The sequence below is a fragment of the Pseudomonas sp. p21 genome, assembly GCF_001642705.1.
GTDB lineage: Bacteria > Pseudomonadota > Gammaproteobacteria > Pseudomonadales > Pseudomonadaceae > Aquipseudomonas.
Genome location: NZ_LWBV01000002.1, coordinates 281,912 through 397,254, shown reverse-complemented (window position 1 = coordinate 397,254; position 115,343 = coordinate 281,912). Strand labels below are relative to the sequence as shown.

Annotated in this window: 92 protein-coding genes, 3 pseudogenes and 1 riboswitch (2 of these 96 running past the window's edge); of the genes and pseudogenes, 47 read left to right on the top strand and 48 right to left on the bottom strand. The window is 64.4% G+C overall.

Annotation, left to right across the window (positions count from 1 at the left end):
- From hutC to hutG, 7 genes are all read left to right on the top strand, one after another.
- On the top strand, nt 1–579 hold the 3' portion of the coding sequence (gene hutC, locus A4C63_RS06760) for a histidine utilization repressor (RefSeq protein ID WP_172827497.1). It extends 132 nt beyond the left edge of the window; 579 of the gene's 711 nt are visible here — the last part of the coding sequence; its start codon lies off the left edge, out of view; its stop codon occupies nt 577–579.
- The gene (locus A4C63_RS06755; protein ID WP_063912026.1) at nt 576–1,148 is read left to right on the top strand and encodes a HutD family protein; all 573 of its coding nucleotides are present in this window, start codon (nt 576–578) and stop codon (nt 1,146–1,148) included. Before hutC ends, A4C63_RS06755 begins: the two co-directional genes overlap by 4 nt.
- A gap of 253 nt (nt 1,149–1,401) precedes the next feature.
- The gene (gene hutU, locus A4C63_RS06750; RefSeq protein WP_015272106.1) at nt 1,402–3,075 is read left to right on the top strand and encodes a urocanate hydratase; all 1,674 of its coding nucleotides are present in this window, start codon (nt 1,402–1,404) and stop codon (nt 3,073–3,075) included.
- Between the two features lie 107 nt (nt 3,076–3,182).
- Nucleotides 3,183–4,715 carry a histidine ammonia-lyase gene (gene hutH / locus A4C63_RS06745; protein WP_063912025.1) on the top strand — a complete coding sequence of 511 codons (1,533 nt, stop codon included), beginning with the start codon at nt 3,183–3,185 and terminating at the stop codon, nt 4,713–4,715.
- Nucleotides 4,716–4,863: 148 nt separating this feature from the next.
- Complete coding sequence (locus tag A4C63_RS06740; protein ID WP_063912024.1) at nt 4,864–6,267, top strand: amino acid permease; 1,404 nt, start codon at nt 4,864–4,866, stop codon at nt 6,265–6,267.
- 15 nt (nt 6,268–6,282) lie between these two features.
- Nucleotides 6,283–7,488 carry an imidazolonepropionase gene (gene hutI / locus A4C63_RS06735; protein WP_063912023.1) on the top strand — a complete coding sequence of 402 codons (1,206 nt, stop codon included), beginning with the start codon at nt 6,283–6,285 and terminating at the stop codon, nt 7,486–7,488.
- Nucleotides 7,489–7,498: 10 nt separating this feature from the next.
- Entirely contained in the window at nt 7,499–8,302 is an 804-nt protein-coding gene (hutG, locus tag A4C63_RS06730) for an N-formylglutamate deformylase (RefSeq protein WP_063912022.1), read from the top strand.
- Nucleotides 8,303–8,361: 59 nt separating this feature from the next.
- Here the strand turns inward: hutG and A4C63_RS06725 are convergent, their stop codons facing one another.
- Nucleotides 8,362–13,890 carry a dermonecrotic toxin domain-containing protein gene (locus A4C63_RS06725; protein WP_256202902.1) on the bottom strand — a complete coding sequence of 1,843 codons (5,529 nt, stop codon included), beginning with the start codon at nt 13,888–13,890 and terminating at the stop codon, nt 8,362–8,364.
- 170 nt (nt 13,891–14,060) lie between these two features.
- On the opposite strand from A4C63_RS06725, the gene pip reads away from it, so the two are divergent.
- The 7 genes from pip to A4C63_RS06690 all read left to right on the top strand — a co-directional run bounded on the left by pip (nt 14,061) and on the right by A4C63_RS06690 (nt 22,828).
- Complete coding sequence (pip, locus tag A4C63_RS06720; protein ID WP_063912021.1) at nt 14,061–15,032, top strand: prolyl aminopeptidase; 972 nt, start codon at nt 14,061–14,063, stop codon at nt 15,030–15,032.
- Nucleotides 15,029–15,466, top strand: coding sequence for a D-aminoacyl-tRNA deacylase (dtd, locus tag A4C63_RS06715; protein WP_013974555.1), 438 nt, complete (start codon nt 15,029–15,031; stop codon nt 15,464–15,466). Before pip ends, dtd begins: the two co-directional genes overlap by 4 nt.
- Nucleotides 15,467–15,789: 323 nt before the next feature.
- Entirely contained in the window at nt 15,790–17,442 is a 1,653-nt protein-coding gene (locus tag A4C63_RS06710) for a glucan biosynthesis protein G (RefSeq protein ID WP_063912020.1), read from the top strand.
- Nucleotides 17,435–20,008, top strand: coding sequence for a glucans biosynthesis glucosyltransferase MdoH (mdoH, locus tag A4C63_RS06705; RefSeq protein ID WP_063912019.1), 2,574 nt, complete (start codon nt 17,435–17,437; stop codon nt 20,006–20,008). Before A4C63_RS06710 ends, mdoH begins: the two co-directional genes overlap by 8 nt.
- A 253-nt stretch (nt 20,009–20,261) precedes the next feature.
- A complete protein-coding gene (locus A4C63_RS06700) occupies nt 20,262–21,059 on the top strand; it encodes a transporter substrate-binding domain-containing protein (protein ID WP_024087841.1) in 798 nt (265 codons plus the stop codon).
- 79 nt (nt 21,060–21,138) lie between these two features.
- Nucleotides 21,139–22,101, top strand: coding sequence for an amino acid ABC transporter permease (locus A4C63_RS06695; protein WP_063912018.1), 963 nt, complete (start codon nt 21,139–21,141; stop codon nt 22,099–22,101).
- Nucleotides 22,094–22,828, top strand: a complete 735-nt coding sequence (locus A4C63_RS06690) for an amino acid ABC transporter ATP-binding protein (protein WP_063912406.1) — start codon at nt 22,094–22,096, stop codon at nt 22,826–22,828. The genes A4C63_RS06695 and A4C63_RS06690 overlap by 8 nt, the downstream gene beginning before the upstream one ends.
- Before the next feature lie 111 nt (nt 22,829–22,939).
- Here the strand turns inward: A4C63_RS06690 and A4C63_RS27010 are convergent, their stop codons facing one another.
- The 12 genes and pseudogenes from A4C63_RS27010 to ubiE all read right to left on the bottom strand — a co-directional run bounded on the left by A4C63_RS27010 (nt 22,940) and on the right by ubiE (nt 33,272).
- On the bottom strand, nt 22,940–23,644 hold the full coding sequence (locus tag A4C63_RS27010; protein ID WP_371106037.1) for a methyl-accepting chemotaxis protein: 705 nt from the start codon (nt 23,642–23,644) through the stop codon (nt 22,940–22,942).
- A gap of 150 nt (nt 23,645–23,794) precedes the next feature.
- Nucleotides 23,795–24,883: pseudogene (locus tag A4C63_RS27005) on the bottom strand (methyl-accepting chemotaxis protein); the annotation flags it as partial.
- Nucleotides 24,884–25,145: 262 nt separating this feature from the next.
- Nucleotides 25,146–27,062 carry a methyl-accepting chemotaxis protein gene (locus tag A4C63_RS06680; protein WP_063912016.1) on the bottom strand — a complete coding sequence of 639 codons (1,917 nt, stop codon included), beginning with the start codon at nt 27,060–27,062 and terminating at the stop codon, nt 25,146–25,148.
- 101 nt (nt 27,063–27,163) lie between these two features.
- On the bottom strand, nt 27,164–27,871 hold the full coding sequence (locus tag A4C63_RS06675; RefSeq protein ID WP_063912015.1) for a 16S rRNA (uracil(1498)-N(3))-methyltransferase: 708 nt from the start codon (nt 27,869–27,871) through the stop codon (nt 27,164–27,166).
- Nucleotides 27,868–28,656 (bottom strand): twin-arginine translocase subunit TatC, encoded by a 789-nt coding sequence (gene tatC, locus A4C63_RS06670; protein ID WP_013974546.1) that lies wholly within the window; start codon nt 28,654–28,656, stop codon nt 27,868–27,870. The genes A4C63_RS06675 and tatC overlap by 4 nt, the downstream gene beginning before the upstream one ends.
- Nucleotides 28,653–29,030, bottom strand: coding sequence for a Sec-independent protein translocase protein TatB (gene tatB / locus A4C63_RS06665; RefSeq protein WP_063912014.1), 378 nt, complete (start codon nt 29,028–29,030; stop codon nt 28,653–28,655). The genes tatC and tatB overlap by 4 nt, the downstream gene beginning before the upstream one ends.
- Nucleotides 29,031–29,033: 3 nt before the next feature.
- Nucleotides 29,034–29,306: a twin-arginine translocase TatA/TatE family subunit gene (locus A4C63_RS06660; protein ID WP_063912013.1), complete on the bottom strand. Its 273-nt coding sequence runs from the start codon at nt 29,304–29,306 to the stop codon at nt 29,034–29,036.
- A 154-nt stretch (nt 29,307–29,460) separates the two neighbouring features.
- Nucleotides 29,461–29,796 (bottom strand): phosphoribosyl-ATP diphosphatase, encoded by a 336-nt coding sequence (locus A4C63_RS06655; RefSeq protein WP_063912012.1) that lies wholly within the window; start codon nt 29,794–29,796, stop codon nt 29,461–29,463.
- 1 nt (nt 29,797) lies between these two features.
- Nucleotides 29,798–30,190 (bottom strand): phosphoribosyl-AMP cyclohydrolase, encoded by a 393-nt coding sequence (hisI, locus tag A4C63_RS06650; protein WP_013974544.1) that lies wholly within the window; start codon nt 30,188–30,190, stop codon nt 29,798–29,800.
- 72 nt (nt 30,191–30,262) lie between these two features.
- Nucleotides 30,263–31,882, bottom strand: a complete 1,620-nt coding sequence (gene ubiB / locus A4C63_RS06645; RefSeq protein WP_063912011.1) for a ubiquinone biosynthesis regulatory protein kinase UbiB — start codon at nt 31,880–31,882, stop codon at nt 30,263–30,265.
- The gene (locus A4C63_RS06640; protein ID WP_063912010.1) at nt 31,879–32,502 is read right to left on the bottom strand and encodes an SCP2 domain-containing protein; all 624 of its coding nucleotides are present in this window, start codon (nt 32,500–32,502) and stop codon (nt 31,879–31,881) included. Before A4C63_RS06640 ends, ubiB begins: the two co-directional genes overlap by 4 nt.
- Nucleotides 32,502–33,272, bottom strand: a complete 771-nt coding sequence (gene ubiE / locus A4C63_RS06635; protein WP_013974541.1) for a bifunctional demethylmenaquinone methyltransferase/2-methoxy-6-polyprenyl-1,4-benzoquinol methylase UbiE — start codon at nt 33,270–33,272, stop codon at nt 32,502–32,504. Before ubiE ends, A4C63_RS06640 begins: the two co-directional genes overlap by 1 nt.
- 124 nt (nt 33,273–33,396) lie before the next feature.
- Here ubiE and A4C63_RS06630 point away from each other — a divergent pair, with 124 nt between their 5' ends.
- From A4C63_RS06630 to A4C63_RS06620, 3 genes are all read left to right on the top strand, one after another.
- Nucleotides 33,397–33,672, top strand: a complete 276-nt coding sequence (locus A4C63_RS06630; protein ID WP_015272091.1) for a polyhydroxyalkanoic acid system family protein — start codon at nt 33,397–33,399, stop codon at nt 33,670–33,672.
- A 122-nt stretch (nt 33,673–33,794) separates the two neighbouring features.
- Nucleotides 33,795–34,214, top strand: coding sequence for a phasin family protein (locus A4C63_RS06625; RefSeq protein WP_023663112.1), 420 nt, complete (start codon nt 33,795–33,797; stop codon nt 34,212–34,214).
- Between the two features lie 10 nt (nt 34,215–34,224).
- Nucleotides 34,225–35,010, top strand: a complete 786-nt coding sequence (locus tag A4C63_RS06620; RefSeq protein WP_063912009.1) for a phasin family protein — start codon at nt 34,225–34,227, stop codon at nt 35,008–35,010.
- Between the two features lie 120 nt (nt 35,011–35,130).
- Here the strand turns inward: A4C63_RS06620 and A4C63_RS06615 are convergent, their stop codons facing one another.
- The 14 genes from A4C63_RS06615 to gshB form a co-directional block, all read right to left on the bottom strand.
- Nucleotides 35,131–35,745, bottom strand: a complete 615-nt coding sequence (locus tag A4C63_RS06615; RefSeq protein ID WP_063912008.1) for a TetR/AcrR family transcriptional regulator — start codon at nt 35,743–35,745, stop codon at nt 35,131–35,133.
- A gap of 13 nt (nt 35,746–35,758) precedes the next feature.
- Complete coding sequence (gene phaC / locus A4C63_RS06610; protein WP_063912007.1) at nt 35,759–37,441, bottom strand: class II poly(R)-hydroxyalkanoic acid synthase; 1,683 nt, start codon at nt 37,439–37,441, stop codon at nt 35,759–35,761.
- Nucleotides 37,442–37,560: 119 nt separating this feature from the next.
- A complete protein-coding gene (gene phaZ, locus A4C63_RS06605; RefSeq protein ID WP_063912006.1) occupies nt 37,561–38,412 on the bottom strand; it encodes a poly(3-hydroxyalkanoate) depolymerase in 852 nt (283 codons plus the stop codon).
- Nucleotides 38,413–38,474: 62 nt separating this feature from the next.
- The gene (phaC, locus tag A4C63_RS06600) at nt 38,475–40,154 is read right to left on the bottom strand and encodes a class II poly(R)-hydroxyalkanoic acid synthase (protein WP_063912005.1); all 1,680 of its coding nucleotides are present in this window, start codon (nt 40,152–40,154) and stop codon (nt 38,475–38,477) included.
- Nucleotides 40,155–40,423: 269 nt separating this feature from the next.
- Complete coding sequence (locus A4C63_RS06595; protein ID WP_063912004.1) at nt 40,424–40,801, bottom strand: gamma-butyrobetaine hydroxylase-like domain-containing protein; 378 nt, start codon at nt 40,799–40,801, stop codon at nt 40,424–40,426.
- 163 nt (nt 40,802–40,964) lie between these two features.
- The gene (gene hslU, locus A4C63_RS06590; RefSeq protein WP_015272084.1) at nt 40,965–42,308 is read right to left on the bottom strand and encodes an ATP-dependent protease ATPase subunit HslU; all 1,344 of its coding nucleotides are present in this window, start codon (nt 42,306–42,308) and stop codon (nt 40,965–40,967) included.
- A gap of 74 nt (nt 42,309–42,382) precedes the next feature.
- Entirely contained in the window at nt 42,383–42,913 is a 531-nt protein-coding gene (gene hslV, locus A4C63_RS06585) for an ATP-dependent protease subunit HslV (protein WP_063912003.1), read from the bottom strand.
- Nucleotides 42,914–43,125: 212 nt separating this feature from the next.
- Complete coding sequence (locus A4C63_RS06580) at nt 43,126–44,397, bottom strand: dihydroorotase (RefSeq protein ID WP_063912002.1); 1,272 nt, start codon at nt 44,395–44,397, stop codon at nt 43,126–43,128.
- Nucleotides 44,394–45,398, bottom strand: a complete 1,005-nt coding sequence (locus A4C63_RS06575; RefSeq protein ID WP_046613439.1) for an aspartate carbamoyltransferase catalytic subunit — start codon at nt 45,396–45,398, stop codon at nt 44,394–44,396. The genes A4C63_RS06580 and A4C63_RS06575 overlap by 4 nt, the downstream gene beginning before the upstream one ends.
- A 12-nt stretch (nt 45,399–45,410) precedes the next feature.
- The gene (pyrR, locus tag A4C63_RS06570; protein ID WP_063912001.1) at nt 45,411–45,929 is read right to left on the bottom strand and encodes a bifunctional pyr operon transcriptional regulator/uracil phosphoribosyltransferase PyrR; all 519 of its coding nucleotides are present in this window, start codon (nt 45,927–45,929) and stop codon (nt 45,411–45,413) included.
- A gap of 49 nt (nt 45,930–45,978) precedes the next feature.
- Nucleotides 45,979–46,416 (bottom strand): Holliday junction resolvase RuvX, encoded by a 438-nt coding sequence (ruvX, locus tag A4C63_RS06565; protein WP_013974530.1) that lies wholly within the window; start codon nt 46,414–46,416, stop codon nt 45,979–45,981.
- Nucleotides 46,416–46,985: a YqgE/AlgH family protein gene (locus A4C63_RS06560; protein WP_063912000.1), complete on the bottom strand. Its 570-nt coding sequence runs from the start codon at nt 46,983–46,985 to the stop codon at nt 46,416–46,418. Before A4C63_RS06560 ends, ruvX begins: the two co-directional genes overlap by 1 nt.
- A gap of 85 nt (nt 46,986–47,070) precedes the next feature.
- Nucleotides 47,071–47,976 carry an energy transducer TonB gene (locus A4C63_RS06555; protein WP_063911999.1) on the bottom strand — a complete coding sequence of 302 codons (906 nt, stop codon included), beginning with the start codon at nt 47,974–47,976 and terminating at the stop codon, nt 47,071–47,073.
- Nucleotides 47,977–48,067: 91 nt separating this feature from the next.
- On the bottom strand, nt 48,068–49,021 hold the full coding sequence (gshB, locus tag A4C63_RS06550) for a glutathione synthase (protein WP_063911998.1): 954 nt from the start codon (nt 49,019–49,021) through the stop codon (nt 48,068–48,070).
- A 237-nt stretch (nt 49,022–49,258) separates the two neighbouring features.
- On the opposite strand from gshB, the gene A4C63_RS06545 reads away from it, so the two are divergent.
- From A4C63_RS06545 to A4C63_RS06515, 7 genes are all read left to right on the top strand, one after another.
- Entirely contained in the window at nt 49,259–49,660 is a 402-nt protein-coding gene (locus A4C63_RS06545; RefSeq protein WP_003257770.1) for a PleD family two-component system response regulator, read from the top strand.
- A 47-nt stretch (nt 49,661–49,707) separates the two neighbouring features.
- Nucleotides 49,708–50,073, top strand: a complete 366-nt coding sequence (gene pilH / locus A4C63_RS06540) for a twitching motility response regulator PilH (RefSeq protein WP_025340906.1) — start codon at nt 49,708–49,710, stop codon at nt 50,071–50,073.
- Nucleotides 50,070–50,624, top strand: coding sequence for a chemotaxis protein CheW (locus tag A4C63_RS06535; protein ID WP_003257767.1), 555 nt, complete (start codon nt 50,070–50,072; stop codon nt 50,622–50,624). Before pilH ends, A4C63_RS06535 begins: the two co-directional genes overlap by 4 nt.
- Before the next feature lie 11 nt (nt 50,625–50,635).
- Nucleotides 50,636–52,690, top strand: coding sequence for a methyl-accepting chemotaxis protein (locus tag A4C63_RS06530; RefSeq protein WP_063911997.1), 2,055 nt, complete (start codon nt 50,636–50,638; stop codon nt 52,688–52,690).
- A 22-nt stretch (nt 52,691–52,712) separates the two neighbouring features.
- On the top strand, nt 52,713–57,665 hold the full coding sequence (locus A4C63_RS06525) for an Hpt domain-containing protein (protein ID WP_063911996.1): 4,953 nt from the start codon (nt 52,713–52,715) through the stop codon (nt 57,663–57,665).
- Nucleotides 57,658–58,131, top strand: a complete 474-nt coding sequence (locus tag A4C63_RS06520) for a chemotaxis protein CheW (RefSeq protein ID WP_063911995.1) — start codon at nt 57,658–57,660, stop codon at nt 58,129–58,131. Before A4C63_RS06525 ends, A4C63_RS06520 begins: the two co-directional genes overlap by 8 nt.
- 156 nt (nt 58,132–58,287) lie before the next feature.
- Nucleotides 58,288–58,905, top strand: a complete 618-nt coding sequence (locus A4C63_RS06515; protein WP_063911994.1) for a hemolysin III family protein — start codon at nt 58,288–58,290, stop codon at nt 58,903–58,905.
- Here A4C63_RS06515 and A4C63_RS06510 read toward each other — a convergent pair whose 3' ends face one another.
- Both A4C63_RS06510 and A4C63_RS06505 read right to left on the bottom strand, forming a co-directional pair.
- The gene (locus A4C63_RS06510) at nt 58,906–59,625 is read right to left on the bottom strand and encodes a 16S rRNA (uracil(1498)-N(3))-methyltransferase (RefSeq protein ID WP_063911993.1); all 720 of its coding nucleotides are present in this window, start codon (nt 59,623–59,625) and stop codon (nt 58,906–58,908) included.
- Nucleotides 59,626–59,772: 147 nt separating this feature from the next.
- On the bottom strand, nt 59,773–61,179 hold the full coding sequence (locus tag A4C63_RS06505) for an adenosylmethionine--8-amino-7-oxononanoate transaminase (RefSeq protein WP_063911992.1): 1,407 nt from the start codon (nt 61,177–61,179) through the stop codon (nt 59,773–59,775).
- A gap of 265 nt (nt 61,180–61,444) precedes the next feature.
- Between A4C63_RS06505 and A4C63_RS06500 the strand changes: the two genes are divergently transcribed.
- The 3 genes from A4C63_RS06500 to A4C63_RS06490 all read left to right on the top strand — a co-directional run bounded on the left by A4C63_RS06500 (nt 61,445) and on the right by A4C63_RS06490 (nt 64,731).
- A complete protein-coding gene (locus tag A4C63_RS06500; protein ID WP_063911991.1) occupies nt 61,445–63,310 on the top strand; it encodes a flavin monoamine oxidase family protein in 1,866 nt (621 codons plus the stop codon).
- Nucleotides 63,311–63,566: 256 nt separating this feature from the next.
- Nucleotides 63,567–64,118 carry a cytochrome b gene (locus A4C63_RS06495; protein WP_063911990.1) on the top strand — a complete coding sequence of 184 codons (552 nt, stop codon included), beginning with the start codon at nt 63,567–63,569 and terminating at the stop codon, nt 64,116–64,118.
- A 34-nt stretch (nt 64,119–64,152) separates the two neighbouring features.
- Nucleotides 64,153–64,731 (top strand): YceI family protein, encoded by a 579-nt coding sequence (locus tag A4C63_RS06490; RefSeq protein ID WP_063911989.1) that lies wholly within the window; start codon nt 64,153–64,155, stop codon nt 64,729–64,731.
- Between the two features lie 158 nt (nt 64,732–64,889).
- Here the strand turns inward: A4C63_RS06490 and A4C63_RS06485 are convergent, their stop codons facing one another.
- The 5 genes and pseudogenes from A4C63_RS06485 to ahcY form a co-directional block, all read right to left on the bottom strand.
- Nucleotides 64,890–66,779 carry a DEAD/DEAH box helicase gene (locus A4C63_RS06485; protein ID WP_063911988.1) on the bottom strand — a complete coding sequence of 630 codons (1,890 nt, stop codon included), beginning with the start codon at nt 66,777–66,779 and terminating at the stop codon, nt 64,890–64,892.
- A 219-nt stretch (nt 66,780–66,998) separates the two neighbouring features.
- Nucleotides 66,999–67,776, bottom strand: a pseudogene (locus tag A4C63_RS06480) (substrate-binding periplasmic protein).
- A 165-nt stretch (nt 67,777–67,941) separates the two neighbouring features.
- The gene (locus A4C63_RS06475; protein WP_063911987.1) at nt 67,942–69,018 is read right to left on the bottom strand and encodes a hypothetical protein; all 1,077 of its coding nucleotides are present in this window, start codon (nt 69,016–69,018) and stop codon (nt 67,942–67,944) included.
- 92 nt (nt 69,019–69,110) lie between these two features.
- A complete protein-coding gene (gene metF / locus A4C63_RS06470; RefSeq protein WP_063911986.1) occupies nt 69,111–69,956 on the bottom strand; it encodes a methylenetetrahydrofolate reductase [NAD(P)H] in 846 nt (281 codons plus the stop codon).
- A gap of 162 nt (nt 69,957–70,118) precedes the next feature.
- A complete protein-coding gene (ahcY, locus tag A4C63_RS06465; protein ID WP_025340892.1) occupies nt 70,119–71,528 on the bottom strand; it encodes an adenosylhomocysteinase in 1,410 nt (469 codons plus the stop codon).
- A 20-nt stretch (nt 71,529–71,548) separates the two neighbouring features.
- Nucleotides 71,549–71,645, bottom strand: a riboswitch (S-adenosyl-L-homocysteine riboswitch).
- Between the two features lie 178 nt (nt 71,646–71,823).
- Between ahcY and A4C63_RS06460 the strand changes: the two genes are divergently transcribed.
- On the top strand, nt 71,824–72,225 hold the full coding sequence (locus tag A4C63_RS06460) for an acyl-CoA thioesterase (RefSeq protein ID WP_003257757.1): 402 nt from the start codon (nt 71,824–71,826) through the stop codon (nt 72,223–72,225).
- Between the two features lie 114 nt (nt 72,226–72,339).
- Here the strand turns inward: A4C63_RS06460 and A4C63_RS06455 are convergent, their stop codons facing one another.
- A complete protein-coding gene (locus A4C63_RS06455) occupies nt 72,340–73,575 on the bottom strand; it encodes a sodium:proton antiporter (RefSeq protein WP_025340891.1) in 1,236 nt (411 codons plus the stop codon).
- Between the two features lie 238 nt (nt 73,576–73,813).
- Between A4C63_RS06455 and A4C63_RS06450 the strand changes: the two genes are divergently transcribed.
- Together A4C63_RS06450 and A4C63_RS06445 are read left to right on the top strand one after the other, a co-directional pair.
- Entirely contained in the window at nt 73,814–74,647 is an 834-nt protein-coding gene (locus A4C63_RS06450) for an EamA family transporter (protein WP_063911985.1), read from the top strand.
- A 28-nt stretch (nt 74,648–74,675) separates the two neighbouring features.
- The gene (locus tag A4C63_RS06445; RefSeq protein WP_063911984.1) at nt 74,676–75,062 is read left to right on the top strand and encodes an MAPEG family protein; all 387 of its coding nucleotides are present in this window, start codon (nt 74,676–74,678) and stop codon (nt 75,060–75,062) included.
- Nucleotides 75,063–75,173: 111 nt separating this feature from the next.
- On the opposite strand, the gene A4C63_RS06440 is transcribed toward A4C63_RS06445, so the two are convergent.
- Nucleotides 75,174–76,325 carry a murein transglycosylase A gene (locus tag A4C63_RS06440; RefSeq protein ID WP_063911983.1) on the bottom strand — a complete coding sequence of 384 codons (1,152 nt, stop codon included), beginning with the start codon at nt 76,323–76,325 and terminating at the stop codon, nt 75,174–75,176.
- A 119-nt stretch (nt 76,326–76,444) separates the two neighbouring features.
- Here A4C63_RS06440 and A4C63_RS06435 point away from each other — a divergent pair, with 119 nt between their 5' ends.
- Complete coding sequence (locus A4C63_RS06435) at nt 76,445–76,891, top strand: cytochrome c (protein ID WP_063911982.1); 447 nt, start codon at nt 76,445–76,447, stop codon at nt 76,889–76,891.
- A 111-nt stretch (nt 76,892–77,002) separates the two neighbouring features.
- Here the strand turns inward: A4C63_RS06435 and A4C63_RS06430 are convergent, their stop codons facing one another.
- The 4 genes and pseudogenes from A4C63_RS06430 to A4C63_RS06415 all read right to left on the bottom strand — a co-directional run bounded on the left by A4C63_RS06430 (nt 77,003) and on the right by A4C63_RS06415 (nt 81,575).
- On the bottom strand, nt 77,003–77,395 hold the full coding sequence (locus tag A4C63_RS06430; RefSeq protein WP_063911981.1) for a DUF1090 domain-containing protein: 393 nt from the start codon (nt 77,393–77,395) through the stop codon (nt 77,003–77,005).
- 132 nt (nt 77,396–77,527) lie between these two features.
- Nucleotides 77,528–79,228, bottom strand: a pseudogene (ligB, locus tag A4C63_RS06425) (NAD-dependent DNA ligase LigB).
- Nucleotides 79,229–79,373: 145 nt separating this feature from the next.
- Nucleotides 79,374–80,564 (bottom strand): methionine adenosyltransferase, encoded by a 1,191-nt coding sequence (gene metK / locus A4C63_RS06420; protein ID WP_063911980.1) that lies wholly within the window; start codon nt 80,562–80,564, stop codon nt 79,374–79,376.
- A gap of 18 nt (nt 80,565–80,582) precedes the next feature.
- Complete coding sequence (locus A4C63_RS06415) at nt 80,583–81,575, bottom strand: metalloregulator ArsR/SmtB family transcription factor (RefSeq protein WP_063911979.1); 993 nt, start codon at nt 81,573–81,575, stop codon at nt 80,583–80,585.
- 345 nt (nt 81,576–81,920) lie between these two features.
- On the opposite strand from A4C63_RS06415, the gene tkt reads away from it, so the two are divergent.
- From tkt to A4C63_RS06365, 10 genes are all read left to right on the top strand, one after another.
- Nucleotides 81,921–83,918, top strand: coding sequence for a transketolase (gene tkt, locus A4C63_RS06410; RefSeq protein ID WP_063911978.1), 1,998 nt, complete (start codon nt 81,921–81,923; stop codon nt 83,916–83,918).
- Between the two features lie 180 nt (nt 83,919–84,098).
- A complete protein-coding gene (gene epd / locus A4C63_RS06405; protein ID WP_015272057.1) occupies nt 84,099–85,160 on the top strand; it encodes an erythrose-4-phosphate dehydrogenase in 1,062 nt (353 codons plus the stop codon).
- A gap of 12 nt (nt 85,161–85,172) precedes the next feature.
- Entirely contained in the window at nt 85,173–86,336 is a 1,164-nt protein-coding gene (locus tag A4C63_RS06400) for a phosphoglycerate kinase (RefSeq protein ID WP_063911977.1), read from the top strand.
- A complete protein-coding gene (locus tag A4C63_RS06395; RefSeq protein WP_025340881.1) occupies nt 86,336–86,587 on the top strand; it encodes a hypothetical protein in 252 nt (83 codons plus the stop codon). The genes A4C63_RS06400 and A4C63_RS06395 overlap by 1 nt, the downstream gene beginning before the upstream one ends.
- Before the next feature lie 159 nt (nt 86,588–86,746).
- Entirely contained in the window at nt 86,747–87,076 is a 330-nt protein-coding gene (locus A4C63_RS06390; protein WP_063911976.1) for an MliC family protein, read from the top strand.
- Between the two features lie 100 nt (nt 87,077–87,176).
- Nucleotides 87,177–88,241, top strand: a complete 1,065-nt coding sequence (gene fba, locus A4C63_RS06385) for a class II fructose-bisphosphate aldolase (protein ID WP_016712383.1) — start codon at nt 87,177–87,179, stop codon at nt 88,239–88,241.
- 324 nt (nt 88,242–88,565) lie between these two features.
- Nucleotides 88,566–90,698: a bifunctional diguanylate cyclase/phosphodiesterase gene (locus A4C63_RS06380; RefSeq protein WP_063911975.1), complete on the top strand. Its 2,133-nt coding sequence runs from the start codon at nt 88,566–88,568 to the stop codon at nt 90,696–90,698.
- A 39-nt stretch (nt 90,699–90,737) separates the two neighbouring features.
- Nucleotides 90,738–91,238, top strand: a complete 501-nt coding sequence (locus A4C63_RS06375; RefSeq protein WP_063911974.1) for a M48 family metallopeptidase — start codon at nt 90,738–90,740, stop codon at nt 91,236–91,238.
- A gap of 12 nt (nt 91,239–91,250) precedes the next feature.
- A complete protein-coding gene (locus A4C63_RS06370; RefSeq protein WP_063911973.1) occupies nt 91,251–91,547 on the top strand; it encodes a helix-turn-helix domain-containing protein in 297 nt (98 codons plus the stop codon).
- A gap of 119 nt (nt 91,548–91,666) precedes the next feature.
- Nucleotides 91,667–92,404: an ABC transporter substrate-binding protein gene (locus A4C63_RS06365; RefSeq protein ID WP_063911972.1), complete on the top strand. Its 738-nt coding sequence runs from the start codon at nt 91,667–91,669 to the stop codon at nt 92,402–92,404.
- A gap of 131 nt (nt 92,405–92,535) precedes the next feature.
- On the opposite strand, the gene yccS is transcribed toward A4C63_RS06365, so the two are convergent.
- From yccS to A4C63_RS06330, 7 genes are all read right to left on the bottom strand, one after another.
- On the bottom strand, nt 92,536–94,719 hold the full coding sequence (yccS, locus tag A4C63_RS06360; RefSeq protein ID WP_063911971.1) for a YccS family putative transporter: 2,184 nt from the start codon (nt 94,717–94,719) through the stop codon (nt 92,536–92,538).
- Between the two features lie 83 nt (nt 94,720–94,802).
- Nucleotides 94,803–95,984 (bottom strand): NAD(P)/FAD-dependent oxidoreductase, encoded by a 1,182-nt coding sequence (locus A4C63_RS06355; protein WP_063911970.1) that lies wholly within the window; start codon nt 95,982–95,984, stop codon nt 94,803–94,805.
- Nucleotides 95,985–96,106: 122 nt separating this feature from the next.
- Nucleotides 96,107–97,444: an ATP-dependent RNA helicase DbpA gene (dbpA, locus tag A4C63_RS06350; RefSeq protein WP_233687397.1), complete on the bottom strand. Its 1,338-nt coding sequence runs from the start codon at nt 97,442–97,444 to the stop codon at nt 96,107–96,109.
- 112 nt (nt 97,445–97,556) lie between these two features.
- Nucleotides 97,557–98,984 (bottom strand): multidrug transporter subunit MdtD, encoded by a 1,428-nt coding sequence (gene mdtD / locus A4C63_RS06345; protein WP_063911969.1) that lies wholly within the window; start codon nt 98,982–98,984, stop codon nt 97,557–97,559.
- 127 nt (nt 98,985–99,111) lie between these two features.
- Nucleotides 99,112–100,431, bottom strand: coding sequence for a TldD/PmbA family protein (locus A4C63_RS06340; protein ID WP_063911968.1), 1,320 nt, complete (start codon nt 100,429–100,431; stop codon nt 99,112–99,114).
- Nucleotides 100,431–101,873 (bottom strand): TldD/PmbA family protein, encoded by a 1,443-nt coding sequence (locus A4C63_RS06335; protein WP_063911967.1) that lies wholly within the window; start codon nt 101,871–101,873, stop codon nt 100,431–100,433. The genes A4C63_RS06340 and A4C63_RS06335 overlap by 1 nt, the downstream gene beginning before the upstream one ends.
- 31 nt (nt 101,874–101,904) lie before the next feature.
- Complete coding sequence (locus A4C63_RS06330; RefSeq protein ID WP_063911966.1) at nt 101,905–103,707, bottom strand: acyl-CoA dehydrogenase; 1,803 nt, start codon at nt 103,705–103,707, stop codon at nt 101,905–101,907.
- Between the two features lie 961 nt (nt 103,708–104,668).
- Here A4C63_RS06330 and A4C63_RS06325 point away from each other — a divergent pair.
- Nucleotides 104,669–104,932, top strand: coding sequence for a DUF3077 domain-containing protein (locus tag A4C63_RS06325; RefSeq protein ID WP_019473937.1), 264 nt, complete (start codon nt 104,669–104,671; stop codon nt 104,930–104,932).
- A gap of 136 nt (nt 104,933–105,068) precedes the next feature.
- Here A4C63_RS06325 and putA read toward each other — a convergent pair whose 3' ends face one another.
- The gene (putA, locus tag A4C63_RS06320; protein ID WP_063911965.1) at nt 105,069–109,022 is read right to left on the bottom strand and encodes a trifunctional transcriptional regulator/proline dehydrogenase/L-glutamate gamma-semialdehyde dehydrogenase; all 3,954 of its coding nucleotides are present in this window, start codon (nt 109,020–109,022) and stop codon (nt 105,069–105,071) included.
- 358 nt (nt 109,023–109,380) lie between these two features.
- Here putA and putP point away from each other — a divergent pair, with 358 nt between their 5' ends.
- The 5 genes from putP to A4C63_RS06295 all read left to right on the top strand — a co-directional run.
- Nucleotides 109,381–110,859, top strand: a complete 1,479-nt coding sequence (gene putP, locus A4C63_RS06315) for a sodium/proline symporter PutP (RefSeq protein ID WP_063911964.1) — start codon at nt 109,381–109,383, stop codon at nt 110,857–110,859.
- 185 nt (nt 110,860–111,044) lie between these two features.
- Nucleotides 111,045–111,881 carry a 23S rRNA (adenine(2030)-N(6))-methyltransferase RlmJ gene (locus tag A4C63_RS06310; RefSeq protein WP_063911963.1) on the top strand — a complete coding sequence of 279 codons (837 nt, stop codon included), beginning with the start codon at nt 111,045–111,047 and terminating at the stop codon, nt 111,879–111,881.
- A 211-nt stretch (nt 111,882–112,092) separates the two neighbouring features.
- The gene (locus tag A4C63_RS06305; protein WP_063911962.1) at nt 112,093–113,850 is read left to right on the top strand and encodes a carbamoyltransferase; all 1,758 of its coding nucleotides are present in this window, start codon (nt 112,093–112,095) and stop codon (nt 113,848–113,850) included.
- On the top strand, nt 113,834–114,964 hold the full coding sequence (locus tag A4C63_RS06300) for a glycosyltransferase (RefSeq protein ID WP_063911961.1): 1,131 nt from the start codon (nt 113,834–113,836) through the stop codon (nt 114,962–114,964). The genes A4C63_RS06305 and A4C63_RS06300 overlap by 17 nt, the downstream gene beginning before the upstream one ends.
- On the top strand, nt 114,964–115,343 hold the 5' end (the start) of the coding sequence (locus A4C63_RS06295; protein WP_063911960.1) for an antimicrobial resistance protein Mig-14. Its footprint extends 517 nt past the window's final position; the window shows 380 of its 897 coding nt (coding positions 1–380); its start codon is at nt 114,964–114,966; the stop codon falls past the right edge of the window. Before A4C63_RS06300 ends, A4C63_RS06295 begins: the two co-directional genes overlap by 1 nt.

Sequence of the window (115,343 nt, the reverse complement as noted above, 5' to 3'; positions counted from 1 at the left end):
CGCATGACCATCAACCGCGCCCTGCGCGAACTCACCGCCGAAGGCCTGCTGGTGCGCATGCAAGGGGTCGGTACCTTCGTGGCCGAGCCCAAGGGCCGTTCGGCGCTGTTCGAGGTCAACAACATCGCCGATGAAATTGCCGCGCGTGGCCACCAGCATAGCTGCCAGGTGATCACCCTCACCGAGGAAACGGCCGGTTCCGAGCGGGCCCTGGCCCTGGACATGCGTGAAGGCCAGCGGGTGTTCCACTCGCTGATCGTGCATTTCGAGAATGGCGTGCCGGTGCAGATCGAGGACCGCTACGTCAATGCGGCGATTGCCCCCGAGTACCTCAAGCAGGACTTCACCCGGCAGACGCCTTACGCCTACCTGTCGCAGGTGGCGCCGCTGACGGAGGGTGAACACGTGGTCGAGGCGATCCTGGCCGAGCCGGAAGAATGCCGCCTGTTGCAGATCGAGCGGGGCGAGCCCTGCCTGCTTATCCGTCGTCGCACCTGGTCCGGCCGCCAGCCGGTGACCGCCGCGCGGCTGATCCACCCCGGTTCCCGTCATCGCCTGGAAGGACGTTTCAGTAAATGAGTCAGCTGCAGTTATTGCGTGCGCAGGACTACCCGCGCATGCCGTGGAAGAACGGTGGCGGTTTCACCGAAGAGATTACCCGCGACAGTGGCGAGGGCCTGGACGGCTTTGGCTGGCGCCTGTCGATTGCCGATATCGAGGAGTCCGGCGGCTTTTCCACCTTCGCCGGCTACCAGCGGATCATCACCGTGCTGCAGGGCGACGGCATGCGCCTGCTGGTCGACGGCCAGGCCAGTCGGCCGTTGCTGCCGTTCGATGCCTTTGCCTTCAGCGGCGAGAGCCAGGTCAGTTGCAAGCTGCTGGGCGGGGCGATCCGCGATTTCAACCTGATCTATGCACCGCAGCGCTACCGTGCGCGGTTGCAGTGGTTCGATGGCACCAGCCGCTTGTACAGCTCGGCGTCGACGGTGTTGTTGTTCGCTGCCAGCAGCCAGGTCGAGGTTGGCATCGCCGGGCGTGAGACGCAGCGGTTGGGGTTGTATGACTGCTTGCGGCTGGAGGGCAATGACCAGTTGCTGGGGCTTGATGTGCAGGGGCGCTGCTGCCTGATCGAACTCATTCCAAGTTGAGATAGCCGGGGCTGCTGCGCAGCCCTTCGCGGGCTTGCCCGCTCCCACAGTACAGCGCAAGCCTTGAAGGCTGCGAAGCGCTCTGTGGGAGCGGGCAAGCCCGCGAAGGGCCGCGCAGCGGCCCCGGCTTTTTTGCCGCTCAGCGGAAAGGTCCGATTATTTTGGTTGTCCATGCTTGTACATACAAGTAAAGATGTGTTTGTATATCTACCACGACATACCCGCCCGCGGACGACCGTAGAGGACCTTTCCCGTGACCGACAACAACAAATACCGTGACGTTGAAATCCGTGCCCCACGTGGCAACAAGCTGACTGCCAAAAGCTGGCTGACCGAAGCGCCACTGCGCATGCTGATGAACAACCTCGATCCACAGGTCGCGGAAAACCCGAAAGAACTGGTGGTGTACGGCGGTATCGGCCGTGCCGCGCGCAACTGGGCCTGCTACGACAAGATCGTCGAGACCCTGACCCGCCTGGAAGACGACGAAACCCTGCTGGTGCAGTCGGGCAAGCCGGTCGGCGTGTTCAAGACTCACAGCAACGCCCCGCGGGTGCTGATCGCCAACTCCAACCTGGTGCCGCACTGGGCCAACTGGGAACACTTCAACGAACTGGACGCCAAGGGCCTGGCCATGTACGGCCAAATGACCGCCGGCAGCTGGATCTACATCGGTAGCCAGGGCATCGTCCAGGGCACCTACGAAACCTTCGTCGAAGCCGGTCGCCAGCATTACGGCGGCAGCCTGAAAGGCAAGTGGGTACTGACCGCCGGCCTGGGCGGCATGGGCGGCGCCCAGCCACTGGCCGCCACCCTGGCCGGTGCCTGCTCGCTGAACATCGAATGCCAGCAGAGCCGCATCGACTTCCGCCTGGAAACCCGCTACGTCGACGAGCAGGCCACTGACCTCGACGACGCCCTGGCACGCATCGCCAAGTACACCGCCGAAGGCAAGGCCATTTCCATCGCCCTGCACGGCAACGCTGCCGAAATCCTGCCGGAGCTGGTCAAGCGTGGCGTGCGCCCGGACATGGTCACCGACCAGACCAGCGCCCACGACCCACTGAACGGCTACCTGCCTGCCGGCTGGACCTGGGAACAGTACCGCGACCGCGCGCAGACCGAACCGGCTGCAGTGGTCAAGGCCGCCAAGCAGTCGATGGCCGTGCACGTTCAAGCCATGCTCGATTTCCAGAAGCAGGGCGTCCCGACCTTCGACTACGGCAACAACATCCGCCAGATGGCCAAGGAAGAAGGCGTGGCCAATGCCTTCGACTTCCCAGGTTTCGTGCCGGCCTACATCCGCCCGCTGTTCTGCCGTGGCATCGGCCCGTTCCGCTGGGCGGCGCTGTCCGGTGATGCCGAAGACATCTACAAGACCGACGCCAAGGTCAAGGAACTGATCCCCGACGACGCCCACCTGCACCGCTGGCTGGACATGGCCCGCGAGCGCATCAGCTTCCAGGGCCTGCCGGCACGTATCTGCTGGGTTGGCCTGGGCCTGCGCGCCAAGCTGGGCCTGGCGTTCAACGAAATGGTACGCAGCGGCGAGCTGTCGGCACCGATCGTGATCGGCCGTGACCACCTGGACTCCGGTTCGGTGTCCAGCCCCAACCGTGAAACCGAAGCCATGCGCGATGGCTCCGACGCCGTCTCCGACTGGCCGCTGCTCAACGCCCTGCTGAACACCGCCGGCGGTGCTACCTGGGTATCGCTGCACCACGGTGGTGGTGTGGGCATGGGCTTCTCCCAGCACTCGGGCATGGTCATCGTCTGCGACGGTACCGATGAAGCCGCCGAGCGTATCGCTCGCGTGCTGACCAACGACCCAGGGACCGGTGTAATGCGTCATGCCGATGCCGGTTACGACATCGCCATCGACTGTGCCAAGGAGCAGGGCCTGGACCTGCCGATGATCACTGGCTGATCGCCACGCTTTGGATCGCACCCCACAAGGGGTGATACTGAACAACAAGAAGGAGCACGCAGGCACTCACAAACGGGCCTGCGGCTCCACGCGATTGGAGTAGTGAAGTGACCGAATTGACCCTCAAGCCCGGCACCCTGACCCTGGCCCAGCTGCGCGCCATCCATGCCGCGCCCGTGCGCCTGCAACTGGACGCCAGCGCCGCGCCGGCCATCGACGCCAGCGTCGCCTGCGTCGAGCAGATCATTGCCGAAGACCGCACCGCCTACGGCATCAACACCGGTTTCGGCCTGCTGGCCTCGACCCGCATCGCCAGCCACGACCTGGAAAACCTGCAGCGCTCGCTGGTGCTGTCCCACGCCGCCGGTGTCGGCGCGCCGCTGGATGACGACCTGGTGCGGCTGATCATGGTGCTGAAGATCAACAGCCTCAGCCGTGGCTTCTCCGGCATCCGCCGCAAAGTCATCGACGCGCTGATCGCCCTGGTCAACGCCGAAGTGTACCCGCACATCCCGCTGAAGGGTTCTGTGGGCGCTTCCGGTGACCTCGCCCCGCTGGCGCACATGTCGCTGGTGCTGCTGGGTGAAGGCAAGGCTCGCTACAAGGGCCAGTGGCTGCCAGCCACCGAAGCCCTGGCTGTGGCCGGCCTCGAGCCGCTGACCCTGGCCGCCAAGGAGGGCCTGGCCCTGCTCAACGGCACCCAGGCTTCCACCGCCTATGCCCTGCGTGGCCTGTTCCAGGGCGAAGACCTGTACGCCGCCGCCATCGCCTGCGGCGGCCTGAGCGTCGAAGCCGCACTGGGCTCGCGCTCGCCGTTCGATGCGCGCATTCACGAAGTGCGTGGTCAGCGTGGCCAGATCGACACTGCTGCCTGCTTCCGTGACCTGCTGGGCGATTCCAGCGAAGTGTCGCTGTCGCACAAGAACTGCGACAAGGTCCAGGACCCGTACTCGCTGCGTTGCCAGCCTCAGGTCATGGGCGCCTGCCTGACCCAGCTGCGCCAGGCCGCCGAGGTACTGGGCATCGAAGCCAACGCCGTATCGGACAACCCGCTGGTGTTCGCTGCCGAAGGTGACGTGATTTCCGGCGGCAACTTCCACGCCGAGCCGGTGGCCATGGCCGCCGACAATATCGCCCTGGCCATCGCCGAAATCGGTTCGCTCAGCGAGCGCCGTATCTCGCTGATGATGGACAAGCACATGTCCCAGCTGCCGCCGTTCCTGGTGGAAAACGGCGGGGTCAACTCCGGCTTCATGATTGCCCAGGTCACCGCTGCTGCCCTGGCCAGCGAGAACAAGGCCCTGTCGCACCCGCACAGCGTCGACAGCCTGCCAACTTCGGCCAACCAGGAAGACCACGTGTCGATGGCCCCGGCTGCGGGCAAGCGCCTGTGGGAAATGGCCGAAAACACCCGTGGCGTGCTGGCCATCGAATGGCTGGGCGCCTGCCAGGGCCTGGACCTGCGCAAGGGCCTGAAGACTTCGGCCAAGCTGGAGCAGGCGCGCCAGGCGCTGCGCAGCGAAGTGCCGCACTACGACCGTGACCGTTTCTTCGCGCCCGACATCGAAAAGGCCGTGGAACTGTTGGCCAAGGGTAGCCTGACCGGCCTGCTGCCGGCGGGTGTGCTGCCAAGCCTGTAATGCCCCTAGGGCCGCGTTGCGGCCCATCGCGAGCAAGCTCGCTCCTACAAAGGCAACGCGTTCCCTTGTAGGAGCGAGCTTGCTCGCGATTGGGCAGCATGGCGGCCCCCTCGATCTCACGACCACAAAAACAATTTAAGGACGTGACATGCAACAAGCTCAAGGTCTCAAGCGCGGGCTGAGTGCCCGCCACATCCGTTTCATGGCCCTCGGTTCCGCCATCGGCACCGGCCTGTTCTACGGCTCCGCCTCGGCCATCCAGATGGCCGGCCCGGCCGTGCTGCTGGCCTACCTGATCGGCGGCGCCGCCGTGTTCATGGTCATGCGCGCCCTCGGTGAAATGGCTGTGCACAACCCGGTTGCCGGCTCGTTCGGCCACTACGCCAGCACCTACCTCGGCCCCATGGCCGGCTTCATCCTCGGCTGGACCTACGCCTTCGAGATGGTCATCGTCGCCATCGCCGACGTCACCGCCTTCGGTATCTACATGGGCTTCTGGTTCCCGGAAGTGGCCCGCTGGATCTGGGTGCTGGGCATCGTATTCCTGATCGGCGGCCTCAACCTGTGCAACGTCAAGGTCTTTGGCGAAATGGAATTCTGGCTGTCGCTGCTCAAGGTCGGCGCCATCGTGGCGATGATCCTGGCCGGCCTCGGCATCATGGCCTTCGGCTTCAGCCAGGTAGGTACCGGGCATGCCGTGGGTGTCAGCAACCTGTTCGACCATGGCGGCTTCATGCCCAATGGCGTGGGTGGACTGATCGCCTCCTTTGCCGTGGTGATGTTCGCCTTCGGCGGCATCGAGATCATCGGCGTCACCGCCGGTGAGGCCAAGGACCCGCAGCGGGTCATCCCCAAGGCGATCAACGCCGTGCCGCTGCGCATCCTGCTGTTCTACGTGCTCACCCTGTTCGTGCTGATGTGCCTGTACCCATGGCCGCAAATAGGCAGCCAGGGCAGCCCGTTCGTGCAGATCTTCAGCAACCTGGGCATCGGTTCCGCCGCCGCCGTGCTGAACGTCGTGGTGATTTCCGCCGCGATCTCGGCCATCAACAGCGACATCTTCGGCGCCGGTCGCATGATGTACGGCCTCGCTCAGCAAGGCCATGCCCCGCGCGGCTTCAGCAAGCTGTCGAAGCACGGCGTGCCATGGATGACCGTGGTGGTGATGGGGGCTGCGCTGCTGATCGGCGTGCTGCTCAACTACCTGATCCCGGAGAACGTGTTCCTGCTGATCGCATCGATCGCCACCTTCGCCACCGTGTGGGTGTGGCTGATGATCCTGGTCACCCAGGTGGCCATGCGCCGCAGCATGAGCCGTGAACAGGTGGCCCAGCTGCAGTTCCCGGTACCGTTCTGGCCTTACGGCCCGGCCATGGCCATTGCGTTCATGGTGTTCATCTTTGGCGTGCTCGGTTACTTCCCGGATACCCAGGCGGCATTGCTCGTCGGCGTGGTCTGGGTGGTGTTTCTGGTGGCCTCCTACCTGCTGTGGTGCAAGCCGCGCGCAGGGCAGGGCAAGCTGGCAGCGGAACCGGCCGAGCTGCACCGCTAGTACAGGAGTTAAGGTATGAGAACCGTCTGGCAGCACTGCCATGTTGCGACCATGGCCGAGGGCCGTTACTCGGCCATCGAGGACGCGGCCATCGTCACCAATGCCGGGCTGATCGAGTGGATCGGCCCACGCACCGAGCTTGCGTCGGTCGAGGCCGAGCATACGGTGGACCTGGGCGGCGCCTGGGTCACCCCGGGGCTGATCGACTGCCACACCCACGCGGTGTTCGGTGGCAACCGCAGCGGTGAGTTCGAACAGCGCCTGCAGGGTGTGAGCTATGCCGAAATCGCCGCACAGGGCGGTGGCATCGCCAGTACCGTGCGGGCCACCCGCGCGGCCAGCGAGGACGAGTTGTTCGCCAGTGCTCGCCAGCGGGTCCAGGCGCTGATGCGTGACGGCGTGACCACCATCGAGGTCAAGTCCGGCTACGGCCTGGACCTGGCCAACGAGCGCAAGATGCTGCGTGTGGCCCGGCGCCTGGCCGACGAATTGCCGTTGGCGGTGCGTGCAACCTGCCTGGCCGCCCACGCCTTGCCGCCGGAGTACGCCGGCCGGGCTGACGACTACATCGCGCACATCTGCGACGAAATGCTACCGGCCCTGGCCGCCGAGGGCCTGGTGGACGCAGTGGATGCCTTCTGCGAACACCTGGCGTTCTCCCCGGCCCAGGTCGAGCGGCTGTTCATCAAGGCGCGCGAGCTGGGCCTGCCGGTCAAGCTGCATGCCGAACAGTTGTCGTCGTTGCACGGTTCCAGCCTGGCGGCGCGCTACCAGGCGCTGTCGGCCGACCACCTGGAGTTCATGACCGAGGACGACGCCATTGCCATGGCAAAAGCCGGCACGGTCGCCGTGCTGCTGCCGGGCGCGTTCTACTTCCTGCGCGAAACCCAGTTACCGCCGATGGACGCGCTGCGCCGCCACGGGGTGAAGATTGCCCTGGCCAGCGACCTCAACCCTGGCACCTCGCCAGGGCTGTCGCTGCGGCTGATGCTGAACATGGGCTGCACCTGCTTCCGCATGACCCCGGAAGAAGCCTTGGCCGGTGTCACGGTGCACGCGGCCACGGCGCTGGGCCTGGGCGACAGCCATGGCTCGCTGGAAGTGGGCAAGGTCGCCGACTTCGTCGCCTGGCAGATCGAACGCCCCGCCGACCTGGCCTATTGGCTGGGCGGCGACCTGCCCAAGCGCGTGGTGCGCAAGGGCCGCGAGATTTCCAACTGAGTGAGGCACGATGGACAAGGTACTGAGTTTTCACCAGGGCCGCCTGCCGCTGCTGATCAGCATGCCCCATGCCGGCCTGAAACTGTCGCCGGCTGTACGAGACGGCCTGGTCGAGCAGGCGCGCAGCCTGCCGGATACCGACTGGCATATTCCACGGCTGTATGACTTTGCCCGCGAGATGGGCGCCAGTGTGGTGGCAGCGGAGTATTCGCGCTTCGTCATCGACCTGAACCGCCCGGATGACGACAAGCCGCTGTACGCCGGTGCCACCACTGGCCTGTACCCGGCCACGTTGTTCGAAGGCGAACCGCTGTTCAGGGACGGGCTGGCGCCGTCCGGCGAAGAACGTAAAGGCTATCTGGAGCAGATCTGGCGCCCTTATCACGACACCCTTCGTCGCGAGCTGGACCGCTTGCGTGAGCAGTTTGGTTATGCGCTGCTGTGGGATGCCCATTCGATCCGTTCGCACATCCCGCACCTGTTCGACGGCAAGCTGCCGGACTTCAACCTGGGCACTTTCAACGGCGCCAGTTGCGATCCGGAACTGGCTGAGCGGCTGCAGGGAGTGTGCGCCGAGGCGCCAGGTTACAGCCATGTGCTCAATGGCCGCTTCAAGGGCGGGCATATCACCCGGCATTACGGCGATCCGGCCAACCACATCCACGCGGTGCAGCTTGAGCTGGCGCAGAGCACCTACATGGAAGAAAGCGAACCGTTCGCCTACCGCGAAGACCTGGCTCAGCCGACTCAGCAGGTATTGGGGCAGCTGCTGCAGGCGCTGCTGGCGTGGGGCACGGAGCGGTATGGGCGGTGACGTTCGCCGGTGAAAACGGCGACGCGCTGTTGGCCATGCGCGTCGCCAGTCACCATGGGTCAGTTGTTGTTGATCTGCGCGATGGTCAGTTCGCGCAGTAGCTCCTGCTCTTCCTGATCCTTGTCGTCTTGCAGGCCTTGCTGCAGGTTCAGTTCGTCCTGAAGCGGGTGATCCTTGCCGGCCAGCTCAAGCACTCGCAGGCGGAAGCGGGCCTCTATTTCGGCGAAGCGGTCGGCATATTCGGTTCGCAGACGCATGGTCCAATCCGTATTCGCCAGCATGTAGCCGACCAGTGCATCGCTCAGTTCACTTTTCCGGACCTTTTCCAGCACGCTGGATAGCTCATCGCGCGCCAGGTTCGCAGCACCTCGAAAACGCATGCTGTCGGCGATCGGCAGGTCCAGTTCCTTGGCCAGTTCGCGGCGGTAGGCCAGGCGCACCGAGACCCGGTCACCCGAGCCAGTCCGTTGGTTGGCCAGTAACTCCAGCTGCTCGATCCGGAATAGCTGCAACAGGCGACGATGCAGTGCTTGCAGGGTATCGCCGGCGTCGATCAACAGGCGCTGGCTCATCAGGTACAGTTCAATGTTGTTGAACTCCTGCAGTGCGCCATCGTGGCAGGTCTGCGAGCCGGTTTCCGGGTCTGGCAATGCTGCTGCGGCGATGCTCTCCATGATCGGTCGTTCGGATTCGTTGCTTGCAGCCACTACCAGCATCATGCGTACCCGTTCGCAGAAGGTGGTTCGCGTATTCGGGTCAACGTATGGGGCGGCATTGTGCAAGCGGCCCACCAGACGCAACAGATCACTGCCTTCGAGCTGCTCCCAGCAGTCCTGCAACGCCTCGTTCTGCGCCGCGCTGCCCAGCATCCAGTCTTCCAGCCTGGGCGTATCGTCCCCCAGCAGGGGGAAGTGGGGGTGGTCGAGTGACCCTTCGCTCGAAGAATCGACGGACATCAGGTTGCCAGGAATATCCAGGGCAAAGGAATAGCTGTGCTGGCTGCTGTCCGAGAACGCGCGTACCCGCAGGATGGTTTCAAGCGGCAGCGGGTTGTCGAACAGGGCGATCGACGAGATCGGCATGGGATTGTTCAGGTTCGAGAGGATGTGCTCGGGCAACTGGGTAATGTTGTTCGAGCTCAGGTCCAGCAGCTCCAGCGGCAGCAAGCTGTCACACCAGCTAGGCCAGGCTTGCAGGTTCATGTTGGTCAGTGCGAGTGACTGCAGGCTGCTGGACAGTGATGCGGGTACCCGCTCGATGCTGCCCACACGGTTGCCTGACAGGTCCAGCGAGGTCAGGTGTGGCAGCCCTGCGAAGATATCCAGCATGGCCTGGTTGACTTCCAGCCCCATGTTGCGAAACTCCAGGTAAGTGAGTTGGGGAAGGCGAGCCAGGGCCGATGCCAGCGCGGGGGTGGCGGCCTGATGCTCATCGATGGTCAGTCGGGTGATGTTAGGGAACCGCCTGAGCAGTTCATCGAGCTGCGAGGCGCTGCCCCGTAACCGCGTCAGGCCAAGTGCACGCACGCGCGCACCGAAGAACGGTGGAAGCCGCCTGGGGAAGTGCTCGATGGCCACCTCCTCGAGTTGCAATCGAAGGTATGACTGGCCCTGCTCCTGTTGCTCCCAGAATTGACTGATCGCCGACTCGATGCGCTGCCTGTCTGCCAGCGCGGCCTGGGTCAATGGGTTGCTCGAGCTGGATGCCTGGGCCCAGCCATCGATCGCTTCGCGCATCTGTTGTCGCTCATCGCGAATGCGTGCGAGCTGTTCGGAAAGTGCTGCGGGCTGGTCTGTGGTGATACCCGACGTGTCGATGCGCTCATTCAGCAGCAAGCGCTGCAGGTGGGATTCATTGATGCTGTTGCCTTCCAGCGAGATCACCGGTGGGGTTGTCAGCGTGTCTGTCTCATGAAGCAGGAACGAGGGCAACGACCTGAGGTTGTTATGGCGCAACGACAGATGGGCAATGCGCGCCAGTGCATCGCTGCCAATCCCGATTGGCCATTGGGCCAGCTGCATCTGGTCCAGGCCCAGGTAGTCCAGGGTCAGTTCATGGAAGCTTGGCCTGTTGCCCTGCGCCAGTCGGTTACCACTCAGGTCCAGGTATCTCAATTGGCGAAGCCCTGCCAGCAGGTTCAGGTCACTTTCGGAAAGCGCCATGTTCTGGTTGGTGATCACCAGCCGTTGCAACCCTGGCAAGTGTTCGGTGATGGTGGGAATGCAGAACAGGAAGGACGAGGGCGCTGCCCTGGGGTCGAACGGCCGGCTGATTTCCAGCGACTCGATCTGCGGCATCTGCCTGAGCAGGCGTTGTAGCAGGCGCTCGTTTTGCGCCCAGCCAGCCAGGGTTCCTGAAGGCAGGTCGATCAGGCTCAGGCTGCGCACCCGTGTGTTGAAAAAATCGGGCAAGGTCAGGGGGATGTCGGCCAGCGGGACGCGGGCGATACGCAGCTCGGTGCCAGGACCGGTGCTTTCGTCCAGCGCAGTGTCGTACCAATGTTGCATGATCGAGTCACGCAGGCTGTCGTAGTCGTGTGCTGCCTGGTCGGTTGCCGGCGAAATGGCTTCGCTCCAGTCGTCCAGCCTGCTTTGCAGCTCGTTGCGCTGCTCCAGCAGTGTCTGCAAATGTTCGAATATCTGCTGCTGTGTACGGCCGTGGCCGGCAAGTGCCAGCAGCACCTGGTCCGCTGAGCGGCCGGTACGTGCAGCGAGCCCTGTGGCTTCGACAGCTTCGAGCAGGCGCTGGCGGGTGATGCCTTGCGTGGCCGGGCCGCCGCCACTGAGCGGGTAGCCCAGGCGGCCATCGGCCAGGCGCATGGGGGAACGATAGCCAGGGCGTACGGGCTGCATGCCCAGCAGCTCCCTCAGGGCCGGGCGAGGCAGCAACGGGCTTTCCTGTAAAAGGCGCTGCAGCGCTTGCGGGGCGGCGACATCCATTTGTGCCATGGCCGCTGGCAGTGCCTCGTACAAGGCGGCGTAAAGGCTTGGGTGGGTTGTGACCACCGCACTCGACAGGTTTTGATCGTGGACGATGTACCCTGCCCGGGCATGGGTGATGGTCTTGTACGGGTGGTCGTCCAGCGGGCCTATGGCATTGTCCTGGGTCGGCCAGGACACTCGCTGGAGCAGCCGGAGCTTGGTTTCTATGGGCCAGCCTGGCAGGCGTTCGAGCGTGTGCATGATCAACCGGTCGCTGTCCCAGTTTGGCACGCTGGACAGGTACAGCCCTTCACGGGCGCGGGCAAGGCGGATTTGTTGCTGGTAGACGCGGGCCTCCTCGCCAAGGCGCAGTGGTACCTTGCCGTTGTCGAGCATTTGCAGCTCGTCGGCACTGGCGCCGCGCGCCAGCTCGTTGGCGACTGCTGCCGGCAGTTTCGGGTACACCCGCTGTATGGCCTCGGCGCCCGGCGTCAGGCTGAGCGGAAGGCTGGCGTAGGCCTTGGAAAACTCAGCTGGGCGAGTGCTGGCATCCGGCAGTTGGCGGATCGTTTCGTCCAGCTTGAAGCGTTGCAGGGTGTCTTCCAGCAAGGCCGGCAGCCGCTGGCCTTCGGCCAAGGCCCGGCGCAGCTCGTCTTCGTGTACGCCGCTGACGGCGACAATCCGTTGCAGTGTCGGCTCGTCGAAGTGCGCGCTCAAGTGGCCGATACGGCGCAATAGTGCCGTGCCCGACCAACTCAGTGGCTTGTCCGTTACGTGCAACCATGCTCCGGCACCGTTGTGCCGTACTGGCGGTTGGTACCGGCGAGGATTTGCCGGGTGTTGCAGGCGGTACTCACCGGTCCTTGGCGCTTGGGTGACGATGTACTGATTGCCCTGTAATACCAGCCAGCGTCTCCCTTGGTGATGCCGTAGGCCCAGTTCGTCCGGTACCAGGTCGTCGGGCAGCGTCTCTGTGCTCTGGTAGGGCGTGAGGTCGGGTTTCCACAGTCGCGTCTGGCCATCGGATGTTTCCACGTCTTCCAGTTCTTCGATGAAGGAAGGTGTTTCCACAGGAATACGTGCCAGCTCTGGCTCCTCATCCGCTGGCTCCTCTATTTGCGGCCCTTCCAGCGCCGTCTCGGCTTCGCCGCCCCGTGAACCTCCCAATGCTTTGGCTGCCGCGCCGAGGGCGGCCATGATCGCCACGTTTTCGATCACATCGACCAGGTAGCCATAGGCCGTATCACGCTCGTCGTTCTCCCAGGCTTCGATACCGTCATATACCTCATGGGCCAGCTGGGCCAGGCACACGGCAAGCATCGCCTCGCCCAGCCCCGGCACAAAGAAGCCGGCGATGTTCAGGCCCGTCAGTACGCGGCCGGCAATCAGTTCCCGGTGGGCTTGTGCGGTGCGCCGGTCGACGATTTCGGTCGGAGTGGCGTGGAACAGCACATCCTTCTCATGACGCTGGGCCTTCTGGAAGGCCATCACGCCCTGGAATGCGTGGCTGAAAGGCCTTTTGACCGGGTACAGGGTGGCGTGCGGGTCCGGAACACGTTCATGCATGCCGCGGACATTCCAGGCGAGGGGGGTGAGCCGGTCCTTGAGGCGGGTGATTATGGACGCCTTGTCGCGGTCGGCGAGGTGCCTGTCCAGGTAGCCGATATCGGCCTGGAGCCTGTCGCGCAATTCGTCGTGCAAGGCTTGCTGGCTGGTGAACTCCTTGAGGGGCGTCGTGCTGTCTTCAGGAATATACAGGGCCACGGCCTGATGCCCTGCGGCTTGCAGGGTGATGAGCACAACCCCGGTCAGTTCGGCTTCCCACAAGTCGAGCAAGCTGAAGGTAATCGGTGAGGAGGGCGATGGCGCCTGGTCAAGTGGCGCGGCAAGAGCGGCGGTATATAGCGTTTCGCTGATGTCGCCCTTGAGGCGGGCGAAATGCAGGGATTGCCGGAATGCCGAGACCTCGGCACGCCCCAGGGTTTCATAAACGGCCAGTGCGGTTTCATCGGCGCTGAGCGGCGGCGTGGCCGCCGGATAGTAGATGGCGTGTACCCGCTCATGGTACTTGCCGCCGATATCCAGCGCGCGACACAAGTTGGCGAAGTCTTCGGCGGCGATATCCAGTGCATTGATGATCGGCACGGTACCCATGAAGCGCCGATGATCGACGATGATCGACTTCTTCAGCAGGCTAGCGGGCGCGTCCATGCCATGTTCAGTGGTGGCGGCCAGGTCGAAGTTGTGCAAGGCGCAATGCAGCAGCGAGCGTGTCGCCCGGTCGACGGCCTGGCGGCTGTCGATGGCATTGTCCGTTTCGATCAGGCGGGCATCGACGAGGAAGGTGTTGCGCACATCCAGGTCAAGCCCGAATTGCTGCTTGATGGCTTCGGTGAGTGCTTGGGTGGCGTAGGTTTCCAGGGTTGGAAGCTGTTTGAACAGCTGGTGCACCTGCGCCTGGTGTTCGCGGTGGCGTGCATGCTCCTCCTGCCATGCCTTGGCGACTTCCGGTTGTTGCTGGAGTGCCGTTGCCAGCCAGGCAGGGTTTTGAAGCCAGTTGCGCATCGCGCGGTGGGTTTCTGGCGGAGCCTGCTTGAGCCAGGTGGGGATTTTGCGCTCGATGGTGGCGTAATGAACGCTAGGCACGGCAGTGACTGCAGTTGGCATGGCGAGGCCCTTGCTTGATCTGGGGCAAGGGACTATCGCTGGCCTGTCCAGGCTGCGGGAGGTAGATATATGTGCCCTTCGGGAGCGGCGGCATCAGCGCGGGCAGTGCTCAAAGCGCAATTCAGGTTTATGATGGCCCACGGCTGAATAATCCTCACACGGAGTGCGCAATGCAGACCCTGTACCCGCAGATCAAACCCTACGCCCGGCACGATCTGGCCGTGGAAGCGCCGCATGTGCTGTATGTCGACGAAAGCGGTTCGCCAGAAGGTCTGCCGGTGGTGTTCATCCACGGTGGCCCTGGCGCCGGCTGCGACGCCCAGAGCCGCTGCTACTTCGACCCCACGCTGTACCGCATCATCACCTTCGACCAGCGCGGTTGTGGCCGCTCCACGCCGCACGCTAGCCTGGAGAACAACACAACCTGGCACCTGGTCGACGACCTTGAACGCATCCGCGAGCACCTGGGCATCGACAAGTGGGTGCTGTTCGGTGGTTCGTGGGGCTCCACCCTGGCCCTGGCCTACGCCCAGACCCACCCCGAGCGGGTGCATGGCCTGATCCTGCGCGGCATCTTCCTGTGCAGGCCCCAGGAAATCCAGTGGTTCTATCAGGAAGGTGCCAGCCGCCTGTTCCCCGACTACTGGCAGGACTACATCGCGCCGATCCCGCCGGAAGAACGCGGTGACCTGGTATCGGCTTTCCACAAGCGCCTGACTGGCAACGACCAGATCGCCCAGATGCACGCGGCCAAGGCCTGGTCCACCTGGGAGGGCCGTACTGCCACCTTGCGCCCCAACCCGCTGGTGGTCGATCGCTTCTCCGAGCCGCAGCGCGCGCTGTCGATCGCCCGTATCGAATGCCACTACTTCATGAACAATGCCTTCCTCGAGCCGGACCAGCTGATCCGCGACCTGCCGAAAATCGCCCATCTGCCGGCGGTGATCGTGCATGGCCGCTATGATGTGATTTGCCCGCTGGACAACGCCTGGGCGCTGCACCAGGCCTGGCCGAACAGCGAGCTGAAGGTGATCCGTGATGCTGGCCACGCGGCTTCCGAGCCGGGCATCACTGATGCCCTGGTGCGTGCCGCCGACCAGATGGCCCGGCGCTTGCTTGATCTGCCCCTGGAAGAAGCATGAGGGGCCTGTTGCAGCGTGTGCGCGGCGCACGGGTGGAAGTAGCGGGGGAGGTAGTGGGTGCCATTGACCAGGGTTTGCTGGTGCTGGTGGCCGTCGAGCCTGAAGATTCCCGTGAGCAGGCCGACAAGCTGCTGCACAAGCTGTTGAACTACCGGGTGTTCAGTGACGAGCAGGGCAAGATGAACCTGTCGCTCAAGGATGTCGGGGGTGGTTTGTTGCTGGTGTCGCAGTTCACCCTAGCGGCAGACACCCGCAACGGCATGCGCCCGAGCTTCTCGACGGCAGCGCCACCGGCCCTCGGCGCCGAGTTGTTCGACTATCTTTTGCAGCAAGCCAAGGCTCGGCACGCCGACGTGGCAAGCGGGCAATTCGGCGCAGACATGCAGGTGCATCTGGTCAATGATGGCCCCGTAACATTTATGTTACAAATCTGAGGGCAAAAAACCCCTTGTTCACAAGAAAACAAGGGGTTTTGTACGATAAATAGTTGTTCCAGCCTGATGCGTTGTCACGCGACCTGCTGGATAATCGCGCGCTGCATGGACCTGCGTTCGCAGGTTCGTTTCACTCTGACTCGAGTATTGTCTGGATCCGTTTGGGGAATCATTACGCCCTCACGGGGTCCGAACAGTGCTCGCCAACCCGGCATTTGTCGCTGGCCGTTGGTTTCATGATCTGTTTTCGGCGAGGGTTGCTCGTGATTGTTAGTCCCCAAAAAGCATCAAGAATCCCCGGAACCGGGCTGCGCAAGGCCCTGATGGCCAGTGTGGCACTGGTCGGCCTGATGAGCGCGGGCCAGCTGTGGGCATTCAATCTTGACGATGTTGCAGCCAAGGCAAAGGATCTGGCCGGCCAGAAGTACGACGCACCGAAAAGCAACCTGCCTGCAGTATTCCGCGACATGAAGTTCGCGGACTATCAGAAAATTCATTTCCTGCAGGAAAAGGCCGAGTGGGCCAAGGACAAGACCCCGTTCAAACTGTCGTTCTATCACCAGGGCATGCACTTCGACACCCCGGTGAAGATCAACCAGGTTACCGCCACCAAGGTCGAAGAAATCAAGTACGACCCGAGCCGTTTCGAGTTCGGTGACGTGCCCCACGACCCGGAAACCACCAAGAACCTGGGTTACGCCGGTTTCCGCGTGCTGTACCCGATCAACAAGGCCGACAAGCAGGACGAGATCATGACTCTGCTTGGCGCCAGCTACTTCCGTGTGGTCGGCAAGGGCCATGTATATGGCCTGTCGGCCCGTGGCCTGGCCATCGACACCGCGCTGCCGTCGGGCGAGGAGTTCCCGCGCTTCACCGAGTTCTGGGTCGAGAAGCCCAAGCCGGCCGACAAGCAACTGGTGATCTACGCCCTGCTGGACTCGCCGCGTTCCACCGGCGCCTACAAGTTGACCCTGCGCCCGGGCAACGACACCGTGGTCGACGTGCAGTCCCGCGTGTTCCTGCGTGATCATGTCAGCCGCCTGGGCATCGCCCCGCTGACCAGCATGTACCTGTTCGGCCCCAACCAGCCGTCCAAGGTCCTCAACTACCGCCCGGCCCTGCACGACTCCGAAGGTCTGTCGATCCATGCCGGCAACGGCGAGTGGCTGTGGCGCCCGCTGAACAACCCGAAACATCTGGCCGTGAGCAACTTCAGCGTCGAGAACCCGCGTGGTTTCGGCCTGATGCAGCGCCAGCGCGCCTTCAGCGACTACGAAGACCTCGACGACAACTACCAGAAGCGCCCGAGCGCCTGGATCGAGCCGAAGGGTGACTGGGGCAAGGGCACCGTCGACCTGGTCGAAATCCCGACTGCCGACGAGACCAACGACAACATCGTGGCCTTCTGGAGCCCGGAAAAGCTGCCTGAGCCAGGCAAGCCATTCGAGTACGCCTACCGCCTGCACTGGACCATCGACGAGCCGAAGTTCCAGGCCTCCGAGCTGGGCTGGGTCAAGCAGACCCTCCGTTCCACCGGCGACGTCAAGCAGTCCAACCTGATCCGCCAGCCAGACGGCAGCGTGGCCTTCCTGGTCGACTTCGCCGGCCCGGCACTGGCCGCCCTGCCGGAAGACACCGCCGTGCGCAGCCAGATCAGCGTGGGCGACAACGCCGAGGTGGTCGAGAACAACCTGCGCTATAACCCTGAGACCAAGGGCTGGCGCCTGACCCTGCGTTTGAAGGTCAAGGAAGCCAACAAATCGACCGAAATGCGTGCCGCGCTGGTGCGTGACGTGCCGGTCGAAGCCGCCAAGCCTGCCAAGCAGGACAAGGCTGCAGCCAAGCAAGCCAAGGCCGAGAAAGCTGCCAAGGCCGAACAACCTGCCGCCGATGCGGCGCCCACCAACGGGACCCCGGCCACCACCGAGAAGGTGCTGACCGAGACCTGGAGCTATCAGTTGCCTGCCGATGAGTAACTCAAGCGCAAGGCCGGAATCGCTTCGCGAGTACCTGGCCCACCTACCACTGAGCGACGAGCAACGGGCGGAACTCGCCAGCTGCACGTCATTCAGTGAGCTGCACCAACGCCTGGCGGCCAACCCGGCCGCCAGCTCTGCCGAGGCCGTGCAGGCCTCGGTGGGCCCGCGCCTGACCGTAGGCAGCGCCGCCGAGCTGGAAGACGCCGAAATGCTTGGCGTCGACGGCAGCGGCCGCCTGTGCCTGAAGATCGCCCCGCCGATCAAGCGCACCAAGGTCGTGCCCGAGCCATGGCGCACCAACGTGCTGATCCGCATGTGGCGGCGCATGACCGGCCGCACCAACGCGCCGCAGCCGCCCAAACGCGAGCTGCCGCCGGCCCGCTGGCGTACGGTCGGCTCGATCCGCCGTTACATCCTGCTGGCGCTGATGATCGGCCAGACCATCGTCGCCGGCTGGTACATGAAGGGCATCCTGCCTTACCAGGGCTGGTCGTTCGTGGACTTTGACGAAATCGTCAACCAGCCGCTGTGGGACACTGTGGTGCAGGTATGGCCGTATGCCCTGCAGACGTCCATCCTGATCCTCTTCGGCATTCTGTTTTGCTGGGTATCGGCGGGCTTCTGGACCGCGCTGATGGGCTTCCTCGAACTGCTCACCGGGCGTGACAAGTACAAGATTTCCGGTAGCAGCGCAGGCAACGAGCCGATCGCGCCCGAGGCGCGTACCGCGCTGGTGATGCCGATCTGCAACGAAGACGTGCCACGCGTGTTCGCCGGCCTGCGCGCAACGTTCGAGTCGGTGGCTGCCAGCGGCAACCTCGACCGCTTCGACTTCTTCGTGCTCAGCGACACCAACGACACCGACATCGCCGTGGCCGAGCAACAGGCCTGGCTGGACGTGTGCCGCGAAACCAAAGGCTTTGGCCGCATCTTCTACCGCCGCCGTCGGCGCCGGGTGAAGCGCAAGAGCGGCAACCTCGACGATTTCTGCCGTCGTTGGGGCGGCGAGTACAAGTACATGGTCGTACTCGACGCCGACAGCGTCATGAGCGGCGAGTGCCTGAGCAGCCTGGTGCGCCTGATGGAGGCCAACCCGGACGCCGGCATCATCCAGACCGGGCCGAAAGCCTCGGGCATGGACACCCTGTATGCGCGTCTGCAGCAGTTCGCCACCCGCGTGTACGGCCCGCTGTTCACCGCCGGCCTGCACTTCTGGCAACTGGGTGAGTCGCACTACTGGGGCCACAATGCGATCATCCGCATGAAGCCGTTCATCGAGCACTGCGCCCTGGCGCCGTTGCCGGGCAAGGGTGCGTTCGCCGGTGCAATCCTCTCCCACGACTTCGTCGAAGCCGCGCTGATGCGCCGTGCCGGCTGGGGCGTGTGGATTGCCTACGACCTGCCGGGCAGCTACGAAGAACTGCCGCCGAACCTGCTCGACGAGCTCAAGCGCGACCGCCGCTGGTGCCACGGCAACCTGATGAACTTCCGCCTGTTCCTGGTCAAGGGCATGCACCCGGTACACCGTGCGGTGTTCCTCACCGGGGTGATGTCGTACCTGTCGGCACCGCTGTGGTTCCTGTTCCTGGTGCTGTCGACCGCGCTGCTGGCGACCAACACGCTGATGGAGCCGCAGTACTTCATCGAGCCGTACCAGCTCTACCCGCTGTGGCCGCAGTGGCACCCGGAGAAGGCCGTAGCGCTGTTCTCCACCACCATCGTGCTGCTGTTCCTGCCCAAGCTGCTCAGCGTCATCCTGATCTGGGCCAAGGGCGCGACCGAGTTTGGCGGGCGCATCAAGGTCACCCTGTCGATGTTGATGGAGATGCTGTTCTCCATGCTGCTGGCACCGGTGCGCATGATCTTCCACACCCGCTTCGTGCTGGCTGCGTTCCTCGGCTGGGCCGCGACCTGGAATTCGCCGCAGCGTGACGACGACTCCACGCCGTGGAGCGAAGCGGTGCGCCGCCATGGCCCGCAGACCCTGCTGGGCATTGCCTGGGCGGCGCTGGTGGCCTGGCTGAACCCGAGCTTCCTGTGGTGGCTGGCGCCAATCGTCGGTTCGCTGGTGCTGTCGATCCCGGTTTCGGTGATCTCCAGCCGCACCCGCCTGGGCCTGGCGGCCAAGGACGAGAAGCTGTTCCTCATCCCCGAGGAATACGCCACCCCGCAAGAGCTGCTGGCCACCGACCGGTACACCCACGAAAACCGCTGGCATGCCCTGCATGACGGCTTCGTGCGGGCCGTGGTCGACCCGCGGCAGAACGCCCTGGCCTGTGCCATGGCCACTGCCCGTCATGGCCAGGCGGCACCGATCGAGGCACTGCGCGTCGAGCGGGTGGCCAAGGCGATGGAAGTCGGGCCGCAAGGCCTGGACCTCAATACCCGCCTGGCCCTGCTCAGCGATCCGGTGGCGCTGACCCGCCTGCACGAGCAGGTCTGGGCCGAGCACAATGCGGCGTGGATCAACGTGTGGCGTGCATCGATCAAGAACGACCCGCATTCGCCGCTGTTGCCGCTGCACCCGGAGAATGAAGGCCAACCGGCACTCGTCGGCGCCTGATCGGGCCTTTTCGCGGGCACGCCCGCTCCCACAGGGTACTTCACAGCCTTTGAGGCATGCGCTGTACCTGTGGGAGCGGGCGTGCCCGCGAAGCTTTTCAGGGCTCCCACCGATTTTGGCCAACAAAGTCCCCCCCGGCTCTAGGTCCCCGAGCCGCCATGCGTTAGCATCCCTCTCCGATATGACGCATCGGCCGCCACGGCCATGCCAACAATAAGATTCGCTACTTTTCTTGCTAGGGGACTTGGTGATGATCAAGAAATACCTTTCGCGACTGCTGGTCGGTGTCACCGCCCTGGTCGCCGTGACGGCGGCCCAGGCGGGCGCCATCGATGACGCGGTCAAGCGCGGCACCCTGCGGGTGGGCATGGACCCGACCTACATGCCGTTCCAGATGACCAACAAGCGTGGCGAGATCATCGGCTTCGAAGTCGATATCCTCAAAGCCATGGCCAAGTCCATGGGCGTCAAGTTCGAGCCGGTCTCCACCGCCTATGACGGCATCATCCCGGCCCTGCTGACCGACAAGTTCGACATGATCGGCAGCGGCATGACCCTGACCCAGGAACGCAACCTGCGCCTGAATTTCAGCGAACCCTTCATCGTGGTTGGCCAGACCCTGCTGATCCGCAAGGAACTGGCGGGCGAGATCAAGTCGTACAAGGACCTGAACAACGAGAAGTACCGCATCACCTCCAAGCTCGGCACCACCGGCGAAATGGTTTCCAAGAAGCTGATCGCCAAGGCCAAGTACCACGGCTACGACAACGAGCAGGAAGCTGTGATGGACGTGGTCAACGGCAAGGCTGACGCCTTCGTCTACGACGCGCCGTACAACGTGGTGGCAGTGGACAAGGCCGGTGCCGGCAAGCTGCTGTTCCTCGAAGAACCCTTCACCTACGAGCCGCTGGCCTTCGGCCTGAAGAAAGGCGACTACGACAGCATCAACTTCATCAACAACTTCCTGCACCAGATCAAGCATGACGGGACCTACGATCGTATTCACGACAAGTGGTTCAAGAACAAGGACTGGCTGAAGGAAATGGAATAAGGCCCAGGCCACAAGCCCGGCTTTATGACCCCGACGCGCAGGCAAACCCTGCGCGTTCGCATTTACGGAAGTACCCCACGTGATCAAACACAAGAAAGCCCAGTGGCCCTGGCACGGTTTGACTGCCCTGGTCCTGGTGGGCCTGGCGTTCAGCCTGTACATGGCCACCTCGATGATTTCCTACGAGTGGCGCTGGAACCGCGTACCGCAGTACTTCGCCTACAAGGCCGAGGAAGCACAGCGCGCCGCCGCTTACGGCACCGTGCAGGAGATTGTCATCTCGGGCGACAATGCCCGTGTCACGCTGAAAGATGAGAGCGGTGCCGAGCAGGTACTCGACGTGGCCAAGGACAGCCTGCAGCTGGCCCGCGGCGACGATGTGGCCGAAGGCGACCAGATTGGCGTCACCCGCCACTGGGCGGCCGGCCCGCTGGTCTGGGGGCTGTGGACCACCCTGTGGATTTCGGTGGTTTCCGGTGCCCTGGGCCTGCTCATCGGCCTGTTCGCCGGCCTCTGCCGGCTGTCCAGCAACCCCACCCTGCGTGACCTGACGACGGTGTATGTCGAACTGGTGCGCGGTACCCCGCTGCTGGTGCAGATCTTCATCTTCTACTTCTTCATCGGTACCGTGCTCAACCTGTCCCGCGAGTTTGCCGGGGTGGCCGCACTGGCGCTGTTCACTGGCGCCTACGTGGCGGAAATCGTTCGTGCCGGCGTGCAGTCCATCGCCAAGGGCCAGAACGAAGCGGCCCGCTCGCTGGGCCTGAACGCGGGCCAGTCGATGCGCCACGTGATCCTGCCGCAGGCGTTCAAACGCGTGCTGCCGCCTTTGGCCGGCCAGTTCATCAGCCTGGTCAAGGACACCTCGCTGGTCTCGGTGATCGCCATCACCGAACTGACCAAGAGCGGCCGCGAGGCCATCACCACCTCGTTCTCGACCTTCGAGATCTGGTTCTGTGTGGCAGGCCTGTACCTGCTGATCAACCTGCCGCTGTCGCACCTGGCAAGCCGGCTCGAGCGGAGGCTTGCGCAAAGTGATTGAAGTCCGTGACCTGCTGAAAGTCTTCGACACCCGTGGCCACGTGGTCCGGGCTGTGGACAACGTCACCACCCAGGTCGCCAAGGGCGAAGTGGTGGTGGTGCTCGGCCCGTCGGGCTCGGGCAAGTCGACCTTCCTGCGCTGCCTCAACGGCCTGGAGCATTTCGACGAAGGCCATGTGGCCATCGACGGCCTGCAACTGGCCGACCCGAAGACCGACATCAATGCCTACCGCCGCGAAGTCGGCATGGTGTTCCAGCACTTCAACCTGTTCCCGCACATGACCGTGCTGGAAAACCTGTGCCTGGCGCAGAAGGTGGTGCGCAAGCGTAACAAGGCCGACCGCGAAGCCAAGGCCAGGGCGCTGCTGGAGAAAGTGGGCATTGCGCAGAAGGCCAACGAATACCCGTCGCGCCTGTCCGGTGGCCAGCAGCAGCGGGTGGCGATCGCCCGCGCGTTGGCCATGGACCCGAAGGTGATGCTGTTCGACGAGCCAACCTCGGCGCTTGACCCGGAAATGGTCGGCGAAGTGCTGGACGTGATGAAGACCCTGGCCCAGGAAGGCATGACCATGGTCTGCGTTACCCACGAAATGGGCTTCGCCCGTGAAGTGGCGGACCGCGTGCTGTTCTTCGACCATGGCAAGCTGCTGGAGGATTCGGCCCCGGCCGCGTTCTTTGCCGCGCCGAAGGACCCGCGCGCGCAGGCGTTCCTGCGCCAGGTGCTTTAACCTGCACCGGCCTCTTCGCGGGTAAACCCGCTCCCACAGGTACTGCACCGACTTTGAGAGCGGCGAGGTACTTGTAGGAGCGGGTTTACCCGCGAAGCAGGCGACTCCTGTCTAGATGTTGAACCGCCCCACCATCCCCCGCAACTGTTGCCCCAACTGCTCCAGTTCGCCACTCGACGCCGCCGTCTGCTCACTGGCCGCACTGGTCTGATCCGACACATCGCGCACATTCAGCACGCTGCGGTTGATCTGCTCGGCCACCACGCTCTGCTCTTCGCTGGCCGTGGCTATTTGCTGGTTCATACCCTGGATGTTCGACACCGTATCGGTGATCTGGCTCAACGCATGCCCTGCCTTGCGGCTCAGCTCCACGCTCTGTTCAGTCAGGCTCTTGCTGCTGTCCAGCAACCGTGTCACTTCATCAGTCCCGTTGTGCAGGCTGTCGATCAGCTGGCCAATTTCCTCGGTCGCCGTCGAGGTGCGCTGTGCCAGCCCACGTACTTCGTCCGCCACCACGGCAAATCCACGCCCGGCTTCACCGGCCCGTGCCGCTTCGATCGCCGCGTTCAGGGCCAGCAGGTTGGTCTGCTCGGACACCGACTTGATCACATCAAGGATGCCGCTGATACGCTGGCTCTCGCCTGCCAGGTGCTGCATGGCCGCCAGACAATGGTCCATCTGCCTGGCCAGTTGTTCGATACGGCCGATGGCCTCGGCCACTACCTGGTCGCCCATCTGCGCCTGCTGGTCGGCGTTTGTCGCGGCCAGCGAGGCCTGTTCGGCGTTCTGCGCCACTTCCTGTACGGTGGCGCTCATCTGGTTCATGGCAGTTGCCACCTGGTCGGTTTCCTCGCGCTGCTGGTTGATGCGCAGTTTGGTGTCCTCGCTGCGGGTTGCCAGCTCCGAGGCTGCCTGTGACAGTTGCCCGACGCCTTGGTCGATGCCACCGATCAGCTCGCGCAGGCTCAAGGTCATTTCGCGCATGCTGGTCTGTAACTGGCCCATCTCGTCGCACCGCTGCACCGTTTCGACCTGGCTCAGGTCGCCCTTGGCGATGCGTGCGGCTACGGCCAGGGTCTGGCGCAAGGGTTGGGTGATCTGCAGGGTGATCAGCCAGGCGGCCAGCACACCCACCGCCAGCGCCAGTAGCGCCACGCTGGTCAGCAGCGAGCGGGCAGCCAGGGCTTCGCTGTCGCGTTGCTCGACCTTGCGCTTGCCGAGCTCCAGGCTTACCGCGCGCAACTCATTGCCCATCTTTTCCAGGTTGTTCTGCAATTGCTCGACCTGCACCGCGGCGTGGCGGTACTGGTCCAGGCTGGTGCGGTACTTGGCCAGCTCGATTCCGGGCTGCTCGGTGACGGCGCGTGGCAGGCGCAGCGGAGCAAGGCTCTTGAGCAGTTGCCCCAGGCTGGTATCGGCAGCGTCCAGGGCGCTGTCGCCGACCTTGGCGAAGTCCTCGACAGGGGTGAAGGTGTAGGCCGGCACCAAGCTCTGCTGGTTGGCACCGTCGATATGCCGGCTGAGGGTATCCATCAGGCTCAGCACGCCGCCTTGCTGACTGTCGGCAGGCATCTCCAGCAAGGCCTGGGTCTGCAGTTCGTCGATCGCCTCGTTGAGCTTCTGTTCCTGCGCCTGCATGGCCTCGCGCAGGGCGATACGGTTGGCGACGATGCGTTGCAGTTCGCTGAAGTCATCGCGCAGGCGCTGCAGCAGTGCCAGTTTGTCGGTCAGCATCTGCCGTGACTCATCGACGTTGCTGCGTTGTTGCAGCGTGGCAAGCATGCTGTTCAGTTGCTCGAGGATGGTGATGATGCGTGATTTGCTGGCGTTGTCGTTCAGCACGCGGTAAGTGATGCGCTCTGCGCGCAGGTCCTTGGTCAGGTCATTGATCAGGCCGATTTCGCTGAGTTGCTGTGAGCGCACAATGGCGCCATCCAGTGCACGCCAGCCGCTGATGGTGGTGGCCAGGGTAAGCAGCAGAACCACGGCGAAGCCGAGAGCCAGTTTGGCACCGACACTGATGTTGCCGAGCTTGCGGTTGAGGTAGCCGAGCATGGGAGGTCTCCGTGCGATTGAGAGAGGGAGGCGGGCGTATTGCCGGCATCACACCTCTGCCAATCGGCAGCGGAGTTGTAGGACTTGACCTGATAATCAGGTAGGAAATTTCACCGCAGCATGTGGGAGGATTCTGCCTGTGCCGGCCTCTTCGCGGGTAAACCCGCTCCCACAGGTACTGCACAGCTCTCAACACCTGTGCAGTACCTGTGGGAGCGGGTTTACCCGCGAAGAGGCCGGCACAGGCGACCCACCCATCAGCCTAGAGCCTGAACCGCCCCACCAACCCCTGCAAATGGGTACCCAACCGCGCCAGCTCCATGCTGGAGCTGGCCGTCTCCTCACTGGCTGCCGAGGTCTGGTCAGAAATGTCCCGCACATTCATCACACTGCGGTTGATCTCCTCGGCCACGGCTGTCTGTTCTTCCGCGGCAGTGGCAATCTGCTGGTTCATCGCCTGGATCGACGACACGGTGCGGGTGATGGTTTCCAGCGAGCTGCCGGCACGGCGGGTCAGTTCGACGCTGCTGTCGGTCAACTGGCGGCTGCTGTCCATCACGCTGGCCACGCGCTGGGTGCCGCTTTGCAGGCCGGCAATCAGCTCTTCGATCTCTTCAGTCGATTGCTGGGTACGCTGCGCCAGGCTGCGCACTTCATCGGCCACCACGGCAAAGCCACGTCCGGCCTCGCCGGCACGGGCCGCTTCGATCGCCGCGTTGAGGGCCAGCAGGTTGGTCTGCTGAGCCACCGACTTGATCACGTCGAGCACGCTGCCGATCTTGTCGCTCTCGGCCTTGAGCTGGTTCATCGCTTCGCTGGAGTTGACCACTTCGCCGGCCAGGCGCTCGATCTGCGCCACCGCTTCGCCCACCACACGGTCGCCTTCGCGGGCTTGCTGGTCGGCCATCAATGCGGCTTCCGAGGCCTGCTCGGCATTGCGGGCCACTTCATGCACGGTAGCGGTCATCTGGTTCATGGCGGTCGCTACCTGATCAGTCTCGACCTTCTGGTTGTTGACCCCGGCGCTGGTCTGCTCGGTCACCGCTGACAGCTCCTCGGCAGCGCTGGCGATCTGCGTGACGCCATCACCGATGCCGCCGATCAGTTCGCGCAGGCCCTGGGTCATGCGCTGCATGCTGGCTTGCAACTGGCCCAGTTCGTCACGGCGTTGTACCTGCAGCGTTTGAGTCAGGTCGCCACTGGCCACGCGCTCGGCGGCGCGCAAGGTCTGGCGCAGCGGGATGATGATCTGCCGGGTGATGGCCCAGGCCGCCAGCAGGCCGAGGGCCAGGGCCAGCACGGTGGCCACGGCGAGCAGGGTCTTGGCCTGGGCCGCGCCGGCGTCACGCACCTCGGTTTGCGAGGTGGTCATCGCCTGGCTGGTTTGCAGCAGTACCGTGCCTTGCTCGGCCATGTGCTGCAGGGCTTGCTCACTGGCGGCCTGGGCATTGCCGAACTGGGTGACTGCGTCGCGGTAGCCGGCCATGGCAGTGGCGGCATCGTCCAGGCTGGCGGCATGTTCCGCCGGCACTTTGGCCGGTAGCGCGCGCAGCTCGGCCAGGGCCTGGTCGATGGCCTTCAGCGCCGTTTGCTGGAAATCGGCATTGCCGCTATAGGTGTAGCCACGCACCTGGAAGCGTGCCTGCTGCAGCAGGGCGCTGACTTCCACTGCGTGCTGGTACTGGTTGATATCGCCACCTTGCAGCAGGCCCCGCTGTACCCGGCCGATCAGCTCCGCAGCCTTGTCGGCAGTGTCGCCCAGCACGCCACGGCTGGCTTCGCGGCGTTGGCCGGCCTGCTTCAGCTCGTTGAACGCCTGCTGGTAGGTACGCACTGCCTCGCGTTGTTGCTCCAGGCGCTGGCGGTCGGCGGGGAGTTCGATCTGCCCGATCATCAGTTGTACCTGGCGGTCGAGGTTGGCCAGGGCTTTTTCCAGCTCTGCCACCGAGGCTTCATCACGCTGGCGCTGGTAATGCTGGCGGGCGATGCGCAGTTCCTGGGTGTACTGCTGGATCACCGAGATGTTTCCCAGCTTGTCGCCACGGTCGATGATGCTGTCCATGCCGTGCCAGCCGGCCAGGGTAATGGCCAGGGTCAACAGCAGCACCAGGCCGAAGCCCAGCCCCAGTTTGCGGTTGACGCTCACATTGCCCAACGATTGGGCGAACCATTGATACATATACGACTCCCTGGCGGCGTGGCAGCACAAATGATTGTTGTGTTGCCAAGGCCATCGGCCAGGGAGAAGGAAACTTGATGGGCGAAAATGCGGCGTTTACGTCAGAAAATGCGCGAAAGCAGCGCCGTTACCGCAGTCTCGACCCGCAGGATACGCTCGCCCAGTTGCACCGGTGCCAGGCCTGCCTTGCCCAGCAGGTCCACCTCATAGGGGATCCAGCCACCCTCGGGGCCGATGGCCAGGGTCACGGCTTGCTCCACGGCGCGCGGGCAGGCGGGGTAGGGGCCGGGGTGGCCGACCAGGCCCAGGGTGCCTGCGGCGATGGCGGGCAGGCGGTCTTCGACGAAGGGCTTGAAGCGCTTCTCGATGATCACCTCGGGCAGCACGGTGTCGCGCGCCTGTTCCAGGCCGAGGATGAGGTTGTCGCGAATGCTGTCCGGCTGCAGGAACGGTGTTTGCCAGAAGCTTTTCTCGACCTTGTAGCTGTTCACCAGGATCAGCCGCGGCACGCCGAGGGTGGCCACGGTCTGGAACAGCCGGCGCAGCATTTTCGGCCGGGGTACGGCCAGCACCAGGGTCAGCGGCAGCTTGGCCGGTGGCTGCTGGTCAAAGGCGACTTCCAGTTCGGCTTCGTGCTTTTCCAGGCGCAGCACCGTGGCCTTGCCCATCAGGCCGTTGATACGGCCTACGCGCAGGTTGTCGCCCACCGCCACGCGGTGGATGTCCTGCATGTGGGTGAGGCGCCGGTCAGCGAGAACGACGCGGTCGGCCGAGACGAAGTCGGCCTCTTCAAGGAGCAACAGGTTCACGGTTGGGTCGCTGGTGGCTGGTCGTTGTGGTCGTTGGCGGTTTCATCGTGGGCGCTGCGCTTGCGAATCAGGCTGCCGCACAGCACGCCGATCTCGAACAACAGCCACATGGGTACGGCCAGCAGGGTCTGGGAGAAGATGTCCGGTGGGGTAAGGACCATGCCGACCACGAAGCAGCCGATGATCACGTAGGGGCGAATCTTCTTCAGGTACTTCACGTCGACCACGCCGATCCATACCAGCAGCACCACAGCCACCGGGATTTCGAAGGCCACGCCAAAGGCGAAGAACAGCGTCATCACGAAGTCGAGGTAGCTGGCGATGTCAGTCATCATCGACACGCCTTCCGGCGTGGCGCTGGCGAAGAAGCCAAAGATCAGCGGGAACACCAGGAAATAGGCGAAGGCCATGCCGGCGTAGAACAGGAATATGCTCGACACCAGCAGTGGAATGGCGATGCGCTTTTCATGGCGGTACAACCCGGGCGCGATGAAGCCCCAGATCTGCTGGAGGATGAACGGGATTGCCAGGAACAGCGAGACGATCATGGTCAGCTTGAACGGCGTGAGGAACGGCGAAGCCACGTCGGTGGCGATCATCGTCGCATTGGCCGGCAAGTGTTCGCGCAGCGGCGCGGAGACCAGGGTGTAGATCTGCTGGGCGAAGGAGAACAGCCCGGCAAAGATCAGGAAAATGACGGCAACGCAGCGCAACAGGCGAGTGCGCAGTTCGGTCAGGTGCGAAACCAGCGGCATCGGCTGGTCGTGTTCCGGATTCTCGCTCATGGGGCTCGCGGCGGTTGAGGCGGTTCAGAAGGCGTGGCCGGGGCGGCAGCAGTATCGACCGGCCTGGCTTCGAGCCCGGCGGGGGGCTGCACGGTTGCGGTGGTGACGGGTGGCTGCGCCGGTGGTGTCATCGGGTTGAGGATGCGCTTGGCTTCCTCTTCCATCTGCAGGATGTGCTCGTTGTGCAGCTGGCGGCGGATTTCGTCGGCGCCGATTTCGCGCTCCACCTCCATCTTGATGCTGTTGAAGCTGCGCTTTAGCCGGCCGATCCACAGGCCTGCCGTGCGCGCGGCACCGGGCAGGCGCTCGGGGCCGAGCACCAGCAGGGCGACCAGGCCGACGAGCAGCAGCTCGCTGAAACTGATGCCGAACATTGGTCAGTCTTTCCGCTGCGGCTCTTGGGCCGGCTGGGCCTGGCCTTCGATGGTGTGGCCCTGGTTCTGCTGGGCAGTGTTCTGCACCGGTGGAACGGGTTGGGCAGGTGGCGGGGTCTGCTCGGCCGGCTTATTCTCTTCGTCGTTCATGGCCTTGCGGAAGCCCTTGATCGACTCGCCCAGGTCACTGCCGAAGTTCTTCAGCTTCTTGGTGCCGAACACCAGGACCACGACCACCAGCAGGACGATCCAGTGTTTCCAGTCAAAGATACCCATTTCGTACTCCTGAAAAATGTGTGTACAGCAAATCGATCCGGCAACACGGCCCCTGTGGGAGCGGGCATGTCCGCGAACACCGGCGTAGCCGGTGCCATGCACCGCGTCGCATTCTTCGCGGGCACGCCCGCTCCCACAGGCGCCCGAAAATACGTCAGGCCGAAGGCTGGCGTGCGGCCTTCTCATCATGCCCGGAAAGCCCGAAGCGGCGTTCCAGCTCGTCAAGCACGGCCTGCGGATGCTGGCCCAGCGCGCTGAGCATTACCAGGCTATGAAACCACAGGTCGGCGGTTTCGTAGATGACATCGCTGTAATCCTTGCTGAGCGCAGCGTCCTTGGCGGCAATGATCGTCTCGACCGACTCTTCGCCGAGCTTTTCGAGGATCTTGTTCAGGCCCTTGTGGTACAGGCTGGCCACGTAGGAGCTGTCGGGCGCCGCTTGCTTGCGTTCTTCAAGCACTTCGGCCAGGCGGTTGAGGGTGTCGCTCATGTCAGTGTCCTGCGCTGTAGATGGCATCCGGGTCTTTCAGGACCGGGTCGACGGTTTTCCACTGGCCGTCCTCGAAGACGCGGTAGAAGCAGCTTTCACGGCCGGTATGGCAGGCGATATGGCCCAGTTGCTCGACCATCAGGATGATCACGTCGGCATCGCAGTCCAGGCGCATTTCATGCAGCTTCTGCACATGCCCGGATTCCTCGCCCTTGCGCCACAGCTTGCCACGCGAACGCGACCAGTAGATGGCGCGCTGCTCGGCGGCAGTCAGGGCCAGCGATTCGCGGTTCATCCAGGCCATCATCAGCACGCGTCCGGTCTTGTGGTCCTGGGCGATCGCCGGTACCAGGCCTTCGCTGTTCCACTTGATCTCGTCCAGCCAGTCTTTCATCGTCGACTCCAAAGCGGGCCCGCTCCTGTGCCGGGCCCTTTGCGCTAGTGTGCCAGCCATGGGCGCGGCTGGCTATTGGCGCACGATCAGGTAAAGGCCGGCGGCCAGCATCAGCCAGGCCGGCCAGGCGGCAGGGGCGGCCAGGCTGGCGGCTGCGGCGGCGCCAGCGGCCAGGACCGCGCCTCCGCCGAGCAGGCCGGCACCGAGCAGGCGCAGCGCCCAGCGGTCGCCCTGGCGGCGCCGCTCTGGCAGTTGCGGATCGTGCAGGTGCGGTTGTGACAGGCGTTCGAGCAGGTCGCGGGCCATGTCGGCCAGGTGTGGCAGTTGCTCGACCTGGCTGTGGATGTTGCCGAGCACGGCCTTGGGGCTCATGCGGTCGCGCATCCAGCGCTCGAGGAATGGCTTGGCGGTGCTCCACAGGTCCAGGTCGGGGTACAGCTGGCGGCCCAGGCCTTCGATGTTGAGCAGGGTCTTCTGCAGCAATACCAACTGCGGCTGCACTTCCATGTTGAAGCGCCGGGCGGTCTGGAACAGACGCATCAGCACCTGGCCGAAGGAAATATCCTTTAACGGTTTTTCGAAGATCGGCTCGCACACGGTGCGGATCGCCGCTTCGAACTCGTTGACCTTGGTGTGTGCCGGCACCCAGCCCGAGTCGATGTGCAACTGGGCGACGCGGCGGTAGTCACGCTTGAAGAAAGCGATCAGGTTGCGCGCCAGGTAGTCCTGGTCCTCGGCGGTCAGGCTGCCGACGATGCCGCAGTCGATGGCGATGTACTGCGGGCTCCACGGTTTGACCGTGCTGACGAAGATGTTGCCGGGGTGCATGTCGGCATGGAAGAAACTGTCGCGGAACACTTGGGTGAAGAACACCTCCACGCCCCGTTCGGCCAGCAGTTTCATGTCGGTGCGCTGGTCGGCCAAGGTGGTCATGTCGGTCACCGGCACGCCGTAGATACGCTCCATCACCAGCACCTTGGGGCGGCACAGGTCCCAGTACACCTGGGGCACGTACATCAGCTCGGAGCCTTCGAAGTTGCGCCGCAGCTGGCTGGCGTTGGCCGCTTCGCGCAGCAGGTCGAGCTCGTCGTAGATGGTTTTTTCGTAGTCGCCGACGATTTCCACCGGGTGCAGGCGGCGGGCGTCGGCCGAAGCGCGTTCGGCGGCCTTGGCGATGAGGAACAGCCAGGCCAGGTCCTGGGCGATCACCGGCTTCAGGCCCGGGCGTACCACCTTGACCACCACTTCCTCGCCACTTTTCAGGCGCGCAGCGTGCACCTGGGCCACCGAGGCCGAGGCCAGCGGCTCGACGTCGAAGCGGCTGAACAGTTGCGTCACCGGGGCGCCCAGCTGAGCCTCGATCAGCGCCACGGCCTGCTTGGGGTCGAACGGCGGCACGCGGTCCTGCAGCAGCATCAGCTCATCGGCAATGTCGTTGGGCAGCAGGTCACGGCGGGTGGACAGCAACTGGCCGAACTTGATGAAGATCGGCCCCAGGTCCTGCAGGGCCATGCGCAGGCGCGCGCCACGGCTGAGCTCGCTCGGCTTGCGCGGCAGCCAGCGCCACGGCATCAGCAGGCGCAGGCTCATCAGCCACCAGGGCAGCGGCAGGTCGAACAGCAGGTCATCGAGACGGTAGCGGATCACCACACGCTGGATGCGAAAAAGACGGCGGACGGCGAGCAGCTTCATGCGTTATCGCTGGTATCAAGGGATCGGGAGAGGCGCTTGAGGCGCGCCTCGAGGCGTTCTGTATCGAGCTTCAGGGCATCGAGCTCGCTGAAGGCGGCTTCGGCTTCGCGCTTGCCGACCAGGGTGCGGGACTCTTCGGCCAGGTACTCGGAAAGGTTCTGGCTGAAGCGCGCCAGGCCCTGGCGGGTCCAGCGTACGCGCAGGCGGATATGGCCGGCCAGCAGCGCCGTGGCGACCGGGCCGAGCCAGCGTTGCAGCTCGTGCTCCCAGTCAAGCTCCAGGTCCTGCAGCACACCGAACAGGTCGAGCAGCACGGCGCTGTCGCCATGCAGTTCGACCTGCGGGCTGTGCAGCACGGCGGTCTTGTCCTTGGCCAGGGCCAGTTGCGCCAGGCTGCCGGCCGGGGCGCGCAGGCTGCAGTCGACCTCGCCTTGCCAGTGGGCGGCGAGCATCAGGCCCTCTTCATCGGGCAGGATGAACACCTGCAGGGCCGGCTGGCGGCAGTCGATCTCGATGACCTTGCCGTCCAGCGCGGCCAGCCGCGGCAGGGCCGTGCTGTCCATGCGCAGGACGCGGTTCAGGCCATGTTCGACGCTGGCGAGCAGCCCGGCCAGCAGCATCAGGGCTTGATCCCCCGGTGCACGGCGACGATGCCGCTGGTCATGTTGTGGTAGGTGACACGGTCGAAACCGGCCTCGACCATCATGGCTTTCAGGGTTTCCTGATCGGGGTGCATGCGGATCGATTCGGCGAGGTAACGGTAGCTTTCCGAATCGTTGGTGATCAGCTTGCCGGCCAGTGGCATGAAGGCGAACGAATAGGCGTCGTAGGCCTTGGACATCAGCTTGTTGGTCGGCTTGGAGAACTCCAGCACCAGCAGGCGGCCGCCCGGCTTGAGCACGCGCAGCATCGAGCGGATGGCTTCATCCTTGTGGGTGACGTTGCGCAGGCCGAAGGCGATGGTCACGCAGTCGAAGTGGTTGTCCGGGAATGGCAGCTTCTCGGCGTCGGCCTGGACGAACTCGATGTTGCCGGCCACGCCACGGTCGAGCAGGCGGTCACGGCCGACCTTGAGCATCGACTCGTTGATGTCGGCCAGCACGACCTGACCGGTCGGGCCGACCAGCCGCGAGAACTTGGCGGCCAGGTCGCCGGTACCGCCGGCAATGTCCAGTACACGGTTGCCGGCGCGTACGCCCGACAGCTCGATGGTGAAGCGCTTCCACAGGCGGTGCATGCCGCCGGAAAGCACGTCGTTCATCAGGTCGTACTTGGCCGCCACCGAGTGGAACACCTCGGCGACTTTCTTCGCCTTCTGGCTTTCAGGGACGTCCTGGTAACCGAAATGGGTGGTGGGTTCGGCGTGGTCGCCTTTGCGCTGGTCGTTCATATCGCTTCACCGGAAAAAATTACCGCCATTCTAGGGCGAACGGGCGGATTTGTCTTGGCGGGGTGTGCCAGTGGGCAGGGGCGGGCATAATGCCCATTATGTCTTCATCTTCAGGAACACCCGCATGACCCAGATCAGCGTCGAACGCAAACATTCCCTCGGCCGCGATGCCGCCCGTGCCAAGGCCGAAGCGCTGGTCGACAAACTGACCCGCGAATACGACCTCAAGGCCACCTGGAACGGTGACCGGGTCGACGTGGCGCGCAGCGGTGCCAACGGCAGCGTGCACATCTTCGATGACCGCATCCGCGTCGAGTTGAAGCTGGGCATGATGCTGTCGATGATGAGCGGCACCATCAAGGGCGAGATCGAGCGGGCGCTGGACAAAGCCCTGGCTTGATCCCTTCCCGGGCCCTGCTCGTTCACCTTAGGGTGAAGATTCTAATTTCCCTCTCTACCTTGTGCTCAAGCCCAACCTCCATGGGCGGTTCCTCCTCCACTCATGAGCATGAGGTACAGAGCATGGCCAAAGTGACTGTGAAGAAAAAGGACGACGCCCCGGGCACGCTGGGCGAGGTGCGCGGCTACGCGCGCAAGATCTGGCTGGCGGGCATCGGCGCCTATGCGCGTGTGGGCCAGGAAGGCTCCGACTACTTCAATGAGCTGGTCAAGGCCGGCGAAGGCGTCGAGAAGCGTGGCAAGAAGCGCATCGACAAAGAGCTCGATGCTGCCAACAACCAGATCGACGAGGCGACCCAGGAGGTCAGCCGCGTACGTGGCAAGGTCGAAGTTCAACTGGACAAGATCGAAAAAGCTTTCGACGCGCGGGTCGGTCGCGCCTTGAATCGCCTGGGCATTCCGTCTAAACATGACGTTGAGGCGTTGTCCATCAAGCTTGAACAGCTGCACGAGCTGCTCGAGCGCGTCGCGCACAAACCATAAGGAGAGCAGGATGGCTGGCAAGAAGAATTCCGAGAAAGAAGGCAGCTCCTGGGTCGGCGGGATCGAGAAGTACTCCCGCAAGATCTGGCTGGCAGGGCTGGGTATCTATTCGAAGATCGACCAGGACGGCCCGAAGCTGTTCGACTCGCTGGTGAAGGATGGCGAGAAGGCCGAGAAGCAGGCGAAGAAGACCGCTGAAGACGTGGCGGAAACCGCCAAGTCGTCGACCACTTCGCGTGTGTCGGGCGTGAAGGACCGTGCGCTGGGCAAGTGGAGCGAACTCGAAGAGGCCTTCGACAAGCGCCTGAACAGCGCCATCTCGCGCCTTGGCGTGCCGAGCCGCAACGAGATCAAGGCCCTGCACCAGCAGGTGGACAGCCTGACCAAGCAGATCGAGAAATTGACCGGTGCTTCGGTTACGCCGATTTCGTCGCGCACTGCTGCGGCCAAACCGGCTGCGAGCAAGGCGGCCAAGCCACTGGCCAAGACGGCAGCGGCCAAGCCTGCGGCGAAAACCGCGGCGGCCAAGCCGACGGCCAAGACTGTAGCGGCGAAACCTGCTGCCAAGACGGCTGCCAAACCTGTAGCAGCCAAACCTGCGGCGAAACCGGCCGCGGCCAAGCCTGCGGCAGCCAAGAAACCTGCAGTGAAGAAGGCACCGGCGAAACCGGCAGCTGCCAAGCCGGCAGCCCCAGCGGCCAGCGCCGCTCCGGTCGCTAGCGCAGCTCCTGCACCAACCGCGGCTCCGGCCAGCAACCCACCTTCGGCACCGACAGGCACCGGCACTCTGATCTGATATCGCGTCGCCTTCTTCGCGGGCTTGCCCGCTCCCACAGGTTCTGTGTGCACTCGAGCACTGCATTTCACCTGTGGGAGCGGGCATGCCCGCGAAAGCCGCGTCGCCGAAACGACGGGCTTACCCCTCCAGGTAGCGCACCGCCAACTGCTCCGCCGCCCCCCGCGCCTGAGCCTGCAGATGCGGCGCCACCAGCATCATCACCTGGTACACCACAATCCCCACATCCCCCTCGCGCCCCAGTACCCGCTGGTAATCCAGCGAGAACATCAGCGTCAGGGTGATCTGCTCCACCAGTTGCCCCAGTGCCTGGGTATCGCTCTCAACCAGTCCCTGGCCCTTGAGGCTGGCCAGTAACGCCGCCAGCGTGCGCTTGAGCGCGTTGATCAGGCTGCGCATGCCTCGGGCCAGTTTGGGCAGGCGCCCGGTCAGGTTCGACAGGTCCTGGAACAGGAAACGGTACTGCGCCATGCGTTCGACGATCAGGTGCAGGAACAGCCAGTAGTCCTCGGCGTCCAGGCGTACCTCCAGCGGCGGGTCGAGCAAGGGCATCAGCGCTTCTTCAAAGCGCTCGAACAGCCCCAGCACCAACGGCTCCTTGCCGTGGAAGTGGTAGTACAGGTTGCCGGGGCTGATGCCCAGTTCGTTGGCAATTTCCAGGGTGGATACGTTCGGCTCGCCCTGCTGGTTGAACAGCTGCAGGGCACATTCCAGGATACGGTCGCGAGTCTTCATCCAGTCGGCATGCTCATCGGGTCAGCACGTAGGTGCCCGGCGCAGGGCCCAGCGGTGGGTAGGTGGCATTGCCCAGCTCGCTGCGCGGTGCCTTGAGCGGGCCGGAACGCGGGGTGATCCACTCCAGCCACAATGGCCACCAGCTGCCTTCGCTGCGCTTGGCGTCGTGGAACCAGGCGCGCGGGTCGCTGGACAGCTTGGGGTTGGCCAGGTAGTAGGCCTTGGGGTTGCCGGGCGGGTTGATGATGCTCTGGATATGCCCGCTGTTGGCCAGCACGAAGCGCCGGTCGCCACCCAGCAGCAAGGCCGAGCGGTACACCGCGTCCCACGGGGTGATGTGGTCGTTGCTGCCGGCCACGGTGAAGCTGTCCAGCTCGACCTTCTGCAGGTCAATGGGCGTGCCGCACACCTCCAGGCCGGCAGGGTGGGTCAGCGGGTTGAGCTTGAAGAAGTCCAGCAGGTCGCCATGCAGCGCGGCCGGCAGGCGCGTGCTGTCGGCGTTCCAGTAAAGGATGTCGAAAGCCGGTGGTGTCTTGCCGAGCAGGTAGTTGTTTACCCAGTAGTTCCAGATCAGGTCGTTGGGCCGCATCCAGGCGAAGATCCGCGCCACCTCGGCGCCATCCAGCACGCCGCGCTGGTAGGAGCGGCGCTTGGCGGCCTCGATGGTTTGTTCGTCGGCGAACAGGCTGGCGGGGCTTTCGAACTTGCTGTCCAGCAGGCTGACCAGGTAGGTGGCGCTGCGCACTCGGCGCAGCTGGTGCTTGGCCTGCAGGTGGCCCTGCAGCGCGGCCATGGTCAGGCCGCCGGCGCAGGCGCCCATCAGGTTGGGGTCGCGGTTGCCGCTGATGCTGCGGCAGGCGTTGAGCGCTTCTTCCAGGGCCTGCACATAGCTGGACAGGCCCCATTCGCGATGGCGTGGGTCGGGGTTGCGCCAGCTGACCATGAACACCTGCAGGCCGCTCTTGAGCATGTACTGGACGAAGCTGTTGGTCGAGCTGAGGTCGAAGATGTAGAACTTGTTGATTTGCGGCGGCACCACCAGCATTGGCCTGGCGTGCTGCTTTTCGCTCATCGGCTTGTACTGGATCAGCTCCAGCAGCTCGTTGCGAAACACCACGGCACCGGCGGTCGCGGCCAGGTTACCGCCCACTTCGAAGGCGCGCTCGTCGACCTGGCGTGGCAGGCCGTCGTTGTGGCGCAGGTCATCGAGCAGGTGGGCCACGCCGCGTACCAGGCTCTGGCCGCCGCTGTTGAACAGTTCCTTGACCGCCAGCGGGTTGAGCAGCGAGTTGCTCGGCGCCAGGGCATCGTTGATCAGGTTGAACAGGAAGTGCGCACGGGCCCGGTCATCGTCGTCCAGGTGGCTTTCCTCGATCCACAGGCGGGTCTGTTTCTGCCAGGCCAGGTAGGCCTGCAGGCCACGGCGGTAGAACGGGTTCTGGCTCCACGTGGGATCGTTGAAGCGTGGATCGCGCGGGTTCGGCTGATGCGGCGTGTCACCCAGCATCACCCGGCCCAGCTGGCTGCCCAGAGCCAACAGGTGATGCGCGGTGTGCAGTGGATGGCGCAGGCTTTGGCGGCTGACATTGCGCAGCGTGGAAATCAGGTCACGGCCGCGCAGGCCGAGGATGGCGTTCTGCACGTTCATGCTGGTGGCGGGAAGCGTTGGCGTTCCTTTGGCCGGTTTGTCTTTCATGGCAACACTCCCTCGTCTAAGCCGTTTCGCTGTCGAGACCTTCGCGGGCATGCCCGCTCCCACAGGTTCGGCGCCGTCCCTGTGGGAGCGGGCGCGCCCGCGAAGAAGGCCGCATCGATTTACCCGCCCGAAGCCGGGCGAGGGTGCATGACGGCGCGCTGTCGTTCTTGTTGAAGGAACTTCATGATGATCGGGGCGACGGCCTCGGCCCGGGTGATCAGGAACAGATGGCCGTCGTCGATAATGTGTAGCTGGGCATTGGGAATCCGCCAGGCCAGCAGGCGCATGTTGATCAGCGGGATCAGCGGGTCGTCGTCGCCGGCCAGCACCAGGGTTGGCTGCTGGATCTTGTGCAGCCAGTGGATGCTGGTCCAGCCAAGCCCGGCGAACAGCTGCCAGTAGTAGCCCATCTTGCCGCCGGAGCGCACCTTGGCGGCATGCTGCATGGCCAGGTCCGGGTCACGCCGGAAGCCGCCGCCATAGATCGTCGGCGCAATGCGGATGACATGCGACGGCTGCACGTAGCGCCGTGGGCTGGCCATCATCCACAGCACCTTGGGCTTGCCCGGTACCATCACCGCACCGGCGGCAGTGGCGGCCAGCACCAGCTTCTTGCAGCGCTCGGGGTAGTCGTGGGCGAACTGCTGGGCCAGGGCGCCGCCCCAGGACACGCCGATGGCATTGACCTGGCCGTAGTCGAGGTAGTCGAGCATGCGTGCCGTCAGCTTGGCCAGCCCGGGGAAGCGGTACGGGTGGCGCGGCGTGGACGAGCCGCCGACCCCGGGTACGTCGAAGGCAATGACTTCCAGGTCCGGGTCCAGTGCTTCGATGAACGGAAACACCAGCTCCAGGTTGGCGCCGATGCCGTTGAAGATCAGCAACGGCGTCAGGTGCGGCTTGCCCGGGCGGACGGCGGTGCGGATGGACTGGTTGTCCAACTCGACAGTCCTGAAGATATAGGGTTGCGGCATGCGCGTGACTCTCGGGTGAAATGAACACCGTGGCGCCCCGCAGGGTGCCACGGCGCTGCAGCTCAACGCTCGTGAACGTAGGTGCCCGGGGCGGCTTCGCCGGCGGCATAGGCTCGGTTGCCCAGGCGGGTCGGCGCCTTTTTCAGCTCACCGGCACGTTCGCCCAGCCAGCTTTGCCAGTACAGCCACCAGGAGTCCGCATGCTTGGTGGCGTTTTCCTGCCAGGCCACCGGGTCACCCGGGCGATCGGCACCGGTCATGAAGCGTGCCTTGGGGTTGCCTGGCGGGTTGAGGATGCTCTGGATATGGCCGCTGTTGGACAGCACGAACTCGATCTTGCCGCCGAACAGGTGCGCCGAGCGATAGCACGACTGCCACGGGGTGATGTGGTCGGCGGTGCCCGCTACGCTGAAGATGTCGCACTGCACTTTTTTCAGGTCGATCGGCGTACCGCACACTTCCAGGGCGTCCGGGCGGGTCAGCGGGTTGCTCTTGAACATTTCGATCAGGTCGCCGTGGAAGGCGGCCGGCAGGCGCGTGGTGTCGTTGTTCCAGAACAGGATGTCGAATACCGGCGGCTCGTTGCCGAGCAGGTAGTTGTTGACCCAGTAGTTCCAGATCAGGTCGTTGGGGCGCATCCAGGCGAACACCTTGGCCATCTCGCTGCCTTCGAGCACGCCAGCCTGGTACGAGTGACGCTTGGCGGCCTCCAGGGTCTGCTCGTCGACGAACAGCGCTACCTGGTTGTCCATGGTGGTGTCCAGCACGCTGACCAGCAGGGTCAGGGCATGGACCTTGTTCTCGCCAAGGGCGGCATAGTGGCCCACCAGCGCGGTGCAAGTGATGCCGCCGGAGCAGGCACCGAGCATGTTCAGGTCTTTGCTGCCGGTAATTGCCAGCACCGCATCGACCGCTTCCTTGAGCGCATCGATGTAGGTGGACAGGCCCCATTCGCGCTGGGCTTTGGTCGGGTTGCGCCAGCTGATGATGAAGGTCTGCTGCTGCGAGCGCAGGCAGTAGCGCGCCAGGCTCTTTTCCGGGCTCAGGTCGAATACGTAGAACTTGTTGATCTGCGGCGGCACCACCAGCAGCGGGCGGGCATGCACCTGCTCGGTGATGGGGCTGTACTGAATCAGCTCCAGCACATCGTTGCGGTACACCACGGCACCTTCGCTGGTGCCCAGGTTCTTGCCCACCTCGAAGGCGTCCATGTTCACCTGGCTCGGCATGCCGCCGTTGTTGACCAGGTCCTTGGCCAGGTTGGACAGGCCATCGAGCAGGCTCTTGCCGCCGGTTTCGAAGAAACGTTTGACCGCTGCCGGGTTCGACAGGGTGTTGGTCGGTGCCATGGCTTCGGTCATCAGGTTGATGACGAACTGGCCGCGGCTGATGTCCTGGGGCGACAGGTCGCTGCTGCCGATCCAGTCCTGCAGCTCCTTGCGCCAGGCCAGGTAGGTTTGCAGGTAGCGGCGGTACAGCGGGTTGTTGCTCCAGGCCGGGTCATTGAAGCGACGGTCGTCGCTTTCCGGGGCAAGGCTGGACTTGCCCAGCAGTACGTTCTTCAGTTCCAGGCCAAAGTGGGCCACATGCTTGGCGCTGTGCAGCGGTTGGCGCACGGCCTGGCGCAGCACGGTGCGTGCCGAGCTCAACAGGTCCTTGCGACGGATACCGATGACCGGGTTCAGCCCCAGGGTGTTTTCCGAGGCCTGCCGCTGCAGCTCATCGTTGTTCTTGTTACTCATCTACGACGCTCCGTTGTCCTGAGACGAGTACCGGTTGCTGTGGCGGGTGCACAGTGCTGAGCCCGGTACTGCTACTCGGGTTACCAGTGATAAGGAACAGCGGTGCTGCGAGGGTTCTGACTACCTGCAATTTGATGCAGGGAACTTGCCACCCCCCATTGGTTACCCGACTTTCATGTAATGCGCAAGACAGCCCGTCACTGGGCTGTCTGTAAGTCATTCAAACAGATGATTTTAGAAAATGCGCTCTAAACCCGGCAGGCCTTGCGCTAGAGCATGAATTTGACCACCGACTCGGCGGGGTCGCGGGACTTCCCGGCCTTGTGCAGTTCGTCCAGGTACTCGGCCCACAGCTGTTCCTGGCGCAGGCACAGCTGCTCGAGGTATTCCCAGGTGAACAGGCCGCTGTCATGGCCGTCGTCGAAGGTCAGTTTCAGTGCATATTGGCCGGCAGGTTCCAGGCCGCTGAGGCCGACGTTGATCTTGCCGAACTGCAGGACGGGGTTGCCGTGGCCCTGGACCTCGGCGGAGGGGGAGTGCACGCGCAGGAATTCGGCGGGCAGGTGGTAGACCTCGCCGGGGGCGTAGGTGAGGCTGAGGGTTTTCGAGGCTTTGTGCAGGTTGATGGCGGTGGGCAGGCGGGCCATGGCTGGAATCTCTCGGGAGCTGATGAAGCAAGCTTCCAGCTTATGATGGAGGGATTCAAGGGCCTCTTCGCGGGCACGCCCGCTCCCACAGGATCACCACATGCTTTGGGGCTGTGGTGATCCTGTGGGAGCGGGCGTGCCCGCGAAGCAGTCGACGCCCTTTTTACAGGATGTAGCGCGACAGGTCTTCGTTCTGCGCCAGTTCACCCAAGTGGCTGTTCACATACGCCGCGTCGATCTGGATCGGCGCTTCGTCATGGGTGCTGGCCAGGTCGCCAGCACTGAACGACACTTCTTCGAGCAACCGCTCGAGCAGGGTGTGCAGGCGGCGGGCACCGATGTTCTCGGTCTTCTCGTTGACCTGGTAGGCAATTTCGGCCAGGCGCTTGATGCCGTCGGCGAGGAACTCGATGTTCAGGCCTTCGGTTTTCAGCAGGGCCTGGTACTGCTCGGTCAGCGACGCGTGTGGCTCCTGCAGGATGCGCTCGAAGTCTTCCGGGGTCAGGGCCTTGAGCTCCACGCGGATCGGCAGACGGCCTTGCAGCTCGGGCACCAGGTCGCTCGGCTTGCTCAGGTGGAACGCACCCGAGGCAATGAACAGGATGTGGTCGGTCTTGACCATGCCCAGCTTGGTGTTGACGGTGCAGCCTTCGATCAGAGGCAGCAGGTCGCGCTGCACGCCTTCACGGGATACGTCGGCGCCGCCAACATTGCCACGCTTGGCAACCTTGTCGATTTCGTCGATGAACACGATGCCGTGCTGCTCGACCGCTTCCAGGGCCTTGGCCTTGAGTTCTTCCTCGTTGACCAGGCGGCTCGCTTCTTCATCGCGAACCATCTTCAGCGCTTCTTTCACCTTCAGCTTGCGCGCCTTGCGCTTGCCTTTGCCCATGTTGGCGAACAGGCTCTGCAGCTGGTTGGTCATTTCTTCCATGCCGGGCGGCGCGGCAATTTCCACGCCCACGGCATCGGCCACTTCGATCTCGATTTCCTTGTCGTCCAGCTGGCCTTCGCGCAGGCGCTTGCGGAACAACTGGCGGGTGTTGGAGTCGGTGCTGGTCTGCGCGGCTTCCTCGGCGAAGCTGCTGACCCGAGCCTGCGGCAGCAGGGCGTCGAGGATGCGGTCTTCGGCGGCATCTTCGGCGCGGTGGCGCACGCGGATGATTTCTTGCTCACGCAGCATCTTCAGCGCGGCATCGGCCAGGTCGCGGATAATCGACTCGACGTCGCGGCCCACGTAGCCCACTTCGGTGAACTTGGTGGCCTCGACCTTGAGGAACGGCGCGTTGGCCAGCTTGGCCAGGCGGCGGGCGATTTCGGTCTTGCCGACGCCGGTAGGGCCGATCATCAGGATGTTCTTCGGTGTCACTTCGGCACGCAGCTCGGCGGGGAGCTGCATGCGCCGCCAGCGGTTGCGCAGGGCAATGGCCACGGCGCGCTTGGCGTCGTCCTGGCCGATGATGTGGCGGTTGAGTTCGTGGACGATCTCGCGGGGGGTCATGGACATGATGAAAATGGTCCTCGGGCGGAATGAATCAGCGTGGAAAAGCCCCGCTCGCAGCGGGACGCCAGAACAACTGATTATTCGGCCAGGTCCTGCTCCTCGATGGTCAGGTTGTGGTTGGTGAACACGCAGATGTCGCCGGCGATGTTCAGGGCGGTCTCGGCGATTTCACGGGCCGAGAGGTCGGTCTTGTCCAGCAGGGCGCGGGCAGCGGCCTGGGCGTAGGCGCCGCCGGAACCCATGGCGATCAGGCCGTCTTCGGGTTCGACCACGTCGCCGTTGCCGGTGATGATCAGGGAGGCGTCCTTGTTGGCCACGGCCAGCATGGCCTCCAGGCGGCTCAGGGAACGGTCGGTACGCCATTCCTTGGCCAGCTCGACGGCAGCGCGGACCAGGTGGCCTTGGTGTTTCTCAAGCTGGCCTTCAAAGCGCTCGAACAGGGTGAACGCATCGGCGGTGGCGCCGGCGAAGCCCGCGATGACCTGGCCGTGGTACAGGCGGCGCACCTTCTTGGCGTTGCCTTTCATCACGGTGTTGCCGAGGGATACCTGGCCGTCGCCGCCCATGACGACTTTGCCGTTACGGCGGACAGAAACGATGGTGGTCAAGGGGAGAGTCTCCACGCAGCGGGGCGAAAGTGCCTGATGCAGACTCATATGGGGGTGGGGGGAAGGATTTCAACCGTGGGGGATGAATGGTCGCGCTTGGCAGGGGACACCGTGCAAGGGCATTCGCGGGCACGCCCGCTCCCACAGGATTACCACATGCCTTGGAATAGTGGTGATCCTGTGGGAGCGGGCGTGCCCGCGAAGAACTTTACTCAGGCCTCGTGGCAGACGTGCCCATCGACCAAGGTATAACGCACCGCACCCGGCAGGCAGTGGCCGATGAACGGGCAGTTCTCGCCGCGCGAGAACCATTGCTCGCCGGCCACGGTCGAGGCTTTCGGGTCGAACAGCACCAGGTCGGCCGCGCCACCCACTTTCAGCTCACCGGCCGGCAGGCGCAGGGCCGCCGCCGGGCCGCTGCTCAGGCGGGCCAGCAGGGTTGGCAGGTCGAGCAGGCCGTCCTGCACCAGGGTCATGGCCAGCGGCAGCAACAGTTCGACGCTGCTGATGCCCGGCTCGGTGGCGCCGAACGGGGCCAGCTTGGCGTCGCGCTCGTGCGGCTGGTGGTGGCTGGAGATCGCCTGGATCACCCCCGACTTCACTGCCGCACGCAGGCCGTCACGGTCGGCGGCGGTACGCAGCGGTGGTTGCACGTGATACAGGCTGGAGAACTCACGCAGCGATTCGTCGGTGAGGATCAGCTGGTACAGCGCCACGTCGGCGGTCACCGGCAGGCCAAGCTGCTGGGCCTGCTCGATCAACCGCGCGCCACGGGCGCTGGTGATCTGGGTGAAGTGCGCGCGCACGCCGGTCTGTTCAACCAGCAGCAGGTTGCGCGCCAGGGCCACGGTCTCGGCGGTTTCCGGGATGCCCGGCAGGCCGAGGAAGCTGGCCATGGCACCTTCGTGGGCCAGGCCGCCGTGGGCCAGGTCGCGGTCCTGGGAGTGGAACACCACGGTCAGGTCGAAGGTGGCGGCGTATTCCAGGGCGCGGGCCAGGGTACGGTTGTTGGGGATTTCCTTCAGGCCATTGCCGAAGGCCACGCAGCCGGTGTCGCGCAGGGCCACCAGCTCGGCCAGTTGCTCGCCTTCCAGGCCCTTGGTCAGGGCGCCGATCGGGTAGACCTTGCTGTTGGCGGCCTCGCGGGCGCGGTCAAGGATCAGCTCGGCCACGGCCGAGGTGTCCAGCACCGGCTTGGTCTGCGGCGGGCAGCACAGGCTGGTGACACCACCGGCGACGGCGGCGCGGGTTTCACTGGCGATATTGCCTTTGCGGCTGTAGCCCGGCTCGCGCAGGGACACACCGAGGTCGACCAGGCCGGGGGCGGCGACCAGGCCATCAGCCTGGATCGTGCGGCTGGCGCTGAACCCGGCCGGGGCGGCGCCGATGGCGGCAATGCGACCGCCGTCCAGGTGCAGGTCGGTGACCTGGTCCAGGCCGCTGTTGGGGTCGATGACCCGGGCGCCGAGAATACTGATGGTCACTGGGCGTTCTCCTGGTCGAATTGACGTTGCGCGTTCTGCCCGCTCATGGCCATGGACAGCACGGCCATGCGCACGGCGATGCCGTAGGTGACCTGGTTGAGGATCACCGAGTGCTTGCCGTCGGCCACCGCCGACTCGATTTCCACGCCGCGGTTGATCGGGCCCGGGTGCATGACGATGGCATCGGGCTTGGCCCCGGCCAGGCGCGCGGTGGTCAGGCCGAACAGGCGGTAGAACTCGCCTTCGCTGGGCAGCAGGCCGCCGGCCATGCGCTCACGCTGCAGGCGCAGCATGATCACCACGTCGACGTCCTTCAGGCCTTCGGCGAGGTCGGTGTACACCTTCACACCGTATTGCTCGATACCGATCGGGATCAGGGTTTTCGGGCCGACCACTCGAATGTCCGGGCAGCCCAGCGCTTTGAGTGCCAGCATGTCGGAGCGGGCCACGCGCGAGTGCAGGATGTCGCCGACGATGGCCACCGACAGGTTCTCGAAGCTGCCCTTGTGGCGGCGGATGGTGAGCATGTCGAGCATGCCCTGGGTCGGGTGCGCGTGGCGGCCGTCACCGCCGTTGATCACGGCAACTTCCGGGCACACGTGCTCGGCGATGAAGTGCGCGGCCCCGGAGTCGGAGTGGCGCACCACGAACATGTCGGCGGCCATGGCTTCGAGGTTACGCAGGGTGTCGAACAGGGTCTCGCCCTTGCTGGTCGAGGAGGTCGACACGTTGAGGCTGATCACGTCGGCCGACAGGCGCTGGGCGGCAAGTTCGAAGGTGGTACGGGTACGGGTGGAGTTCTCGAAGAACACGTTGCACACGGTCTTGCCGCGCAGCAACGGGACTTTCTTCACGGCCCGGGCACCAACTTCAAGGAAGGAGTCGGCGGTGTCGAGGATCTCGGTGAGCAGTTCGCGGGGCAAACCGTCGAGCGAGAGGAAGTGGCGCAGCTGGCCCTGATCATTGAGCTGCAGCGGGCGCTTGGCGTCGATTGGCGTCATCGCGGGGGACTCTTAAAGGGCGGAAGCGGAGGCGAGGTCCTGGCGCTCGAGGGCGAGCGGTGCGGGTCCGGTCAATTTTACCCGTTCATGGGCGGCCAGCGACAGAGTGGCGCCGAGCACATTCGGGCGGATCGGCAGTTCGCCGGCATCCAGGTCCAGCAGGCAGACCAGGGTGACACTGGCCGGGCGGCCATAATCGAACAGTTCGTTGAGCGCGGCGCGCACCGTGCGGCCGCTCATCAGCACGTCATCCACCAGCACCAGGTGCTGGCCCTCGACCTCGAACGGCAGCTCGGACGGGCGCACTTGCGGGTGCAGGCCGTTCTGGCTGAAGTCGTCGCGATAGAACGAGACGTCCAGAGTGCCCATGGGGCTGGTGTCGCCCATGGCTTCCTGCAGGGCCTGGGCAACCCAGACACCGCCGGTGCGGATGCCGATGTAACGCGGCTCGGTAATTGCCCGGCGGGCCAGGTGGGCGCGAAGGTCGTCAGCCATCTGCCGGATCAGCTCGGCGGGATTGGGTAGGCTCATTGCGGGCTCCTCGGAAGGGGGCGCCGGGCGGGCCCGGCGGCAAAGATGATCAGGTATTGGCCTCCAGCCAGCCTTGCAACAACAGGGCGGCGGCGATGGCATCGACCGGGTTGTCGCGGTAGCTGCCGCGCTGGCCGCCACGGGCCATGCGCTCGCCCTTGGCCTCGAAGGTGGTCAGGCGTTCGTCGTGGGTGTGCACGGGCAGGTTGAAGCGGCCGTTCAGGCGGCGGGCGAATTTTTCCGCGCGGGCGCTCATTTCGCTGGGGGTGCCGTCCATGTTCAGCGGCAGGCCGACGACGATGGCATCGGGCTTCCATTCGGCAATCAGCTTTTCCACCTGGGCCCAGTCCGGCACGCCGTTCTGCGCCTTCAGGGTGCACAGCTCGCGGGCCTGGCCGGTGACCACCTGGCCGACGGCCACGCCGATCTGTTTGCTGCCGTAGTCGAAGCCCAGCAGTAGACGTAGTTCAGGGTGCAGTTCAGCCATCAGGCGTGGCCCGCCTGGCTGGTCAGCAGGTTCAGGTTGATCCCCAGGCTGGCGGCGGCGGCTTCCAGGCGCAGGTCGCTGGCCTTGCCGAAGATGATTTCCGGGTCGAACGGGCAGTTGAGCCAGGCGTTGTCGGCCAGTTCCTCTTCCAGTTGGCCCGCTTCCCAGCCGGCATAGCCCAGGGTGATCAGGCTCTGTTTCGGGCCGACTCCGGCGGCGATGGCCAACAGGATATCCTGCGACGTGGTCAGCGACAGCCCTTCCAGTGCGACGGTGGCCTGGAAGCTGCACTCGCTGCTGTGCAGCACGAAGCCTCGGTCGGTCTGTACCGGGCCACCCAGGTAGATCGGCACCTGCAAGGTGCTGGCCGGCGGCATTTCGTCCGGGCGCAGCTGCTCGAGGATGTCGGCCAGGTTCAACTCCTGCGGCCGATTGACCACCAGGCCCATGGCGCCATGGGCGTTGTGCTCGACGATGTACGTGAGGGTCTGGGCGAAGTTCGGATCGGCCATGTGCGGCATGGCGATCAGGAACTGATGCTTGAGGTAGCTCGGCGTGAGGGTTTTCATGGGGGATAGTGTGGCGCCAGGTGGCGAGGCTGACAAGGTGCTCAACGAGGCTTGCGCTCCCACAGCGATCGCGCAAGGCCGCAAATCAGTTACTGGACAGACGGTCCCCACGGGCAAAGCGCCAGGTGCGGATGATCTCCAGCCGGTCAAACTCGGCCAGGTCCCCGGTAAACGGTGCAAACGGCGCGGCCAGCCGCACGATGCGCTGCGCCGCCTGGTCCAGCACCGGTTGCCCGGACGACTCCAGTACCAGCACCTCGTACAGCGAGCCATCGCGGTTGATCGACACCATCATGCGCAAGTTGCCGTAGATCTGTTGCCGGCGCGCTTCGTCGGGGTAGTTCAGGTTACCCACCCGCTCGACCTTCTTGCGCCATTCTTCCTTGTACCAGGCGCCCTTGTCGCGCATGGTCGAGGCAGCATTGAGCCGGTGGATGCGCGGGCGCTTGGCATACAACTGCTGCTCGTTGGACAGTTCCGCCTCCAGGCTGGCGATCTGGCTGGACAGTTGCGAGCTGTCGAAGTCCGGTGCCGGCGCTTCCGGCTTGGGCTGCGGCTTGCTTTCCTTGGGCTTGGGCTCGACCTTCTGCGGTTTGGGCGCCGTGGTCACGACCGCCGACTTCTGCGGGGCAGGGGGCGGCACAACCTCGGGCCTGGCTGCAGGTGGCGGGGTGATCTTGTTGATCTTGCTGTCCTGGAACGGCGCCAGTTCAGTGGTCTTGGGCACCGCTTTCTTGTCCAGGGTGCCGCTGCCCTGCTGGTTGTCCTGGGCCTGGAAATCGGCCTTCTGCGGCGGTTTCTCGCTTTTGAAGGTGGCCAGGGTGATGTCCATGGTGTGGCGGATTTCGGCAGGCTTGACCACGCTGAAACCGACGCCGAGGATCAGCGCCAGGTGCACCAAGGCAGCCAGGAACAGGGTGAAGCCGAGCCGGTCCACCGGGCGAACACGGGGGGGCAGCAGGTCGGCGGGGATGTCAGCGGGCAGCGTCATCAGGTATCCAGCAACCGCAGGGCGGGGCAGCAGGCCAGGCAAAAAGGACCCGCATCATACCCCACTCTGGGTTGTTGCCGTGCGTCGGCGGTCAGCGCGCCTTCAGCTGGCGATCAATGGCATCCATCAATTGCCCGCCGATATCGGTGTTGTAGGCGGCATCGATCTCGCGGATGCAGGTGGGGCTGGTGACGTTGATTTCGGTGAGGTAGTCGCCGATCACGTCCAGGCCCACGAACAGCAGCCCCTTCTCGCGCAGGGTCGGGCCGACCTGGGCGGCGATCCAGCGGTCGCGGTCGGTCAGCGGGCGAGCTTCGCCACGGCCGCCGGCGGCCAGGTTGCCACGGGTCTCGCCGCTGGCCGGGATGCGCGCCAGGCAGTAGTCCACCGGCTCGCCGTCGATCATCAGGATGCGCTTGTCGCCGTCCTTGATCTCGGGCAGGTAGGCCTGTGCCATGATCTGCTGGCCGCCGTGCTGGGTCAGGGTTTCGAGGATCACCGACAGGTTGGGGTCACCCGGGCGGTGGCGGAACACCGAGGTGCCGCCCATGCCGTCCAGCGGCTTGAGGATCACGTCGCCGTGGGTGGTGGCGAACTCTCGCAGGATATCGGCACGGCGGCTGACCAGCGTCGGCGCCATGCACTGCGGGAACTGGGTGGCGAACAGTTTTTCGTTGCAATCGCGCAGGCTCTGCGGGCGGTTGACCACCAGCACGCCTTCGCGCTCGGCCTGCTCCAGCAGGTAGGTGCTGTAGACGAACTCCATGTCGAAGGGCGGGTCCTTGCGCATCAGGACCACGTCCAGGTCGGCCAGCGCGCTGTCCTGCTCATCGCCCAGCTCGAACCAGCGGGCCGGGTCGGCGAACACTTTCAGCGGGCGCATCTGCGCACGGGCCTGGCCGGCGCCCAGGTACAAGTCGCGCTGCTCCATGTAGAACAGGCTCCAGCCGCGTGCCTGGGCGGCCAGCAACATGGCCAGCGAGCTGTCCTTCTTGTAGGAGATGGACGCGATGGGGTCCATGACAATGCCGAGGCGAACGCTCATGGGGTGGTTCCTCTTGGCGGCATGCGGCCGCGATGGATCGAAAGAAAAGTGGCTCAGGGTGGCGCTGTGAACGCTGCCGGTCAAGGGGCGCGGCAGATGGAATGGCCACCCGGAGTGTGCTAAAAATGCCAGTCATAGTGCTGAATGACAGGCCCATGGGGCTGCTGCGCAGCCCTTTCGCGACGCAAGGCCGCTCCCGCAACGGCCCCGGAATTTCGGCAAACGGTAGCCCAACAGATGGAACAACCCCTGAAGGTGATGGTGATCGACGATTCGCGCACGATCCGCCGCACCGCGCAGATGTTGCTCGGTGAAGCGGGCTGCGAGGTGATCACCGCCAGCGATGGCTTCGATGCCTTGGCCAAGATCGTCGACCACCAGCCCAGCATCATCTTCGTCGATGTGCTGATGCCGCGCCTTGACGGCTACCAGACCTGCGCGGTGATCAAGCACAACAGTGCCTTCAAGGACACCCCGGTCATTCTGCTGTCGTCACGCGACGGCCTGTTCGACAAGGCCCGTGGCCGGGTGGTCGGCTCCGACCAGTTCCTGACCAAACCGTTCAGCAAGGAAGAGCTGCTCGATGCGATCCGCGCCCATGTGCCCGGTTTTGCCGCAGCCCAACAACACGCACCCTGACCGCGCCCCGCCATGGCACGGTCTTTCTTTCCTGATGGGGAACCAGCATGGCCCGAGTTCTGATTGTCGACGACTCGCCGACAGAGATGTACCGATTGACCGAGTGGCTGGAAAAGCACGGCTACCAGGTGCTCAAGGCCAACAATGGTGCCGATGGCGTGGCCCTGGCCCGGCAGGACAAGCCCGATGCGGTGCTGATGGATATCGTCATGCCTGGCATGAACGGCTTCCAGGCCACTCGCCAGCTCAGCAAGGACCCGGAAACCAGCGCCATCCCGGTGATCGTGGTCACCACCAAGGACCAGGAAACCGACCGCATCTGGGCCACGCGCCAGGGCGCCCGTGACTTCCTGACCAAGCCGGTGGAAGAGGACGCGCTGATCGCCAAGCTCAAAGAAGTGCTGGGGGCTTGACCACCCGCCCGCAGGGCGCGTCGCTGACCGCCTTCGAGTTGTTGCTGGACATCGACCGGCGCTGCCGCCTGCTGGTCGCCGACCAGCCGCCGCAGGACAACCGCCTGCAACAGTGGAGCGGCATCGGTTTTCGCATTGCCGGGCAATGGTTCGTCGCGCCCATGGGCGAGGTGGCCGAGGTGCTGCGCGAACCGCGCAGCAGCCGCGTCCCTGGCGTGCAGCCGTGGGTGTGCGGGGTGGCCAACCTGCGTGGCCGGCTGCTGCCGGTGATGGACCTGAGCAGTTTCTTCGGCCTGGGCCACGCCGCCCCGGGCAAGCAGCGGCGGGTGCTGGTGCTGGACCACGAGGACCTGTTCGTCGGCTTGCTGGTGGACGAGGTGCTGGGCCTGCAGCACTTTGCTTTGGACAGCCTGCAGCTGTCGCCACCACAGCCTCTGATCCGCGCCGCTGCACCCTTCGTGCAGGGGCACTTCCCGCGTGAACGCAACTGGGCGATCTTCAGCCCCTTCGCCCTGGCCCAGGCGCCGGGCTTTCTCGATGTGGCGTTATAGGACCTGCGAACGTGAACAAGCCTGCCACCCCCGTCACTACCGTGACCCCACGTACCCGCAGCATCGCGCAGATCACCGTGCTGTTCCTGATCCTGATCCTGTCGATCATCCTGCTGTTCGCCAACTTTGCCTACCTGAACACCCAGTCCAACTACGACAAGCAGTACATCGGCCACGCCGGCGAACTGCGGGTGTTGTCGCAGCGCATCGCCAAGAACGCCACCGAAGCCGCCACCGGCAAGGCCCTGGCCTTCAAGCTGCTGTCGGACGCGCGCAACGATTTCGAACGGCGCTGGGGCTACCTGCGCGAGGGTGACAAGTCCACCGGCCTGCCACCTGCGCCGCCCACGGTGCGTGACGAGATGGAAGCGGTACGCCGCGACTGGGAAAGCCTGCGCAAGAACACCGACACCATCCTGGCCAGCGAGCAGACCGTGCTGTCGCTGCACCAGGTGGCGGCAACCCTGGCCGAGACCGTGCCGCAGTTGCAGGTGGAATACGAGAAAGTGGTCGAGATCCTGCTGCAGAGCGGCGCCCCGGCCAACCAGGTGGCAGTGGCCCAGCGCCAACTGCTGTTGGCCGAACGCATCCTTGGCTCGGTCAACACCGTGCTGGCCGGTGACGACACCGCGGCCCAGGCGGCCGACGCCTTTGGCCGCGATGCCGGGCGGTTTGGCCAGGTGCTAGAGGGCATGCTCAGTGGCAACGGGGCGATCCAGGTGACCCGTGTCGAGGACGCCGACGCCCGCGCGCGCCTGGCCGAAATTGCCGAACTCTTCCAGTTCGTTGCCGGCTCCGTTGATGAAATCCTCGAAACCTCGCCGGAACTGTTCCGCGTGCGCGAGGCCGCGGGCAATATCTTCAGCCTGTCGCAAACCCTGCTCGACGAGGCCTCGTACCTGGCCAACGGGTTCGAGAACCTGGCCGGTGGGCGCACCCTCGACACCGTCGGCGGCTATGCCCTGGGCCTGCTGGCGCTGGCTTCGATCATCCTCATCGGCCTGGTCATGGTGCGCACCACCAACCGCCAACTGCGCGAGACGGCGGAAAAGAACGAACGCAACCAGCAGGCGATCATGCGCCTGCTCGACGAAATCGAAGAGCTGGCTGACGGCGACCTGACCGTGACCGTATCGGTGACCGAAGACTTCACCGGCGCCATTGCCGACTCGATCAACTATTCCGTGGACCAATTGCGCGACCTGGTCGCTACCATCAACCACAGCGCAGTGCAGGTCGCTGCCGCCGTGCAGGACACGCAGAACACCGCACGCCAGCTGGCCAAGGCCTCCGAGCACCAGGCCGAGCAGATCAGCGAGGCGTCCGAGGCGGTCGGCGACATGGTCGAGTCGATCGACCGGGTTTCGGCACATGCCTACGAGTCGGCCAAGGTGGCCGAGCGCTCGGTGGCGATCGCCAACAAAGGCAACGAGGTGGTGCACAACACCATCAATGGCATGGACAACATTCGCGAGCAGATCCAGGACACCGCCAAACGGATCAAGCGCCTCGGTGAGTCCTCCCAGGAAATCGGCGACATCGTCAGCCTGATCGACGACATTGCCGACCAGACCAACATCCTCGCCCTCAACGCGGCGATTCAGGCCTCGCTGGCCGGTGAGGCCGGCCGTGGTTTTGCCGTGGTCGCCGACGAAGTACAGCGCCTGGCCGAACGCTCGTCGTCGGCCACCCGGCAGATCGAGGCGCTGGTGCGCACCATCCAGGCCGACACCAACGAGGCGGTGATCTCCATGGAGCAGACCACCGCCGAAGTGGTGCGCGGTGCCCGCCTGGCCCAGGATGCTGGGGTGGCGCTGGCCGAGATCGAAGGCGTATCGCAGAACCTCGCAGACCTTATCCACAGCATCTCCGATGCCGCCCAGTTGCAGACTTCGTCGGCCGGGCAGATCTCCCACACCATGGCGGTCATCCAGCAGATTACCGCGCAGACCTCCGCCGGCTCCGGCGCCACCGCCGACAGCATCCGCCACCTGGCGCGCATGGCCAGCGAGATGCGCCGTTCGGTGTCCGGGTTCACCCTGCCGCCACCAAAAGAGCCCAACTGAAGAGCAGCGCCGAGGAGTGCCCATGGCTGTAGTTGCTGTAAGCCCCGAGCGCCACGACACGGTGTCGCTGGCCTGGACCAAGGCCGCCATCCTCGACTGCCTGGGCCAGGCGCGTCAGGCGCTGGAGCGCTTTGCCGGCGAGCCGGGCGACCTGTCGATGCTGGCGTTCGTGGTCGACAACCTGCACCAGGTGCACGGCTGCCTGCGCATGCTCGAACTGCGCGGCGCCACACGCCTGGCTGAAGAACTGGAACTGTTCGCCAAGGCCCTGGCCGATGGCCAGGTCAGCCCCCGCGGTGATTGCCTGGGCGCGTTGTTTCGAGGCCTGGAGCAATTGCCCTCGTACCTGGAGCGCTTGCGCGGCGCCCGCCACGACCTGCCACTGGTGATGCTGCCGCTGCTCAACCAGCTGCGTGCCTGCCGTGGCGAGGAGCCGTTGGCCCAGGCCAGCCTGATCAGCGGTGCCACCCAACGCTTTGCCGGTGCCGACGACCTGGCCAACCTCGACCTGTCGCTGGGCAACTGGCGCGAGCAGTTGCAGGCCGGGCCGGGTCGCGATGCCCTGCGCTCGGTGGTGACCGCGCTGTGCGACGACCTGATGCGCATCAAGGAGCGCCTGGACCAGTTCGTGCGCAGCGATCGCCAGCACAGCGAGCAGCTCGATGCTCTGCTGGCACCGTTGCGCCACGTGGCCGACACCCTGGCGGTGCTGGGCTTCCAGCAGCCACGCCGGGTGATCATCGACCAGGTGCTGGCGCTGCAGGCCCTGGCCCAGGGCGAGCGGGCGGTGGATGACGCGGTGTTGATGGATGTAGCGGGGGCCCTGCTGTATGTGGAGGCCACGCTCAATGGCATGGTCGGCCCGCTGGAGGAAAACGGCCAGGGCGGTCTGCCGGGCTCGGACCTGGCCGAAATCCGCCAACTGGTGTTGAACGAGTCGCTGAACGTGCTGCAGCAGGCCAAGGACCTGATCGGCGATTGCCTGGAGTCCGACTGGCCGCGGCAACGCCTGCAACCCTTGCCAGGGTTGTTGCAGCAGATTCGCGGGGCGCTGGCGATGTTGATGCTGCCGGCCGTGGCCGAACTGTTTGCCGGTTGCGCCAGCTATGTGCAGCGCTGGCTGCAGCACCTGGAGGTAGAGCCGCCAGCCGACGAGCTGAGGCACCTGGCCGAGGCCCTGAGCGCCGCCGAATGTTACCTGCAATGGCGGGTGGCGGACCCATTGGCGGATGGCCAGCCGTTCATCGACATGGCGCGCGCCAGCCTGGCTACGCTGGGCGTGCACTGCGCGCTGGTCGAGGCCGCTGCAGGCCACGATGGCAGCGCTGATGGCATCGATGACGAGTTGCGCGAAGTGTTTCTCGACGAGGCCGGTGAACTGCTGCCGGAAATCGAGCGCCATTGGCTGCGCTGGCGTGCCGACAACCAGCAGCGCGAGGCACTGGGAGAAGTGCGCCGCGCCTTGCATACGCTCAAAGGCAGCGGCCGCATGGTGCATGCCGAGGCGGTAGCCGAGCTGGCCTGGGGCGCCGAGCACCTGCTGAACCGGGTACTCGAGGGCCGCAGCGTGCTCAGCCCGGAAGGCGTAGTGGCCCTGCAGCAGGTGTTCGTCCACCTGCCCGACCTGCTGGCCGACTTTGCCGCCGGCCAGTTGCCGCAACTGACGGAAATCGAGCAACTGGCCGGGCACCTGCATGCCCTGGCCGAAAACGATGCCCCGGTGGCGGCCGACATCGACGGCCTCGACCCACAGTTGCTCGACATTTTCCGCAGCGAGGCGCAGGGCCACCTGGCCAGCCTGGATGCTTTCCTGCAGGGCGCCGATGGCCACGACACGCCGGTCAGCGATGGCCTGCAGCGTGCCCTGCACACGCTCAAGGGCAGTGCCGCCATGGCCGGGGTAATGCCGGTCGCCGAACTGGCCACTGCCTTCGACCGCCTGGCTCGTGAATACAAGGGCCACCAACTGCCCCTGCAAGTGGCCGAGATCGAATGGCTGGAAGCTGCGCGCTCGCTGTTTCACCTGGGCCTGGCGCAACTCGACAGCACGCCGCTGGCGGCCATCCCCGGCGCTGCGGAGCTGATCGAGCAGGTCGGCCAGGCGGTGGATGGGCGCCTGGCCAGCTTGCATGACGACCCGCAGCATGCGCGGCGCGGCAAGCGCGACCCGCAGTTGATCGCCAGTTTCCTGGCCCAGGCCATGGATATCCTGCTGGATGCCGAGTCGTTGCTGTCGAGCTGGCAGGAGCAGCCGGGCCAGCGCGATGCGCTGGACACCCTGCTCGACGAACTGACCACCCTGGGCCACGCCGCGCACCTGGCCGACTTGTGGCAGATGGATGACGTGTGCGAGGCCTTGCTCGACCTGTACGGTGCCGTGGAGGAGGGCAGCCTGCCCGCCGATGCGCGCTTCTTCGCCCAGGCGCAGCGGGCCCATGAAGCCCTGCTGGACATGCTCGACGAAGTGGCGGCCGGGCAGGATATCCCGCCACGGCCGGAGCTGGTCGACAGCCTGCGCAACCTGCTGGGTCAGGCCCTGGCACCGGAGGCCACTGGTCTGGTGGGCATCGACACGGTCACGCCACTGCACCCGGACATGGACCTGGCCGATACCCTTGGCCTGGGGCTGGCGCACAACCCCTTGCTGCCGGCTGTGGCTGAGCCACTGGTCGAAGAGCCGGAAAGCCCTGGCGAAGAGCTGCTGGAAGTTTTCCTCGAAGAAAGCTCGGATATCGTCGAGAGTGCTGCCGCAGCCCTGGCGCGTTGGCAGGCCGACCCGCGCAGCAGTGTCGAGGTGGACAACCTGATGCGTGACCTGCACACCCTCAAGGGTGTGGCGCGCATGGTCGAGATTGCACCGATCGGCGACCTGGCCCACGAGCTGGAGTTCCTTTACGAGCTGCTGGCTGCTGGCCGTATGCCGCCAAGCGCGCCACTGTTCGCCTTGCTACAGAACTGCCATGACCGCCTGGCGCACATGCTCGATGCCGTGCGCCTGGGGCAGCCGCTGCATGCCGCCACGGCGCTGATCGACTACATCCGCAACTTCAGCTTTTCGGCCCTGGCCGACAGCGCTGCCGGCCAGGGGCCGGTCGAGGCCGCGACCAGTGAGGTGCCTGCAGTGGCACCAGAGCGGGCACCGGGCGACATGGTCAAGGTTGATGCCGAGCTGCTCGACGACCTGGGTAACCTGGCCGGTGAGCACTCGGTCATCCGCGGGCGCATCGAGCAGCAGGTCAACGATGCGCAGTTCACCCTCAACGAGATGGAAACCACCCTCGAGCGCATGCGCGACCAGTTGCTGCGCCTGGACATCGAGACCCAGGGGCGGATCTCCAGCCGGCAGCAGTTCGAAGGCGATACCTATGATGACTTCGACCCGCTGGAAATGGACCGTCACTCGCAGCTGCAGCAGCTGTCGCGGGCCTTGTTCGAATCCGCCTCGGACTTGCTCGACCTCAAGGAAACCCTGGCACACCGTGCCCAGGAGGCCTACAGCCTGCTGCAGCAGCAGGCGCGGGTGAACAGCCAGTTGCAGGAAGGCCTGACCGCCACCCTCATGGTGCCCTTCGAGCGCTTGGTGCCACGCTTGCAGCGTGTGGTGCGGCAGGTGGCCAGCGAGCTGGGCAAGCAGGTGGAACTGGTGGTCGGCAATGCCGAGGGCGAACTGGACCGCAGTGTGCTCGAACGCATGGTGGCGCCGCTGGAGCACATGCTGCGCAACGCCGTCGACCATGGCCTGGAAAGCCGCGAAATGCGCCTGGCCGCCGGCAAGCCGGAGCAGGGCACCATTCACCTGAATTTGCTGCACGAAGGCGCAGACATCGTTATCGAAATGACCGACGACGGTGCCGGCGTGCCACTGGAAGCGGTGCGCCGCAAGGCCATCAAGCGTGGCCTGCTGGACCCGCAGGCGCATTTGAGCGATCACGAGATCCTCCAGTTCATTCTGCGCCCGGGCTTTTCCACTGCCGAGAAGATTACCCAGATTTCCGGGCGAGGCCTGGGCATGGATGTGGTGCACGAAGAGGTCAAGCAGCTGGGCGGCTCGATGAGCATCGAGTCGGCCCAGGGCAAGGGCGCACGCTTCCTGATCCGCTTGCCGTTCACCGTCTCGGTCAACCGTGCGCTGATGGTGCACCTGGGCGAAGAGCAGTACGCCATTCCGCTGAACACCATCGAGGGCATCGTTCGCGTGCCGCCGGCTGAACTGGCGGCGTGCTACCAGCTGGACGCCCCGCGTTATGTGTACGCCGGCCACGAATACGAGCTGCGCTACCTGGGTGAGCTGCTGCAGGGCATGCCGCGCCCGGCACTGCTTGGGCAGAGCGTGCCGCTGCCTGTGTTGCTGGTGCACTCCCAGGAACAATCGTTCGCCATCCAGGCCGACAGCCTGTCGCCCAGCCGCGAAATCGTGGTGAAGAGCCTGGGGCCGCAGTTTGCCGCGGTTGCCGGGTTGTCGGGGGCGACGCTGCTGGGCGATGGCCGGGTGGTGCTGATTCTCGACCTGCTGGGCCAGTTGCGTGGCCAGCAGCGGCGCCTGGCGCGCCTGCCGGGCGGCGGCGGGGCCCAGCGCCAGGTGTTCGGCCCGGCGCCGCGGCGGGCCTTGCTGGTCATGGTGGTGGACGACTCGGTGACCGTGCGCAAGGTCACCAGCCGCCTGTTGGAACGCCATGGCATGAGCGTGCTGACGGCCAAGGACGGGGTCGATGCCATGGCCCTGCTGGAAGAACACCGCCCCGACGTGTTGCTGCTGGACATCGAGATGCCGCGCATGGACGGCTTCGAGGTGGCCACACGCATCCGCCGTGACGAGCGGCTGAAAGACTTGCCGATCATCATGATCACCTCCCGCACCGGGCAGAAGCACCGCGACCGTGCCATGGCCATCGGCGTCAACGAATACCTGGGCAAGCCGTACCAGGAGTCGGTCCTGTTGCAGAGCATTGCCCACTGGAGCCAGACCCATGCTTGAACTGATCGCCGGCCAGCGCAGCAGCCTGACCGGGCTTTTGCTGCCGTTGGGCGACCGTACCCTGGTGTTGCCCAACGTGGCGGTGGCCGAACTGAGTGGCCAGCGCAACCTGGTGTGCCAGCGCGGCGAGCCGGCCTGGCACCTGGGCTGGATCGACTGGCGCCAGCAGCGCCTGCCGCTGATCGGCTTCGAGGCCGCGTGCGGTGGCGAGACACCCTGCGGCGAGCGGGCGCGCGTGGTGGTGCTCAATGCTTTGGGTGATACCGGGCTGCGTTACCTGGCAGTGTTGCTGCAGGACATTCCGCGCTCGTGCAAGCTCGACAGCCAGCTTAACTACGTGGACGTGGCGCTGGGGCGCCTGGAACTGGCGGCGGTGCAGGTGGGCGAACAGGTGGCGCGGGTGCCGGACCTGGTCGGGCTGGAACGGCTGGTGCGTGACGCGGAACTGCAACCTGACCTTGGGTAGGATGTAAGGCACAGGGCCCTTTCGCGGGCACGCCCGCTCCCACAGGAAATCATACACTTCAAGGCAAGTGGATAACCTGTGGGAGCGGGCATGCCCGCGAAGAGGCCATTTGCATCACATCAGGAACCCAGCCCACCTCAGGAGGTCTGTGTTTGCATGTATCACGGTGAACGCTTCAACGCCTGGACCCACCTGGTCGGTGCCGTCCTGGCCTGTATCGGTGCCATCTGGCTGATCGTGGTCGCGGGCCTGCAGGGCGACCCGTGGAAGATCGTCAGTTTCTCCATCTACGGCGGCACCTTGCTGTTGCTGTACAGCATTTCCACCCTGTACCACAGCACTCGCGGGCGGGCGAAAGTGATCATGCGCAAGCTCGATCACCTGTCGATCTACCTGCTGATTGCCGGCAGCTACACGCCGTTCTGCCTGGTCAGCCTGCGCGGCCCCTGGGGCTGGAGCCTGTTCGGGGTGGTCTGGGGGCTGGCGGTGATCGGCATGCTGCAGGAGATCAAGCCGCGCTCCGAGGCGCGCATCCTGTCGATCATCATCTATGCGGTGATGGGCTGGATCGTGCTGGTGGCGGTCAAGCCGTTGCTGCACTCGCTCGGCAGCGCCGGCTTTGCCTGGCTTGCCGCCGGCGGGGTGTTCTACACCGTCGGCATCATCTTCTTCGCCTTCGACAGCCGCTTCCGCCACTGGCATGGCATTTGGCACCTGTTCGTGATCGCCGGCAGCCTCATGCACTTCGTGGCGGTGTCACTCTACGTGCGTTAGTTAAAAGTCGCCCCACAGTTGCTGCGCCACCGACAGTGCCACCACCGGTGCGGTTTCGGTGCGCAGTACCCGCGGGCCAAGGCGTGCGGCGTGGAAACCGGCAGCCTTGGCCTGCTCGACCTCCGCTTCGCTCAGGCCGCCTTCGGGGCCGATCAGGAAGGCCAGGGTGGCAGGCTTGGCGTGGCTGGTGAGCGGTTCGGCCACCGGGTGCAGGACCAGTTTCAGGTCGGCCTTGGCGCTGTTCAGCCATTCGGCCAGGGTCACCGGCGGGTGGATGACCGGCAAGGTCGAGCGGCCGCACTGTTCGCAGGCGCTGATCGCCACCTGGCGCCAGTGGGCCAGGCGCTTATCGGCGCGTTCGTCCTTCAGCCGCACTTCGCAGCGTTCGCTGACGATCGGGGTTATTTCGTTCGCGCCCAACTCGGTGGCCTTCTGGATCGCCCAGTCCATGCGCTCGCCACGGGACAGGCCTTGGCCGAGGTGGACGTGCAGTGGTGAGTCGGCCTGGCCGGCCAGGGCCTGGTCGAGGCTGACGCGGACGGTTTTCTTGCCCACATCGAGCAACTGGCCGCGGTATTCCTGGCCGCTGCCATCGAATAGCTGCACGGCGTCGCCGGGGGCCATGCGCAGCACGCGGCCGATGTAGTGGGCCTGGGCTTCGGGCAGGTCGTGCTCGCCAAGGCTCAGGGGGGCGTCGATGAAAAAGCGGGACAGTCTCATGGGTTTGCTCGGTAGAAGAGAGACACAGATCCCCTGTGGGAGCGGGCGTGCCCGCGAACAAGGGCGAAGCCCTTGCCAGGCACCGCGGTGCCTGCTTCGCGGGCACGCCCGCTCCCACTGGGAAAGTGGTGTGGCCAACAGTCGGGCTTAGCCCGGGTCGCGGAAGTCGGGGTGGAAGTTGGCCGGTACGGCCACGCTGATGCTATCGCGAGTGGCAATGTCGATGCCCTCGCTGGCCACTTCTGCCAGGAAGTCGATCTGCTCCGGCGTAATCACATACGGCGGCAGGAAGTACACCACGCTGCCCAGCGGGCGCAGCAGGGCGCCACGCGTCAGGGCATGCTCGAACACTTTCAGGCCACGCCGTTCCTGCCACGGGTAGGCGACCTTGCCGGCCTTGTCCTGGACCATCTCGATGGCCAGGGCCATGCCGGTCTGGCGAATCTCGGCCACATGCGCGTGGTCGGCCAGGTGCGCGGTGGCGCTGGCCATGCGTGTGGCCAGGGCCTTGTTGGCCTCGATCACATTGTCCTGCTCGAAGATGTCCAGGGTCGCCAGCGCCGCGGCGCAGGCCAGCGGGTTGCCGGTGTAGCTGTGCGAGTGGAGGAACGCGCGCAGGGTCGGGTAGTCGTCGTAGAACGCCTGGTACACCTTGTCGGTGGTCAGGCAGGCGGCCAGCGGCAGATAGCCGCCGGTCAGGGCCTTGGACAAGCACAGGAAGTCCGGGCGGATGCCGGCCTGTTCGCAGGCGAACATCGTGCCGGTGCGGCCAAAGCCCACGGCGATCTCGTCGTGGATCAGGTGCACATCGTAGCGGTCACAGGCCTCGCGTAGCAGCTTGAGGTACACCGGGTGGTACATGCGCATGCCGCCGGCACCCTGGATCAGCGGCTCGACGATCACCGCGCTGATCGAGGCGTGGTGCTCGGCCAAGGTCTGCTCCATGGCCTGGAACATGTTGCGCGAGTGCTCTTCCCAGCTCATGCCCTCGGGGCGCAGGTAGCAGTCGGGGCTTGGCACCTTCAGGGTGTCGAGCAGCAGCGCCTTGTAGGTTTCGGTGAACAGCGGCACATCGCCGACCGACATGGCGGCGATGGTTTCGCCGTGGTAGCTGTTGGTCAGGGTGACGAAGCGCTTCTTGCCCGGTTTGCCGACGTTCTGCCAGTAGTGGAAGCTCATCTTCAGCGCCACTTCGATGCATGACGAACCGTTGTCGGCATAGAACACCCGGTCGAGGCCGGCCGGGGTCATGGCCACCAGACGCTCGGACAGCTCGATCACCGGCTGGTGGCTGAAACCGGCCAGGATCACGTGCTCCAGCTGGTCGACCTGGTCCTTGATGCGCTGGTTGATACGCGGGTTGGCGTGGCCAAACACGTTGACCCACCAGCTGCTCACCGCATCCAGGTAACGCTTGCCTTCGAAGTCTTCCAGCCACACGCCTTCGCCGCGCCTGATCGGGATCAGCGGCAGCTGCTCGTGGTCTTTCATCTGGGTGCAGGGGTGCCACAGGACCTTGAGGTCGCGTTGCATCCACTGATCATTGAGGCCCATGGGCACTTCTCCTGGCTTTGCGGCTTGGTTCGACCGCGTAAGCCTAAGCAATGCCGCAGGGCAGGACAACCGCTGCTGTTCATCGGCTTGCCAGCTTCGCTTGCCACCGTGCGGCAGGGCCGCAGGCAAAAATGTCAGTTGCCAAAAGGACTTGATGTCACTGCGCTGGCAGGGCCGGCGGACCTGACGTATTCTTAACGCATCTCTCTCGGGGCATTCCTGCCTCTCCCCGTTTCTGTAACCCCCTGACTCGGAGTTCGCCGACATGGCTGCTGCTTGGGTGCGCCTGTGCGCGTTGGTATTGATTGGTGTGTCCAGCGGCGCTGCGCTGGCAAAGGACAAGACGCCCTCGGCGATCGTCGTGGGTGGCGGCCTGGCGGGCCTGACGGCCGCCTACGAGCTGCAGAACAAAGGCTGGCAGGTGACGCTGCTGGAAGCCAAACCGGGCATGGGCGGGCGCTCGGGCCTGGCCACCAGCGAGTGGATCGGCAACGCCAAGGCGCAGCCGGTGCTCAACCAGTACCTCGACCGTTTCAAACTTGAAACACTGCCGGCACCGGAGTTCGTGCGTACCCCCGGTTACCTGATCGACGGCGAGTATTTCAGCGCCACCGACCTGGCCACCAAGCAGCCAGCCACCGCCGAGGCGCTCAAGCGTTACGAAAAAACCCTCGACGACCTGGCCCGTTCGATCGACGACCCGCTGAACCCGCAGGCCAACAGCACGCTGTTCGCCCTCGACCAGATCAACGTCTCCACCTGGCTGGACAAGCTGCAACTGCCGACCACTGCCCGTCAGCTGGTCAACCAGCAGATCCGTACCCGCTACGATGAGCCATCGCGCCTGTCGCTGCTGTACTTCGCCCAGCAGAACCGCGTGTATCGCGGTGTCAGCGACCGTGACCTGCGTGCCGCGCGCCTGCCCGGCGGCAGCCCGGTGCTGGCCCAGGCCTTCGTCAAGCAGCTGAAGACCATCAAGACCAGTTCGCCGGTGACCTCCATCGTCCAGGACAAGGACGGTGTCACGGTCAAGGTCGGCAGCGTCGGTTACCAGGCGGATTACCTGGTCATGGCCGTGCCCCTGCGCGCCCTGGCCAAGATCCAGATGACCCCGGGCCTGGACAGCCAGCACCTGGCGGCGTTGAAGGGCACCAACTATGGCTGGCGCGACCAGCTGATGCTCAAGTTCAAGAAGCCGGTGTGGGAAAGCCGCGCGCGCATGTCGGGCGAAATCTTCAGTAACGCTGGTTTGGGCATGCTGTGGATCGAGCCTGCGCTCAAGGGTGGCGCCAACGTGGTGATCAACCTGTCCGGTGACAACGCCCGTCTGCTGCAGGCCTTTGGCGACAAGCAGATGGTCGACCAGGTGCTGATCCGCCTGCATGCGTTCTACCCGCAGGCCCGTGGTTCGTTCACCGGCTACGAGGTCAAGCGCTACAGCACCGACGCCGGTACCGGCGGCGCCTACCTGGCCTATGGCCCGGGCCAGATCAGCAAGTACTGGCGCCTGTGGGAGCGCCCGGTGCAGCGCATCACCTTTGCCGGTGAGCATACCGACGCCCTCTACCCAGGCACCCTGGAAGGCGCCCTGCGCAGTGGTCAGCGCGCGGCCAGCCAGGTGCAGGACCTGCTGGCCGGCAAGTCGTTCGAGCCGGCCAAGGCGGCACCGGTGGCGGCGGCGGCAGCGGCAGGCGCCGTGGCGGCCAAGGAGAGCAAGGGCGGGTTCTTCTCCAACCTGTTCGGTGGCTCGTCCGACAAGAGCGACAAGGCGGACAAGGCCCCGGCCAAAGCTGAGCCGAAGGCGGTCGATGAGGCCAAGCAGGACAAGCCGGGCTTCTTCAAGCGCCTGTTTGGCGGGGCGGACAAGCCTGAGGTGAAGGCCGAACCGATTGCCAAGGCCGAGGAAGTGGCGCCGGCACCTGCGCCTGCACCGCAAGCCGCGCCGGCCCCGGTTGCGCCAGCGCCTGTGGCCAAGGAAGCGGCGGCCAAGCCTGCTGCGACCAAGGCTGCACCTGCCAGGCATGCACCGGCGCACAAACCGGCCCACAAGCCTGCCGAGACCAAGAAGGCAACTGCCAAGTCCGAGCCGGCCAAGAAAGCTGTAGCCAATACCCAAGCCAAAGCGGGTTGATTTATTGCCAGTGCTGGCCTCTTCGCAGCACAAGGCTGCTCCTACAAGTACTGCGCCGTCCTGTAGGAGCAGCCTTGTGCTGCGAAAGGGCCGGCACTGGCAACCGCTGATTACCCAACTATCGTTAATGTTTCCTTAATGGGAAGCTTACAGAATACATATCGGATTTCTCGATAATCCAAAGCAATTTTTTCCGCTTTTCTTCGATACGTTACGCGTTAGTCTGTGCACAGCTTTCACGGGGAAACACGTCAACATGCAACTGCGCAATTCACCTTCTCGCTACGGCGTGGTCAGCATCGTCCTGCACTGGGGCGTGGCTCTGGCAGTCTTCGGCCTGTTCGGCCTGGGCCTGTGGATGGTCGGCCTCGACTACTACAGCCCTTGGCGCAAGGCCGGCCCGGACCTGCACAAGAGCATCGGCCTGGTGCTGCTGGCAGTGATGCTGCTGCGGGTGGTCTGGCGCTTCATCAGCCCGCCACCACCGGCACCGGCCAACCACGGCGCATTCACCCGCCTGGCGGCCAAGCTGGGCCACCTGGCCCTGTACCTGGGGCTGTTCGCGGTAATGATTGCCGGTTACCTGATTTCCACTGCCGACGGTGTCGGCATTCCGGTGTTCGGCCTGTTCGAAGTGCCGGCACTGGTCAGCGACCTGCCCGACCAGGCAGACCTGGCTGGCGTGATTCATCTCTGGCTGGCCTGGGGCTTGGTGATTTTTGCCGTGCTGCATGCCTTGGCAGCGCTCAAGCACCATTTCATTGACCGTGACGCGACCCTGACCCGCATGCTGGGCCGCAAAGCTTGACTCTCAACCTCAATTGCATAGGAAGGAAGTAAGGATGTTGAAAAAGACTTTTGCCGCTCTGGCGCTCGGTACCGCTCTGTTCTCCGCCGGCCAGGCCATGGCTGCCGAGTACAAGATCGACAAGGAAGGCCAGCACGCGTTCGTTGACTGGAAGATCAGCCACCTGGGCTACAGCTTCATTCACGGTACCTTCAAGGACTTCGACGGCAACTTCACCTGGGACAGCGCCAAGCCTGAAGCCAGCAAGATCAACGTCGACCTGAAAACCGCCAGCCTGTGGTCGAACCACGCCGAGCGTGACAAGCACATTTCCAGCGCCGACTTCCTCGATGTGAAGAAGTACCCGGAAGCCAAGTTCGTCTCCACCAGCGTCAAGTCGACTGGCGACAAGACTGCTGACGTGACTGGCGACCTGACCATGCACGGTGTGACCAAGCCGGTTACCTTCAAGGCTACCTTCAACGGTGAAGGCAAGGACCCATGGGGCGGTGAGCGCGCTGGTTTCAACGCCACCACTACCCTGAACCTGAACGACTTCGGCATCAAAGGCCCGGGCGCTACTTCGCAGACCCTGGACCTGGATATCAGTGTTGAAGGTGTGAAGCAGAAGTAATTCGGCTTAGCTGAAAGACCGAGGGGGCTGCTTCGCAGCCCTTTCGCGACACAAGGCCGCTCCTACAGGTATTGCGCAGTTTTCACTTGCAGCGCAATACCAGTAGCAGCGGCCTTGTGTCGCGAAAGGGCCGCAAAGCGGCCCCCTCATGCTTTTTGTCAGCCCTTGCGGGTCAGCAGCGCCGGGCGCTCACCGCGTGGACGGCTTGGCAGATCATCCAGCTGCTCAGGCGTCGGGTAGCGGTCGAGCTTGGACTCCTTGCGGATGATCACTGGCTGTTTTTCTGGCTGGCGCGGGTTGCGCACTGCCGGCTCTTGCCGGGCAGCATCGTCACGGGCCGGGCGACCACGGCCGCCGCCATCACGGCGGGCACCGCCACCGTTGTTGGCACGGGCCGGGCGTTTCTCGCCACCGCCACTGCGCTGCTGGCCAGCATTGCGACCCTGGCCCTGGCCACCCGCGTTGCTGCGTTGGCCACTCCCTTGAGCCTGACCTTGGCCGGCATTGCCACCCGGGCGGCGATTGCGGCCCTGGTTTTTGCCTTGGTACGGGCTGACATAGTCGGCACGGTTACCGAAGTTGTCGATATCGTCGTCCAGGAATTCTTCCGGATCACGGTCGGCAGGCACTCTCGGCACGCTGTTGGTGCTGGCCTGCTGTTGCTGCTGGCGCGGCTTCTTGTCACGCGGCTTGCGTTGCTGCTGTTGCTTGTCGCCGCTCTTTTCCTTGTCGGCCGGCTTGTCCGCAGCCTGTTGCTTGGCCTTGCCTTTATCCTTGCCCTTGTCCTTGCGGCCACCGTTGGCGTCTTTGCCACCTTCGCCACGGGCCTGCTGGTTGCGGCCACCACGGCCGTTGTTCTGCGGGCGCTCGCGTACTTCAGGCTTTTCGGCTTCTACCTGGCTGGCGTCGAAGCCCATCAGGTCGCCGTCCGGGATCTTCTGCCTGGTCACCCGCTCGATGCTCTTGAGCAGTTTTTCTTCATCCGGCGCGACCATGGAAATGGCCTCGCCCGAACGCCCGGCACGGCCGGTACGGCCGATACGGTGGACGTAGTCTTCCTCGACGTTCGGCAGCTCGAAGTTGACCACGTGCGGCAACTGGTCGATGTCCAGGCCACGTGCGGCGATGTCGGTGGCGACCAGTACGCGCACGCTGTTGGCCTTGAAGTCGGCCAGGGCCTTGGTGCGGGCGTTCTGGCTCTTGTTGCCGTGGATCGCGGCGGCGGTCAGGCCGTGCTTTTCCAGGTACTCGGCCAGGCGGTTGGCGCCGTGCTTGGTGCGGGTGAACACCAGCACCTGTTCCCAGGCACCCAGGGTGATCAGGTGCGCAAGCAGCGCGCGCTTGTGGCTGGCGGGCAGGCGGTAGACGCGCTGCTCGATACGCTCGACGGTGGTGTTCGGCGGGGTGACCTCGATACGCTCCGGGTTGTGCAGGAGCTTGTCGGCTAGGTCGGTGATGTCCTTGGAGAAGGTGGCCGAGAACAACAGGTTCTGGCGCTTGGCCGGCAGGCGGGCGAGGACCTTCTTGACGTCGTGGATGAAGCCCATGTCGAGCATGCGGTCGGCTTCGTCCAGCACCAGGATTTCAACGTGGGCCAGGTCAACCTTACCTTGGCCGGCCAGGTCGAGCAGGCGACCCGGGCAGGCGACCAGCACATCTACACCCTTGGCAATGGCCTGGATCTGCGGGTTCATGCCGACGCCGCCGAAAATGCAGGCGCTGACCAGTGGCAGGTCACGGGCATAGACCTTGAAGCTGTCATGCACCTGGGCTGCCAGTTCGCGGGTCGGGGTCAGGACCAGTACGCGAGGTTGGCGCGGGCCATGGCGCTGCGACTTGTCGGGGTGGCCGGCCGGGAACAGGCGCTCGAGGATCGGCAGGGCGAAACCGCCGGTTTTACCAGTACCTGTCTGTGCGGCGACCATCAGGTCGCGGCCTTGCAACACGGCGGGAATCGCCCGCTGTTGCACGGGGGTCGGCTGGGTATAGCCCGCAGCCTCGATAGCGCGGACAAGAGCCTCGGAGAGACCGAGGGAAGCAAAGGACATGGGCAATCCTGTTCTCGTGTGGGCTGGGCCCGTTTGGGATGTTCTGCCTGGCGCGACGGGCATCGGTGGGATGCGATCGCGTCCGGTCCAGCTGGGCTTTCACTGCACATCCGGGTAACGGAGGGTGGACGCGAAGGCGCGTCGATGCCGATCGGGATGCCTGTTGCGAGGCCGAGCGTCCGGGCGTGAGCCGGGCGGGAAGGCCCGAGTATAACAGAGCTAACGCGCTGTGCTGCTTTCCTGCTGCTCAACGGCGTTGAGAATCGCCTGTGTAGCGGTTGCTGATCGCCGCATAGGCTGGTTCCTGCTTGAAGCGCCGCAGTTCCACGGCGAAGGCCTGGGCCAGTGCCTCCCGCCCCGGCTTGCGCGCCAGCCCCAGGTACTGCGCCTGGCGGCTGATCACCAGCGGCAGTTCCTCGACTTGCTGTTGCAGGCCCAGATGCCGCAGCAGGTAATGGCCGCCCCTGCGGTCGGTGATTGCCAGATCGATGCGGCCCAGCATCAGCTTGCCGAAGTTGGCTTCATGAGTGGGCGCGGCTTCGCGCCTGAAATGTGCGGCCTCGTTGAACGTTGCACCATAGGCGTAGCCGGGTGAGGTGCCGACGGTGAGGCCGGCAAGGTCATCCAGACCCTTGACGGCATGGCGACGTGCGCGGGCCTGGAACAGGACGAACTCGACCTCCGACATGGGCTCGGGGGCGTACACCAGGTAGGGCTGGCGCGACTCGGCCTGGAAGATATCCATGATGCCGTCGGCCAGCCCCTGCTCGATCATTGCCAGGCAGCGCTTCCAGGGCAGGAACTGCCATTCCACCTCGACGCCAAGGCGTTGGAACACCTGGGTGGTGACTTCGTAGTCGATGCCGCGCGGCTGGCCGTCCTGCTGGTACACATAGGGTGCCCAGTCGTCGGTCACCAGGCGCAGACGCTCGCCCAGGGCCAGCGGGCTCAGGCAGGCGAGCAATAGGATCCAGAACAGACGGGCGACGTGTGGCATGGCCGGAGATTACGCGCTCGGCCTGTTCAAGGCCAGTGAGGATGATGGTCTCCTGTGCTGGCCTCTTCGCGGGTAAACCCGCTCCCACAAGTACAGCACGAGCCTGCAAGCCAGCAGAGATCCTGTGGGAGCGGGTTTACCCGCGAAGAGGCCGGCACAGGTCACTCAAGTGTGGGAAGACCTCAGCAGATGCGCCTCGATATCCTTGCGCCGCTCGCCCAGTGACAGGCGCAACCCCGGGTGGCGCAGGCACTGGCGCAGTTGCTCGGGCTCCATGTGGCCATGGCGGGCGTTGAGGTTTTCCAGGGCCTTGTCCCACCAGGCCGGCGCGCAGGCGCGGTCGAACTCATTGGGGTAGGGGTAGCAGCCATACAGCAGCTCGCGGGCGAACTGGCGTTCGTGGCTGGGCAGGGTCATGCTCAGCGCCTTGTAACCCAGGCGTTGCAGGGCCGGTGGCCGTGGCAGCTGGTCATTGACCAGGGGCACGTCGGCCAGCGCCGCCTGGCTCAGCGGGTCATGGCCGTGCTTGCGCAGCCAGGCCTGGATCTTGGCGCGGAACTGCGCCTTGCGGCTCCAGTAGTGGTGGATGACATCGGTGCATTCGGCCAGCTCCAGCCTGCGGTAGGCCGCCACCGCCAGGCAGAACTCCTCAAGGGTATAGGCTTCGCGAGCCAGGGGGTGGAACTCGTCCATCATGGCGATGGAGCGGTCCAGGGTACCGGCGTCTTCGGCGGTAAGGCCGATCACCCCGGAGTTGACCAGTGGCATCTGGCAATCGGCCAGGCCCCGGGATTCGAGGATGGCCAGCAGGTTCTTGTACAGCAGGCACTTCTGGTTGCTGCCGTAGCGCGCGCCGATGGCATTGCACAGCAGGCGGCCTGGGGCTACCCGGGCGAACAGCTCCAGCGGCGACTTGCGGAAGAAGGTGTCGGTGTCGATCAGCACTGCCAGCGGGTGTTGCTGCAGCACCTGGCGCAACAGCACGTGCTTGCTGCGAAAGTGATAACCGTGGGGGGCGTTCCAGGCCTGGCGCGTGGCTTCGTCCAGCAGGTGTACGGTGACCGGCAGGCCGGCATAGGGCTGCGGGTTGTCGGTGTAGACCTGGATGTCCATGGCTTCGCTTGCTGCCGTGCCCAGGTGGGCGAGGGCGCTGATGATGCTGAAGCAGGCTTCCTGATGGTAGGTTGCCGGGCCAAAAGCCAGGTAGACGAGCTGTGGACGCGATGGCTGGTGGGGCTGCATGGCAGGCAAGACCTGTGTAACCGGAAAATGAATAAGGCTTTAGTCTATGACCAAAGCCTTAATCAAATCTTAAACAGATTTTGCAAAAAATTTCAGCGTGGCAGCTTCAAATTGTTCCAGATCGCCAGACTCGGCTCGGCCTGGTTCAAGGTGTAGAAGTGCAGGCCCGGTGCGCCGCCTTGCAGCAGCTGTTCGCACATGCGGGTGATCACTTCTTCGCCGAATGCCTGGATGCTGGCGGTGTCGTCGGCATAGGCTTCCAGCTGCTTGCGGATCCAGCGCGGGATCTCGGCGCCACAGGCATCGGAGAAGCGCGCCAGCTTGCTGTAGTTGGTGATCGGCATGATGCCGGGCACCACCGGGATGTCCACGCCCAGCTTCTGCGCGCGCTCGACGAAGTAGAAGTAGCTGTCGGCGTTGAAGAAGTACTGGGTGATGGCGCTGTCGGCACCGGCCTTGACCTTGTGCACGAAGTTGGCCAGATCAGCCTCGAAGTTGCGGGCCTGTGGGTGCATCTCCGGGTAGGCGGCCACTTCCAGGTGGAATTGATCAGCGGTTTCCTGGCGGATGAATTCGACCAGGTCACTGGCGTAGCGCAGTTCGCCACTGGCCATGCCCATGCCCGATGGCAGGTCGCCACGCAGGGCGACGATGCGCTTGATGCCAGCAGCCTTGTATTCGGCCAGCAGGGCGCGCAGTTCGGCCTTGGTGTCACCTACGCACGACAGGTGCGGCGCGGCAGGTACCTTCACTTCGCTTTCCAGCTGCAGCACGGTGTTCAGCGTGCGGTCGCGGGTCGAGCCACCGGCACCGTAGGTGCAGGAGAAGAAGTCCGGATTGTAGGCAGCCAGCTGGCGGGCGACGCCCATCAGCTTTTCGTGACCGGCATCGGTCTTGGTCGGGAAGAACTCGAAACTGTAACGGCGTTCCTGGGACATCAGGCGTTCCTCTAGCAGCAAGCTTCAAGCGGCAAGCTGCAAGTAAAAGCCAGATCGGTGATGGCCGGTCTGGCTTGGGCATCGTTCAAGATCTTTGCTGCTTGAGCTGCAAGCGGCAACGGCACGGTCTGCCTTTGCCGCTTGAAGCGTCAAGCTTGCCGCTTAGTAGCGGTAGGCGTGCGGCTTGAACGGGCCTTCGACGGTGACGCCGATGTAGTCGGCCTGCTGCTTGGTCAGCTGGGTGACCACGCCGCCGAAGCCGCGGACCATTTCCAGGGCCACTTCTTCGTCGAGCTTCTTCGGCAGTACTTCAACGGTCAGGCGCTCGGCTTTCTTCTCGGCCGACAGGTCGGCGAACTTCTGCTCGAACAGGAAGATCTGCGCCAGTACCTGGTTGGCGAACGAACCGTCCATGATGCGGCTTGGGTGGCCAGTGGCGTTACCCAGGTTGACCAGGCGGCCTTCGGCCAGCAGGATCAGGTAGTCGTCGTTCTGCGGGTCGAAGCTGCCAGCGCCGGTGCGGTGGATCTTGTGCACCTGCGGCTTGACCTCTTCCCAGGCCCAGTTCTTGCGCATGAAGGCAGTGTCGATCTCGTTGTCGAAGTGGCCGATGTTGCACACTACGGCACGCTTCTTCAGCGCCTTGAGCATGTTGGCGTCGCAGACGTTGACGTTACCGGTGGTGGTCACGATCAGGTCGATCTTGCCCAGCAGGGCCTTGTCGATGCTGGCTTCGGTGCCGTTGTTGATACCGTCGATGAACGGCGAAACCACTTCGAAACCGTCCATGCAAGCCTGCATGGCGCAGATCGGGTCGACTTCGGTGACCTTGACGATCATGCCTTCCTGACGCAGGGACTGGGCCGAGCCCTTGCCCACGTCACCGTAGCCGATCACCAGGGCCTGCTTGCCCGACAGCAGGTGGTCGGTACCACGCTTGATGGCGTCGTTCAGGCTGTGACGGCAGCCGTACTTGTTGTCGTTCTTGCTCTTGGTGACCGAGTCGTTGACGTTGATCGCCGGGACTTTCAGCTCGCCCTTGGCCAGCATGTCCAGCAGGCGGTGCACGCCGGTGGTGGTTTCTTCGGTCACACCGTGCACGCGCTCCAGCACTTGCGGGTACTTCTTGTGCAGCAGTTCGGTCAGGTCGCCACCGTCGTCGAGGACCATGTTGGCGTCCCATGGTTGGCCATCCTTGAGGATGGTCTGCTCCAGGCACCACTCGTACTCTTGCTCGGTTTCACCTTTCCAGGCGAACACCGGGATACCGGCGGCGGCGATGGACGCGGCGGCCTGGTCCTGGGTGGAGAAGATGTTGCAGGACGACCAGCGCACTTCGGCACCCAGGGCAACCAGGGTTTCGATCAGCACGGCGGTCTGGATGGTCATGTGGATGCAGCCCAGGATCTTCGCACCCTTGAGCGGTTGCTCGGCCAGGTACTTGCGACGCAGGCCCATCAGTGCAGGCATTTCCGATTCGGCGATGATGGTTTCGCGACGGCCCCAGGCGGCCAGGGAGATGTCGGCGACTTTGTAATCGGTAAAACCAGCAGGCATGTTTGCAGCGCTCATGAGAGCCTCCATTCGTAGTGTGCGAATGGGCGCCGTTGTGCGTTAAGCGCCCGCGAGAGCGAGCAACGCCCCATCCGAGCCTGACAGGCCTAGCCTGCTGCAGCGCCCCTCGGACGGGTGGCGGGCATGGCGCCGCTGTGGGCGGCCATGTGAAGCGGCAGAGATTATAGCCGCGCCCGTCGGCTTGCCCAAGGTTTTCTGTCGATTAATCGCGACGATAGTCGATGTTCAATGGAGCGACAGCGGCCGCTCTGCCATCATTGCTACACGTTAGCCAAGCAGGTCAGGAGTACAGATGAACTTTCATACCCGCAAGTGGGTTAAACCCGAAGACCTCAACCCAAACGGCACTTTGTTCGGTGGCAGCCTGTTGCGCTGGATCGACGAAGAGGCGGCGATCTATGCCATCGTTCAGCTGGGCAACCAGCGCGTGGTGACCAAGTACATTTCGGAAATCAACTTCGTCAGTGCCTCGCGCCAGGGTGACATCATCGAGCTGGGCATCACCGCCACCGAGTTCGGCCGCACCTCGATCACCCTCAAGTGCGAAGTGCGCAACAAGATCACCCGCAAGGCCATCCTCACGGTCGACAAGATGGTCTTCGTCAACCTTGGCGAGGACGGGCTGCCGGCGGCGCATGGGCGGACCGAGATCAAGTACATCCAGGACCAGTTCCCGGATTCCGCGGTGGAATAAGTTCAGCATTTGGCGCTTCGCGGGCTCGCCCGCTCCCACAGGTACGCCACCGTTTCTGAAACCTGTGGTGTACCTGTGGCAGCGGGCAAGCCCGCGAAGAGGCCGGAAACTATCTCAAGGTTGAGCGCTGACCTTGCGCACCACCCGCCCGATGCTCAACCCCTGCACCAGGATCGACGACAGCACCACGATGTAGGTGATCGACAGCAGCAGGTCACGCTCCTCGCCCAGTGGCAGCGACAGTGCCAGGGCCACCGACACCCCACCGCGCAGGCCTCCCCAGGTCAGCACCCGCACCGTGCCCTTGGGCACCGGGCGCCAGCGCCGCAGCAGCACGATCGCCGGGGCCACGGTCAGCAGCCGCGACAGCAGCACCGCCAGCGCCAGCACGCTGCCGGCCGCCAGGTGCATCCAGTTGAATGGCAGCAGCAACAGTTCCAGGCCGATCAACGCGAACAGCAGGGCGTTGAGCATGTCGTCGATCAGTTCCCAGAAACCGTCCATGTAGCGACGGGTCATGTCGTTCATCGCCAGGTTGCGCCCCAGGTTGCCGATGATCAGCCCGGCCACCACCATGGCGATCGGCGCCGAAACGTGCAGCTCGTAGCACATCGCCGAGCCGCCGATGACCAGCGCCAGGGTCAGCATCACTTCCACCTGATATTGCTCGACGCTCTTGATCATGCGGTAGGTGGCGTAGCCGATCAGGCCGCCGAACACCACGCCGCCGATGGCCTCGCGGGCGAACAGGATCGCGGTGTCGGTCATGCTCGGCGTCTCGCCCAGCTGGATGATGCCCAGCAACACGGTGAACACCACCACCGCAGTGCCGTCGTTGAACAGCGACTCGCCGACGATAGTGGTTTTCAGCGGTTTGGAGGCATTGGCGGTACGTAGCGCGCCCAGCACGGCAATCGGGTCGGTGGGCGAGATCAGCGCACCGAACAGCAGACAGTAGATCAGCGGCACCTGCCAGCCGAACAGGGCGAACACCCAGTGCGACAGGTAGCCGATGACCACGGTGGCAATCAGTACGCCGACGGTGGCCAGCAGGCCGATGGGCCAGCGGTAGCTGCGCAGGTCGGAGAGGTTGACGTGCAAGGCGCCGGCGAACAGCAGGAACGCCAGCATCCAGTGCATCAGCAGGTCGTTGAAGTCGATCTGGTTCATCAGCCCTTCGACGCGCGCTTCCAGGCCAGGGAAGCCGATCAGGCTCAAGCCCTGCAGCATCAGGGAAAACAGCAGCGCCGTTACCATCACGCCGATGGCAGGGGGCAGGCCGATGAAACGGTAATTTACATAGGTGAGGAGGGTAGTGAGGCAGATAAACGCGGCAACGAGTTCAAGCATCCCGAATCCTGTAACAGTGGCTTCCAAGTCGTAACCCGAATGGCTCGGGCAGTTCTTTGATGACCTGGCGCGCGGTTCGGGACACAAGGTTTGACCGGATTCGTTTGAATCGTTCCCATCAAGAGGCTTGTATCGCATACCCTGACTTGTGCAAAACCTGAAGGCTGGCGCGCTCCCACAATGGTCCCCTCAAGCGCTGTATATTCACGAACATGAAATGCCACAAGGATAAGAAGGCGTGTTGGCAACTTCCCTGGTACTGATCGCCGCCCTGCTGCACGCGACCTGGAATACCCTGATAAAATTCAGCGGCGAGCGCCTGCTGGTGATCGCCAGCATGGATACGGTGGCGTTGGCCTTCGCGGTGCTGGCGGTGCCCTTCGTCGAGGTGCCGCCGGCCAACATCTGGCCCTGGCTGCTGGCTTCGGCGCTGGCCGAGCAGCTGTACCGCTTCCTGCTTATCCAGGCCTACCGCGTGGGCGACCTGGGGCTGGTCTATCCTCTGATGCGCGGGCTATCGCCGCTGGTGGTGCTGGGGCTGACCCTGGCCTTTGCCGGCGAATCGCTGAGCCAGCAGCAGATCATCGGCATCCTGCTGATCCCCTGTGGCATGGCCTGCCTGTTGTGGCAGGGCGGTGGTGGTGACCGGCTGCCCTGGTCGATGCTGCCGGTGGTTGCCCTGATCGGCCTGTGTATTGGTTGCTACACCTGGTTCGATGGCCAGGCCGTGCGCTTGTGGGGCAAGCCCTGGGATTACCTGGTGTGGCTGACCTTGCTCAGTGCCTGGCCCTTCCCGTTGCTGGCCAGCGTGGCGCGGCGTGCGCCGTTCGTGTTGTTCTGGCGCCTGCAGTGGCGCCTGGGGCTGGCAGTGGGGCTGTGTGTATTGCTGAGTTACGCGCTGGTGCTGTGGGCCATGCACCTGGGGTCGGTGGCCGAAGCGGCGGCGTTGCGGGAGTTGAGCGTGATCCTGGTGGTGCTGCTGGGCATGCGCTACCTGAAAGAACCTTTTGGCGGACCGAGACTCCTAGCTTGCGGGCTGGTGTTGGCCGGCATGCTGGTAATGAAGCTTTGACCCGAAGACTGAACAAGGAGTCCTGTCCATGACTGTTGCCCTGTGGTGCATCCTGATCGCGCTGTTCTTGCCACCACTGTGTGCGTTGATCGCCAAAGTCGGTAGTGGCCGCTTCCGGCTACACGACAACCACGACCCGCGCGCCTTCCTCGATACCCTGTCCGGGTTGCCGCGGCGCGCGCATGCTGCCCAGCAGAACAGTTTCGAGGCCTTCCCGGCATTTGCCGCGGCGGTGCTGGTGGCGGATATCGTCGGCAATGCCGAGCAGGTGACCCAGGATGTGTTGGGGGTGATGTACATCACCAGCCGGTTGCTCTACATCATCTGTTACCTGGCCGACTGGGCCATGCTGCGATCGCTGGTGTGGTTTGCCGGGATGGCGATGATCGTGGCGTTCTTCGTGGTTTCTATCTGAGACCGCGTCGCCTTCTTCGCGGGTAAACCCGCTCCCACAGGATCATCACAGCTCTCGAGAGCGGTGATGTCCCTGTGGGAGCGGGTTTACCCGCGAAGAATCCAGCACCGATCAAGGCACTTTAGGTACTTCAGGCAGCGGCTTGCCCTTGGGCCACAGCATCCAGATCTGCCCCTGCTGCTTCATGTTCCCGGCCAGTTCTCCGGCTTGCGGCCCGGTGCCCCAGAACAGGTCCGCGCGCACCTCGCCGGTAATTGCCCCACCGGTATCCTGAGCCCCCACCGGGCGTACCACCGGCGTACCGTCCGGGCGAGTGGTGGACAGCCACAGCAAGCTGCCCAGTGGAATCACTTTGCGGTCGATGGCCACGCTGTAGCCAGCGGTCAGCGGCACGTTCAGCGAACCCCGCGGCCCTTCGTTGCTGTCCGGGCGGGTGCTGAAGAATACGTAGCTGGGGTTGCTGGCGAGCAGTTCCGGCACCCGCTGCGGGTTGGCCTGGGCCCAGGCATGAATGGCGCCCATGCTCACCTCTTCCTTTTTCAACTGGCCCTGTTCCACCAGCCAGCGCCCGATCGGCCGGTAGGGGTGGCCGTTCTGGTCGGCGTAACCCAGGCGCAGTTGGCGGCCATCTTCCAGCTGTACTCGGCCGGAACCCTGGATCTGCAGGAACTGCAGGTCCATCGGGTCGGTCAGCCAGGCCAGCACCGGTGCCTTGACGCCGTCACGGTTGATCACCTCGGCGGTGTCGTAGGGCTTGAGCACCCGGCCATCGAGGCGACCGCGCAGGCGCTTGCCCTTGAGTTCGGGGTACACGCTGGCCAGGTCGACCACGATCATGTCTTCGGGGGGGCCGTAAACTGCCACGTGGTTGGTCGCCGACTGGCTCAGGCTGCCAGGGTAGACCGGCTCGTAGTAACCGGTGATCAAGCCGTTGGCATTGTTTTCGGCCGAACGCAGGCCGTATACCTGCAGGTTCTGCTGCAGGAAGGCGCGTACCTGCAGGGCATTGTCGGGCACGCTGGCGGCTGTTTCGCAGGTGCTGGCCCACACGGTGTCGCGCTTGAGCTTTTCACAGCCGTTGCGCCAGGCCTGAAAGCCGGCTATCAGGTCGCTGTCGCTGACGGTGGGCAGGTCCTGCCAGGTGGCATTGGCGTAGGTGGCGATGGCATGGGGCTCGGGTTTGGCGCTTTCGCCACCGTTGCAGCCGGCCAGCAGGGCCAGCGCCGGGAGTGTCCAGGCCAGATGGCGCAGGGCAGATTTCATGAGTACGTTCCTGTCATGGGTGAACACGGTTATTCGCCCCTGTTTTTTATGTGGCTATTGGTCTTTGGCCGCTGGGCAGCGATACTGGCCGCCCATTTGCGTAGGCCGAAGTGACCGTGATGTTGAAGCGATTGACCGTTGTTCTGCTGGCAGCACTGGCCCTGGGTGGTTGTGACGGGGTTGACCCGAACTCCCCGCTGGGCAAGCGCAAGGTGATCTTCAAGGACATGCTCAAGACCAGCGAAGACCTGGGCGGCATGTTGCGTGGGCGGTTGCCGTTCGACGGGGTGAAGTTCGCCGACGGTGCGCTGAAGCTGGACAACCTTTCGCATCAACCCTGGCAGCACTTTCCACAGGCCCGTGATGGTGGCGACAGCAGCGCGCGTGCCGAGGTATGGGAGCGCCAGACACGCTTTCATGACCTGGCCCGGCAGCTGGAAGGCGTCACTGGCGAACTGGTCGATGTCACCCGCGGCCAGCCGCTGGACGCTGCGCAGTTGAAGGCGCCGATGGACAAGGTCGAAGCGGCTTGCAAGGCTTGTCATACCGAATTCCGCAATCACTGACTTGACTGCCCGTGCGGGGAGCAGCTGTCTTGCTCGATTTCTGCAAGCTGGCGAAATTCCTGTGGGAGCGGGCGCGCCCGCTCCCACAGGAATGGCGCATACCAGGGAAAGTCAGCGATCCAGATCGTCCACCGCTTCCTGCAGTTCCTTGCGCGACTCGGCCAGCTTGTCCTTGCGCTTGTTGATCTTCTCCGAATCGCCTTTCTTCTCGGCTCTCTTCAAGTCCTTTTCCCGCTGCGCCACTTCGTGACGGGCTTCGAGCACCTTCTGCTCACGTTCCTTGCGCAGGCTGGCATCTGTGCAGTTGTCGACCCCACGCAGCGCCTCCTCCAGCCCCGCGACCTGGTCGTTGTTGCCGTGGTCACGGGCAATCTTCAACTGGTTCTCGATGGCGCTGCGCTTGGCGGCGCAACCGGTCAGGCCGGCATCCGGCTGGGCCGCTTGTACGGCGCCAGCGGCCAGGCCTAGTGTCGCGAGCAGGAAAAGGGTCGAAATACGTTTCATGAAAAGCCTCCTTGACGGGGCGGGGCAGCAAAAGTTGGGGGAAATCCTGCCTTGGTTTTGCCCATTTAGAAACCCTTGTTGGGTTTTTCCGGCTGAATCTCGGGATTTCCCTACAGGCAAATTGGTAAAAATTCATTGCTCGATGCTTTGCCTGTCGATCCGGAATCCGTCGATCCCTGCCCTGGCCAGCTGCGTTGCAATGGTTTGAACCTCGGTGCTCGCAAAAAATCCTGCAAGCTGTTGCCCGCGCTTTTCACCGATACCGGGTATGGCTTGCCATTCAAGGTTTGTGCGGGCAGCAAGCTCCAGCCAGTCGCCTGTCACCTGCATGCCGGTGGGGGTGGGCGCGCCCAGCCCGCGCAGCCATTGGGCAAAGGGCCGTGAGCGGGCTTGGTCGAAACTGCCCAGCAGCTGCATGGCCGTCGCGCCGCTGATACCCGCTACCTGGCCCAGGCGCTCGGCATCCAGATGCAGCCAGTCGGTCATCGAGGTCACCAGCCCGGCAGCCACCAGTCGGCGCCAGGTGCCGGGGCCGGTGCGCGGCAGGGCCAGCCCCTGCTTGCCGCTGAGCCAGGTGAGGCGGGCAATGAACTGGTCCTCGCAGCCTTCGCTGGCCTGTCAGCAACTGTGGGCATGATGTTGGTCGGGCGCTGGTGCGGTTACCGGTTGGCGCTCGGCGGCGCGGTGCACCACTTGCTCCAGGCGCGGGATGGTCAGCCCGGCAAGGCTGACGGCCACTTGGTCACCGGGGCGGATGTCGAGCTTGAGCCAGCGTGCCAGCGAGCCCAGGCTCACCTGGGTGATTCGCCGGTCGTCCAGGGTAACCGGCAGCACGTGCAACACTGGCGTGACCCTGCCTGTGCGGCCAACGCGGAAGCGTACTTCGCGCACTTCGGCCAGGGCCTGCGTGTACGGGTGCTTCCACGCCGCGATCCAGTAAGGTGCCTTGGCCTGCCAGCGCTCGGCTGGCGGCCGGACGCCTTGGCGCAACACCACGCCATCGGTGGCGAAGGGCAGGGGTGAGCGGTACCAGTACTCACGCCAGTGCGCGGCATCGTCCGCTGTTTCTATGGCGACGCTGTAATCCTGGCTGTGCGCAAAGCCCAGTTCCGCCAGCTTCGCGAGGCGTTCGGCCTGCTGCTCGGGGCCTTGCGGCCAGTCCCACACGAACAGGCCGATGCGCTCGCCTTGCTCACGACTCAGCTGCTTGCGAGCCAGCAGCCCGGCTACCGTCCCTCGGGCGTTGGCGCTGCCTGCCTGGGCTTGCACATGCGCATCCAGGCGCAGGTAAAGTTCGCCCTGCAGTTGCAGGTCGATGGCCTGGGGCAGCTGCCGGTTGATTGCGTCGAGCAGGGGGATGTGGCGGCTCCAGTCGTGCCCCTGCACGCCGTCCCCCCGGCTGATCAACTGCACCAGCCGGCCCTGTCGGTAGATGAGGGACACCGCTACGCCATCGACCTTTGGCTGCACCCAGACATCGGCCTTGCCGGCCAGCCAGCGTTCTACAGCCAGGCGGTCGGCCAGCTTGTCGACGCCGGTATGTGGCACCGGATGCGGGATTGGCCCGCCAGCGCTGGCCAGCGGGGGCGGGGTGGCCGCGATGCCAAAGCACTGCTGCAGGTGCGCCAGGCGCTGGCGGCTCTGGTCATAGAGCTCATCGGGTACGAGCGCAATGCCCTGGCGATGGTAGTGGTCGTCCCAGTGGGCGAGCGTGGCACGCAGTCGGCCTACTTCAGCCTCGACTTGTTGCGGGTTCCAGGTAGGGCATGTGGCGGCACGGGCCAGGGGAGCATTCAACGTCAACAGTAGGGCGAAAAGCAGCATGAGCGGCATGGCCAGCATCCTTGCATGGCGGGTGGGAGCCCTCAGCCTAGGCAGGTAGCGTGCGGGTCGCCATGCAGCGTTTGTCAGCCCATATGTCACAAAAAAGCCCCTGTCGATTGCTCGGCAGGGGCTTTCGTCCAGCGCCGTAGGAAACTTACAGGCCGGCAGCGTCACGCAGCGACTGGGCGCGGTCGGTGCGCTCCCAGGTGAAGGTGGTGAAGGTGTCGTCGCCGACCGTCTTCTGCTGCGGGGTACGGCCGAAGTGGCCGTAGGCAGCGGTTTCCTGGTACATCGGGTGCAGCAGGTCGAGCATGGTGGTGATGGCGTACGGGCGCAGGTCGAAGCACTCGCGCACCAGCTGGACGATCTTGTCGTCGGAGACCTTGCCGGTACCGAAGGTGTTGATCGAGATGGAGGTCGGCTGGGCCACGCCGATGGCGTACGACACCTGGATCTCGCAACGCTCGGCCAGGCCAGCGGCGACGATGTTCTTGGCCACGTAGCGGCCGGCGTAGGCGGCGGAACGGTCGACCTTGGACGGGTCCTTGCCGGAGAACGCGCCACCACCATGGCGGGCCATGCCGCCGTAGGAGTCGACGATGATCTTGCGCCCGGTCAGGCCGCAGTCACCCACCGGGCCACCGATGATGAAGTTGCCGGTCGGGTTGATGTGGTACTGGGTGCCTTTGTGCAGCAGTTCGGCAGGCAGGGTGTGCTTGACGATCAACTCCATCACGGCTTCCTGCAGGTCTTTCTGCGAAACCTCAGGGTTGTGCTGGGTCGACAGCACCACGGCGTCGATACCGACCACCTTGCCATTTTCGTAACGGCAGGTGACCTGCGACTTGGCGTCCGGGCGCAGCCATGGCAGCAGTTTCGATTTGCGCGCTTCGGCCTGGCGCTCGACCAGACGGTGCGAGAAGCAGATCGGTGCCGGCATCAGCACGTCGGTTTCGTTGCTGGCGTAGCCGAACATCAGGCCCTGGTCACCGGCACCCTGGTCTTCCGGGCGGGAGCGGTCGACACCCTGGGCGATGTCCACCGACTGCTTGCCGATGATGTTCATCACGGCGCAGGTGGCGCCGTCGAAGCCGACGTCGGAGCTGTTGTAGCCGATGTCGATGATGACCTTGCGCACCAACTCTTCCAGGTCGACCCAGGCGGAGGTGGTGACTTCGCCGGCGATGATGGCGACACCGGTCTTGACCAGGGTTTCGCAGGCTACGCGGGCGTATTTGTCCTGGGCGATGATGGCATCAAGGACGGCGTCCGAAATCTGGTCGGCGATCTTGTCCGGATGCCCTTCGGACACGGACTCGGAGGTGAAAAGGGAGTATTCGCTCATCTCGAAGGTTCCTGAAATTTACCGATGGTGTATGTCGCCAGCCGTCCGCTGAAAATGGCGGACCTGGATCTGGAAACCGTTACGCAAGCCCACGTACAGGCTGTCCCCGGGGACCAGCCCGGCGGCGTTGGCCCAACGGGCCAGGTCGTCCTGTTCGAAGCCCAGCCAGAGGTCGCCGCAGGCTTCCCGCGCCCACCCCTGGTCATGGCTGCACAGTTCGGTGACCAACAGGCTGCCGCCTGCCTTCACCCGTTTGGCCAGCTGGCGCAAGGCCAGGGCCGGGTCGCTGAAATGGTGCAGCACCATGTTCAGCACAACGCAGTCGGCGGCCACATCCGTTGCACCCAGTGCATCGGCCAACTGCAGGTTCACGTTGTCGAGCCCCTCGCGCTGGCAGACCTGACGCGCCAGTTCGAGCATGGTCGGGCTGTTGTCCAGGGCGGTGACCCGGGCGAAGCGCCGGGCCAGGTCGGGCAGGAAGCCACCGTCGCCGGGGCCGACCTCCAGGGCGCTGGCGGCCGGGTCGAAATTCAGTTTGTCGAGCAACGCCAGCAGGCTTTCGCGGTACTGCGGCAGGCCGGCGATCAGGTCTTGCTGGGCACGGAACTTCTCCTCCACGCGCAGGAAGAAGTCCTGGCTGGTGGCCGCTCGGCGTTGCTGCACCTGGGCGATGCGCGCCTGCACGTCAGGCGGCAGGGCCAGGTCATCCACCTCTTCGAGCAGCGCCGCATGCAGCCGGCCGCCCAGGCGCAGGCTGTCGGGCAGGGCGCGGCGGTAGAAGATGGCATTGCCCTCGCGGCGGGTCGCCACCAGCTCGGCCTGGGCCAGTACCTTCAGGTGGTGGCTCATGCCCGACTGGCCCACGTCGAAGATCTGCGCCAGCTCCAGCACGCCGAACGAGTCGTTGGCCAGGGCGCGCAACACGTTCAGGCGCAACTCGTCGCCACTGGCTTTGCACAGGGCAGCCAATGCTTCGCGTTGCTCGGGGATCGATTGCGCACGGAGGTTCATGGTGCGGCAGTCTAGGCAGGTATCGTTGCCCTAGCAAGGCCAATATCAAAAAGTTTTGATATTGGCTGATGGGCGGAGGGCGAGGCTGCCATTGCTGGCCTCTTCGCGGGCTCGCCCGCTCCCACAGGTTCATTACGGGGCTTGGGAGCTGTACCGAACCTGTGGGAGCGGGCGAGCCCGCGAAGAAGCCAGCACCGTTCCCCGGATTTTTACCCGAAATCAGTGCCAATCAGAGGAAAATCCCCCGACTGCGACCATACGTCATTGCCCCAAGCCCCCCCAGTGGGCGAAAATGGCCGCCTTTTTTCGTGACACCACCTATTCAAGCCCCCCAGGAGATCAGCGATGCCCAGCCGTCGTGAACGTGCCAACGCCATTCGTGCCCTCAGCATGGATGCCGTGCAAAAGGCCAACAGCGGCCACCCAGGTGCCCCCATGGGCATGGCGGATATCGCCGAAGTGCTTTGGCGCGACTATCTGAAGCACAACCCGAGCAACCCGGATTTCGCCGACCGTGACCGCTTCGTGCTGTCGAACGGCCACGGTTCGATGCTGATCTACTCGCTGCTGCACCTGACCGGCTACGACGTCACCATCGATGACCTCAAAGGCTTCCGCCAGCTGCACAGCCGCACCCCGGGCCACCCGGAATACGGCTACACCCCAGGCGTCGAGACCACTACCGGCCCGCTCGGCCAGGGGATCGCCAACGCCGTGGGCTTCGCCCTGGCCGAAAAAGTGCTGGCGGCCCAGTTCAACCGTGACGGCCACACCATCGTCGACCACAACACCTACGTGTTCCTCGGCGACGGCTGCATGATGGAAGGTATCTCCCACGAAGTCGCCTCGCTGGCTGGCACTCTGGGCCTGAACAAGCTGATCGCCTTCTACGACGACAACGGCATTTCCATCGACGGTGAAGTGCACGGCTGGTTCACCGACAACACCCCGGCGCGCTTCGAGGCGTACAACTGGCAGGTGATCCGCAACGTCGACGGCCATGACGCCGACGAGATCAAGACCGCCATCGAGACCGCCCGCAAGAGCGATCGCCCGACCCTGATCTGCTGCAAGACCATCATCGGTTTCGGCTCGCCGAACAAACAGGGCAAGGAAGACTGCCACGGTGCACCGCTGGGCAACGACGAAATCGCCCTGGCCCGCAAGGAACTGAACTGGAACCACGGCCCGTTCGAAATCCCGGCCGAGATCTACGCCGAGTGGGACGCCAAGGCTGCCGGTGCCAAGGCCGAAGCCGAGTGGAACCAGCGTTTCGACGCCTACGCCAAGGCCTACCCGGAGCTGGCTGCCGAGTTCAAGCGCCGTGCCAGCGGCGAGCTGCCGGCCGACTTCAGCGCCAAGGCCCAGGCCTACATCAACGAAGTGGCCGCCAAGGGCGAAACCATCGCCAGCCGCAAGGCCAGCCAGAACGCCCTGAACGCCTTCGGCCCGCTGCTGCCGGAGTTCCTCGGCGGTTCGGCTGACCTGGCCGGTTCCAACCTGACCCTGTGGAAGGGCTGCAAGGGTGTCGAAGCCAACGACGCCAGCGGCAACTACGTGTTCTACGGCGTGCGCGAGTTCGGCATGACCGCCATCATGAACGGCGTTGCCCTGCACGGTGGCCTGGTACCTTACGGCGCAACCTTCCTGATGTTCATGGAATACGCCCGCAACGCCGTGCGCATGTCGGCGCTGATGAAGCAGCGCGTGATCCACGTCTACACCCACGACTCCATCGGCCTGGGCGAAGACGGCCCGACTCACCAGCCGATCGAGCAGCTGACCAGCCTGCGCAGCACGCCGAACCTGGACACCTGGCGCCCGGCCGACGCGGTGGAATCCGCCGTGTCCTGGAAAAACGCCCTGGAGCGCAAGGACGGCCCTTCGGCGCTGATCTTCTCGCGCCAGAACCTGCAGCACCAGGACCGCGACGCCCAGCAGATCGCTGACATCAGCCGCGGCGGCTACGTGCTCAAGGACTGCGCCGGCGAACCTGAGCTGATCCTGATCGCTACCGGTTCCGAAGTGGGCCTGGCTGTACAGGCGCACGCCAAGCTGACCGAGCAAGGCCGCAAGGTGCGTGTGGTTTCCATGCCGTGCACCAGCGTGTTCGATGCCCAGGACGCTGCCTACAAGCAGTCCGTGCTGCCGCTGGAAGTGGGTGCGCGCATTGCCATCGAAGCCGCCCACGCCGACTTCTGGTACAAGTACGTCGGCCTGGAAGGCCGTATCATCGGCATGACCACCTACGGTGAGTCGGCGCCGGCTTCGGCACTGTTCGAAGAGTTCGGCTTCACCCTGGAGAACATCCTAGGTACCGCCGAAGAGCTGCTGGAAGACTGATGTAACTAATGGAGGGCAGTGACGCCCTCCAGGTCGTGCAAGGGGAGGGCTTCGCCCTCCATCGCGACACAAGGCCGCTCCTACAGGGTACTGCGCATGCAGCCCCTTGTAGGAGCGGCCTTGTGTCGCGATGGGCCGCAACGCGGCCCCAATTGCCATCATGCGTTAGCGAGCCAACGAATGCCCCACCTGCGTCCCTACAAAGTTGCACTCAACGGTTATGGCCGTATCGGCCGCTGTGTCCTGCGCGCGCTGTTCGAGCGGGGGGCAAAGGCCGGTTTCGAGATCGTCGCGCTGAACGACCTGGCCGACCAGGCCAGCCTGGAATACCTGACACGCTTCGACTCCACCCACGGGCGTTTCCCCGGTGAGGTGAAGGTCGACGGCGACTGTCTGCATATCAATGGCGACTGCGTGAAGGTGATGCGCAGTGCCACCCCCGAAGGCATCGACTGGGCCGCCCTGGACATCGACCTGGTGCTGGAGTGCTCCGGCGCCTACCACACCCGCGCCGATGGCCAGCGCTTCCTCGACGCCGGCGCGCCGCGGGTGCTGTTCTCGCAGCCGATGGCCAGCGAGGCCGACGTCGATGCCACGGTGGTCTACGGCGTCAACCAGGCCTGCCTGACGGGCAGCGAGCGCCTGGTGTCCAACGCCTCGTGCACCACCAACTGCGGCGTGCCGCTGCTGCGCGTGCTGGACCAAGCGTTCGGCATCGAATACGTGCAGATCACCACCATCCACTCGGCGATGAACGACCAGCCGGTGATCGACGCCTACCACCACGAAGACCTGCGCCGCACGCGTTCGGCCTTCCAGTCGGTGATCCCGGTGTCCACGGGCCTGGCACGTGGCATCGAGCGCCTGCTTCCGGAACTTGCCGGGCGAATCCAGGCCAAAGCGGTACGCGTACCGACCGTCAACGTCTCGTGCCTGGACATCACCCTGCAGACCGCCCGCGACACCAGCGCGGCCGAAGTCAACCGGGTGCTGCGCGAGGCGGCGCTGGAAGGCCCGCTGAAAGGCTTGCTGGCCTACACCGAGTTGCCGCATGCCAGCTGTGATTTCAACCATGACCCGCATTCGGCGATCGTCGATGCCAGCCAGACCCGTGTTTCCGGCCCTCGCCTGGTGAACCTGCTGGCCTGGTTCGACAACGAATGGGGGTTTGCCAACCGTATGCTCGACGTTGCCGAACACTATCTGCACGTCGTTCACCCAACCCGCAACAAACAGCCCTGAAGGACTGCATTCATGACCGTGTTGAAGATGACCGACCTCGACCTGCAAGGTAAGCGCGTACTGATCCGCGAAGACCTCAACGTGCCTGTGAAGGACGGTGTGGTAGCCAGCGATGCGCGTATCCTGGCAGCGCTGCCGACCATCAAGCTGGCCCTGGAGAAGGGCGCGGCGGTAATGGTCTGCTCGCACCTGGGCCGCCCGACCGAGGGTGAGTTCTCTGCCGAGAACAGCCTCAAGCCGGTCGCTGACTACCTGAGCAAGGCCCTGGGCCGCGACGTGCCGCTGGTTGCCGACTACCTCGACGGTGTCGAGGTCAAGGCCGGTGACCTGGTGCTGTTCGAGAACGTGCGCTTCAACAAGGGCGAGAAGAAGAACGCCGACGAGTTGGCGCAGAAATACGCCGCCCTGTGCGACGTGTTCGTCATGGACGCTTTCGGTACTGCGCACCGTGCCGAAGGTTCGACCCATGGCGTTGCCAAGTTCGCCAAGGTCGCCGCTGCCGGCCCGCTGCTGGCAGCCGAGCTGGATGCCCTGGGCAAGGCCCTGAAGGCCCCGGCCAAGCCGATGGCGGCCATCGTTGCCGGCTCCAAGGTCTCCACCAAACTGGACGTGCTGAACAGCCTGAGCTCGGTCTGCGACCAGCTGATCGTCGGTGGCGGCATCGCCAACACCTTCCTGGCTGCAGCCGGCCACCCGGTGGGCAAGTCGCTTTACGAGCCTGACCTGGTCGACACCGCCAAGGCCATCGCCGCCAAGGTCAGTGTGCCCCTGCCGGTCGACGTGGTGGTTGCCAAGGAGTTCGCCGAGAGCGCCGAAGCCACCGTCAAGGCCATTGCCGACGTTGCCGCTGACGACATGATCCTGGACATCGGCCCGCAAACCGCAGCCAACTTCGCCGAGTTGCTGAAGTCGTCGAAGACCATCCTGTGGAACGGCCCGGTCGGCGTGTTCGAGTTCGACCAGTTCGGCAACGGCACCAAGGTGCTGGCCAAGGCCATCGCCGAGAGCGCCGCGTTCTCCATCGCCGGCGGCGGTGACACCCTGGCAGCGATCGACAAATATGGCGTTGGCGCCGATATCTCCTACATTTCTACCGGTGGTGGCGCCTTCCTCGAGTTCGTCGAGGGTAAGGTCCTGCCAGCCGTGGCAATCCTGGAAGAGCGGGCCAAGGCCTGATGACGTCGGCGCTTGGCAAAGGGAGTGGCCTGATGGTCAAGCAATTGCCTGTGATGATGCTGGCTGGTCTGCTGAGCGCCTGCGCCGGCAGCCCGGCCTCGGATGCCGACCCGGCGCAGCCGCCCAAGGGTGGTTGCTACCAGTCCGAGTGGCAGGCCGAGACCGTGCCGGTCATCAGCAAGCGCGTGGGCCCGGAGGGCCTGGAAAAGTACGACGAAGACCACCAGCGCAAGGCGCCGGGTTGCCCTTGATCGGGTAATAGGCAACCTGAAGGCTGATTTGTGGTCTTGAGAAGGGGCCGCTGTGCGGCCCATCGCGGGCTTGCCCGCTCCTACAGGTACAGCGCTTGACCTGTGGGAGCGGGCAAGCCCGCGATGGGCTGCACAGCAGCCCCAAATCGAGGAAACTGAATGAAAGCGCTTTTGGCCGTGACGGCCCTGGCGACACTGGCAGGATGCTCACTGCTGCAGCCGGCGCAACCCGCCCCGGCAGACGACTGGACCCGTTGGGTCTGCGACACCCAGGCTGAAGTGCTATGGCGTTTCGCCGATGCGCAGCGCGACCAGGTCGATGTGCGCCTTGGTGGCGGCGACCAGGTCTACCGGCTCAAGGCCGAGCCGGGGGCATCGGGTGCGCTGTACAGCGATGGCATGCTGGCCTTTCACACCAAAGGCGAAGAAGGCCTGGTGTACTGGGTGGCAACCAACGATCTGATTGGGCGGGGCTGCAAGGCACCGTGACTGGCCGGGCCGCGAGGGTGGCCCACACTACTTGAACAGCAACCGCCCCTGCGGCAGGCTTGCACGAAACAAACGACGCTTGTCGGGAGAGAGATACACAATGGCACTCATTAGCATGCGCCAGATGCTGGACCACGCCGCCGAGTTCGGTTACGGCGTACCAGCTTTCAACGTCAACAACCTCGAGCAGATGCGCGCCATCATGGAAGCGGCCGACAAGACCGACTCCCCGGTGATCGTGCAGGCTTCGGCCGGTGCCCGCAAATACGCTGGCGCCCCGTTCCTGCGCCACCTGATCCTGGCTGCCATCGAAGAATTCCCGCATATCCCGGTGTGCATGCACCAGGACCACGGCACCAGCCCTGACGTCTGCCAGCGTTCGATCCAGCTGGGCTTCAGCTCGGTGATGATGGACGGCTCGCTGGGTGAAGACGGCAAGACCCCGACCGACTACGAGTACAACGTCCGCGTTACCCAGCAGACCGTTGCCATGGCCCACGCCTGCGGCGTTTCGGTAGAAGGCGAGCTGGGTTGCCTGGGTTCGCTGGAAACCGGCATGGCCGGTGAAGAAGACGGTATCGGCGCTGAAGGCGTGCTGGACCACAGCCAGATGCTGACCGACCCGGAAGAGGCCGCCGACTTCGTCAAGAAGACCCAGGTCGACGCCCTGGCGATCGCCATCGGTACCAGCCACGGTGCCTACAAGTTCACCAAGCCACCAACCGGTGACGTGCTGGCCATCGACCGCATCAAGGAAATCCACAAGCGCATCCCCAACACTCACCTGGTGATGCACGGTTCGTCCTCGGTACCGCAAGAGTGGCTGGCGATCATCAACCAGTACGGCGGCGACATCAAGGAAACCTACGGTGTACCGGTCGAGGAAATCGTCGAAGGTATCAAGTACGGCGTGCGCAAGGTCAACATCGACACCGACCTGCGCCTGGCTTCCACCGGTGCCATGCGCCGCCTGATGGCGCAGAACCCGAGCGAGTTCGACCCGCGCAAGTTCTTCGGTGAAACCGTCAAGGCCATGCGTGACGTGTGCATCGCCCGTTACGAAGCCTTCGGCACCGCTGGCAATGCCTCGAAGATCAAGCCGATCTCCCTGGAAGGCATGTACCAGCGCTACCTGAAAGGTGAGCTGGCGGCCAAGGTCAACTGATCTTCTGGCATGAATGAAAAAGCCCGCAGCGATGCGGGTTTTTTCATTTTCGGGTGATAGAACCTGGCATCGATGTCGGCCTCTTCGCGGGCACGCCCGCTCCCACATTGAGCATGCAAACCCTCCAGTCCGTGCAGTACCTGTGGGAGCGGGCATGCCCGCGAAGAGGGCGGCACATATTTCCCGGCAAACTGACCGTTAGTCGGCTACCGTACAGTTGAGGCATTGATAGCGTTCTGATTGCATTGCGTGTTACCCGCTCAGGTCTAGAGTACAAGTGGATCCAAGCGTACCTTGAAGTCGGTCACATAATAGAGAAGCAGCATGGATGGCGCTCACCCTCACCCTCACCCTCAGCCACTGGATGGCAACTCGGTTCTTCTGGTGGTAGATGATTACCCCGAAAACCTGATCAGCATGCGGGCATTGCTGGCCCGTCAGGATTGGCAAGTATTGACGGCAAACTCAGGAATGGAAGCCCTGAGCGCGTTGCTCGAACACGATGTCGACCTGGTCCTGCTGGATGTACAGATGCCGGAGATGGACGGCTTCGAAGTCGCCCGGCTGATGCGCGGCAGCCAGCGCACCCGGCTGACCCCGATCATTTTCCTCACCGCCAACGAACAGTCCGAAGCGGCCGTGCTCAAAGGCTACGCCAGCGGCGCCGTGGACTACATGTTCAAACCGTTCGACCCGCAAATCCTCAAGCCCAAGGTCCAGGCCCTGCTCGACCAGCAGCGCAACCGCCGCATGCTGCAGCGCCTGACCCGCGAGCTGGAAGCGGCCAGGGCGTTCAATGCGTCGATCCTGGAGAACGCTGCCGAGGGCATTCTGGTGGTGGATGCCCAGGGCGTCATCAGCTTTGCCAACCCGGCCATTTCCCGTTTGTTGTCAGCGCCGGTGCAGCAGTTGCAGGGCGCCCATCTGCTTGACCTGGTGCAACTGACCAGTGCCAGCCTGTGGAACGAGTCGGACTTCTACCAGGCCTATCTGGAGCGGCGCATCTTCCGCGTGCACGATGCCCAGCTGCGCACCCTGGGCGGCGAGCTGGTGCCGGTGGCGTTGTCCTGCGCACCGTTGCCGGCCGACCAGCAGGCCATGGTGGTCACCGTGCTGGACATGTCGGCGGTGCGCAGCCTGCACCAGCAGCTGGAATACCAGGCTGTCACCGACCCGCTCACCGGCCTGCTCAACCGCCGCGGTTTCTACCAGGCCGCCGAAGGTGCGTTGCTGCGCAACGAGCGCTCGGACAAGGCGCAGGCGCTGATGTACATGGACCTGGATGGCTTCAAGCGCATCAACGACTCGCTCGGCCACGACGCGGGTGACCGGGTGCTGCACTGGGTGGCCGAACAGCTCAAGGATTGCCTGGGCAGTGAAGCGCTGCTGGCGCGCATGGGCGGCGATGAGTTCACCGCGCTGTTCGACAGCCTGCCTTACCCGGAGCAGGCCGGGCGCTATGCCGAGCGGCTGCTGGAACGCATTTCCATCAGCCACCAGGTGGAGGGGCTGGATGTGAGCCTTGGGGTGAGCATCGGCATCGCCACCTATCCGGACTGCGGGGCCAATGTCGAAGGCCTGCTGCGTGCGGCCGATGCGGCGATGTACGCGGCCAAGCAGGCCGGGCGCCAGCAGTATCGCTTCTACGATCAGGAGCTCAACGGCCGGGCGCGCTCGCGGCTGATGCTTGAAGACAGCGTACGCGCGGCCGTCGAGCAGCAAGACTTCACCCTGGTTTATCAGCCGCAGGTTGGCTTCAACGATGGCCGCCTGCGTGGCTTCGAGGCCTTGTTGCGCTGGCAGCATCCCAGTGTTGGCGACGTACCGCCGGGGCTGTTCATCCCGTTGCTGGAAGAGGCGCGCCTGATCAACCGCCTGGCCAGCTGGATCTATCGCCAGGGCGCGGCCCAGCGCCAGGCCTGGTACCAGCGTTTTCCGGCGGACCTGGTGCTGGGTATCAGCCTGAGCCGCGCGCAGTTCGCCATGCCCAGCCTGGCCGACGAACTGCATCGGGTCATCCAGCTTTACCAGCTGGACCCGGCGCAGCTGGAAGTGGAAGTGGCGGAAACCTCGCTGATGTACAACATCGATGCGGCCGTGAAACAGATTCACCGTTTGCGCGAGCTGGGCGTGCGGGTGGCGCTGGATGACTTTGGTGCCGGCGACTGTTCGTTGCGCATGTTGCGCGACCTGCCGATCGATACCCTCAAGCTCGACCGCCATCTGGTGGCGCGCCTGCCCGACTCGGCAGTGGATGCCGCGTTGGTGCGCAGCGTTATCAGCCTGTGCGCCGACTACCGTATCACGGTGATCGCCGAGGGCGTGGAAACCCCGGCCCAGGCTGCCTGGCTCAAGGCCAATGGCTGTGAGTACGTGCAGGGCTTCCTGGTGGCTTACCCGATGACCGCGACGGATGCCAGCGCCTTCCCGGCGATTTTCTCCTGGCCAGGGCCATGATTGGCTAGAATCGGCGTTCGTTACACCGAATGCAGTGCCATGACCGTATTACGTTACTTGCAAGCCTACCCCCCGCACCTGCAGCAGCAGGTGCGGCAGATGATCGACAGCGGCCGCCTGGGCGAGTACCTGCAGCGCCGCTACCCTGACCGCCATGACGTGCAAAGCGACAAGGCGTTGTACGGCTATGCCCAGGATTTGCGTCAGCAATACCTGCGCAGCGCGCCGAACCTGGACAAGGTGCTGTTCGACAATCGTCTCGACCTGACCCATCGGGCCCTGGGCCTGAACACGGCGGTATCAAGGGTGCAGGGCGGCAAGCTCAAAGCGAAGAAGGAAATCCGCATTGCCTCGCTGTTCAAGGAGGCCGCGCCGCAGTTCTTGCGTATGATCGTGGTGCACGAACTGGCACACCTGCGCGAGCGCGAGCACAACAAGGCGTTCTACCAGCTCTGCCAGCACATGGAGCCGGACTATCACCAACTGGAATTCGACCTGCGCGTCTACCTGACCTATCGGGAGCTGCCGGGCAACTGTTAAGGACCACGCAGCATGGAAGTGAGCAAGACCAAGAGCAGCTTCTACCGCCGCCTGTACGTGGCCTGGCTGATCGACAGCCAGACCGCGACCAGCGTGCCGGCCCTGATGGGGGCCACCGGCATGCCCCGGCGCACTGCCCAGGACACCATTGCGGCGCTAGCCGACCTGGATATCGTCTGCGAGTTCGAACAGCAGGAAGGCGCGCGCAACCACGCCGGGCATTACCGCATTCATGACTGGGGGGCGATCGACAAGCAGTGGATCATCCAGCACCTGCGGCAGATTCGCGAAGTGCTGGGGTATCCCTGAGCAATTTACGATCGCGGCCAAAATAGAGGCAAAATGACACTATTGGCCGCTGCCCTCGGCAATGGCTTTGTGTAATCTCATCGGCAGTGTGTGCCCCTCCATTGCGAAAGGACGTGAGCATGCGGCAACTGCTTTGTGTTCTGGGATTTCTGGCATTGATGCTGGCAACACCTGTTCTGGCTCAGGACAAGTTGCGTTTGGTGGCGGACAGCTGGCCGCCGTTTACCGATGCCAGCATGCCGGGCGGCGGCCTGGCGACCAGCATCGTCACCACGGCGCTGGCCAGGGCAGGCTACGCCAGCGGGTTCGAAGAAGTGCCTTGGGCGCGGGCGTTGCTGGGGGTGAGTGAAGGGCGCTATGACGTGCTGATCAACGCCTGGTACAACGACTCGCGCGCCCGCATCGGGCAGTTTTCCACCGGCTACCTGACTAACCGCATTCGCTTGCTGCAGCGCAAGGGCGAGGCGTTCCGCTACAAGAGCCTGTCGGACTTGTATCCCTACAGCATCGCCGTGGTGCGGGATTACGCCTATTCCCCCGAGTTCGACCGCGACACCCGCCTGCACAAGGTGCCGGTGCGCAACTTTTCCTCTGCGGTACGCATGCTGGCGGCAGGGCGGGTGAACCTGGCAGTGGAAGACGAATACGTGGCCCGTTACAACTTGCAACGCGAGCTGCCGGAGGTACGCGACGGGGTGATGCTGGTTGAGCCGCCGCTGGGAGAGAACACCTTGCATATCCTGGTCAGCCTGAAGCACCCGGAGCATGAGCGGATCGTCGAGCGGTTCGAGCAGGCGATTGCGGCGATGAAGGTGGATGGCAGTTTTGCGCGGTTGCTGCGCCAGTATGGCTTCTGATTTCTACTGCCTGTGCCGGCCTCTTCGCGGGTGAACCCGCTCCCACAGGAACACCACAAGCCTCAAGTCCTGTGAGATACCTGTGGGAGCGGGTTTACCCGCGAAGAGGCCGGCACAGGCGATAGTACAACTCAGGCCGGCGCACCTTCCTTGATCAGGTGTGCAGCCAAGGTCCGCAACGGCCCCAACTGTCGGCAGATCAACGCCAACTGCGTCTGCACCAACCGCTGATGCTCGTCCAGCTCCTCCGGCATCTGCTCCAGGGCATTGGCCAGCGCCTCTTCGGCATCACTGTGAATCGCCACCGGCAGCCGCGCCGCCAGGCCATTGGCAATCTCGTCCAGGCTGCGGGCCAGGCTTTGCCCGGCGCCTTCGATCAACTGCTCCTGCACCTCCGCTGGCAAAGCCGTGTCGCGGTGTGCGCCCAACCCCGAGAGGTAGCTGAGCAAGGTGTGCGACAGCACCAGGAAGCGGAAGCCAACGTCGGCCTCCTTACGGAAATGCCCCGGCTCCATCAGCATGTTGGCCAGGGTGGTGGACAGCGCTGCGTCGGCGTTGTGGGCGTTGCGCCGGGCCAGGCGGTAGGCCAGGTCATCGCGCTTGCCGTGGGCATACTGCTGCATGATCTGCCGCAGGTACACGCTGGCGCAGGCCAGGGTATTGGCCAGCGCCTTGTTCAGCCGCCGCCCCTGCCAGTCGGGGAGGAACAGGAACACCGCGAGGATGGCGATCAGGCTGCCGACCAGGGTATCGAACAGGCGCGGCAGGAACAGCCCATAGCCATCGCCGATCTGGTTGAAGCAGAACAGCACCATCAGGGTGATCGCGGCCGTGGCCAAGGTGTAGCGGGTGGTGCGGTTGACGAAGAACACCACCCCGGCGACCACGGCGAACAGCGACTGAATGACCGGGTTGGGGAACAGGTCGAACAACGCCCAGCCCACTGTCAGGCCGACGGCGGTGCCGAAGATTCGCTGTACCAGCTTGCGCCGTGTCGCACCGTAGTTGGGCTGGCACACGAACAGCGTGGTAAGGATGATCCAGTAACCCTGGGTCGGGTGGATCAGGTGCACCATGCCATAGCCGATCGACAGCGCCAGCGGCAGGCGCAGGGCATGGCGGAACAGCAGCGAGGTCGGTGTCAGCTGAGTGCGCAGGCGGGTCCACACGTCCTTCAGCGAGCGTGGCGAGCGGTCGAGCAGGCTACTGTCGCTGGCGTCGGCCAGGCTGTCCGGGTTGCTGGCGGCGCTGAGCAGGCGGTCCAGCGTCGCCAGGTTGGCGGCCAGCGCTCGCAGCGAGCGCAACAGGCCGCGCCAGGCCGGGTTGCTCTGGATGCGCAGGTGCTCAAGCGAGGCGTTGAGGTCTTCGAGGGCTTCGGGATAACCGCTGGCCAGCACGAACGGCTGACGCAGGCGGATCGAGCGGGCCAGCTCCTGGCAGGATGAGCCTTGCTTACGCAGCAGACGCTGGCAGCGGAACATCACGTCGCTGTGGAAAAAAGCCTCGGTCAGGGCGTTGTAGGGATAGTGCGAAGCACTGACCCGTTCATGGATGTCCTGGGCCAGGAAGTACAGCTTGAGGTAGCGGCTGACCTTGGAGTTCGGCTGACTGTTGCCCACCCGGTGCAGGATGATTTCCTTGGCCGCGTTGAGCGCCGCCACCACCTTGCCGTTCTGCTGGGCCAGTTCCAGGCGCCGGGCTTCGACGTCAAGGGTGCGGATGGGTTCGAACAGGCTGGCCTTGAGCTTGAGGTAGCTGCCCAGCTCGAAGAACAGCTTGGCCAGGCTCTGCTGCACCGGCTGGTTGGAAAACAGCGCCTGCCACAGCACCGACAACAACCCGTACCAGGCCGCACCCGCCACCAGCAGCAGCGGTTCGTGCCAGAAGTCGGTGACCTGGCCGCCGCGCTGGTCCACGCCGATCATGGTGTATACCGCCGTGATCAAGGTCGCCGAAGCGATGGCGCCATAGCGCTCGCCCAGGGCACCGAGCATGGTCAGGCCGAAGGCAGCCAAGGCCAGGGCAATGACGAAGATCCAGGGGTAGGGGAACAGCAACTCGACCGCCAGCGCGGCGATGGCAAAACACACCAGGGTAACGGCCAGGGCGCTGAGGCGGCCCTGCCAGCTGTCGTCGGTTTCGGCGAGGGCGCTGGCGATGATGCCGAGGAACAGCGGAATCAGCAGGGCCATCTCGTTCTGGTACCAGCACAGGGCCAGGCTGCCGGTGAGGGCGATGGTCACCCGGATGCTGTAGCTGAACTTGTCTTGGCCCCACAGGCGACGCAGTGACTGACGGAACGAGCTCGATGACATGATGGCCTGCTAGGCAGTGAGCGAATGAATGCATTGCAGCACGGCCAGCAAGAAGCGTTCCGTGCTGCTGAATGGATTCTACTCTACACGAACTGCGCTGCGGCGTTGGCGGATGCCCAGGCCCACTGGAAATTGAACCCCCCCAGGTGGCCGGTCACATCCAGCACTTCACCGATGAAGTACAAGCCGGGGCTCTTCAGCGATTCCATGGTCTTGGACGACACCTCGCGGGTGTCCACGCCGCCCAAGGTCACTTCGGCGGTACGGTAGCCCTCGGTGCCGGCTGGTACCACTTGCCAGTTCGCCAGCTTCTCGGCGATCTGTGCCAGTTCCGCCGGGGTGTACTGCTTCATGGGCCGGGACTCGAACCACTGATCGGCCAGCAGGTTGGCCAGCTTGCGGGTAAACACCTCGCCCAGCACGGTCTTCAGTTCGGCGTTGGCGCGTTCGGCCTGCATCTGTTGCAGCCAGGTCAGTGCATCGCGGTCGGGCAGCAGGTTGATCTCGACCGTGTCACCGGCTTCCCAGAACGACGAAATCTGCAAGATCGCCGGGCCGCTCAGGCCGCGGTGGGTGAACAGCAGGTTCTCGCGGAAGCTGGTGCCGTTACAGCTTGCGGTGCAATCCAGCGAGGTGCCGGACAACTCGGTGCACAGTGCCTTGAGTTGGGGCTCGGTGATGGTGAAGGGCACCAGCCCGGCGCGGGTCGGCAGCAAGGTGTGGCCGAACTGGCGGGCCACCTGGTAGCCGAAGCCGGTGGCGCCCAGGGTCGGGATCGACAGGCCGCCGGTGGCGATCACCAGCGACTGGCAGGCGAACTGGCCGCCGCTGGTCTGCAGCAGGTAGCCGCTTTCGGTCTTTTCGATCTGTTCGATGCTGGTGTGCATGCGGATCTCGGCACCGGCCTCGTCGCATTCGGCCAGCAGCATGTCGAGGATGTCGCTGGCCTTGTTGTCGCAGAACAGCTGGCCGAGCTTCTTCTCGTGGTAGGCCACGCCGTGTTTGCACACCAGCTCGATGAAGTCCCACTGGGTGTAGCGGGCCAGGGCCGACTTGCAGAAGTGTGCGTTCTGCGAGAGGAAGTTGCCCGGCTCGGTATACATGTTGGTGAAGTTGCAGCGGCCGCCGCCGGACATGAGGATCTTCTTGCCCGGTTTGTTGGCATGGTCGAGCACCAGTACCCGGCGGCCACGGCGGGCGCTGAGCTGGGCGCACATCAGGCCGGCGGCGCCAGCGCCGAGGATGATCACGTCGGTGGAGTGCACGGTGTAAACCTTATGAGAAAGAAACACAGAACCCTGTGGGAGCGGGTTCACCCGCGAAGGCGGCAGTGAGCCCACCATCGCATTCGCGGGTAAACCCGCTCCCACAGGGACCTTGCCTGGCTTTAGATAATGCGGACTTTCAGGGATCGCCCCTTGATCTTGCCGCTGTTCAAGCGCTGCATGGCCTGTTTGGCCAGCGGCCGCTCCACGGCCACGAAGGCCTGGAAATCGAAGATCGCGATCTTGCCCACCTGCTTGCCCGGGATCCCGGCATCACCGGTCAGCGCCCCGAGGATATCGCCCGGGCGCAGCTTGTCCTTGCGCCCGGCGGCGATGCACAGGGTGCTCATCAGTGGTAGCAGCGGCTCACCGCCCTTGTGCTTCAGGCTGTCCAGCTGGTCCCAACGCAGCGGGCTCTTCTGCAGGTCTTCGATGGCCTGGGCGCGGTGGCCCTCGGCTGGAGCCACCAGGCTGACCGCAATACCTTTCTCGCCGGCACGGCCAGTACGGCCCACACGGTGCACATGGATTTCCGCATCACGCGCCAGTTCGACGTTGATGACCATGTCCAGGCCATCGATGTCCAGACCACGCGCGGCCACGTCGGTAGCTACCAGCACCGAGCTGCTGCGGTTGGCGAACATGGTCAGCACCTGGTCGCGGTCACGCTGCTCCAGGTCGCCGTGCAGGGCCTGGGCAACGATGCCCTTGGCGGTCAGGTGGGCGACCACATCCTCGCACTGCTGCTTGGTGAAGCAGAATGCCACGCAGGATTGCGGGCGGTAGTGGCCGAGCACGCGGGTGACGGCCTCAAGGCGTTGTTGCGGGTCGATCTCGATGAAGCGCTGCTCGATCTGGTTGTCGGCGTGTAGGCTCTCGACCTTGACCTGCTGCGGGTTGCGCATGAAATCAGCGGCCAGTTGCTTTATGCCGGCGGGGTAGGTGGCCGAGAACAGCAGGGTCTGGCGCCGCGACGGGGTCTTGCCGATGATGCTGGCGATGGCATCGAAGAAGCCCATGTCGAGCATGCGGTCGGCTTCGTCCAGCACCAGGGTGTTCAACCCGTCGAGCACCAGGGTGCCCTTGTCCAGGTGCTGCTGGATGCGCCCCGGGGTGCCGACGATGATGTGTGCGCCGTGCTCCAGCGAAGCGATCTGCGGGCCCAGCGAAACGCCGCCGCACAGGGTCAGGATCTTGATGTTGTCCTCGGCGCGGGCCAGGCGGCGCAGCTCCTTGGCCACCTGGTCGGCGAGCTCGCGGGTGGGGCACAGCACCAGCGCCTGGCAGCCGAAGTAGCGTGGGTTGATCGGGTTGAGCAGGCCGATGCCGAAGGCGGCGGTCTTGCCGCTGCCGGTCTTGGCCTGGGCGATCAGGTCCTGGCCCTTGAGGATGACCGGCAGGCTCTGGGCCTGGATCGGCGTCATCGAGGCATAGCCGAGGGCGTCCAGGTTGGCCAGCATGGCAGTGGACAGCGGCAAGGTGGCAAAGGCGGTGGATTCGGTGGTCACGAGGCGGGCCTGCGGTGCGAAGCGAAAAATGCCGCACAGTCTACCAGCCTCGTGGCCATTCGCCCTACGACTCCATGTGTTGTTCCGGACGACGGGCACGCCTTCCGTCCGTCGGCGCCAGTTGCAGGAAGATCGCCGCTGCCAGCATGGCCATTACGCCGATGGTGACGAAGGTCAGCTGGAACGCGCCCAAGGTGGTTTCCACACCCTCGGCGCTGCCGGCTGCGGTAAAGCCGCCTAGCAATGCGCCGGCACAGGCCACACCCAGGCTCAGGGCCAACTGCGCGACTACCGACAGCAGGCTGTTGCCGCTGCTGGCACTGGCGTCGTCGAGGTCGATGAGCGTAACGGTGTTCATCGCGGTGAACTGCATGGAGTTCACCGCGCCCAGAAGACCGAGTTGCACCAGCAGCAGCCAATAGGGTGTCTGCTCGTCCACCAGCCCCAGGCTGGCCAGCAGCACGCCCAGCAGCAAGGTATTGCCGGTGAGGATGATGCGGTAGCCGAACCTTTCGATCAGCGGCCGGGCAATGGACTTGGCCAGCATCGCCGCCGCCGCCAGCGGGATCATGCTCATGCCGGCCTGTGCCGGCGAGTAGCCCAGCGCCACCTGCAGCAGCAACGGCACCAGGAACGGCAGGGCGCCGCTGCCCAGGCGGGCGAACAGGTTGCCGAGGATACCGATGGCAAAGGTGCGTACCCGGAACAGGCTGGGCGAGAACAGCGGCTCCGGGTCGCGCCCGGCACGCAGCCAGTAGGCCGCCAGGCATGCCATGCCGGCGAACAGCAGCAACATCACCCGCAGGTGCGGCAGGTGCAGTTCGCCAAGGCCTTCCATGGCGATGGTGATCAATACCATCGCGGCGCCAAACAGCAGGAACCCGGGGCCGTCGAACGTGGTGCGCTCGGCGCCGCGCAGGTCGGGGATGAACTTCCACACGGCGTAGCAGCCGACCAGGCCAACCGGCAGGTTGAGCAGGAAGATCCAGTGCCAACTCAGAATTTCCACCAGCCAGCCGCCAACCGTTGGGCCCAGCAGTGGCCCAAGCAGGCCGGGGATGGTGATGAAGCTCATGATGCGCACCAGCTCGGTGCGCGGGTAGGCACGCAGTACCACCAGCCGCCCGACCGGCAGCATCAGCGCACCGCCCAGCCCCTGCACGACGCGGGCGAAGATCAGGAAGCCGAGGCTGTTGGCGGCGGCGCACAGCAGCGAGCCGAAGCTGAACAGCAAGATGGCGCTGAAGAAGATGCGCTTGGTGCCGAAGCGGTCGGCGATCCAGCCCGAAGCGGGGATCAACAGGGCCACAGTGAGCATGTAGGCGATGATCACGCCCTGCATGCGCAGCGGGTCTTCGGCCAGCGAGCGGGCCATGGCCGGCAGTGCGGTGTTGAGAATGGTGCCGTCCAGAGACTGCATGAAGAAGGCGATGGCCACCACCCAAGGGATCCAGCGGGCGGTGACAGGGTCCAGCGGAGCGCGTTCGGGCATGACTTCCTCGTTTGTCAGTGCCGGCCTCTTCGCGGGTGAACCCGCTCCCACAGGGATATCACTACATTCAAGGGCAGTGGAGTTCCTGTGGGAGCGGCTTTAGCCGCGAAAGGGCCGGCAGGTCCAGTCACAATGTCAGAGTCAGGCCTTTGACCAGTGCACCTGGCAAATGACTCGACCCGGTACTGCGCTGTCCATAAGTACTGGTCGACAGAATCATCTCGCGCTCCTGGGTCAGGTCTTCCAGCTGGCTACCCAACAAGCTGTAAAGGCTGTCATCGAAGCGCATCGTCCTCACCGGCCCCTGGATCTGCCCGTTCTCCACCCAGAATGTGGCAAAGCGCGTCAGCCCGGTCATGCGTGCAGCCGGCAGGTCGGAATAGTTCAGGTACCACAGGTTACTGATGTACAGCCCGGTGCCGAGCCGCTCCAGGACCTGGTCACTGGGCAGGCTGCCTGCTGCCAGGCTGAGCGCACACGGGGACTCGTAGCTGTCGGCACCATTGGCCAGCAACTCGAACTCGGCCGCACTGCGCGCACTGATCAGACGCTGCAGGGCCGTGCCATGCTGGATCAACGGCACATCCAGGCGCGGCGAGCCTTCATCGGAAAACGCCGGGCTCAGCGAGCCGCTGACCTGCTCGGTGAAACTCACCAGCGGGCTCAGCCGCGCATCGCCGTTGTACAGGCGCTGCAGGGCGCTGTTGCCGGTGGCCAAGGCCTGTGCGGAAAAACCGCCCCAGCACAGCATGCCGGCTATTTCGTCCATGGCCGCCGGGGCCAGATAGGCGCGGTAACTGCCAGGTTTTAGCGTGACTGCCGGGCGGCCAAGGAAGCCCAGTTGCTCCCGCGCCTGGCGCAGGCGTGCGGTGAAGTCGTCGGCGCTCCACACCTGCCCGGCGTAGTTGGCCTTCACCGCCTCGCCGTTTTCGTGGAACAGGCTCCAGTCGAAGTTGAAGCTGTTGGCCTGGTGCCAGCCGAAGGCCCCGAACGAGCTGGCGAAGCCCCGGCAGATGGGGCCGGCGGCATAGATGCCGACCAAGTCGAGGTCGCCGGCCTCGCGGTCGAGCAGGGCCAGTACTTCGCTCAGTTCGGGCAGCGGCTGCGCCTGCTGGCTTTGGCTGTGCCAGGCACTTTCGTCCAGGCGCAGGTAGGGGTCGACAGCCAGCAGTGGCAAGGTCTGGCGCAGTTGCTCCAGGGCCGCGATCAGGCGCCGGCTATCCAGTTGCGCGTCACCACTCAAGGTCAGCTGTTGCTCTGCCTGACGGCCATCGCGGATCAGCCGTAGCTGCGCACTGGCCTGGCTCACTTCGCCAGCCTGGCGCACCTTGGCGTGGTTGAAACGCACGAATTGCGACTGTTCGGCGCTGTAGCCAAGGGTGAACTGTTCGCCCGCTTGCAGGGCTTTGTGCACATCCCCGACCAAGGCTTCGAAAGTGTGTTTCATCAGGCATCTCCTCCGAATACGTCGATCTGGCGGAACACGCAGGCCGGCGAGGCATGCCCCACCCGCACCACCTGGTTGGGTTCGCCCTTGCCGCAGTTGGGCGTGCCCAGCACCTGGAAGGTACTGCGGTCGCCGACTGCCGCCAGGTTGCGCCAGAACTGCGCGGAGATACCGCGGTAGTTGGGGTTCTTGACGATGCCCTTGAGCTCGCCGTTTTCAATCAGCTGGCCCCATTCGCAGCCGAACTGGAACTTGTTGCGTGCATCGTCGATGGACCAGGAGCGGTTGGTGCGCATCAGGATGCCGTGTTCGATGCCCTTCACCAGTTGATCCAGGCTCTGGTCGCCCGGCTCGATGTTGAGGTTGGCCATGCGGTCGATCGGCGCACGGTTCCAGCCGCAGGCGCGGCTGTTGGCCACGCCACCCAGGCCGGAGCGGAACTGCGACAGCGCGCCACCCAGCGGGCGTAGCAGCAGGCCGTTTCGGATCAGGAACTGCTTGCTGGCCGGGGTGCCGTCGTCGTCATGGCTGTAGCTGGCCAGCTCTTCGCCGATGGTCGGGTCGAAGGTCACGTTCAGCAGGCTGGAGCCGTATTGCAGGTGGCCGAAGTCGCTGGCTTTGACGAAGCTGGTGCCAGCGTAGTTGCGCTCGTCGCCGAGGATGCGGTCCATCTCCAGCGGGTGGCCGATGGATTCGTGGATCTGCAGCATCATCTGGTCCGGCATCAACAGCAGGTCGCGCGGGCCGCTGGGGGTGTTCGGTGCCAGCAGCAGCTGTAGCGCTTCGTCGGCCACCCGGCGGGCCGCGCCGACCAGGCCGCAGCGCTCGATGATCTCGAAGCCGCCCTGCTGGCCGAAGTTGTCGCGGCCCAGGCTGCGGCTCTGGCTGTCCTGGCCGTCGCTGGCGGTCACGCCCAGGCCTGGGAACAGGAAGCGCTGGGCGTGGCGCAACTCGGCGCCGGCCGAGTTCAGGTAGGTCTGCTCGACCAGGCTCAGGCCCAGGCTGGCCTGCCAGTCCACCAGGCGGCTGTCCTTGGGCACGCTGGCCGATTCGGCAGCGAGCAGGCCGAGGCAATCGGCGAGGGTAGGTACGGGCTGGTCGAAGTTGGGCGAAATGTGGTCGTGGCGTGCGCTGGTCACCGGTTGCTCGCGCAGGTCCAGCAGGCTGTGCCGGGCGATCTGCCGGGCCAGCGCCTCGGCTTGCTCCAGCGCGCGCTGCAGGCCGGACTGGGACAGGTCGGCGGTGGCCGCGTAGGCCTCCACGCCATTGACCCGCACGGTGAGCATGGCGCCTTCGTCCTGGCTGAACAGCGGCGGTTCGGCGACATTGCGGCGCACCGACAGCGCCTGGTGCGACTGTTTCACATGGCGCAGGGAAAACAACTCGGCCGTACTGCGCAGCGCAGCGAAGCGCTGGCGCAGCAGGGCGCTGGAATCGAACATTCGGAAGCCTCCGTGTACACGGTGGCTCCCCCTAGAACCACCCGTCTTGCATGGCGAGGCAGGTATCGTCGCGCGCCTCGAGCAATGCCAGCTCATTATGGCAGCCCGGTACTTCCCAGGTCAGGAAATAACGTGCGGCCTGTAGCTTGCCGCGGTAGAAGTCGCGGTCGGCGGGGTTGCCCTTGAGCAGGCCAAGCTCGGCATGAATCGCCTGCTCCAGCCAGCGCCAGCCGATCACGCAGTGGCCGAAGGCCTTGAGGTACAGGGCGGAGTTGGCCAGGGTACCGGCAACCTTGCCTTGGGCCAGGTCGCCAAGCAGGGCCAGGGTCACACCTTGCAGGCGGTTGACCAGTTGCTCCAGCGGCTGGCGCAGCGGGTCGAGGTTCGGGTGGTGGCTGGCGCGCTCGCCGGTGGCGGCGATCAGGCGGATCAGCTGTTTGAGGCCGGCACCATTGTTCTGCGCCAGTTTGCGGCCGAGCAGGTCGAGCGACTGGATGCCCTCGGTACCCTCGTGGATCGGGTTCAGGCGGTTGTCGCGGTAGTACTGCTCCACCGGGTATTCGCGGGTGTAGCCGTGGCCGCCGAGGATCTGGATCGCCAGTTCGTTGGCCTTGAGGCAGAAGGCCGAGGGCCAGGACTTGACGATCGGGGTCAGCAGGTCGAGCAGCTCCTGCGCCTGCTTGCGGGCGCTGTCGTCGCTGGCGGTCTGGGTGTCGTCGAACAGGCGCGCGGCATACAGGCCCAGGTCGAAGGCGCCTTCCACGTAGGCCTTCTGTGCCAGCAGCATGCGTTTCACATCGGTGTGTTCGATGATCGGCACTGCCGGGCTGTGCGGGTCCTTGTTGTCCGGCAACCGGCCCTGCGGGCGCTGGCGGGCGTATTCCAGCGAATACAGGTAGCCGGCGTAGCCGAGCATCACCGCGCCCATGCCGACACCGATGCGTGCTTCGTTCATCATCTGGAACATGCAGGCCAGGCCTTGGTGCGGTTGGCCGACCAGGTAGCCGACGCACTGGCCGTTGTCGCCGAAGTTCAGCGCGGTGGAGGTGGTGCCGCGCCAGCCCATCTTGTGGAACAGTCCGGCCAGCAGCACATCGTTGCGCGGGCCACGGCTGCCGTCCGGGTTGACCAGGTACTTCGGCACGATGAACAGCGAAATGCCCTTCACCCCGGGTGGTGCGTCCGGCAGCTTGGCCAGCACCATGTGCACGATGTTTTCCGACAGCTCGTGGTCGCCGCCGGAGATGAAGATCTTGTTGCCCTTGAGTCGGTAGCTGCCGTCGCTGGCGGGTTCGGCGCGGGTGCGGATATCGGCCAGTGACGAGCCGGCATGGGGTTCGGTCAGGGCCATGGTGCCGAAGTAGCGGCCCTCGATCATTGGTTGCAGGAACAGACGCTTCTGTTCTTCGCTGCCGAAACTCTCGATCAGGTTGGCCGCGCCCATGGTCAGGAACGGGTAGGCCGTGGTGCCGGCGTTCGCGGCCTGGAAGTGGGCGAAGCAAGCCTGTGAGACCAGGCTCGGCAGCTGCATGCCACCGACCTCGAAGTCACGGTTGGCGTTGAGGAAGCCGGCTTCGAGAAAGGCGTCGACGGCGGGTTTTACTTCGGGGATCAGCTCTGCACGGCCGTCGACGTAACGCGGCTCGTTTTCGTCGGCCTTGCGGTTGTGCGGGGCGAAGAACTTCTCGGCAATGGTGCGGGCAGTTGATAGCGCCGCATCGAAGGTTTCGCGGTTGTGCTCGGCGAAGCGTGGGCGCTGGGTGAGGGCTTCGGCGTCCAGGACTTCGTAGAGCTCGAAGGCTAGGTTGCGGGGGCTGAGCAGGGTCTCGGGCATGGTCGCGGTCCTGAGGCGGGATGCTGCGAGTCTAGGCGGATAGAGTTAGGTGGGGGAGGTTAATAGGTTTGGGTGATGTGGGTTTAGAAGTGGGTTGGGCATTCAGGCTCTCGCCTTCAGTCTTTTGGCGCCTTTGAGATCGAGCGCCGCCCGCGCGGCGCATCGCGAGCAAGCTCGCTCCTACATTTGTTTCAGGCCAGTAACGCCTGCACCAGCACGCGCGACCGCCTTGTTTGTTCCGCACGATATCGAGGTGGACGCCAAAGGGCCGCGCGCCTCTGCTTCAGGATTAACTGGCCCGAAACAAATGTAGGAGCGAGCTTGCTCGCGATGCGCCGCGCGGGCGGCGCTCGATCTCCCAGGCGCTGCAACTGTCGTGGCGAACACCTGCGAGCCCCACCGCATTCCGGTCAGCATCTCGGCTGCTTTTTAGGTTTTCGCCTATTCCATGTAGTCCATTTCCCAAACATACTCCCAACCCCCTCCTAGCCATTGCAGTGCTCTGGATCGGGCCCTAGTCTCGGGTGGTCGCTGCCAAATCAGTGACCGGCTTTGACAGGCCGACCAGAAAATTCTCATGGCTTTCGCCTTTATGGCGGCTGTGTATGGGGCACCTCGTGTGCGCCGGGTTTTTTGGATTTTTCTACCGGTCTGTCAACCCATGCACAGCTGCCACCCTCTTGTTTGACAGCAGATGGTGGTGGCCCAAACCGAGAAAAATACCAATGCTGAATATTGTCCCCGATCCACCCCTGAACGCCCATTCACTCGAGACGCCCTCATCCAGGCCACGGACTTCGCACTGAGGCTTATTGATGTGTCGCCTGGGCCGGCCCTTTCGCGGGCATGCCCGCTCCCACAGGTACGGTGCAAGTCTTGAAGCCTGTGGTGATCCTGTGGGAGCGGGTTTACCCGCGAAAGGGCCGGCCCAGGCAGTCGAGAATTATCAGGGGATTGAACAATGACAACAGAAGACACCCAATTCACCGTCGGCAAGACTACCTTCTACCAGGGCGAGAATGGCACACACCCGCTTTTCCGCATCGAGCCTGGCATCCCGTGCAGGGACGCCCGCGAGCAGTCTTCGGAGTTGATGGGTTATGTCCGCGAATTGACCATCACCGGGCTGATGGATGAGAAACCGATGATGATCTGGGCTGCCCATTACCTGAGTGCGATGGCCAAGGCGCTGATGGATGATGCTGAGTTGGGGATGAAGCAGTGAGGGCTTGGCTTTAGATGGCGTGAAGGCTTCCAGGTGTTCGCCGCAGCAATTTCAGCGCCTGTCAGCCCAACCCCAATCCCAAGACAAGCACCCATAAAAAAAGGAGAGCCAAAGCTCTCCCTTTTTTCACCAACCCTCAGCCAATGGTCATCAGGCTGGCGTTACCACCCGCCGCAGCAGTGTTCACACTCACTGCCCGCTCGATCACCAGACGCTCCAGCGCAATCTGATGATCCCCGCTGGACAGCCCGTGCACGCCCACGATCGCACCGGCACGCTTGGCCACCTGCTGGCACACGCCGCGCAGCTGGTCCGAGTCGCCATGATGGATCACGGCGTCGAACGCCACTTCATCCTTGTTCCAGTCCGCCACCAGCTTGACCTTGGCCTGCAGCTCACGCGGCAGGCGGGCACGCAGGGCCTTGCCCGGCTCGCCGTCAGCCCATACCGCCGAGCTGCCAACCGCCAGCACTGCGGCGAACTGCGCCAGCAGGTCGGCCTCGTTGTCGGCCAGGCACAGCACGTGCTCACGTGGCAGGATGGTGTAGCTGTTGCGCTCGCCGGTCGGGCCTGGCAGCAGGCGGGCGATGCCGCTCTGCGACTGGCTGGCGAACTGGCTGCACAGCGCGGCCAGTTCGGCCAACTGGTTGTTCTCGGCCCAGGCCTTCAGACCGTGCAGGGGCTTGATCAACTGCTCGTGCAGGGCGCGGTCAGGCTTGCCTTCGCCGTCCTGCTGCTGGAAGTGGCGGCCAATCGCGTCGGCCGGGCGAGTCGACAGCAGGCGGTACAGGTACAGCGGGCCGCCGGCTTTCGGGCCAGTGCCGGACAGGCCTTCACCACCGAACGGCTGCACGCCCACCACCGCACCGACGATGTTGCGGTTGACGTACATGTTGCCGGCGTTGGCGGTTTCCACCACCTTGGCGATGGTCTCGTCGATGCGGGTGTGCACGCCGAGGGTCAGGCCATAGCCGGAGTTGTTGATCTGCTCGATCAGTTGGTCCAGGTTGCGGCGGTTGTAGCGCACCACGTGCAGCACCGGGCCGAAGATTTCACGCTTCAGCTCGTCGAAGCTTTCCAGCTCGATCAGGGTCGGCATGACGAAGGTGCCACGCTTGATCTCGGCCGCATCGGCAATGGCCACCTGGTAGACCGAGCGGCCTTTCTCACGCATGCCCTGGATGTGCTTCTCGATGCCTGCCTTGGCTTCGGCGTCGATCACCGGGCCGATGTCCACCGCCAGGCGGTCCGGGCTGCCCAGGCGGCTTTCGGCCATGGCGCCCTTGAGCATTTCGATCACGCGGTCGGCGGAGTCTTCCTGCAGGCACAGCACGCGCAGGGCCGAGCAACGCTGGCCGGCACTGTCGAAGGCCGAGGACACCACGTCGATCACTACCTGCTCGGTCAGTGCCGAGGAGTCGACGATCATCGCGTTCTGGCCGCCGGTTTCGGCGATCAGCGGGATCGGGCGGCCCTGGTTGTCCAGGCGGCCGGCGACGTTGCGCTGCAGCAGGCGGGCCACTTCGGTGGAACCGGTGAACATCACGCCTTTGACGCGCTCGTCACCGACCAGGCCGGCACCGACGGTTTCACCGCGGCCTGGCAGCAGCTGCAGCACGCCTTCCGGAATACCGGCTTCCAGCAGCAGGCGCACGGCCTGGGCGGCGATCAGCGGGGTTTGCTCGGCCGGTTTGGCCAGTACCGGGTTGCCGGCGGCGAGCGCTGCGGCCACCTGGCCGGTGAAGATCGCCAGCGGGAAGTTCCACGGGCTGATGCACACCACCGGGCCCAGCGGGCGGTGGGCGTCGTTGCTGAAGTCGTTGCGTGCCTGCACCGCGTAGTAGCGCAGGAAGTCCACGGCTTCACGCACTTCGGCGATGGCGTTGGCGAAGGTCTTGCCAGCTTCGCGGATCAGCAGGCCCATCAGCGGCTGGATTTCGGCCTCCATCAGGTCGGCGGTGCGCTCCAGAATGGCAGCTCGTTCGGCCGGCGGGGTGGCCTGCCAGATCGGTGCGGCATTCAGTGCGCACTGGATGGCATTGTCGACGTCGGCGACAGTGGCTTCCTGAACATGGCCGACCACGTCGCGGTGGTCCGCCGGGTTCAGCACCGGCGCAGCAGCGCCTTCGCTGGCGGCGCAGGCCAGCAGCGGGGCGGCTTTCCAGTCGTTGTGGGCGGTGGCCAGCATGGCGCAGGACAGCGACGCCAGGCGGTGTTCGTTGGCCATGTCGATGCCGGCCGAGTTGGCCCGCTCGCTGCCATACAGTTCACGCGGCAGCGGGATACGTGGGTGCGGCAGGCCGATGCTGCCTTCCTGGGTGCCCATGCGCTCGATGCTGGCGACCGGGTCGGCGACCAGTTCCTGGATGGAGATCGAGTGGTCGGCGATGCGGTTGACGAACGAGGTGTTGGCGCCGTTTTCCAGCAGGCGACGCACCAGGTAGGCCAGCAGCGTTTCGTGGGTGCCGACCGGTGCATAGACGCGGCACGGGCGGTTCAGCTTGCCTTCGGAAATCTTGCCGACCACCTGCTCGTACAGCGGCTCGCCCATGCCGTGCAGGCACTGGAACTCGTACTGGCCCGGGTAATAGTTCTGCCCGGCAATGTGGTAGATGGCCGACAGGGTATGGGCGTTGTGGGTGGCGAACTGCGGGTAGATGGCTTCTGGCACGGCCAGCAGCTTGCGGGCGCAGGCAACGTAGGACACGTCGGTGTACACCTTGCGGGTGTAGACCGGGTAGCCTTCCAGGCCTTCGACCTGGGCGCGCTTGATCTCGCTGTCCCAGTAGGCGCCTTTCACCAGGCGGATCATCAGGCGGTGGCGGCTGCGCTTGGCCAGGTCGATGACGTAGTCGATCACGTACGGGCAGCGCTTCTGGTAGGCCTGGATAACGAAGCCGATACCGTTCCAGCCGGCCAGCGAAGGCTCGAAGCACAGGCGCTCGAGCAGGTCGAGCGACAGCTCCAGGCGGTCGGCTTCTTCGGCGTCGATGTTCAGGCCGATGTCGTACTGCTTGGCCAGCAGGGTCAGCGACAGCAGGCGCGGGTAAAGCTCTTCCATCACGCGCTCGTACTGGGCGCGGCTGTAGCGCGGGTGCAGCGCCGACAGCTTGATCGAGATGCCCGGGCCTTCATAGATGCCACGGCCGTGGGAGGCCTTGCCGATCGAATGGATGGCCTGCTCGTAGGACGCCAGGTACTTCTGTGCGTCGTGCTCGGTCAGTGCGGCTTCGCCGAGCATGTCGTAGGAATAGCGGAAGCCCTTGGACTCGAAGCGGCTGGCGTTGGCCAGGGCTTCGGCGATGGTTTCGCCGGTGACGAACTGCTCGCCCATCAAGCGCATGGCCATGTCGACGCCCTTGCGGATCATCGGCTCGCCGCTCTTGCCGATGATGCGGGTGAGCGAGGAGGTGAGGCCGGATTCGTTGTGGGTGGACACCAGCTTGCCGGTCAGCAGCAGGCCCCAGGTAGCGGCGTTGACGAACAACGACGGGCTGTTGCCCAGGTGCGGCTGCCAGTTGCCGGTGCTGATCTTGTCGCGAATCAGCGCGTCACGGGTGCCCTTGTCGGGGATGCGCAGCAGGGCTTCGGCCAGGCACATCAGCGCCACGCCTTCCTGGGACGACAGCGAGAACTCCTGCAGCAGGCCCTGGACGATGCCGGCACGACCGCCAGCGCTCTTCTGGTTGCGCAGTTTTTCGGCGAGGCCGGCGGCCATCTTGTTGGTCGCTTCGGCCAGCGGGGCGCTCAGGCGCGCCTGCTCCAGCAGCATCGGTACCACTTCCTGCTCGGGGCGGCGGTAGGCGGCGGTGATCGCCGAGCGCAGTACCGACTGCGGCAGGATGCTCTCGGCGAACTCGAGGAAGCACTGGTGGCTGTGGTCGGCTTGGACTTCACCGGCGTCGTCGGCCAGGCTGTTGGCATGGCCGTTGAGTTCGGTCAGGGTGGCACCACCCTCGAGCTTCTCCAGGTAGTTGAAGATCGCTTGCTTGATCAACCAGTGCGGGGTGCGGTCAATCGACTGCGCAGCTGCCTTGAGTCGCTCACGGGTCGGGTCATCGAGTTTGACCCCAAGGGTGGTCGTCGCCATTTCTTATCCTCGTTATTGCCACGGTTGTGGCCTAAGCTGGCGCCAAGAGTAGCTGTAGGACAATTCGGGTGCAACCAGGTGCAACCCGAATTTTTCATGGAAAAGGTGCAACTCGTCCGACAGATATTTCCACACCTTGGAAAGGGTCGTTTTTGGTGCGTTTTCTTCTGAAAAACGACATTGTTGCTCTAAAAGTGGAGCAAAAAAGCGGCTTTAACTGAAAATGCACGAGCAGGTGCAACTTGCAAATGAAAAATGGTTGCACCCACTTTGCGTTGTTGCATAGGATTCGCCGCCTGGGTGCAACCGCAATGGCTGCGGTTGTGCATGACATAAAAACAAACGCCAGGGCACACGCATGGGCAATCCACTAACGATCACTTTCGTGGTCTATATCGCGGCAATGGTGCTGATCGGCTTCGCCGCCTATCGCTCCACCAAGAACCTTTCCGACTACATCCTCGGCGGTCGCAGCCTGGGTAGCGTGGTTACCGCGCTTTCCGCCGGCGCTTCCGACATGAGCGGCTGGCTGCTGATGGGCCTTCCAGGCGCCATCTACTTCTCCGGTCTGTCCGAAGCCTGGATTGCCATCGGCCTGACCGTCGGCGCCTACCTGAACTGGCTGTTCGTCGCTGGCCGTCTGCGCGTGCAGACCGAGCACAACGGCGACGCACTGACCCTGCCGGACTACTTCTCCAGCCGTTTCGAAGACAACAGCGGCGTGCTGCGGATCATCTCGGCCATCGTGATCCTGGTGTTCTTCACCATCTACTGCGCTTCCGGCATCGTTGCCGGTGCCCGCCTGTTCGAGAGCACCTTCGGCATGCCGTACGAAACCGCCCTGTGGGCCGGTGCCGCAGCGACCATCGCCTACACCTTCGTCGGTGGTTTCCTGGCGGTGAGCTGGACCGACACCGTGCAGGCTTCGCTGATGATCTTTGCGCTGATCCTCACCCCGGTGATCGTGCTGATCTCCACTGGCGGCTTCGACACCACCTTCGCTGCCATTGATGCGGTGAACCCGGCCAACTTCGACATGCTCAAGGGCGCCACCTTCATTGGCATCATCTCGCTGATGGGCTGGGGTCTGGGCTACTTCGGCCAGCCGCACATCCTGGCGCGCTTCATGGCTGCCGACTCGGTGAAATCGATCGCCAACGCCCGCCGCATCTCCATGACCTGGATGATCCTGTGCCTGGCGGGTACCTGCGCCGTGGGCTTCTTCGGCATCGCCTACTTCTCGGCACACCCTGAGCTGGCGGGCCCGGTCACCGAGAACCACGAGCGCGTGTTCATCGAGCTGGCCAAGATCCTGTTCAACCCGTGGATTGCCGGTGTGCTGCTGTCGGCCATCCTGGCGGCAGTGATGAGCACCCTGAGCTGCCAGCTGCTGGTGTGCTCCAGCGCCCTGACCGAAGACTTCTACAAGTCCTTCCTGCGCAAGAACGCTTCGCAGGTCGAGCTGGTGTGGGTCGGCCGCCTGATGGTGCTGGCCGTCGCCCTGATCGCCATTGCGATGGCCGCCAACCCGGAAAACCGCGTGCTGGGCCTGGTGGCTTACGCCTGGGCCGGCTTTGGTGCTGCCTTCGGTCCGGTGGTGCTGATTTCGGTACTGTGGAAAGGCATGACACGTAACGGCGCGCTGGCCGGTATCGTGGTGGGTGCGCTGACCGTGATCCTGTGGAAGAACTTCGACACCCTCGGGCTGTACGAAATCATCCCGGGCTTCCTGTTCGCCAGCATCGCCATCATCGTGGTGAGCAAGCTGGGCAGCCCGTCGCAGGCGATGGTCAAGCGCTTCGAGACTGCTGATGCGGCGTATCACGCTGACAAGTAATACCCGTTGAGTCGGCGGCGCCTGCTTCGCGGGTGAACCCGCTCCCACAGGAATTGCACAGAACTCAAATTCTGTGAGGTGCCTGTGGGAGCGGGTTTACCCGCGAAGAAGCCGCCGCCGATCAGCAGCCAGGCCTGACTCCGCCTGCAAGGCAAGGTAAACTTGCCACCCCCGCAGGAGTTGCCATGAACTATCGTCACGCCTTCCACGCCGGCAACCACGCCGACGTCCTCAAACACATCGTGCTGACCCGCCTCATCGCCCTGATGTCGCGCAAGGAACAGCCGTTCGCCTACATCGATACCCACGCAGGGCTTGGCCTGTACGACCTGCAAGGCGACCAGGCAACCCGCACCGGCGAGTACCTGGAAGGTGTCGCCCGCCTGTGGAATCGCGATGACCTGCCGGCCATGGCTGACGACTATCTGCGTATCATCAAACGCCTGAATGCCGATGGCGAGCTGCGCTATTACCCCGGTTCGCCCGAGCTGGCCCGCCGCCTGATGCGTCAGCAGGACCGCGCCCTGCTCAACGAGAAGCACCCCGAAGACGGGCCGCTGCTCAAAGAGAACATGAAGAAAGACCCGCGCGTGACCGTGCACCTGGGTGAAGGCTGGCATGTGCCGCGGGCCTTGCTGCCCGTGCAGGAAAAGCGCGCGATCATGCTGATCGACCCGCCGTTCGAGCAAGCTGATGAGCTGAAACGCTGCACCACGGCGATGAAAGAAGCGATCGGCCGCATGCGCCAGACCGTCGCGGCCATCTGGTATCCGATCAAGGACCAGCGTTCACTGACCCGCTTCTACCAGGACCTGACCAGCACCGGCGCGCCGAAGCTGCTGCGCGTCGAGTTGTATGTGCATCACCAGGACAGCCCGCAGGGGCTCAATGGCTCCGGCCTGGCCATCGCCAACCCGCCGTGGGGGCTGGAGGACGAGCTCAAGGAGCTGCTGCCATGGCTGGCCAAGGAGCTGGCGCAGACCGCCGGTAGCTTCCGCATGGACTGGCTGATCGCCGAATAGGCAGTTGCCTTGGGGCATCTGTGGGAGCGGGCGTGCCCGCGAAGCAGGCGCTGCGGTGCATGGCACCGGCTTTGCCGGTGTTCGCGGGCACGCCCGCTCCCACAGGTTAATGCAGTGCCTATCCTGATGTTTGCGTTATAATCCCGCCCTTTAGCCGCCACCCGCCCAAGAGGCCGCTGGCGCATTTCTACCGAATGAAGAGGCTAATCCCTTGGCATTGACGATTCTTGGCCTGTCCGGCGCCCTTAGCCATGACCCTTCCGCGGCCTTGTACATTGACGGCAAGCTGATTGCCGCCGCCGAAGAAGAGCGCTTCGTGCGTGACAAGCATGCGAAGAACCGCATGCCCTACGAGTCGGCGAAGTTCTGCCTGGAACAGGCAGGCATCAAGCCATCCGACGTCGACGTGGTAGCCATCCCGTTCGCCCCGATCAGCCTGTTCGGCAAGGCGCGCTGGCACTATGCCAAGCGCTACTGGTACGCCCCGGACCGCGCCCTCGACGCCATCCTGATGGGCAACCGTCGCTACAAGCGCTACCGCAAGAAGATTGTCTGGTGCCTGGAGCAACTGGGCTTCGACCCGAAAAAGGTCAAGATCGAGCCGGTCGAACACCACCTGGCCCACGCCTCCAGTGCCTACCACTGCTCGGGCTTCAAGGAAAAAACCGCAATCCTCGGCATCGACGGCAAGGGCGAATACGCCACCACCTTCTTTGGCTACGGCGAAAACGGCAAGATCCACAAGATCAAGGAATTCTTCGACCCGGACTCGCTGGGCGGCCTGTACGGCGCAATCACCGAGTTCCTCGGCTTCGAGATGCTCGATGGCGAGTTCAAGGTCATGGGCATGGCGCCGTATGGCGACGCCAGCAAGTACGACTTCTCGCGCCTGGCCAGCTTCGAAAATGGCGAACTGGTGATCAACACCGAATACGCCAACGTCATCGGCCTGCGCCGCTATAAAGAGAAGGGCAAGGGCTTCTACTTCTCGCCGAAGCTGATTGAATGGCTGGGCCCCAAGCGCGAAGGCGATATCGCCGACGAGCCGTACATTCATTACGCGGCCAGCATGCAGGCGCTGTTCGAGAAAATCGCCCTGCAGATGATCGACTACTATCTGGGCGACACCCTGCGTGAAACCGGCAAGCTGGCCTTTGCCGGCGGTTGCGCGCTGAACGTCAAGCTCAACCAGAAGATCATCGCCCGCCCAGACCTGAAAGAGCTGTTCGTGCAGCCGGCTTCTGGTGACGCGGGTACCGCCGTGGGTGCTGCCGCCTACGTTTCCCACGCCCGTGGCGTGCCGGTCGAGAAGATGGAACACGTCTACCTCGGCCCGTCGTACTCCAACGAAGACGTGATCGCTGCCTGCGCCCGTCACCCGAACGCGCCAAAGTGGCGCAAGCTCGACGATATGCCGCAGCGCATCGCCAAAATCATGGTCGATGGCAACCCGGTGGCCTGGTTCCAGGGCCGCATGGAATTTGGTCCGCGCGCCCTGGGCGGCCGTTCGATCATCGGCTGCCCGAGCGTGCCGGGCGTGGCCGACCGCATCAACGAGCAGATCAAGTTCCGCGAACGCTGGAGACCTTTCTGCCCGTCGATGCTCGACACCGTTGCCCCGCAGATGATCAAGGTCGACCATCCGGCGCCGTTCATGACCTTCACCTTCGAAGTGGCTGAAGAGTGGAAGACCCGCGTGCCGGAAGTGGTCCACGAGGACGGCACTTCGCGTGCCCAGGTGCTCAAGCGCGAGTACAACCCGCGCTACTACGACATGATGAAGGCGCTGGAAGACCTGACCGGCAACGGCGTGTCGCTGAACACCTCGCTGAACCGCCGTGGTGAACCGATGATCTGCTCGCCGACCGACGCCCTGAACATGTTCTTCGGCTCGGACCTGCAGTACCTGATCATGGAAGACATCCTGGTTGTGAAGGACGGCGCGGCCCCGTATGACCAGCCGCTCTGAACCGCGCATCCTGCAGTTCTGCCATGGCTACGACGGGCCGTTCCTGGACTGCGCCCGTCAGTACGCCAGCCTGTTCCAGGGGCGTGGCTACCAGGTCACCACGGTGTTCCTCACCGGCGCAGCCGACCCGCAGGTAGCGGCCGGCTGCGCGTCGGACGAGGTGCTGTTCCTGGAGTTCAGCTCCAAGGCCGTACGCGGCCTGAAGCTCGGCGCCATCCGTGCATTGCGGCGGATCGCGGCCGAGCGCAATTTCGCCTTCTGCATTGCCCATCGCTTCAAGCCGATCTACGTGGCGTTGCTGGGCACCGGCTTGCCGGTGATCGGTGTGCACCATGCCTTCGGTGACTACGAGCGCAAGGGGCGACGCATCTTCGCCAACCTGTTCAGCAAACGGCTGAGCCTGCTGGGCGTGTCGGACGCAGTGCGTGACGACATGCGCCGCTGTCTGCCGCAGTGGCCGGCAGAGCGTATCCAGACCCTGTACAACCGTATCGACATCGACGCCCTGCAAGCGGCCCTGGTGCCACGCGCCGAGGCCCGTCAGGCCTTGGGCCTGGATGCGCAGGCGTGGATTGTCGGTAACGTCGGGCGCCTGCACCCGGACAAGGACCAGGCCACCCTGCTGCGAGGCTTTGCCGAAGCGCTACCGGGGCTGCCGGCCGGTGCCCGGCTGGCGATCCTCGGCAAAGGCCGCCTGGAAGCCAGGCTCAAGGCCCTGGCCGCCGAGCTGGGCATTGCCGGGCAAGTGGACTTCCTTGGCCAGGTGCCGGATGCGCGCCGTTACTTCCAGGCGTTCGACGTATTCGCCCTGAGCTCCGACCATGAGCCATTCGGCATGGTCCTGCTCGAAGCCATGGTCGCCGGTGTACCCGTGCTGGCCACGGCCTGTGGCGGTGCCCGCGAAGTGGTCGAAGGTGTTGGCGTGCTGTTCCCGCTGGGCGATGCCGGGCAACTGGCCCAGGCCCTGAAGCACATGGCCGTGCTCGATGGGCAGCAGCGCCAGGCCTGTGCCCGGCACATGCTGCAGCGCCTGCGTGAACGCTTCTCCGACCAGGCGGTGCGCGAGGCCTTCTGGCAGCTGCCGCAGGTCCGTGCGCTGGTGGGGAAGGCCTGATGCTCAACCGTATCCGGGTCTTCCGCGAGCGCGGTTGGCAAGTGATCGACGCCAAGGCCTACGCCGAGGCATGGGCCCGCTTTGGCGGTAGTGTCGCCACCCATCCGCTGGTTGTCGAGCAGCTGGCGGACCTGGCGCAGATCCCGGTGCGTTACCTGGGCTGGCACCAGGCCGGTGAGCTGAAGGCCGCCATCCCCACCTGGGGTCGCCACCTCGCGCTGTCCAAGGACGTGCTCAAGCGTGCCGGCAAAAAGGCGCTGTTCGATCTGGGTAACGCCGAGATCATCCTGCCGGCGGCGGCCGATGCCGCCGCGCCGTTGCGCCATGCCGCGCGCTACCTGTCCGAACTGAACCAGGGCCGCTTCAGTGGCCTCAAGGT

Excerpts from the sequence above, each read along its gene's own strand:
- A4C63_RS06755 (WP_063912026.1), top strand. The coding sequence starts at position 576 with ATGAGTCAGCTGCAGTTATTGCGTGCGCAGGACTACCCGCGCATGCCG.
- A4C63_RS06740 (WP_063912024.1), top strand. The coding sequence starts at position 4,864 with ATGCAACAAGCTCAAGGTCTCAAGCGCGGGCTGAGTGCCCGCCACATC.
- hutI (WP_063912023.1), top strand. The coding sequence starts at position 6,283 with ATGAGAACCGTCTGGCAGCACTGCCATGTTGCGACCATGGCCGAGGGC.
- hutG (WP_063912022.1), top strand. The coding sequence starts at position 7,499 with ATGGACAAGGTACTGAGTTTTCACCAGGGCCGCCTGCCGCTGCTGATC.
- A4C63_RS06725 (WP_256202902.1), bottom strand. The coding sequence starts at position 13,890 with ATGCCAACTGCAGTCACTGCCGTGCCTAGCGTTCATTACGCCACCATC.
- pip (WP_063912021.1), top strand. The coding sequence starts at position 14,061 with ATGCAGACCCTGTACCCGCAGATCAAACCCTACGCCCGGCACGATCTG.
- dtd (WP_013974555.1), top strand. The coding sequence starts at position 15,029 with ATGAGGGGCCTGTTGCAGCGTGTGCGCGGCGCACGGGTGGAAGTAGCG.
- A4C63_RS06710 (WP_063912020.1), top strand. The coding sequence starts at position 15,790 with ATGGCCAGTGTGGCACTGGTCGGCCTGATGAGCGCGGGCCAGCTGTGG.
- mdoH (WP_063912019.1), top strand. The coding sequence starts at position 17,435 with ATGAGTAACTCAAGCGCAAGGCCGGAATCGCTTCGCGAGTACCTGGCC.
- A4C63_RS27010 (WP_371106037.1), bottom strand. The coding sequence starts at position 23,644 with ATGAGCGCCACCGTACAGGAAGTGGCGCAGAACGCCGAACAGGCCTCG.
- A4C63_RS06680 (WP_063912016.1), bottom strand. The coding sequence starts at position 27,062 with ATGTATCAATGGTTCGCCCAATCGTTGGGCAATGTGAGCGTCAACCGC.
- tatC (WP_013974546.1), bottom strand. The coding sequence starts at position 28,656 with ATGAGCGAGAATCCGGAACACGACCAGCCGATGCCGCTGGTTTCGCAC.
- tatB (WP_063912014.1), bottom strand. The coding sequence starts at position 29,030 with ATGTTCGGCATCAGTTTCAGCGAGCTGCTGCTCGTCGGCCTGGTCGCC.
- A4C63_RS06660 (WP_063912013.1), bottom strand. The coding sequence starts at position 29,306 with ATGGGTATCTTTGACTGGAAACACTGGATCGTCCTGCTGGTGGTCGTG.
- A4C63_RS06655 (WP_063912012.1), bottom strand. The coding sequence starts at position 29,796 with ATGAGCGACACCCTCAACCGCCTGGCCGAAGTGCTTGAAGAACGCAAG.
- hisI (WP_013974544.1), bottom strand. The coding sequence starts at position 30,190 with ATGAAAGACTGGCTGGACGAGATCAAGTGGAACAGCGAAGGCCTGGTA.
- ubiB (WP_063912011.1), bottom strand. The coding sequence starts at position 31,882 with ATGAAGCTGCTCGCCGTCCGCCGTCTTTTTCGCATCCAGCGTGTGGTG.
- A4C63_RS06640 (WP_063912010.1), bottom strand. The coding sequence starts at position 32,502 with ATGCTGCTGGCCGGGCTGCTCGCCAGCGTCGAACATGGCCTGAACCGC.
- ubiE (WP_013974541.1), bottom strand. The coding sequence starts at position 33,272 with ATGAACGACCAGCGCAAAGGCGACCACGCCGAACCCACCACCCATTTC.
- A4C63_RS06630 (WP_015272091.1), top strand. The coding sequence starts at position 33,397 with ATGACCCAGATCAGCGTCGAACGCAAACATTCCCTCGGCCGCGATGCC.
- A4C63_RS06625 (WP_023663112.1), top strand. The coding sequence starts at position 33,795 with ATGGCCAAAGTGACTGTGAAGAAAAAGGACGACGCCCCGGGCACGCTG.
- A4C63_RS06620 (WP_063912009.1), top strand. The coding sequence starts at position 34,225 with ATGGCTGGCAAGAAGAATTCCGAGAAAGAAGGCAGCTCCTGGGTCGGC.
- A4C63_RS06615 (WP_063912008.1), bottom strand. The coding sequence starts at position 35,745 with ATGAAGACTCGCGACCGTATCCTGGAATGTGCCCTGCAGCTGTTCAAC.
- phaC (WP_063912007.1), bottom strand. The coding sequence starts at position 37,441 with ATGAAAGACAAACCGGCCAAAGGAACGCCAACGCTTCCCGCCACCAGC.
- phaZ (WP_063912006.1), bottom strand. The coding sequence starts at position 38,412 with ATGCCGCAACCCTATATCTTCAGGACTGTCGAGTTGGACAACCAGTCC.
- phaC (WP_063912005.1), bottom strand. The coding sequence starts at position 40,154 with ATGAGTAACAAGAACAACGATGAGCTGCAGCGGCAGGCCTCGGAAAAC.
- A4C63_RS06595 (WP_063912004.1), bottom strand. The coding sequence starts at position 40,801 with ATGGCCCGCCTGCCCACCGCCATCAACCTGCACAAAGCCTCGAAAACC.
- hslU (WP_015272084.1), bottom strand. The coding sequence starts at position 42,308 with ATGTCCATGACCCCCCGCGAGATCGTCCACGAACTCAACCGCCACATC.
- A4C63_RS06575 (WP_046613439.1), bottom strand. The coding sequence starts at position 45,398 with ATGACGCCAATCGACGCCAAGCGCCCGCTGCAGCTCAATGATCAGGGC.
- pyrR (WP_063912001.1), bottom strand. The coding sequence starts at position 45,929 with ATGAGCCTACCCAATCCCGCCGAGCTGATCCGGCAGATGGCTGACGAC.
- ruvX (WP_013974530.1), bottom strand. The coding sequence starts at position 46,416 with ATGGCTGAACTGCACCCTGAACTACGTCTACTGCTGGGCTTCGACTAC.
- A4C63_RS06560 (WP_063912000.1), bottom strand. The coding sequence starts at position 46,985 with ATGAAAACCCTCACGCCGAGCTACCTCAAGCATCAGTTCCTGATCGCC.
- A4C63_RS06555 (WP_063911999.1), bottom strand. The coding sequence starts at position 47,976 with ATGACGCTGCCCGCTGACATCCCCGCCGACCTGCTGCCCCCCCGTGTT.
- gshB (WP_063911998.1), bottom strand. The coding sequence starts at position 49,021 with ATGAGCGTTCGCCTCGGCATTGTCATGGACCCCATCGCGTCCATCTCC.
- A4C63_RS06545 (WP_003257770.1), top strand. The coding sequence starts at position 49,259 with ATGGAACAACCCCTGAAGGTGATGGTGATCGACGATTCGCGCACGATC.
- pilH (WP_025340906.1), top strand. The coding sequence starts at position 49,708 with ATGGCCCGAGTTCTGATTGTCGACGACTCGCCGACAGAGATGTACCGA.
- A4C63_RS06525 (WP_063911996.1), top strand. The coding sequence starts at position 52,713 with ATGGCTGTAGTTGCTGTAAGCCCCGAGCGCCACGACACGGTGTCGCTG.
- A4C63_RS06520 (WP_063911995.1), top strand. The coding sequence starts at position 57,658 with ATGCTTGAACTGATCGCCGGCCAGCGCAGCAGCCTGACCGGGCTTTTG.
- A4C63_RS06515 (WP_063911994.1), top strand. The coding sequence starts at position 58,288 with ATGTATCACGGTGAACGCTTCAACGCCTGGACCCACCTGGTCGGTGCC.
- A4C63_RS06510 (WP_063911993.1), bottom strand. The coding sequence starts at position 59,625 with ATGAGACTGTCCCGCTTTTTCATCGACGCCCCCCTGAGCCTTGGCGAG.
- A4C63_RS06505 (WP_063911992.1), bottom strand. The coding sequence starts at position 61,179 with ATGGGCCTCAATGATCAGTGGATGCAACGCGACCTCAAGGTCCTGTGG.
- A4C63_RS06500 (WP_063911991.1), top strand. The coding sequence starts at position 61,445 with ATGGCTGCTGCTTGGGTGCGCCTGTGCGCGTTGGTATTGATTGGTGTG.
- A4C63_RS06495 (WP_063911990.1), top strand. The coding sequence starts at position 63,567 with ATGCAACTGCGCAATTCACCTTCTCGCTACGGCGTGGTCAGCATCGTC.
- A4C63_RS06490 (WP_063911989.1), top strand. The coding sequence starts at position 64,153 with ATGTTGAAAAAGACTTTTGCCGCTCTGGCGCTCGGTACCGCTCTGTTC.
- A4C63_RS06485 (WP_063911988.1), bottom strand. The coding sequence starts at position 66,779 with ATGTCCTTTGCTTCCCTCGGTCTCTCCGAGGCTCTTGTCCGCGCTATC.
- A4C63_RS06475 (WP_063911987.1), bottom strand. The coding sequence starts at position 69,018 with ATGCAGCCCCACCAGCCATCGCGTCCACAGCTCGTCTACCTGGCTTTT.
- metF (WP_063911986.1), bottom strand. The coding sequence starts at position 69,956 with ATGTCCCAGGAACGCCGTTACAGTTTCGAGTTCTTCCCGACCAAGACC.
- ahcY (WP_025340892.1), bottom strand. The coding sequence starts at position 71,528 with ATGAGCGCTGCAAACATGCCTGCTGGTTTTACCGATTACAAAGTCGCC.
- A4C63_RS06460 (WP_003257757.1), top strand. The coding sequence starts at position 71,824 with ATGAACTTTCATACCCGCAAGTGGGTTAAACCCGAAGACCTCAACCCA.
- A4C63_RS06455 (WP_025340891.1), bottom strand. The coding sequence starts at position 73,575 with ATGCTTGAACTCGTTGCCGCGTTTATCTGCCTCACTACCCTCCTCACC.
- A4C63_RS06445 (WP_063911984.1), top strand. The coding sequence starts at position 74,676 with ATGACTGTTGCCCTGTGGTGCATCCTGATCGCGCTGTTCTTGCCACCA.
- A4C63_RS06440 (WP_063911983.1), bottom strand. The coding sequence starts at position 76,325 with ATGAAATCTGCCCTGCGCCATCTGGCCTGGACACTCCCGGCGCTGGCC.
- A4C63_RS06435 (WP_063911982.1), top strand. The coding sequence starts at position 76,445 with ATGTTGAAGCGATTGACCGTTGTTCTGCTGGCAGCACTGGCCCTGGGT.
- A4C63_RS06430 (WP_063911981.1), bottom strand. The coding sequence starts at position 77,395 with ATGAAACGTATTTCGACCCTTTTCCTGCTCGCGACACTAGGCCTGGCC.
- metK (WP_063911980.1), bottom strand. The coding sequence starts at position 80,564 with ATGAGCGAATACTCCCTTTTCACCTCCGAGTCCGTGTCCGAAGGGCAT.
- A4C63_RS06415 (WP_063911979.1), bottom strand. The coding sequence starts at position 81,575 with ATGAACCTCCGTGCGCAATCGATCCCCGAGCAACGCGAAGCATTGGCT.
- tkt (WP_063911978.1), top strand. The coding sequence starts at position 81,921 with ATGCCCAGCCGTCGTGAACGTGCCAACGCCATTCGTGCCCTCAGCATG.
- epd (WP_015272057.1), top strand. The coding sequence starts at position 84,099 with ATGCCCCACCTGCGTCCCTACAAAGTTGCACTCAACGGTTATGGCCGT.
- A4C63_RS06400 (WP_063911977.1), top strand. The coding sequence starts at position 85,173 with ATGACCGTGTTGAAGATGACCGACCTCGACCTGCAAGGTAAGCGCGTA.
- A4C63_RS06395 (WP_025340881.1), top strand. The coding sequence starts at position 86,336 with ATGACGTCGGCGCTTGGCAAAGGGAGTGGCCTGATGGTCAAGCAATTG.
- A4C63_RS06390 (WP_063911976.1), top strand. The coding sequence starts at position 86,747 with ATGAAAGCGCTTTTGGCCGTGACGGCCCTGGCGACACTGGCAGGATGC.
- fba (WP_016712383.1), top strand. The coding sequence starts at position 87,177 with ATGGCACTCATTAGCATGCGCCAGATGCTGGACCACGCCGCCGAGTTC.
- A4C63_RS06380 (WP_063911975.1), top strand. The coding sequence starts at position 88,566 with ATGGATGGCGCTCACCCTCACCCTCACCCTCAGCCACTGGATGGCAAC.
- A4C63_RS06375 (WP_063911974.1), top strand. The coding sequence starts at position 90,738 with ATGACCGTATTACGTTACTTGCAAGCCTACCCCCCGCACCTGCAGCAG.
- A4C63_RS06370 (WP_063911973.1), top strand. The coding sequence starts at position 91,251 with ATGGAAGTGAGCAAGACCAAGAGCAGCTTCTACCGCCGCCTGTACGTG.
- A4C63_RS06365 (WP_063911972.1), top strand. The coding sequence starts at position 91,667 with ATGCGGCAACTGCTTTGTGTTCTGGGATTTCTGGCATTGATGCTGGCA.
- yccS (WP_063911971.1), bottom strand. The coding sequence starts at position 94,719 with ATGTCATCGAGCTCGTTCCGTCAGTCACTGCGTCGCCTGTGGGGCCAA.
- dbpA (WP_233687397.1), bottom strand. The coding sequence starts at position 97,444 with ATGCTGGCCAACCTGGACGCCCTCGGCTATGCCTCGATGACGCCGATC.
- mdtD (WP_063911969.1), bottom strand. The coding sequence starts at position 98,984 with ATGCCCGAACGCGCTCCGCTGGACCCTGTCACCGCCCGCTGGATCCCT.
- A4C63_RS06340 (WP_063911968.1), bottom strand. The coding sequence starts at position 100,431 with ATGAAACACACTTTCGAAGCCTTGGTCGGGGATGTGCACAAAGCCCTG.
- A4C63_RS06335 (WP_063911967.1), bottom strand. The coding sequence starts at position 101,873 with ATGTTCGATTCCAGCGCCCTGCTGCGCCAGCGCTTCGCTGCGCTGCGC.
- A4C63_RS06330 (WP_063911966.1), bottom strand. The coding sequence starts at position 103,707 with ATGCCCGAGACCCTGCTCAGCCCCCGCAACCTAGCCTTCGAGCTCTAC.
- A4C63_RS06325 (WP_019473937.1), top strand. The coding sequence starts at position 104,669 with ATGACAACAGAAGACACCCAATTCACCGTCGGCAAGACTACCTTCTAC.
- putA (WP_063911965.1), bottom strand. The coding sequence starts at position 109,022 with ATGGCGACGACCACCCTTGGGGTCAAACTCGATGACCCGACCCGTGAG.
- putP (WP_063911964.1), top strand. The coding sequence starts at position 109,381 with ATGGGCAATCCACTAACGATCACTTTCGTGGTCTATATCGCGGCAATG.
- A4C63_RS06310 (WP_063911963.1), top strand. The coding sequence starts at position 111,045 with ATGAACTATCGTCACGCCTTCCACGCCGGCAACCACGCCGACGTCCTC.
- A4C63_RS06300 (WP_063911961.1), top strand. The coding sequence starts at position 113,834 with ATGACCAGCCGCTCTGAACCGCGCATCCTGCAGTTCTGCCATGGCTAC.